Source organism: Streptomyces sp. NPDC029041 (assembly GCF_040637515.1).
Classification (GTDB): Bacteria; Actinomycetota; Actinomycetes; order Streptomycetales; family Streptomycetaceae; genus Streptomyces.
In genome coordinates, this window is sequence record NZ_JBEZWO010000009.1 from 1 (window position 1) to 113,346 (window position 113,346).

The window sequence follows — 113,346 nt, forward strand, 5'->3', positions numbered from 1 at the left end:
CGCGCGGGGCGGGCGGCCGGGGGGGTGCGGACGGCCGCGAGCTGCTCGGCGTCGGCGGTGAATCCGGCAGCGTGCCGGTTGCCGGCGTGGGGGTGCGGCGCCGCACCCCGGTCGTCCGCGTCGACCACGTGACGGCCACGGGCGGAAGGCCGTGGAGTCTCGCCAAGGTCGTCGGCCCGGCTTCGCGTACTGGTCGGCAGGGCTTCGGGGTGGGCCCGGACCCAGGCGGTCAGGCCGGCTTCGTCGGTCAGGTCGTCGGCGACGCCGCCGTTGCCGTCGTGGCGGATGGTGAGGGCCAGGTCCAGGGCGAGCCGGGCGTCCCTGCTGATCGGTTCCCGCATGCGGCTAATGATAGGCCTGACCGTATCCATTACGGCCGGGTCAGTCCTCCGCGGGCGACGGCGGCACGGCGGCGACCGGGCTCACGGCGTGCGGCAGGACGGCATGGGTGACCGAGCCCAGCATGCGGACGGGTGAGAGCAGACGCCGCTTGTGGCGCCCCACGACCACGAGATCGGCGTCCCGGGAGGCCGCCACGAGGTGGCCTGCCGCGTCACCGGCCGACGGGAGCAGTTCGGTCGTCACTTCGGGGTGCCGGCATGTCCCCGGGCATCATCCAGGGCTGCGCGGGCCAGGGGTAGGCGGCGACCGCCTGGAGCCGGGCACCGCGCCGGGCGGCCTCGGCTAAGGCGAACTCGAGTGCGGCCTCGTCGGGGCCGTCCACCTTCAGGCCGACGACCACGCGCGAGCCGGGACCTTTCGGCGCCTCTCCGCCGGCCTCGCGTCCGGGCCGGGGCACCACCACGACGGGGCACTCGGCGTCGCGGGCGGCCGCCATGCCGGTGGAGCCGAGCAGCAGGCCGGCGAAGCCGCCGCGTCCCCGGGAGCCGAGGACCAGCAGCTGGGCCGTGGCGCCCAGTCCGGGCAGGACCGCGCCGGCCGCGCCCTCCAGGCCGACATACTCCGTGTCCGGCCGATCGGCACGCCCCTCCATATGAGCGCGGACCCGCTCGAGGACGGGGTCGGCCCGCTGGTCCGTGTGCAGGGCGGCGAGCACCTCGGACTGGTGCGCCCGGGGAGCGTACTGGCGGACGTGTGCCACGCGCAGGGGTGCCGCGCGTCGGCGGGCGGCGTCGGCGGCCCACTCCAGGGCACGCAGGCTGTCGTCCGAACCGTCGACTGCCGCGACGACGGGCAGGGTGTTCATGGGCTCGTCACCTCCGGGATCCGGCCGTCCTCTGGCGGGGCCGGCCTGACTCAGGCGGTGGCTCCGGGAAGACGTCTCCGGTCGCGTGTCCGGACATGCGGACGGAACACCCCCGGATCGGCCCTCGGGTCCCGGCCGTCCGGAACGGTCGCCCCGGCGGCGGCTTCGTCCTCAGGTGAGGTCGAACTCCCCTTCCCGCGCTCCCGACACGAACGCGCCCCACTCGGCGGGTGTGAAGATCAGCGAGGGGCTCTCCGGGCGGGCACTGTTGCGCATGGCGATGAAGCCTTCCACGAAGGCGATCTGGACATCCCCCCGCCCTCGGCTGCTGGACTGCCACTCGGCGTCTGTGAGGTCAAGCTCCGGCTTGTCCCAGCCTGTGAGCGGGCGCTGCTGGGTGGTGGTCTCGGCCACGTCCGTGCTCCTCCCGGTTCGTCGTCCGCGGCCAGCCTAGCGATCGTGTCCCACGGCCGACAGGGCACGTGAGAAGGACCTTTCAGGAGTCCGGGGGACGGTCGCCCACGAGCCACATCGAGAAGAACTGCGATCCGCCGCCGTAGGCGTGTCCGAGGACTCGGCGAGCCCCCTCCACCTGGTGGTCCCCGGCCTGCCCCCGTACCTGGAGCGCCGCTTCGGCGAAGCGGATCATGCCGGAGGCGCCGATGGGGTTGGTGGACAGCACACCGCCCGACATGTTGACGGGCAGGTCGCCGTCCAGTTCGGTCACGCCCGCCTCGGTGAGCTTCCAGCCCTCGCCCTCGCCGGCGAAGCCCAGGTTCTCCAGCCACATGGGTTCGTACCAGGAGAACGGCACGTAGATCTCGGCGCCGTCGATCTCGCGGCGGGGGTCGGTGATCCCGGCCTGCCGGTAGACGTCGGCGGCGCAGTCCTGTCCGGCCCGCGGGGAGACGAAGTCCTTGCCGGCGAAGAGGGTCGGTTCGCTGCGCATCGCACCGCCGAGCATCCAGGCGGGCGGTCGCGGGGCACGGGCGGCACCGGCGCGGTCGGTGAGGATCATGGCGCAGGCGCCGTCGGAGGAGGGGCAGGTCTCCGAGTAGCGGATCGGGTCCCACAGCATCGGCGAGGCCATGACCTTGTCGAGGGTGATGTCGTGTTCGTGCAGGTGGGCGTAGGGGTTCTTGAGCGCGTTGCGGCGGTCCTTGTAAGCGACGAGGGCGCCGATCGTCTCGGGCGCGCCGCTGCGGCGCATGTAGGCGCGGATGTGCGGTGCGAAGAACCCGCCGGCTCCGGCCAGCAGGGGCTGCTGGAAGGGGATGGGCAGGGACAGACCCCACATGGCGTTGGACTCGGACTGTTTTTCGAAGGCGAGGGTGAGAACGGTGCCGTGCACGCGGGCCGCGACGAGGTTCGCCGCGACGAGCGCGGTGGAACCGCCGACGGAACCGGCGGTGTGCACGCGGAGCATGGGTTTGCCGACGGCGCCGAGGGCGTCGGCGAGGTAGAGCTCCGGCATCATGACGCCCTCGAAGAAGTCGGGCGCCTTGCCGATGACGACGGCGTCGATGTCGGCCCAGGTCAACTCGGCATCCTGGAGGGCGCGTTGCGCCGCCTCCCGGACCAGTCCGGCGAGGGACACGTCCCGGCGGGCCGCGACGTGCCTGGTCTGGCCGATACCGACGACGGCCACGGGCTCCTTGCTCATCGGGGTTCCCCTTCGAGTACGGCGACCAGGTTCTGCTGGAGGCAGGGGCCGGAGGTGGCGTGGGCGAGGGCACGGTCGGACGCGCCGCGGTGGATGCGGGCGGCGGCCTCGCCGATGCGGATGAGGCCGGCCGCCATGATCGGGTGGGCGGCGAGCGCTCCGCCGGAGGGGTTCACGTCCACGTCGTCGCCCAGCCGGAGGGCCTTGCGCAGGACGATCTCCTGTGCGGTGAAGGGCGCGTGCAGTTCGGCGGTGTCGACGGGCCGCTCGAAGACCCCGGCCCGTTCGGCGGCCAGGCGGGTCGACGGCGAGTCGGTCAGGTCGCGCACGCCGAGGCCGTGCGCCTCGATGCGGTGGTCGATGCCGCGGATCCAGGCGGGACGTGCGCACAGTTCACGGGCGCGGTCCCCCGCCGCGAGGAGCACGGCCGCCGCACCGTCTCCGATGGGTGGACAGTCGCCGGTGCGCAGGGGCCGGACGAGGTAGTCGCCCTGCGGTACGGGGCCGCGCAGCTGTGCGTGCGGGTTGGTGCGCGCCGCCTCGCGGTTGCGTGCGGCGACGGCGGCGAGGGCGGGCTCGTCGGCATCACCGGCGTCGACGAGGGCCTGCGCCTGGAGGGCGGCGAGGGCCACGGAGTCGGGCCACAGGGGGGCCATGTAGTACGGGTCGAGCTGGCGGGTCAGGACGTCGCGGACCGAGCCGGGCGAGGACTTGCCGTACGAGTAGACGAGGGCGGTGTCGGCGTCGCCGGTGAGGAGTTTCGTCCATGCCTCGTACAGGGCCCAGGCGCCGTCCATCTCGACGTGCGACTCGGAGATCGGCGGCCAGGCGCCGACGCCGTCGAGGGCGAGGGTGAAGGAGAAGGCGCGTCCGGCGAGGTAGTCGCTGGAGCCGGAGCAGGTGAAGTCGATGTCGGCGGCCTTGAGGCCGGTCCGGTCGAGGACCTCGTGCAGGACCGGCATCAGCATCTCCACCTCGGAGGCTTCGTCGCTGGTGCGCCGGTGGTCGGTCTGGGCGAAGGCGACGACGGCGATCTCGCGGTCCCGCGGTGCGCTCGTCACAGCAGCTCCTTGTAGGTGTCGTAGTCCGCGTCGGGTTCGCCGGTGGGCCGGTAGTGGTCGGGGTAGCGGGCGCCCTCGGTCCAGACGGGTTCGACGCGCAGGCCCATGCGGACCTCGTCGTAGGGGATGCCGCCGATCCGTCCGTGCAGGGCCAGGCCGGCGCCGTCGAGGGCGATGTGGGCGTAGACGTAGGGCACCTCGATGTCGAGGTTCCTCGCTTTGATGTTGACGATGCAGAACGTGGTCACGGTGCCGCGCGGACCCACCTCGACCTGCTCGGACGTGGCGACCCCGCAGGTGGGGCACGCGCCCCTCGGGGGGACGTACACCTTGCGGCAGGACGGGCAGCGTTCGCCGACGGTCCGCCGGCCGGAGAGGGCGTTGATGTAGGCGGTCTGGGCGCGGCCGGGCGAGTAGGTGTAGTCGAGGCGGGCCTCGGCGACGATGCCGGTGACGGGGTCCTCGAACTCGCCCGTGTGTCCCGTGGGTTCGGCCCGGTGGCCGTCGTAGGGCTCGAAGCAGGCGATGTCGGTGATGGCGCCGGTGCGTTCGCCCGCCCAGCGGACGCGGACCCGCATGCCGGTGTGCACGGCGGCGGGGCCGGGGGCGTCGAGGGCGTGCAGGAGGGCGGTGTCGGCGCCGTCGAGGCGGACCAGGACCCAGGCGAAGGGCGTGCTGAGGGGCTGGCCGCGGCGGGGGGCGGGGTTCCAGGCCCAGGTGGTGACGGTGCCGGTGGGGGCGACCTCGACCAGGTCGCCCAGTTCCTCGGCGGTGCCGGGGTCGTACTCGACGGGCGGGACGAGAACGCGGCCGTCGCACGTCTTCACTCCGAGGACGACCCGTTCGCGCAGACCGGTCAGGAAGGCGCTCTGGACAGGGCCGAGGGAGCGGGTGAAGGGAAATTCGACGACGAGCGGCGCCTTGAGTACTGCGGACATCGAGGGCCTGCCTCCTTCGTGATCGGCGTGCACGGTGCGCCCCTCGGGGGCGCGGGGAACTGCGCGCTCAGCCACCGACGACCCGCAGCTCTTGACCGGCACAGGCCGGCGCAGCGCTACGCGCGCTTGTAGACGGGCGGCCGCTTCTCCGCGAAGGCGCGGGCGCCCTCCTTGGCGTCGGCGGTGCCGAAGACGGGCCAGCCGCGGGTCAGTTCGGCGGCGAGGCCGTCGGACTCGGTCATCTCGGCGGTCTCGTAGACGGACGCCTTGACGGCCTCGACGGCCAGCGGGCCGCAGGAGTTGATCTGTTCGGCGATCTCCAGCGCCCTGCTCAGTGCCGTGCCGTCGGGGACGACGTGGCCGACCAGGCCGATGGCGGCAGCCTCGCGGGCACTGTAGGCGCGGCCGGTGAGGAGCATCTCCAGGGCATGGGTTCGCGGGATCTGGCGTTGCAGCCGGACGGTGGAGCCGCCGATGGGGAACAGGCCACGCCTCACCTCGAACAGGCCGAAGGTGGCGGACTCGGCGGCGACGCGGATGTCGGTTCCCTGGAGCATCTCGGTGCCGCCTGCGACGCAGTGCCCCTCGACGGCGGCGATCACCGGCTTGCGCGGGCGGTGATGGCGCAGCATCGCCTTCCAGTGCAGGTCGGGGTCGGCTTTGAGCCGGTCCCGGTACTCCTCTCCGGCCATACCGTCCCCGGCGAGGGCCTTGAGGTCCATGCCGGAGCAGAACGCGCCGCCCGCGCCGGTGAGGACGATCGAGCGGACCGAGTCGTCCGCGTCGGCCTCCAGCCACCCGTCGTGGAGGCCGACGAGCATCGGCAGCGAGAGCGCGTTCCTGGCCTGCGGCCTGTTGAGCGTGAGCACCAGTGTGGCGCCTTCGCGCTGCACGGTGAGGTGTTCCGTCCCGCCCATGGCGAACTCCCCTCTCCTGGAACGAGAACAGGTTGCAGTAGGGCGGGTAGCACTTCAAGGGTTTTCTGACAGTCAGTCAGATTCTTTCGCGTGGGCCCTTCACACTTGGACCGCCCTTTGCTCTGATGACCGCGAACCGTCCGATGCCAGGCACGCCCGGGGTCAGGAGGAGCGGTGGAGTACAACCTTGCCGACCTGTTCGAGTCGGTCGTCGACGTCGTCCCCGGCCGTGAGGCGCTGGTGTACGCCGACCATCCCGGCACGGGCGCGGAGCGCCGCCTGACGTACGCGGAGCTGGACGCCGCGGCCAACCGCGTCGGCCACCATCTGCTCGACAGCGGGATACGCCCCGGTGAACACCTCGGGCTCCACCTCTACAACGGCGTGGAGTACCTGCAGACGGTGCTGGGCTGCCTGAAGGCACGGATCGTGCCGGTCAACGTCAACTACCGCTATGTCGAGGAGGAATTGGTCTACCTCTACCGGGACGCGGACCTGGTGGCGCTGGTCTTCGACGCCGAGTTCACGGACCGGGTGGCGGCGGCTCGGCCGCGAGCGGGGAAGCTGCGGCATCTGATCCGGGTGGGTGCTCCGGCGCCGGGGGCCGCGGAGGTGCCCTGCGTGGAGTTCACGCAGGCCGAGGCCGCCGGTTCGCCCGAGCGCGGCTTCCCGGCCCGTTCGGCCGACGACCTGTTCATCATCTACACCGGCGGCACGACCGGGATGCCCAAGGGCGTGATGTGGCGGCAGGAGGATCTGTTCTTCGCGGGCCTCGGCGGGGGCGCCCCGACCGGGGAGCCGGTGAAGAAGCCGGAGGAGCTCGCCGAGCGGGTCGCGGCGGGCGGTGCGGGGATCACCTTCTTCCCGACGCCTCCGCTCATGCACGGCACCTCCACGCTCACGGCGTTCATCGGCTTCAACTTCGGGCAACGGGTGGTGATCCACCGCAAGTTCGTGCCCGAGGAGGTGCTGCGGACCGTGGAGAAGGAGAGGGTCAGCAGCATCTCGCTGGTGGGCGACGCCATGCTGCGGCCTCTGATCGACGCGCTGAGCGGCCCGCTGCGGCACATCGACCGCTCGTCGCTGTTCAGCGTGTCGTCGTCCGGCGCGATCATGTCGGACACGGTGCGCCGGCAGTTCCGGGAGCTGGTGCCGAACGCCATGCTGCTGAACAACTTCGGCTCCTCGGAGTCGGGCTTCAACGGCACGGCGACCGAGGACTCCGGACCTGAGCGGGGCTTCCGGGTGCGGGTCAACACCCGTACTCAGGTGGTCGATCCGGGCACGTACGCGCCGGTGGCGCCCGGCGAGGTGGGCCGGATCGCGCAGTGCGGACATGTGCCGCTCGGCTACTACAACGACCCGGTCAAGACCGCCGCGACCTTCTTCGTCAGGGACGGTGAGCGGTGGGTGCTGCTCGGCGACATGGCCACCGTCGACGAGGAGGGCGTGGTCACCGTCCTGGGCCGCGGCTCGCAGTGCATCAACACCGGTGGCGAGAAGGTGTACCCGGAGGAGGTCGAGCAGGCCCTCAAGGCCCATCCGGACGTCTACGACGCGCTGGTGGCCGGGGTGCCGGACCCGCAGTGGGGTCACCACGTGGCGGCCGTGGTGCAGTTGCGCCGGGGTGCGGCGCGGCCGTCGCTGGAGGACATCCGGACGCACTGCCGTGACCGGCTGGCCGGCTACAAGATCCCTCGCCAGCTGGTGATCACCGAGTCGATCCGGCGGTCGCCGAGCGGCAAGGCGGACTACCGGTGGGCCCGGGAGGTGGCGGCGACGGCGGACGGGTGATTCTCCGGCCGGGGACATTGAACCTAAGGTGACGTGCGGACGTACTGGTGGTGGCAGGCGGGCCCGCCAGGGCTCTGTCCGGCATGCCATCGCAAGACCGCACGGAAGGACCACCGGGTGTCGCTCTTCACTCGCTCCCGTCAGCTTTCGGACGACACGGCCGAGGGCGGGGCGAAACCCGATGGAGACACCGGCACGGCGGATGCGGTGGACGGCACCGCCACCGACGACGCCGCTGAGAACGCCGCCCCGGCACCGCCCCCGGCGACGAAGCCCGGCTGGTTCGGCTGGCGGCACCGCTACCCTCGTGCGGCGCGGGGCGTCTCCCTCGGTACGACCGTGCTGGCCGGGGCCCTGGTGCTGTTCGCGCTGCTGGTGCCGAACCGTATCGAGGGCATCGAGTTCGCGTCGTTCGTCCGCATCCCCGCCGAGGGCGTGCTGCTCGCGGGCCTGCTGCTCGCTCTGCCGCCGAAGCCCCGCCGGATCACGTCGGTGGTCGCGGGGGCGTTCCTCGGGCTGCTCACGGCCTTGAAGTTCGTCGACATGGGCTTCTACCAGATCCTGGCCCGGCCGTTCGACCTGGCCCTGGACTGGATCCTGATCCAGAACGGCACGGACTTCCTGAGGGAGACGTTCGGGCGCACCGGCCAGGTGCTGGCCGTGGCCGGGGTGATCGTGCTGCTCGTCGCGCTGCTCGTCCTCACCACCCTGGCGGTGGTGCGGCTGACGAACCTGATGGTCCGGCACCGCCCGGTCGCGGGCCGAACGATCCTGATCCTCGGCACGGCGTGGATCACCTGCATGACGCTGGGCGTGCAGATCGGCACCGTGCCGGTCGCCACCAAGGGCAACGCCGAGCTCGTGGGCAACCGGGTGGAGCAGGTGCGCGCGGGGCTGCGGGACGCCCGGGTCTTCGACAAGCAGGCCTCGGTGGACGCCTTCGCGAAGACACCGCCCGACCAGCTGCTCACCGGGCTGCGCGGCAAGGACGTGCTGTTCACGTTCATCGAGAGCTACGGCAGGGTCGCGATCGACGACCCGGCGATGGCGCAGCAGACCGACGCCGTGCTCACTGAGGGCACCGGCAGGCTGAAGGCGGCCGGTTTCCAGTCGCGCAGCGGCTGGCTGCAGTCGCCGGTGACGGGCGCGGGCAGCTGGCTCGCCCACTCGACGTTCCTGTCCGGCCTGTGGATCAAGAACCAGCAGCGCTACCGCAGTCTGACCACGAGCGACCGCATGACCCTGACCAAGTACTTCGGCAAGACGGGTGCCTGGCGGACCGTCGGCATCGTGCCGGGTGTGCGGCGGGCCTGGCCGGAGGGGAAGTTCTTCGGTCTCGACCACATCTACGACTCCGAACACCTCGGCTACCACGGCCCGTACTTCAGCTGGACGCCCGTGCCCGACCAGTTCAGCCTGGAGGCCTTCCAACGGCTGGAGCACGGCAAGAAGGACCGCGAGCCGATCATGGCGGAGATCATCCTGGCCTCCAGCCACAACCCCTGGTCGCCCATCGCCCACATGATCGACTGGAACGACCTCGGCGACGGCTCGGTGTTCCACCGGATCAAGAAGGAGGGCACCGACCCCACGGAGGTCTGGAAGGACCCGCAGAAGGTGCGTGCCGAGTACCGCAAGGCCATCGAGTACTCGATCCGCAGCCTCACCGAGTGGGTCGAGCGCTACGGCGACGACGACACGGTGCTGGTCTTCCTCGGCGACCACCAGCCGGTGCCCACCGTCCTGGCCGGGGACACCGGCAAGGACGTGCCGGTGACGATCGTCGCCCACGACAAGAAGGTCCTGGACCGGGTCGCCGACTGGGGCTGGACGGACGGTCTCAAGCCGGCCGCGGACGCGCCCCGGTGGGGCATGGACACCTTCCGCGACCGCTTCATGACGGCGTACGGTCCGCGGGGCTGAGGAACGCCTCGACCGCTGCGAGGAACTCCTCCGGACGCGTCTCGTGCACGAGGTGACCCGCGTCGAGGGTGATGTGCCGGGCGTCGGGGAGCACTTCCGCGAAGGCGGCGATCTGGCCCTGAGGGATCGGACTGCTGGGTCCGCCACCGATCAGCAGCGTGGGCATGGTGATCCGACCCATGTGGTCCCACCACACGGCATTCGGTGCGTTGCGCTGTCGGTCGGTGGCGAGGATCATCGCCCAGTCGTACGGCAGATTCCCATCGGGCCGTTCGGCGGGTGGGCGCGGCGGGTCCAGCGGGAAGGGCGCGGGCACGTCCTCCAGGACGAGTCGCCGTACGAGCTCCGGGCTGTGCTGGGCGAGCAGGTAGGCGACGACGCCGCCCAGCGAGTGGCCCACGACGTCGGCACGGTCGACTCCGAGTGTCCCGAGCAAGGCGTGGATGTCGTCACGCACGGTCGCGTACGCGTATTCACCGGGCCAGTCGCTGCGGCCGTGCCCGCGCAGGTCGGGGGCGTAGACGCGGCGCGGCGCGGCGGCCAGGGCAGGGGCGAGGTCCGCCCAGTCGGCGCCGTCGGCACCTCGGGCGTGCAGCAGGACGAGGGGCTGCGCGTCCGGCGGCCCCCAGACGCGGTAGGCCTGCGTGATGCCGTTCGCCTGCACGGTGCGCGGTGCTGTGTCCATGCGTGCACGGTAGGCGAGGTGGGCTGCGGCGCCGGGTCCGCTCTGCCGACAGCGAAGGGGCGTGCGGCCGAGGAGAAGAAGGCGGCCACGCTTCGCGTGAACCACGCCGGGTCGTCGTGCCAGGGGTCGTGTCCGGCTCCCGGCTGCACCGTGAACTCGGCATGGGGGAAGGGCTCCGCGGCACGGCGGGCGAGCGCCGGCCCCGGGCCTCCGTCGGCTTCGCCGGCGAGGACGAGCACGGGGGCCTTCACCCGGGCGAGCGCATCCCGTGTCGTGCTGGGGTCGTAGGCGCCGTCGGCACCGTAGTGACCCGCCGCGTCGTCGTTGGTCTCGGCCTCCTCGCGGTCGGCGTGGGCCCGGGCGGTGTCGTCCCAGCGTCCGTGGAAGAAGGGGAGGAACACGGGGTCGAAGTCACCCCTGCCGCCCAGCCAGGCCTCGAACGCCGGGAAGGCGTCCGCGAACCAGGGTTCCGACGCCCGCGACCGCGCCGCCGCAGCCGGTCCCCGGCCGTCGCCGGACACCCCAGCGCCCACGGCGTGGCGGTGATCAGCGCCAGCCGCCCCACCCGCTGCGGATACCGGGCCGCGTACAGCATGGCGAGACTCCCGCCCGCCGAGTGCGCGAGCAGGTCCATCCGCTCCAGGCCCAGGTGGAGCCGCAGCGCCTCGACGTCGTCCACGAGCCGGTCGCAGCGGTACGTCGCCGGGTCCGCCGGCAGCGCGGACTGCCCCGTGCCGCGCAGGTCGAGCAGTACCAGCCGTCGGTGGGCGTCCAGTCCGCCCAGGTTCCCGAGGTAGGCGGAGGCCCGCATGGGCCCGCCGGGGAACACGACGAGCGGCTCACCCTCGCCGCGCAGGTGGAAGGTGAGTCGGGTTCCGTCCGGGGCACTGAGGATCGGCATGCCGCCGATCCTGGTGTTCCGGGGCGGACCGGCACAACGGGGTTCCGGCAGCCGTCAGCTGTCAGCCGTCAGCCGTCAGCCGTCAGCCGTCAGCCGTCAGCCGTCAGCCGCCGAGCTCGTTCCTCAGCTCACGCTTGAGGATCTTCCCGCTGGCATTGCGCGGGAGTTCGTCCACGAACACCACCCGCTTCGGCGCCTTGAAGGAAGGCAGTTCCCGTCGGACATGGTCGATCAGTTCCGCTTCCGAGACCTCGCCCCGCGGCACGACGACGGCCGTCACCGCCTCGATCCAGCGCTCGTCCGGCAGGCCCACGACCGCCGCTTCGGCGACGCCGGGGTGGGTGTACAGCGCGTCCTCGACCTGCCGTGAGGCGATGACGACCCCGCCAGAGTTGATGACGTCCTTCACCCGGTCGACGATCGTGAAGTAGCCGTGCGCGTCGCGCACCGCGAGGTCGCCGGAGCGGAACCAGCCGTCGCGGAAGGCCTCGGCGGTCTCCTCGGGCTTGTCCCAGTAGCCCTCGCACAGTTGCGGGGAGCGGTAGACGACCTCGCCGGGGGTGCCGTCGGGTACGTCCTCGCCGTTCTCGTCGACCACGCGCGCGTCGACGAACAGCACCGGCCTGCCACAGGAGTCCATGCGGCCCTTGTGCTCGTCGGGTGCGAGGACCGTGGCCAGCGGGCCGATCTCGCTCTGGCCGAAGCAGTTGTAGAAGGCCAGGCCCGGCAGGCGCTCCCGCAGCCGTTCCAGCACCGGGACCGGCATGATCGACGCGCCGTAGTACGCCTTGCGCAGGCCGCTCAGGTCGCGGGTGGCGAAGTCGGGGCGGCCGGACAGGGCGATCCAGACGGTGGGCGGCGCGAACAGGCTGTCCACACGGCCCGCTTCGATCAGGTCGAAGAGCCGGTCGCCGTCGGGTGCGTCGAGGATGAGGTTCGTCGCGCCCACGGCGAGGTAGGGCAGCAGGAAGACGTGCATCTGCGCCGAGTGGTACAGCGGCAGGGAGTGCGCGGGGCGGTCGCCCGCACTGAGGTCGAGAGCCGTGATCGCGCTCAGGTACTCGTGCACCAGGGCCCGGTGCGTCATCATCGCGCCCTTGGGCAGGGCGGTCGTCCCCGAGGTGTAGAGCAGTTGCACGAGGTCCTCGGAACGCGGCTCGGGGCCCTCGTGGGCGGGTGCCCCGGGCAGCCGTGCGAGCAGCGAGTCGTCGGCGTCGCGCAGCGGCAACGTCCCTACTCCGCTCGGCAGTTGCGCCGCCAGGTCCGGGTCGGTGAGGACCAGGGAACTGCCGGACTGGCCGACGACGTAGGCCAGGTCGTCGCCGGTGAGGTTCTGGTTGACGGGTACGTGCACCAGGCCCGCCCGGGCGCAGGCCAGGAAGGCGATCAGATAGGCGTCGGAGTTGTGGCCGAAGGCGCCGACCCGGTCCCCGGGAGCGAGCCCCTGGCCGAGGAGGACGCTCGCCGCGCGGGAGACGGCGGTGTCGAGTTCGTCGTACGTCCAGGTCCGCTCGGCGTACTCCACGGCGACGCGCGCCGGTGTGCGCCGGGCGCTGCGCCGCAGGACTCCGTCGACCGTGCTGCCATGTCCGGGCGTCGTCATGGCACATGATCCTCGGTCGGCCGTCCATGGAGGTCAAGGACCCCGGGGCGGGCCGGGAGCCGGGGCGCTGAACCGGCCGTGAGCAACCCCGCCGCGGCCGACGGCGTCCGGTGTCATGAAACCGGCGGACGTGCGAACCAGGTTCGTACACACGTCACTCCTTTCCCTCGACGATGTTGGAGGGCACGATGCGCAGCCGTCTGAGACGACTCGTTCTCGGGGCCACGGCCCTGTTCACCGCCGCGTCCGCGTTACCCGCGGCGGCCGCCACGACCCAGCAGCGAGCAGATCCACACCTTTCCGGCGACGGCCACTCCGCCGTCATCCGCTACACCGAGTACGGCATTCCGCACATCCTCGCGAAGAACTACGCCGACCTGGGCTTCGGCACGGGCTGGGCGCAGGCCGCGGACGAGGTGTGCACGCTCGCCGACGGGTTCGTGACGCTGCGGGGCGAGCGGTCCCGGTACTTCGGCGCCGAGACGCCCGCCGGCGGCGATCTCTCGGCGGCCAGGACCAACCTCACCAGCGACCTGTACTTCGGCGGGGTCCGCGAGAGCCGCACCGTGGAGAAGCTGCTCGCCGAGCCCGCGCCCGTCGGCCCCGGCCGTCAGGTGCGGGACATGATGCGCGGCTGGGCCGCCGGTTACAACGCCTGGCTGAAGCAGCGGAAGATCACGGATCCTGCCTGCGCGGGCGCGTCCTGGGTCCGGCCGGTCTCCGAACTGGACGTGGCGGCCCGGGGCCTGGCGATCGCCTCGATCTCCGGCGAGGGGCGGTTCGTGGAGACGATCACGGCCGCGCAGCCGCCGGCCGGAGCCACCACCGCCCCCGGCGCCCCGTCCGCCCGCACGCCGGGCGGCAAGGCCGCGGCCAAGGCCGTGGCGGACGCGGCGGAGGAGCTGTGGGGCGACCCCGGCATGGGCTCCAACGCGGTCGCCTTCCGCGGTGACACCACGGCGAACGGCCGGGGCCTGCTGCTGGGCAACCCGCACTACCCGTGGGACGGCGGGCGGCGGTTCTGGCAGTCGCAGCAGACGATCCCCGGCGAGCTGAACGTGTCCGGCGGTTCCCTGCTCGGCACCCCGGCGATCTCCATCGGGTTCAACGCACACGTGGCGTGGAGCCACACGGTCTCCACCGGCATTCCGGCCAACTTCCACCGGCTCACCCTCGATCCGGCCGATCCCACGACCTACCTGGTGGACGGCAGGCCGGAGCGCATGAGGAAGCGGACCGTGACGGTCGCGGTGAAGGACGGCGCGCCGGTCACCCGCACCCAGTGGTGGACCCGCTACGGCCCCGTCGTCACCTCCCTCAGCTCCCAGGTCCCGCTGCCGTGGACCGCCGGGACGGCCTACGCCCTCAACGATCCGAACGCGGCGAACCTCCGCTTCTCCGACACCTCGCTCGGTTTCGCCAAGGCGCGCAGCACGGCCGGCGTCCTCGCCTCCCTCGACCGGCACCAGGGCATCCCCTGGGTGAACACGCTCGCCGCCGACCGCGCGGGGCACTCCTTGTTCACCCAGTCCCAGGTACTGCCCCGCATCACCGACGAGCTGGCGCAGCGCTGCTCCACGGACCTCGGCAGGACCACGTACCCGGCGTCCGGGATCGCGATCCTCGACGGCTCGCGCGGCGACTGCGCGCTCGGCAGCGACCCCGGCGCCGTCGTGCCGGGGATCTTCGGCCCGTCGAGGATGCCGACGCTGAAGGACGCCCCGTACGCGGAGAACTCCAACGGCACCGCGTGGATGACCAACGCCGACCGGCCTCTCACCGGATACGAGCGGATCTTCGGCACGGTGGGCACCCAGCTCGGTCTGCGCACGCGCGGCGCGGTCGAGGACGTCGCGGCGATGGCGGACCGCGGCGGACTGACCGTGCGCGACCTGCAGCGGCAGCAGTTCGCCAACCGGGTGCCCGCGGGGGATCTCGCCGCCGACGACGTGGCACGGGCCTGCTCCGCGCTGCCCGGCGGTGCGGCGACGGGCAGCGACGGCACGACGGTCGACGTGTCGGCGGCCTGCGGGGTGCTGAAGGCGTGGGACCGCACCATGGACACCGGCAGCCGGGGAGCGCTGCTCTTCGACCGGTTCTGGCGCAGGCTCGAACAGGCCGTGCCCGCCGAGCGGTTGTGGAAGGTGCCGTTCTCGGCGGCGGACCCGGTCCGCACGCCGAACACGCTGAACACCCAGGCGGCCGGTTTCCCCGCCGCCCTCGCCGACGCGGTGGCCGAGCTGCGGAGTGCGGGCATCGCGCTCGACGCGCCGCTCGGCGCGCACCAGTTCGTGGTGCGCGGCGGTGAGCGCCTGCCCGTGCCGGGCGGCGCGGGGCGGCTCGGCGTGTGGAACGTGCTCGAGCCGACGTGGGACGCGGCCGGCGGCGGCTATACGGAGGTGCCGTTCGGGTCCAGTCATCTCCAGGCGGTCGGCTGGGACGGCAGCCGCTGTCCGGTGGCCCGCACGCTGCTGACGTACTCCCAGTCGTCGAACCCGAAGTCGCCGCACTTCGCCGACCAGACGCGGCTGTTCTCCGGTGAGAAGTGGGTGGCGTCGCGCTTCTGCGAGAAGGACATCGCGTCCTCGCCGAAGCTGAAGGTCGTGCGGGTGCACGAGCGTCGCTGACCCGTGCGGGGTGCCGTTCCCGTGGGGCGGCACCCCGCGTACGGCAGGCGCCGGAACCAGGGCGGCAGGAAGCCGGGCGGCTCACACCGGTCGGGTCCGGCCCTCCCAGTACGGCTCCCGCAGCCGCCGCTTGTACAGCTTGCCGTTGGGGTCGCGGGGCATCTCGGTGATGAAGTCGACGCTCCTGGGCCGCTTGTACCCGGCGAGCCGGTGGGCGCAGTGGTCGAGGAGGTCGGCCGCCAGGGCGGGCCCGGGCCGGTGCCCGGGGGCCGGTTCGACGACCGCCTTGACCTCCTCGCCCCAGTCGTCGTGCGGGATGCCGAAGACGGCGGCGTCGGCGACGGCGGGGTGGGCGAGCAGGGCCGACTCGATCTCGGCCGGGTAGATGTTGACGCCTCCGGAGATGATCAGGTCGATCTTGCGGTCGCGCAGGAAGAGGTAGCCGTCCTCGTCGAGGTGGCCCAGGTCGCCGACGGTGAAGAAGTCGCCGATGCGGTTGGTGCGGGTCTTGGCCTCGTCCTTGTGATACGAGAAGCCGCCGGTGGTCATCTTCATGTAGACGGTGCCGAGTTCACCGGGCGGCAGCCGGTTGCCGTCGTCGTCGAAGACCGCGAGCTCGCTGATGGGCCAGGCCTTGCCGACCGTGCCGGGCTTCTTCAGCCAGTCCTCGGCGGTGGCGAAGGCGCCGCCGCCCTCGCTGGCCGCGTAGTACTCCTCCACACAGGGGCCCCACCAGTCGAGCATGGCCCGCTTCACGTGGTCGGGGCAGGGCGCGGCACCGTGGATGGCGTGCCGCATGGAGGAGACGTCGTAGCGGTCCTTCACCTCGCCCGGCAGAGCCAGCAGACGGTGGAACTGGGTGGGGACCATGTGGGTGTGGGTGCAGCGGTGGGCGTCGATGAGCCGGAGCATCTCCTGGGGTGTCCACTTGTCCATGAGGACCAGCCGGTGGCCGATGTGCAGGGACGCGCCGGCGAACTGCAGGACGGCCGTGTGGTAGAGCGGCGAGCACACCAGGTGCACGTTGTCGTCGAACGGCCGGATGCCGAAGATGCCGAGGAAACCGCCGAGGTACGCCTCCTCCGGGGGTTTGCCGGGCAGCGGGCGGCGGATGCCGCGGGGGCGGCCGGTGGTGCCCGAGGTGTAGTTCATGACCCAGCCGAGCGTGCGGTCGGCGGGCGCCGACTCGGGCTGTCCGTCCAGGAGTTCGGCGTACGGGCGGAAGCCCTCGACCGTGCCGGCGGCGTACCGGTGGGTGGCCGGCAGGCCGGCCTCGTCGGCGGCGTGGCGGGCCGCTGCGGCGAAGCGCTCGTGGGCGAGGAGCACCTTGGCCCCGGAGTCGGAGACGATCCAGGCGATCTCCGGTCCGACGAGGTGGTGGTTGACGGGGACGAGGTAGAACCCGGCCTGGCTGGCGGCGAGATAGGCGGTGAGGAACTCGACGCCGTTGGGCAGGACCACCGCGAAGGTGTCGCCGCGTTCCAGTCCGGCCGCCCGCAGGCCGTGCACGAGCCGGTTGGCCGCGGCGTGCAGGCGTCCGGCGGTCCATTCCTCGCCGTCGGGCGCGACGAGTACCGTGCGGCCGGGAGCCTCGATGGCCTGGGCCCAGAAGCCCACGGGGGGTGTGCTCACGACTGTCCGCTCCTTCCGGCGATGCGGTTGACGCGGTCCACGGCCTGCTCGAAGCCGCGGGTGAGGTCGTCGAAGACGGCCCGGACGCTGCGTTCGCTGTTCATCCGGCCGACGATCTGGCCGACCGGGGTGCCCAGCAGCGGATCGACCTCGTACTTCTGGATGCGCGAGACGGCCTCCGCCACCAGCAGTCCCTGCAGGGGCATGGGCAGGGTGCCGGGCCCGGCCGGGTCCTCCCAGGCCTCGGTCCACTCGGTGCGCAACTGGCGGGCGGGCTTGCCGGTCAGTGCCCGGGAGCGGACGGTGTCGCCGGAGCCGGCCGCGAGGAGCTTGCGGGTCAGGGCGGGCGAATGGAGGTCCGCCTCGGTGGTGGTCAGCCACACGGAGCCCAGCCACACACCCTGGGCCCCCAGGGCGAGGGCGGCGGCCACCTGCTGCCCGCTGCCGATGCCGCCCGCGGCCAGGACGGGCAGCGGGGCGACGGCCTCGACGACCTCCGGAGTGAGCACCATGGAGGCGATCTCGCCGGTGTGTCCGCCCGCCTCGTAGCCCTGCGCCACGACGATGTCGATCCCGGCGTCCCGGTGCTTGCGGGCGTGCCGGGCGCTGCCCGCGAGGGCGGCGACGAGGACGTCCTGGTCGTGGGCGCGGGCGATGACGTCGGCGGGCGGGGAGCCGAGGGCATTGGCGAGGAGCCGGATCGGGTAGTCGAAGGCGACGTCCAGCTGGCTGCGGGCGACCTGCTCCATCCAGCCGGTGATGCGCCATCCGGACGCCTCGCCCTCGGCGAGTTCGGGCACACCGTGTTTGGCGAGGGTGTCCCGGACGAACTGCCGGTGCCCGTCGGGGATCATCGCCTCGACATCGGCTTCCGTCACGCCCTCGACCTTCTTCGCCGGCATCACGACGTCCAGCCCGTACGGCCTGCCGTCGACGTGAGCCTCGATCCAGTCCAGGTCGCGCTTGAGTTCGTCGGGGGCGGTGTAGCGGACCGCGCCGAGCACGCCGAAGCCACCGGCCCGGCTGATGGCCGCGGCGACGGCGGGGAACGGCGTGAAGCCGAAGACGGCGTGCTCGATTCCCAGGGTCTGGCTCAGCTCCGTCTGCATGGGCGCAGGATGCCGGAGTCCCCCGGAGGACGGAAGAGGTTTTCTGATGCTCCGTCGGATCGGTTCGGGGTTCTCCGCCGGATTCACGGCGGCGCCCGGGGGACATACTTCCCGGGACATGCGAGGCGGTCGATGCGAAGGGATGCGCGGTGACCGGCAGAGCGGCGAACGGCGGACCGACCCGGCGTCAACTGGCCCGAGCGGGCGTGGCCCTGGGCGGTGCGCTCGCCCTCGCCCCGCTGCCCGCGGGACCCGCCGAGGCCGCTCCGGCAGGGAGCGGCAGCCGCCCCACCCTGCGGCACGGCTCCGCCGCACGCGCCGGGCTGCTCCCCTCCCATCTGCGCCGGCTCGTCGCCGACGCGGAGACGTTCCTGGCCCCCTCCCCCGAGCACCCCTGGTACGCGGGCGCCGTCCTGCTCGCCGGACGCGGCGGCACCGTCGCGCTGCACCGGCCGATCGGCATGGCGGTGCGCTACCGGGCCTACGACGAGGAGACCGACACGGGCGTCGAGTTCCCGCCCGGCGAGCAGATCCCCATGGCCGAGGACACCGTCTTCGACCTGGCGTCGGTGTCGAAGCTGTTCACCTCGATCCTCGCCGTGCAGCAGATCGAGCGGGGCGCACTGGGGCTGGAGGCGAAGGTCTCCTCGTACCTGCCGGACTTCGCCCGGGCGGGCAAGCAGGACATCACGATCCGTCAGCTCCTCACGCACACCTCCGGGTTCCGTGCCTGGATCCCGCTGTACAGCGCGCCGACCTACGAGGAGAAGCTCCAGCGCATCTGGGACGAGCAGCCGGTCGGCGCGCCGGGCACGGCGTACCTGTACTCGGACCTGAACCTCATCTCGCTCCAGCTCGTCCTGGAACGGATCACGGGCCGCACCCTGGACACCCTCCTGCGCGACGAGATCACCGCGCCGCTCGGCATGCGCCGCACCCGCTACAACCCGCCCGCGTCCTGGCGGCCGAAGATCGCTGCCACGGAGGACGCGCGCGCACCGTGGTCCGGCCTCGACCGGGGCCTGGTGTGGGGCGAGGTGCACGACGAGAACGCCTTCGCCCTGGGTGGCGTCGCGGGTCACGCGGGTGTGTTCTCCGACGCGTGGGACCTCGCGGTCCTCGGCCGTACGCTGCTCAACGGCGGCGTCTACGGGCGGGCCCGGATCCTGAGCCCGGAGTCGGTGGAGCTGATGTTCACCGACTTCAACACCGCCTTCCCCGGGGACGAGCACGGCCTCGGCTTCGAGCTGTACCAGCACTGGTACATGGGTGCGATGGCCACGCCGCGCACGGCCGGGCACACCGGTTTCACGGGCACCTCACTGGTGCTCGACCCGACGACGGACTCGTTCCTGATCGTCCTCGGCAACTCGGTCCACCCGGTGCGGAGCTGGCGTTCCGGTTCGGCCCCCAGGGTCGCCGCGGCGAACCACATGGCGCGGGCCGTACCGGTCCGGCCGGCGCGGGGGCGCACGGCCTGGTTCTCCGGGATGGCGGTCTCCGCCACGGCCACGCTCGCCCTCCCCGCCCTCGACACGTCCTCCGGCGGGGCCCGGCTGCGCTGCGGCCTGTGGTGGGACACCGAGCCGCGGGCCGACGCCCTGTTCCTCGAGGGGACGACCGACGGCGGCACGACCTGGCATCCGCTGCCCTTCACCACGTCCCGCCGGGGCGAGGAGCCCCGGCAGCACCCGTCGGGCTCGGTCACCGGCTGGTCCGGCCGCGTCCGGCACCGGCTCACCGCCGGCCTGCCCGCGGCGCGGCACCTCGTCCTGCGCTGGCGGTACACCACGGACCGGCTGTACGTCGGCCGCGGCGGCTATCTGGACGGCCTGCGCGTCGATTCGGCCGACGGCGTCCTGTTCGACGAGGCGCGTCCGGCGGACGCGTCGCGCCTCGACGCGGTGGGGTGGACGCCGTCGGCCGACTGAGGCGGCCGGGTCACTGGTTGAAGACGGCCTTCTGCACCTCGTTCGGTCCGTCGAAGCGGTCCTCCTTCAGGTGGTCGAGGGTGCTGACGACTTTCTCGTCGGCGTGGTTGCTGCGGGCACGTTCCACCAGGTGCTGCTTGTCGGTGGGGTAGTCCATGCCCTTGAGGGCCTTCTGGAGGTCGGTCGGGCTCAGCTCGGCCATGAGAGCCTCCCGTGGGGGGTGGTGCGGCCGTCCGCGCGGGGCGGCCGGCTGGTTCGGACTTCTTCGTCCTGTCGGAGTGCCCCGCGACGGGGGTGCGATTCAGCCGATCGCGCTTTCCAGAACCGCCATCGCCGCATTGTGTCCCGGCACCCCGCTGACCCCGCCCCCGCGCACCGCGCCCGCCCCGCACAGCAGCACGTTCGCGTGGCCGGTCTCCACGCCCCAGCGGCCGGTGCCGTCCTGGGCGTAGGGCCAGCTCAGCTCGCGGTGGAAGATGTTGCCGCCGGGCAGCCCGAGGTCCCGCTCCAGGTCGAGCGGGGTCCTGGCCTCGATACAGGGCCGTCCGTCCGCGTCGGTGGCCAGGCAGTCGGCGAGGGGTTCGGCCAGGTGGGCGTCGAGCTGGGCGAGGGTGGATTTCAGCAGGTCCTCGCGTACGGCGTCGTTGTCCCGCTCGAACAGGCGGGCCGGGGTGTGCAGGCCGAAGAGGGTGAGCGTCTGGTAGCCCTGCGCGGCCAGGCCGGGGCCGAGGATGGTCGGGTCGGTGAGCGAGTGGCAGTAGATCTCGGAGGGCGGCGCGGCGGGCAGGTGTCCGGCGGCGGCCTGGGCGTGGGCGGTGGCCAGTTGCTCGTAGCTCTCGGCGATGTGGAAGGTGCCGGCGAAGGCCTCGCGCGGGTCGACGGCGCTGTCGCGCAGCCGGGGCAGCCGCTTCAGCAGCATGTTCACCTTCAGCTGCGCACCCTCGGCGGGCGCCGGCGGCGTGTCGCCGGTCAGTTCCGCCAGGGCCCGCGGTGAGGCGTTCACCAGGACGTGCCGGGCGGCGACGGTGCCCTCGCCGTCCGCTGCGCGGTACGTGACCTCTGCGGTCCGGCCGTCCGTGGCGATGCGCAGCGCCTCGTGGCCGGTGGCGAGGACCGCTCCCGCCGCGCGGGCGGCGTCGGCGAGGGCGTCGGTGAGCGCGCCCATGCCGCCGACCGGCACGTCCCAGTCGCCGGTGCCGCCGCCGATCACGTGGTAGAGGAAGCAGCGGTTCTGCTTCAGGGAGGGGTCGTGGGCGTCGGCGAAGGTGCCGATGAGAGCGTCGGTGAGGACGACACCGCGCACCAGGTCGTCCTGGAAGTGCTCCTCCACGGCGGCACCGATCGGCTCCTCGAACAGCATCCGCCAGGTCTCCTCGTCGTCGAGGCGGTGGCGCAGCTCCTCGCGTGCGGGCAGCGGTTCCGTGAGGGTCGGGAAGATGCGCCGGGCGGCGCGGCCGGTCCTGCCGTAGAACTCCTGCCAGGACCGGTACTCGCGGTCGGAGCCGGTGAGCCGGGCGAACGCCTCCCTGGTGCGGCGCTCGCCGCCGCCGACGAGGAGTCCGGTGGGCCGGCCGTCGCGTTCGGCGGGTGTGTAGGAGGAGACGGTACGGGTGCGGACCCGGAAGTCCAGCCCGAGATCCCGGACGATCTTCTTCGGCAGCAGGCTGACCAGGTACGAGTAGCGGGACAGCCGGGCGTCGACCCCGGTGAAGGGCCGGGTGGACACCGCCGCGCCGCCCGTGTGGTCCAGCCGCTCCAGGATCAGCACGGAGCGCCCGGCGCGGGCCAGATAGGCGGCGGCGACCAGGCCGTTGTGGCCGCCGCCGACGATGACGGCGTCGTACGTCCGGTTGGTGCGGGGTCCCTCGGGTGCGGTCATGGTTCTTGGTAACACGGGGTGATCCGGGTCGGCCAGACGGCGCCTGCCTCCGTCCCGCCGGGGTCAGTGACCGGCCGCGGCCCGCTGCTCCCGCAGGGCCGCCACTCTCCGGTACAGGGCCATGGCCTCGGTGCTGCGGCCGAGCTGTTCGAGGCAGTGGGCCTCGTCGTTGCGGCTGGCGAGGGTGTCGGGGTGGTCGGCTCCGAGGACGCGTTCGCGGGCGCCGGCCACACGCCGGTACTCGGTGAGCGCGTCGGCCCAGCGGCCCAGCCAGCCGAGGCCGACGGCGACCTCGCGGCGGCTGACCAGGGTGTCCGGGTGGTCGGGGCCGAGGACCTGCTCGCGGAGCGCGGCCACGTCACGGGATTCGGTGAGGGCCTCCTCCCAGCGGCCGAGCCGGCCGAGGTTGACGCAGCGGCCGTGCCGGGCGCGCAACGTCTCGGGGTGGGTGGCGCCCTGGCTGCGGGTGCGGTCCGCGACCAGGCCGCGGTAGAGGTCCAGGGCTTCCGCGCTGCGGCCGAGGCGGCCCAGGCTGATGCCGATCTCGTGCCGGGCGGCGAGCGTGTCGGGATGATCGGGGCCGAGGGCCCGGCCACGGGCCTCGGCGACGTCCCGGTAGGTTTCCAGGGCTTCGGCCCAGCGGCCCAGCTGGCCCAGGGTGTAGGCGACCTCGTAGCGGGTGACGAGCGTGTCGGGATGGTCCGGGCCGAGCACGCGGGCACGGGCCGCGGCCACCTCGCGGGCCATGCGGTAGGAGTCCTCCAGGCGGCCGAGACGGCCGAGGTTGAAGGCGAGGTTGTGGCGGCAGCGCAGGGTGTCGGGGTGGTCGGGGCCCATGAGCTGCTCGCGGGCGGTGAGCACCGAGGTGTAGACGCGGTGGGCGTCGAAGGGGCGGCCCAGCTGGCCGAGGACGTAGGCCATCTCCTGGCGTGCCGCCAGCGTGTCGGGGTGATCGGCGCCGAGGGTCCGGATCCTGGCACCGGCGACGTGCTTGTACTCGCACAGGGCGTCCGTGGCGCGGCCGGTGCGGCTGAGGGTGAAGGCGACCTCGTAGCGGCTGGAGAGGGTGTCGGGGTGGTCGGGGCCGAGGAGGTGTTCGCGTTCGGCGGCGACGGCCCGGTGCACCTCGCCCGCTTCCGTCCAGCGGCCGAGCCGGCCGAGGCTCAGTCCCGCGTTGTGCCGGCCGGCCAGGGCGGTGAGGACTTCCGTGGGCGGGGCGGGCCGCTGCGCGGGGACGGGTTCGGCGACGACGGGGCCGGTGGCGGGCCGTGCGATCCACTCGCCGGACAGTCCGGCCGCCGGGTCCGGTGGGGTGGTGCGCACTCCCGTGCCGGTCGCCTTGTGGCCGGTGGTCATGCCGCGTGTCCAGGCGGGCAGCCGGGCCGGACCCGCCGGCTCGCCGGGAGCGGGACGGGCCCCCACGACGGCGGGTGCGTACGCGGGCGCGGCCCGGTGGGCGCTGATCCGGCGGGCCAGCTCGCGGGCGTCGTCGGGGCGCTGCGCGGGTTCCTTGGCGAGCAGGTCGAGGATGATCCGCTCGAGGTACTCGGGCAGGTCGGGCCGGTGCTCGCGCGGCGGGCGGGGCGGGGTGTCGCGGTGGCCGACGAGGATCGCCCAGGCGTCGCCGAGGTCGAACGGCGGTACGCCGGTGGCGATCTCGTACAGCACGCACCCGAACGAGTACAGGTCGCTGCGCTGGTCGACCTCGGTGCCGCCGATCTGCTCCGGGGACATGTAGTGCGGGGTGCCCATGGCGATGCCGGTGCCGGTCAGCCGGGAGGTGAAGCCGATGTCGTGGCCGAGGCGGGCTATGCCGAAGTCGCAGATCTTCACGGTGCCGTCGCCGAGCCGCACGATGTTCGCGGGCTTCAGGTCCCGGTGGACGATGCCCTGTTCGTGGCAGTAGGCGAGGGCGGCGGCGACCTGCTCGGCGATCTCCTCGACGTCCGCTACGGGCAGCGGGTGCTGCTTGTTGTCCTCCAGGAGCTGGCTGAGGTTCCGGCCGTCCAGCAGCTCCATGACGAGATGGAGGACGCCGTCGGACTCGCCGAAGTCGTGCACGACGGTGATGCCCCGGTGCTGCAGCGCGGCGGCCACCCGCGCCTCACGGCGGAACCGCTCCCGCAGCACGCGGGTGAAGGCGTGGTCGTGGTTCGGGCCCAGCGGTTTGAGGCACTTGACGGCGACGTGCCGGCCCAGGGACTCGTCCCGGGCCCGCCATACCTCGCCCATGCCGCCCCGCCCGATCAGATCGAGCAGCCGGTACCGGCCCTGGATGAGCCTGTTGTCCCCCATCTCGCGCGACGCTCCCCCCGGTAGCTGTCCGCCCGCCCCTCGGCCCACCCAGTATGGCGGCCTATCGTCCGAGTTTGTACGGTGCGGGGCGGGCGTCGGGGCCGAGCCTCGCCATGGCCCGCAGAATGTGTTTGGGCGGGAGTTGCCAGCGCACACGTGCGGGAACGCGGCGCAGCAGGAGGCCGGCGAGGCGCAGTCGGCGGGTGACGGCGGCTGGGGCGGGGGCCGGTCTGCCGTACAACTCGTGGGCGTACGGCGGCAAGGAGGCGTACGCCAGGTGTGCCACGCGCCGCCACAGCACCTCGCGCGCCGGTACGAGGAGCGGGTGCGTCGGCGGGCGGAGCAGGAAGTCGTCCACCTCATGTGCCTCGGGTCCCGCGGCCAGATCCGGGCGCACCCTCTCGAAGTACGCGGCCAGCTCGGCCCGGTCCCCCGGTACGGCGTCGGGGTCGAGGCCCACCAGGCGTGCGCTCCGGCGGTGTTCGGCGATGTAACGGTCGGCCTCCGCGTCGGTGAGCCGGAATCCTGACCGGCGCGCGACGTGCAGGTACGAGTCGATCTCGGCGCAGTGCACCCATGTCAGCAGGGCGGGTTCGTCGACTCCGTAGCGCTCGCCGGTGTCCGGGTCGGTGGCGGTCAGCATGCGGTGGATCTTCCGGACCCGGGCCCCGGCGCGCTCCGCCGCCTCGGTGGTGCCGTACGTCGTCGTGCCGACGAAGCTCGCGGTGCGCATGAGGCGGCCCCAGGCGTCCCGCCGGAAGTCGGAATTCTGCATGACCCCGCGGACCGCGCGTGGATGCAGGGCCTGGAGGTAGAGGGCCCGGACGCCCGCGATCCACATCACGGGGTCGCCGTGGAGCTGCCAGGTCACCGATTCCGGACCGAACAGCCCCGGGTCCGCGCCGGTCATGCGCCTCACCTCCGCCCCGGCGGACACGATGACACAGGCCGGACAGCGGGTCGAGGGGCTCTTCTCCGGACCGCCGCCACCTGGTGGTTGAGGATTCACCTACCCCTCCGGAGTTTGGTAAGCCTCGCCTTATATGCTGGCGCCGCCGATCTCCCGCACGACAGGATCCGACATGCGCACCACCTCCCGCGGCCTCATAGCGGCGCTCACTCTCACCCCCCTGCTGGCCGGCTGCTTCGCACCCGGTGAGAGCGACACCGGCGCGGGGCCGGGCGGGCGCCTGCGGGTCGCGCTGGCCGTGCCGCCGGCGCAGGCGCTGTCCCCGTACAGCAACGACGCCACGGTGCTGAGCAAGCTGTCCGTCGCCGAGGGCCTCACCGCCCTCGACAAGAAAGGCACCGCCAAGCCCGCCCTGGCGACGTCCTGGAAGCAGGACGACGACACCACCTGGACCTTCGAACTGCGCAAGGCCGAGTTCCAGGACGGCACCGAACTCACCGCCCAGTCGGTCGTCGACGCACTCGACCACGCCGGCGCGGCCAAGCCCAAGCCCCGCGTCCTGAGCGATGTGTCACTGACCGCCAAGGCGGAGGACGCCGACACCGTCACCCTCACCACCAAGTCGCCCGACCCGGTGCTGCCGCTGCGGCTGGCCAGCCCCGCGCTGGCGATCCTGTCGGCGAAGGCGTACGCGAAGGACGGCGCCGTCAGCCCCGTCGGCACCGGCACCGGTCCGTTCGAGATCACCCGGCTGACCGGCAAGACCAAGGCGACGCTCGACCGCTTCGACGGCTACTGGGGCGGCAAGGCCAAGGCGCCCGGCATCGACGTCAGCTGGATCGCCGACGGAACGGCCCGTGCCAACGCACTGCGCGGCGGCGAGACCGACATCGCCGAGTGGATCCCCACCGCCCAGGCGAAACTGCTCGACCAGAAGACCCGGCACGAAGTCCCCTCGGTGCGCACCGACAGCCTGATCCTCAACACCGGCAGCGGTATGTTCACCGACGCCGGTCTGCGCGCCGCCGCCCGCGAGGCCGTCGACGGCTCCTCGCTGGTCGACTCCGTCTTCGGCGGTTACGCCGACCCCGCGAAGGGCCTGTTCGGGCCGGCCGTCCCCTGGGCGGCCGGCAAGCGCGTCGCGGTGACGGGCCGAGCCCAGGCCGCGACCGCCGCCGAGGTGAGGACCGCCACCAAGGGCAGGACGCTGCGGCTGGCCACCTACACCAACCGGGCCGAGCTGCCCGAGGCGGCGACCGTGCTCCAGCAGCAGCTGGAGAAGGCCGGGTTCACCGTGAAGCAGGACGTGCGCGAGTACACGCAGATGGAGGGAGACCTCCTCGCCGGGAAGTACGACGCCCTCGTCTTCTCACGGGTGACGCTCCTCGACACCGGTGACGCGGTCGACTACCTCGCCAGCGACTTCACCAGCGAGGGCGTCTACAACATCGCCGGCCTGAAGAACGCCGCGGTGGACAAGGCCATCCGGGCCGCCGCCGCGGAGCGGGACACCGAGCGCCGCCAGGAGAAGATCATGCGGGCGGAGGCGGAGATCCTGCGCACCGACGCGGTCGTGCCGCTGGTCCACGAGCAGGCCGTGCAGGGCATCGCGGACGACGTCGAGGGTGTGATCCTCGACCCGCGTGAGCGGTCCCTGATCGACGTCGACACCCGCCTGAAGTAACCCGCATGAGCCTCACGCACGCCTCAGCCGCTCGCTCGTCCCTCTGGACGGCGGCGGCCGGCCGTGTGCTGGCCGGTACCGTCCTGCTCGGCGCGGTGGCCCTGCTCCCCTGGCTGTCCGGCGCCGACCCGGCCCGTACGGTGCTGCGCGCACGCTCCGCGGACCAGAACCCCACAGCGGCTGAACTGGCCACCGTGCGGGAACAGCTGGGTCTGGACGAGGGTCCTTGGGTCCATCTCGCCCACTGGCTGGGCGGCCTGCCGCGCGGCGACGCGGGCGTCTCGTGGGTCTCCGGCGCGCCGGTCATGCGGCAGGCGACGACGGCCCTGTCGGTCTCCCTGACGCTGATGCTGGGCGCGTTCGCGGTCACGGTGCTGGTCGCCGGACTGCTGTGTGCCCGCACGGTGTTCCTCGGATCCCGGCGCCGGCTGCGGCAGGACAGGGCGGGTACCACGGCCGCCGTCCTCGCGTCGCTCCCGAAGTTCCTGCTCGCCTCGGTGCTGGCCACCGTGTGCGGGGTCTGGTGGGGGTGGTTCCCGTCCAGCGGGTGGGAGGGGCCGCAGTCGATGGTGCTGCCCTCGCTCGCCCTCGGCATCCCCTCCGGCGCGATGCTCGGCGGCATGCTCGACCAGGCGCTGCCCGCCGCCTTCCACGAGCCGTGGGCGCGCACGGCCTACGCCGTCGGGCTTCCGTCCGGTCACATCGGCAGGGGCGCGCTGCGCCGCACCCTGCCCGGCCTCTTGCCCCAGCTGCTGCCGACCGTCGTGGCCCTGGTCGGCGGTGCGGTGGCCGTGGAGAAGATCTTCAACATCCCCGGACTCGGCCGGCTCGCTCTGGAGTCCGCCGTCGCGCAGGACCTCCCGGTGCTGCAGACGGCGAGCCTGGCCCTGGTCCTGCTCGGCGTCACCGCGGGCGTCCTGATCCGGGCCCTGCGCCACGCACTCCTCGGGCGGCCCCTGCGCGACGGCGCCCTGCCGGCCCTGCACCGGCCTCCGCTCACCGTGCCGCGCGCCCTGCGCTGGATCACCGCGGCCTGCGCACTGCTCCTGCTCGCCCTGGTGACAACGGGCCTCCTGCGCGACCCGCTCCAGGTCGACACGGCGGCACGGCTGCTGTCGCCCTCCCTCCAACACCCCCTGGGCACGGACGCGCTGGGCCGCGACCTGCTGGCCCGGCTGGGGCACGGGGCGCTGCGCACGGCCTGGGTTGCGCTCGTCGTGACGGCGGTCAGCGCCGTCACCGGACTGCTGCTGGGCATGACACCGAGGGCGAGCGCGGGCCCCACCGAGGTCGTGTCCACTCTGCCCGCCGTTCTCGCGGGTCTGCTGATCGCGGGCGTGACCGGACCGTCCGTGTGGGGTGCCGCCTGCGCGGTGTGCGTGGTCGGGTGGAGCCCGTACGCCGCCCAGACCGCAGCCCTGCTGGAAGACGAACGCGCCAGCGGGCACATCGCCGCGTCCGTCGCGCTCGGCGCGGGACGGCTGCACCTGTTGCGCCGCCACCTGCTGCCCGCAGTGGTGCCGGCCCTCCTGCGCAACGCCCTGCTCCGGCTGCCCACGACCGTGCTCGTCCTGGCCTCCCTGGGCTTCCTGGGCCTGGGCGAACAGCCGCCCAGCCCCGAGTGGGGCCGCCTGCTCTCGGAGAACCAGCCGTACGCCGAACTGGCCCCCTGGACCGTCCTCGGCCCGGCCGCCGCTCTGATGGTGCTGTCCGTCCTGGCGGTGACGGCCGGCGTGCTGGGACGGAGGAAGGGCGAGTAGCACGCGCGTTCGCGCGGGGCCGGCCCCTCTGGGCCGGGTGAGGCGTCTCATCGGTCTGTGAGAACCAGCCGGCACGTCTCCCCCGGTTCCACTCCGACCGCCCGGTCGGGCAGCTCGATGTCGATCGGCGGGAGGCCTGACGGCGGCACGGCGATCTCCAGCCGCCCGCTCGTGAGCCGCAGCCGTATGCCCCAGTGGCCCTGGTAACGGATGGAGAAGCCGTACGAGGACAGCTCCGGCACCGGCACGGGGTCCAGCCACAGTGACCCCGCACGGGTCTCCAGACCGGGCAGTCCCCGCTGGACCAGGTCGAGGCTGCCGGCCATGGCTCCCAGGTGGATGCCCTCGCCGGTGGTGCCGCCCTGCAGGTCGGCGATGTCGCCGCGAAGGGCCTCCTGGCAGTACCGCCATGCGTCGGCCCGCCGGCATCGCGCCAGGACCCAGCCGTGGACGAGTCCGCTGAGGGTGGAGCCGTGGCTGGTGCGGGCCAGGTAGTGGTCGACGGTGCGCCGCCAGGTCGCCTCGTCCAGCCGGTGACCCAGCCGGCCGAAGAGGCGCTGGAGTTCGGACGGCGAGAAGAGATAGCCGAGCATCAGCACGTCGGCCTGCTTGGACGCCTTGTAGCGGTTGACGCTGTCGTCCTCGGCTTCCAGGATCCGGTCCAGGCGCCGGACCTCGCCGTAGCGTTCGCGGTAGGCGACCCAGTCGAGTTCGGCGAGGTCGCCGTACCCCTCGAACTGGCTGATGATTCCGTCGTGGAACGGCACGTGGAGCGTGCGGGAGACCTCCTGCCAGCGGTCGGGTTCGCCGTCCTCCAGGGCGATGCGTTCGACGAGTTCGCGCCGGCGCGGTGCGGGCAGGGCGCGCAGCACCTCCAGTGCGCGGGCGAGGACCCAGGCCGCCGTGACGTTGGTGTACGCGTTGTCGTCCAGGCCCGGCCGCTCGGCACCCGGGTAGGCGTCGTGGTACTCGTCGGGGCCCATCACGCCCCGGATGCGGTGCCGCCCCAGGTACTCGTCCCAGGTGGCCGAGTCGGCCCAGAAGCGCGCGATCTGGACCAGGGTCTCGGCTCCCTTGGTGTGCAGGAACTCCTCGTCGCCGCTGGCCTCGCAGTACTGCCACACGTTGTACGCGATCGCGGACCCCACGTGGTGCTGGAGATGGGTGTGGTCGGGCAGCCAGCGGCCCGAGCGGGGGTTGAGGTGCAGGCGCTGAGTCTCCTCCCGCCCGTCGCTGCCGCTCTGCCACGGATACAGCGCACCCCGGCGGCCGGCGGCCCGTGCCGCGGCGCGGGCCCGGTCCAGACGCCGGTGGCGGTAGTGCAGCAGGGCGCGGGACACCTCGGGGAAGTGCAGGTTCAGATAGGGCAGGACGAACAGCTCGTCCCAGAAGACATGGCCGCGGTAGGCCTCGCCGTGGAGCCCGCGGGCCGGTACGCCCACGTCCAGGTCTGCGGTGTGCGGCGAGAGGGTCTGCAGGACGTGGAAGAGGTGCAGGCGCAGGATGGCCCCCGCTTCGCCGGGGACATCGATCTCGGCCCGGCGCCACAACTGGTCCCAGGCCGTGCGGTGTGATGCCAGAAGGCCGTCGAAATCCGGTGCCGCGCCGACCCGGTCCGCGGCTGCCTGCAGCGGGTCGCTGATCGCCGGATCGCGTGAGGTGTGCAGGGCGACGGTCTTGTCGACGGTGACGGTACGGCCGGGAGCGAGGGGCAGCGTGGTGCGCTGAACGGCGCGGGCGGGTTCGTGCGCGTCCGTGATCGGTTCCCGGGCCGTCAGCCGGGCGGCCATGCCGATCCGGATGTCCGAGGTGCGGGTCCGGCAGCGCAGCCAGGCCGTGCCGGGTACGACGGTGCCGGTGTGCACGTGGGTCAGGTGGCGGCCGTCCAGGGCGCGGTAGCGCGGCACCCCGGCATTGACGACCGTCCCGTCGAGCGCGGCCTCGATCTCCAGCTCGCCGGTGAAGTTCTCGGCGGTGAGGTCGGTGCGCAGCGCCGCGAGGTGCGGATCGCCCATGTGCACCAGCCGTAGCTGCCGCAGGGACAGCACCCGCCCGTCTCCGAGGGCGTACCGGGTTCCGCGCTCCAGCAGTCCCGAGCCCAGGTGCAGGGTCTGGCGGTGGTCGAGGACGGTCGCCGAGTCGGGGGTGAGCCACGGCTCGCCTGCCGGGCGGGCGCGCAGCGCAAGCCAGTTGGGGAGGTTGACGAGGTCCTCGTTCTCGACGTGGCGTCCCGCGACCTCGGAGGTGAGACGGTTGTAACAGCCCGCCGCGTAGGTACCCGGATAGTGCACGTCGTCCGCCGCGCACTCGGGCAGCGCGCCGCGCGTCGCGAAGTAGCCGTTGCCCAGCGTGCACAGCGACTCCCGCAGCCGTTCCTCCGCGGGGCGGTACCCCTCGTACTCCCAGGACCGGCCCGTCACGGGAGCTGCTCCCGCTCCACCTGTTGCGGCACGACGGCCACCGGGCACGCGGCGTGGTGCAGCAGCGTGTGGGCGACCAGGCCGAGCTGGAGCCCGAAGTGGCCCTGGCGGCGTCGTGCTCCGACGACGACCAGGTCGGCCGCGGCCGAGCGGTGCACGAGCACCTTGCGGGCCGGGCCCTCGACTGTGGTGCGGTGCACCCGGACCGCGGGGTGATCGGCCACGGCGACGCCGAGCAGGTCGTCGAGCTCGGTGCGGGCCAGCTCCTCGTGGTCCCGGCCGGAGGCTTCGGCTGCTTCGTGCGCGGCACGGCGCCATGCCCGGACCACGTCCAGGACGCTGCGGCGGGCCTCGGCCTCGCGGAGGGCGAAGCGCAACGCTTCCTCGCCGGTGGCGGGGCTTCCGGCGCCGAGCAGGATCCGCCGGTGGGTGCCCGCGAGGCCGGCCCGGTCACCGCGGACCACGATGACCGGGCAGTGGGCGCGGGCGGCGAGGGCCAGGCCGACGGAGCCGAGCAGCAGTCCCTTCAGCCCGCCGCGGCCCCGCGAACCGGTGATCAGCGCGGTGGCGTTGTTGCCTTCGTGCAGGAGGGCGTCCGTCGCGTCGGCGAGGAGGACGTCGGTGGACACCTTCACATCGGGGTTGCGCCGCCCGGCGCGCTCCGCGGCGGAGGCGACGATGTGGTCGGCAAGCACACGCCCGGCGGGGCGGTCCGGACCGATCGAGGGGATGCGGCCCTCGTACCTCTCCCACAGGGAGCCGTGCACCAGCCGCAGGGACAGCCCGTGGCGGGCCGCCTCGTCCACTGCCCAGTCGACCGCGGGCAGGCTGCCCTCGGACCCGTCGACCCCCACGACCAGGGGAAGTTCCATCGTCATCGTTCCCACCGCCTCGTGCACGGGATGGCGCGGCCCCACTCTCACCGTCGCATCCGGGACAGCCGGGCGCGAGGGGCGACCGGTCCCGTGCCGGGGCCGTTCGGTCCCTGGTGGTGTCCTTCGAGTCGGTACCGCACCCGCATCTTCGAGGAAGGGCTGCGCGCCGGCCGGTTCCGGATCGTGCGCACCGGGGCGGTCGTGCTCGATCGGCCCATCCCGGGCCGGAGGGCGGCCGCGGTCGAGTCCCTGGGGCACGGCGAGCTGGTCGGCTGGGCGGCTGGGCGGCTGGGCGGCTGGACGGCTGGACGGCTGGCCCTGATATCACCCGCCGTACGTGGCATCCGGGCGGGGAAGCGGTCAGCCCACTGCGCGCCCATGAGTCCGACGCGGAGGCCGTACGGGCGATGTGCGCCCACGACGCCGAGTCGGCCGTGCGATCGCGGAGTGCGTCGGACGGGTGGTCGACCACCGGCTGCACGCGTCGCGGGTCCGCCTGCTCGACCTGTACGCCCCTTACGGCAGCGGCAGCGTGCTCTGAGCGGCCGGGGCGTGTACGCGTCAGACCACGGTGATCCGGCGCCCGGTGACGGTGACGGGCTCGATGCGCAGCCACAGGTCCCGCCGGCCTCCCGCCCAGGGGGTGCTGTGTGCCTGCTCCTCGAGACGGGCGACCTCGTCCGGATCCGTCACGGTCGTCGCGGGCCCGCGCACCAGCACGCTCCAGCCCTCGCTGAACGCCTCGTCGATGCGGTCGGCCTCGAAGGCGACCCGGTGGCCGTCGGCCTGTGCCGGGGTCGTTCCGGGCGCGGTGCGCAAGACGATGCCACCGTCGACGACGCTGTAGTTGACCGGCACCACGACCGGCCCGGAGTCCGCGGGCACGGCCAGGCGCCCCACCCCGTGTGTGGCGAGCAGGGAGCGGCACTCCGCTTCGGTCAGCTCCGTGAACCGGGGGGTGCGGGCGGCCCGGCCGAGGCCCGGAGGCAGCTCGGTGTCGCCACCGGTCAGATGCCACACGGTGGTCTTGAGCGCTCCTGCGAGCCGGAGGAGTGTGCCCGCGCCCGGATCGGCCGGCGGTCGCTCCTCGAGGTACTGCAGGTAGGCCGGCGACATGCCCGCCCGTGCGGCCGTCTCCTGCCTGCTCAGGCCGAGTTCGGTGCGCCGCTGGGCGATCCGCCGCCCCAGGTCGCCCAGCGGGCGCCCTTCCACGGCATGCGACGAGGCCCGTTCGGTCATGACGCGTCACCTCTCTCCTTCGTCAGGCCGCCCGGTAGGGGACGACCTCCTCGTGCGGCTCCTCGCCCAGCACGACCTTGAGCGCCCCGGTGTCGGCGGCCCGGTCGAAGACGTCGTACGCCTCCTCCATGCGGGTCAGCGGGAAGGTGTGGGTGACCAGCTGCCCGGTGGGCAGGCGGCCCGCCGTCGCCATCCGCAGCAGGGTGGGGGTGGAGTAGGTGTCCACCAGGCCCGTGGTGATGGTGACGTTCTTGATCCACAAATCCTCCAGATGGAGGGTCGCCGGTCTGCCGTGCACGCCGACGTTGGCGACGTGACCGCCGGGCCGCACCATGCGCGTGCAGAGGTCGAAGGTCTCCGGGGTGCCGACCGCCTCGACGACCACGTCCGCGCCCAGTCCCCCGGTGAGGTCCGCGACCAGCTGTTCGGGGGCCTCCCGGGCGTCCGCCACGGCGTCCGCGCCGAGGTGCTTGGCCGCTTCCAGCCGCGCGGCGGCGAGGTCCACCGCGACGATGCGCTCCGGCGAGAACAGCCGGGCCGTCACGACGGCCGCGAGCCCGATCGGGCCGGCGCCGACGACGGCGACGGTGTCTCCGGGCCGCACGCGTCCGTTGAGCACGCCGACCTCGTAGGAGGTGGGGAAGATGTCGGCCAGCAGCACGGCGTCCCTGCCGTGCAGGGTGCTGGACAGCGGGTGCACGGAGAGGTCGGCGTACGGCACGCGGACGTACTCGGCCTGGGTGCCGTCGATCAGATGGCCCAGGATCCAGCCACCGCCGCCCCGGCACTGGCCGTACGCGCCCTCGCGGCAGGAGGGGCAGCGGCCGCAGGCGGTGATGCACGAGACCAGGACCCGGTCGCCCGGCCGCACCGTGCGGACGTCGGCGCCGACGTCGACGATCTCGCCGACCGCCTCGTGCCCCAGCACGGTGCCCGGACGGACCTCGGGGAGGTCGCCTTTGAGAATGTGCAGGTCCGTTCCGCAGATGGTGACGGCGTCGACACGCACGATGGCGTCGGTCGCCTCCTGGACACCCGGGTCCGGGACGTCCTCCCATGCGGACTGTCCGGGACCGTGGAAGACGTAGCCCTTCATGGCGGTACCCCCTGACTGGCGCGAGTGACGTGTCCGTTTTGCTCCGCAGTTCCAGCTTGGCGCGGATCCGTGGGACGCGCTTGGGCCGGCCGGCCGCGGCCGGTCGCGTCACACGCGGGCGAGCGTCGCGTCACACGCGGGCGAGTGCGCGGCCGATCTTCGCCGCCCGTGCCTCGATCCGCTCGAAGTCGGGGAAGTCCCCGCCTTTCCGTTGCGCAGGATCATCCGGGCGACCCGGCCCTTGGCACCCTCGCGCAGGCAGCCACCGAAGGTGATGTGCTCCCTGACATCGAGCCGGGCCTTGGCGCGCTTTCCCGGTACGGGTGGGATGTCCCGCTGCGAGGCTCGGCCACCGCCTCTGCCGCGGAGGACAGGGTCTTGTCCATGTCAGTCACTTCCGTGTGTCGGGGCGATCCGGCCGCGAACCTCGCCGAGTCCGAGAGTGGTGCCGCCGGGCCCGGGGGCGGTCGCGGTGATCACCACCTCGTCGTGGTCTTCGAGGAAGGTGCGGGTGCTGCCGTCCGGCAGCTGCAGAGGTTCGTCGCCTCCCCAGGTGAGCTCGATGAAGGAGCCGCGTTCGGTGGGTCGGGGTCCGCTGATGGTGCCGGATGCGAAGAAGTCACCGGTGCGCAGGGAGGCTCCGTTGATGGTCATGTGCGCCAGCTGCTGGGCGGCGGTCCAGTACATCGACGCGAACGGAGGCCGGGAGACGACGTGGCCGTTGAGCGAGACTTCGAGCCGGATGTCGAGGCCCCAGGGGTCGGCGTCGGTGTCGTCCAGGTACGGCAGCGGCCGGGGGTCTCGGGCGGGCGGCGCCACGCGTGCGGCCTCCAGTGCGGCGAGGGGCACGATCCACGGTGCGGCGGAGGTGGCGAAGGACTTGCCGAGGAACGGGCCGAGCGGGGCGTACTCCCATGCCTGGATGTCGCGGGCGGACCAGTCGTTGACCAGGCAGACGCCGAAGGCGTGCTCGGGAAAGGCGGCGAGGTCGACCGGCCGGCCGAGAGCGCTCGGGGTGCCGACTACGAAGCCGAGCTCGGCCTCGATGTCGAGCCGGGCCGACGGGCCGAAGACCACGTCGCCGTCCGGGGTGCGGCGCTGGCCCTGCGGTCGGATGACGGGGGTGCCGGAGACGACCACGGTGCCGGCGCGTCCGTGGTAACCGATCGGGAGGTGCTTCCAGTTGGGGGTCAGCGGGGGCTGGCCGGGCCGGAACAGGTTGCCGAGATTGGTGGCGTGGTGCTCCGAGGCGTAGAAGTCCACGTAGTCGGCGACCGTGAACGGCAGGACCATCGTGGCTTCGTCGACGGCGACGAGCAGCGGCTCGAGGTCCTTACGGCGGGTCGGGTCGGTGAGCCAGTCGGTCAGGGTGGCTCGGGTGCGGGTCCAGGCGTCGGGTCCGGCGGCGAGCAGTCGGTCCAGGGTGCCGGCGGCGAACAGGGCGGCGTGGGCGGGATCCAGTCGCGCGGACGCGGCAGTGAGGTCCAGGACCTGGTCGCCGATGCGGACGCCGACCCGGGTGCCGCCGACGGAGGTGGTGAACGCGCCGTACGGGAGGGTCTGGATGCCGAACGGGTGGTCGTCCGGCAGCTCCAGCCAGGTCCGGCCGACGGTGGTGTGGGGGCGGGTGTCGATGGTCATGGTCGGGTCTCCTCGATCAGGCCCAACGCGGTCAGGTCGTCGAGTGGCTCGTCGATGCTGCAGGTGCCGAACGACTCGAACTGGCGGCGCACGGAGTGGGTGGTCTCGGCGTCGAGTCGGCGGAATGCCTCGGCGACCGAGGCCGGGTTGCGGTCGGCGAGGATCGAGGCGACGGACGAGGCGGGGCTGCCGGCCAGGACGGCCGAGGTCGCCAGCAGGACGTTGAGGAAGCCGTGGTGCTCGAACCCGGTGACAGGGTCGCGGTGGCGGACAGCGTGATGCAGGCCGGCGGTGAGCTTGAACGACAGCCGGTTGAGGGTGGCGTGCCCGATGGCCGCGGCGAGCTCGTTCTCGGTCGGGAAGGCCGTGGCCGTGGTTCCGCCGGTGCGTAGTTTCAAGCGGTGGCGGGTGAGTGCCAGGGAGCGGCACAGGGCGTGGTCGACTTCGCCGACGGGGACCTCGAGGTAGCCCGTCGTGTGGGCGGGCAGCTCGCGATCCAGCTGCGTGGTGAGCGCGGCGACGCGCTGTCCGCGCAGCAGCGGGACCTCGACGGCGACGAGCGTCGTCTTCGGGGTGTTGGAGGCGGCAGCGACGGCCGCGGACAGTCCGTCCATGCCGCCGGGGACGGTTACCGAGGCCTTGATCCGGGAGGCGGTGGGCAGGTGCTTCACCAGTTCCGGCCAGCGGGCGTCGGAGCAGACGAACGCGCCCACGTACGCCGCCTCCGCCGAGGCCTTCCAGGCCAAGTGCCCCTCCAGCGCATCGGCCATCGCGGCATTGCCGGGCGGGAAGAGCGCGGCGTCGTCGAACAGGCTTTGGAACCATGCCGTGCCCACGGGCGCCCACTCGCTGGCGTGCCGGCGTGCGGTCATGCGTCCGTACCCCGTCCTGCCCACGACCAGGCGTAGACCCCGTCGTCGGTGGCGCGGCCCCCCTCGCCGAGGTCGAGCGGACGGAAGGTGTCCACCATCACCGCGAGCTCGTCGAACTCCTCGGCCCCGACGCTGGCCTCGACGGCGCCTGGCTGCGGGCCGTGCGAGTGGCCACCGGGGTGCAGAGAGACCGATCCGACGTTGATGCCGGACCCCTTGCGGGCCTCGTAGTCGCCGCCGACGTAGAACATGACCTCGTCGGAGTCGACGTTTGCGTGGTAGTACGGGACCGGCACCGCCAGTGGGTGGTAGTCGACCTTGCGGGGCACGAAGTTGCAGATCACGAAGTTGTGCCCCTCGAAGACCTGGTGCACCGGCGGCGGCTGGTGGACCCGGCCGGTGATCGGTTCGTAGTCGGCGATGTTGAACGCGTACGGGTACAGGCAGCCGTCCCAGCCGACCACGTCGAACGGGTGCCGGGGCACCACGTGCACCGTCCCGGCCAGGCCTCCGGGGCCCGTTCCGCGGTGCTTGACGTAGACCTCCACGTCCTGCTCCTCGACCACGCGCGGTGTGGTGGGGGTGCGCAGGTCCCGCTCGCAGTAGGGCGCGTGCTCCAGGAACTGGCCGTACCGCGAGAGGTACCGCTTGGGCGGGGCGATATGACTGTTGGCCTCGATCGCGTACAGCCGCAGCGGACCGTCGCCGGACGGTACCCACCGGTGAGTGGTGGCCCGGGGCAGGATCACGTAGTCGCCCTGCCCGACGTCCAGGTCACCGAAGACCGTCTCCACGGTGCCGGTGCCGGACTCGACGTACACGCACTCGTCGCCGGTCGCGTTGCGGTACAGCGGCGAGGTCTCACCGACCGCCGCGTAGCCGATCCGCACATCCGCGTTGCCGAGCACCAGACGCCGGCCGGTGACCGCGTCGGTGGACTTCCACTCCTGGCCGGAAAACAGTCCGTGCAGCCTCATGTGCCGTGGGGTCAGCGGCGCGTTCGGCACTGTGGTCTGGTCGGGCAGCTCCCAGGTGCGGGCACCGGCGATCGCCGAGGGTACGTTGACGTGGTAGAGCAGCGAGGAGTCGGAGGAGAAGCCCTCCTCGCCCATCAGCTCCTCGTAGTACAGGTTGCCGGCCGGGTCACGGAACTGGGTGTGCCGCTTCGGTGGGATCTTCCCGTTGCGCTGGTAGTGGGCCATGGCGGCCTGCCTTCCTGGGATGACCGCGGTCAGAGGTTGCCGCGTCGGTCCTGCTCGCGCTCGATGGCCTCGAACAGGGCCTTGAAGTTGCCCTTGCCGAAGCCCAGCGAGCCGTGCCGCTCGATGAACTCGAAGAACACCGTCGGCCGGTCGCCCAGGGGCTTGGTGAAGATCTGGAGCAGGTAGCCGTCCTCGTCACGGTCGACGAGGATGCCGCGCTTCTGCAGCTCTTCGATCGGAACCCGCACCTCACCGATCCGGGCGCGCAGTTCGGGGTCCTCGTAGTAGGAATCCGGGGTGTTGAGGAACTCGATACCCTCGCGGCGCAGCTCGTCGACGGTGCGGAGGATGTCGTTGGTCGCCAGGGCCAGGTGCTGGGCGCCAGGACCGTCGTAGAACTCCAGGTACTCGTCGATCTGACTCTTCTTCTGCGCGATCGCGGGCTCGTTGAGCGGGAACTTCACCCGGTGGTTGCCGGACGCGACCACCTTCGACATCAGTGCGGAGTAGTCGGTGGCGATGTCGTCACCGATGAACTCGGCCATGTTCGTGAAGCCGAGCACCTTGTTGTAGAACTCAACCCACTCGTCCATCCGGCCGAGCTCGACATTGCCGACGATGTGGTCCAATGCCTGGAAGATCCGCTTCGGGGCACCCTCGCGCTTCTGGTAGGACGAGGTGCGGGCGACGTACCCGGGCAGGTACGGGCCGGCATAGTTCGACCGGTCGACCAGCGTGTGCCGGGTCTCGCCGTACGTCGCGATCGCGGCCGTTCGCACGGTGCCGTGCTCGTCGGAGACGTCGTGCGGCTCCTCGAGGACGGTGGCACCCACCGAGCGCGCGTGCTCGATGCACTTGTCGACGTCGGGCACCTCGAGAGCGATGTCGATGATGCCGTCGCCGTGCTTGGCGTGGTGGGCGATGACCGGGCTCGAAGGATGGACGCCGCCCTTGAACACGAACCGGACCGCGCCGGACTTGAGCACGTAGGCCATGTGGTCGCGTTCGCCGGTCTCCGGACCGCAGTAGGCGACGAGTTCCATACCGAACGCGGACTGGAAGAAGCGCGCGGCCTGGGTGGCGTTCCCGACGGCCCATACTGCCGCGTCCCAGCCGGTGACCGGGAACGGATCGTTTCCGGCGTCGTACTCGACGAGGCCGACGAGCTGCTTGAGGGTGTCGAGGTCGAGCTCGGCGAGCCGCTCCTCGTTGGTCAGCGTGTCCTTCAGCGACATGGTCGAGGTCCTTTCGTCCAGAACGTCGTGAGAAGCAGACACCACACTTTGAGAACCATGCAATATGCCCATTTCGAACTGGGCAAGGTGCCCAGTTGGGCCCGTTAGGGGCGACCGCAGCTAGTCAAAATGGCTACCTTGGCGCCATGAATGACGCGAACTGCGAACTGGATGAGCTCGACGTGGCACTCCTCACCGCCCTCTCCGAGAACCCCCGCGTGGGCGATCTGGAGCTCTCGCGCCTGACCAAGGTCGCGCGGGCAACGGTTCAGAGCCGGTTGAAGCGACTGACCGAGTCGGGCGTGATCAGCGACTGGGACCCCTCGGTTGATGCCGCAGCGGCCGGATTCCCGGTCCAGGCGTTCGTGACCCTCGAGATCGCCCAGGGGGCGTTGGACGATGTGGCCGCCGACCTTGCGGGCATCCCGCACGTCCTCGAGGCCTACGTCACCACAGGCTCTTCCGACGTGCTGTGCAAGGTGGCCACACCTTCGCACCAGGAGCTGCAGGCCACGCTGGTCAGGCTGAACCGGTCCGCCTCGGTCGTCCGATCGACCAGCGTGATGGTGCTCTCTGTCCTGGTTCCCCCGCGCATTCTTCCGCTGCTGCGCACCGCCACCCCGACCCGGCCGGGCCGCGCGCCGGCCTACCGCAGGACCTGAAGACCGGGGCTACCGACCAGTACCCGATTCTCGGTCCAAGGGGTTGTCAGGGATTGAAGCGCCACCCTACGGTGTCCGCACTCTCAACATTTGAGAGTGCATAGCCAGAACATGAGAACGGATGGCTGATGATTCCCACTTCACCACCGCCCGGCTCCTCCAGCCGTGGCCCGCTGACAGGCGTCAAGGTGCTCGACGCCGGCAACGTGTTCGCGGCGCCCTTCGCTGCCGCCCTGCTCGGTGATCTCGGAGCGGACGTCGTCAAGATCGAGGTTCCTTCGATCGGGGACCCGCTGCGCGGCCTGCAGCCGTTCGACGGCGAGGAGTCACTGCTGTGGGCGTCGCTGGCTCGCAACAAGCGGTCGATCACGCTCGATCTCCGCCAGGACGAGGGCCGCGACCTCTTCCTGCGGCTCGTTGCCGAGCACGACGTACTGCTGGAGAACTTCCGCCCCGGCACGCTCGACCGCTGGGGCCTCGATGTCGAGACGCTGCGCCAGGCCAACCCCGACCTCGTGGTCACGCGCGTGAGCGGCTACGGACAGTCCGGACCGTACGCGCCGATGCCCGGCTTCGGCACTCCGGCCACCGCGTTCAGCGGCTATGTGCACAGCACCGGATTTCCCGACGGGCCACCGGTGCTCCCTCCGATCAACCTCGTCGACTACGTCGCGGGTCTCTTCGCCGCCTTCGGAACCATGTCGGCGCTCTATCACCGCGACGCTCTCGGCGGCGAAGGGCAGGAGGTCGATGTCGCGCTGTACGAGTCGATCCTGCGGTTCCTCGAAGCGTTCGTCACCCAGTACGACCGCCTGGGCACCGTGCATGAGCGCCAGGGCAACCAGGTTCCCGCGACCGTCCCCTGCGGGCTGTTCCAGGCGTCGGACGACGTGTGGATGGTGCTCTCCACCAGCACCGACAAGACCTTCAACCGCCTCGCCGCGCTGATGGGCCGCGAGGACATGACCACCGACCCCCGCTACCGCACCAACCGCGACCGGGTGCTCAACCGCGAGGCGGTCAACGGCATCGTCACCGACTGGTTCGGCGCCCGGACCGGCGAGGAGCTGCAGAAGGCGTGCGACGACGCCGGGGTCCCGGTGAGCCGGGTCAACACCATGGCCGACGTCTTCGCCGATCCGCACGTCCGGCAGCGCGAAAGCCTGATCGAGGTCGAGCACCCCGCCCTCGGCACCCTCACCATGCCCGCCATCGTTCCCCGCTTCTCCCGCACCCCGGGCGAGGTCCGCACCGCCGGCCCGGCCCTCGGCCAGCACACGTACGAAGTGCTGTCAGGACTCGGGCTCAGCGACGACGAGCTGGACCGACTCGCCCAGGCAGGGGTGATCTGAGATGAACGTAGAAGTCACCGACGTGGTGCTGCGCGACGGGCTCCAGGACGAGGACGTCGTCGTGGCCACCCGCGACAAGATCGCCATCGCCCAGGCACTGGTCGACGCCGGCATCACCACCTTCGAGGTCGCCTCCTTCGTCAACCCCGCACGCGTGCCCCAGATGTCTGACGCCGGCGACGTCGTCGACGGCACCCGTGGCCTCGGGGCGCGTCGCCTCGCGCTCGCCCTCAACGCCAAGGGAGTCCACCGGGCCGCAGCCAGCGGAGTGGAGGTCGTCGAGGTCGTTGCCTCCGCCAGCAGTGGCCACAGCCGCGCCAACGCGGGCCGCGACGTCGACCAGGCCATCGACGAACTGGCCGCAGCGGTCGCCGAGCACCCCGGCACCGCGTTCATCGCGGGCGTCTCCACCGCCTTCGTCTGCCCGTTCGACGGCCCGGTCCCGGCCGCCCGGCTCGTCGAGGTCGTCGCGCGAGTCGCCGGCATCGGCGTCGAGCGAGTCGGGCTGGCCGACACCCTCGGGATTGCGACACCCGAGCAGGTCGCGACCTCTGTCGCCGCGGTCCGGCAGGCCCTGCCGGACGTGGAGCTGGGCCTGCACCTGCACAACGCCAAGAACCAGGCCCTCGACACCGTCGACGCCGCCCTGGAGCTCGGGATCCGGCACTTCGACAGCGCCGTCGGCGGCTACGGCGGCTGCCCGTTCGCGCCCGGCGCGCACGGGAACCTCGCGACCGAGGCACTGGTCGCGCACCTCCACGCCCGCGGCGTGCACACCGGAGTCGACGTGTCCAAGCTGGCCGGCACTGCCCAGCTGGTCCAGCAGTCCCTTGTCCGCGGCGACCGGCTTCCCGTGCGGCCAACCCAGTGAGGACGTCATGACCACCTACCTGATCTCCATAGCGGCCCTGGTCGCCGTCTTCGCGATCGCCACCATCCGGCCTATCAACATGGGCATCCTGGGCTTCGCCGCCGCCTTCATCGTCGGCGGCTGGGTGTCCGGAATCCCCATCGAGGACATCCAGGCCTTCTTCCCCGGCGACATGTTCCTCGTCGTGTTCGGCATCACGCTGCTGTTCGGCATAGCCCGGGCCAACGGAACGATCGACCTGATCATGGAGGCCGCACTCAAGCTCGTCCGCGGCAAGCCGTGGGCGATCGTCTGGCTGATGTTCATGCTCGCCGCAGCGCTCATGGCGCTCGGATCCGTGCTGGCCGTCGGCATGCTCGCCCCGATCGCCATGCCCTTGGCCAAGAAGTACGGCATCGACCCGCTGCTGATGGGCATGATGCTCAGCCACGGCGCCCTCGGTGCCGCGTTCTCCCCGGTCACCGTCTACTCGGTCGGCATCGGGGAGCTCACCCAGGACCAGGGCATCGACGTCTCCCCGGTCCTGTTGTTCATCGTGCCGTTCGCGCTCAACCTGTGCCTGGCCGCGGTGCTGTTCCTCGTCCGCGGCCGCTCTCTGCTCCGGGCCACCGGCCCGGTCGGCGCCGAGGACCCGGTCGCCGCCAGCGATGGCACCCCTGGCGCAGACGGCATGCCCGCACCCCGCACGCCTGTCGCCGGTGCCACCGTCACCCGGCCCCGCCCCGCCACGCTGGTCACCGATCCCGTCATAGGCAAGGCCTCGGGCACCCGCCCGGCCGTCGAGAACTGGCTCACCTTCGCGTCCATCGGAGGGCTACTCGTGGCCGCCCTCCTGGGGATCGACGTCGGCGTCACGTCCGTCTGTCTCGGCGCGTTGCTGCTGCTGGCTTCGCCCAAGACCGTGGAACCCGCGATGAAAGCGATCTCATGGCCGGCGGTGCTCCTGGTCTGCGGCATCGTGACCTACATGGGCGTTCTGACCGAAAACGGCACTCTGGCCTACGTGGGCCAGAAGGCCATCGAAATCCCGTGGCCGGTGCTGACCGCCTTGGTCATGCTCGTCGCCGTCGGCCTCATCTCCGCCGTCGGCTCCTCCTTCGGCATCATCCTGATCTCGCTGCCACTGGCCGCGCCGCTGCTGGCCGGCGGCGAGCTCGGCGCTGTGGGCTTCGTGGTCGCACTCGCCTTCTGCGCCACCGTGGTCGACGTCAGCCCTTTCTCCACCAACGGCGTCATCGTGCTCGCCAGCGCACAGGTCGAGGACACGAAGCGGTTCCAGCGCCAGATGCTGCGCTACTGCGGCTACATCGTCGCAGTCGCGCCGCTGCTGGCCTGGGCCACGATCGTGCTCCCCACCTCAGCCTGACCCACTACGGGCGCCGCCGCGAAACAACCACTCCGACTCAGTGAAGCAGCGGACCCGGAGGACTGGAGCTGCGACCCTGGCAGCGTGCCAGGGGGATACCGCTGGAGCATTCTCCGGCCTCGCCATTGCGGGAAGTGCCGTGTCGACCGCGGCCCCGCTCCCGCGTGAGGCAGGGTTGAACACCGGAATTGATTCTCAAATGGTGAGAGTTTACAGTCATCAAGTGACTACAGGTGTGGAGACCGGCGTCGGCGTCCTCGACAAGGGAATGGCCATCGTCGACCTGTGCGAGCGTACTCCGTCGTCCGGGAGCGAGATCGCCCGCGTTTTGGGCATGACCGTGCCCACGGCACATCGACTGGCCGGCGCCCTGGTTGCACACGGGCTCTTGCAGCGCGCCGCCGACGGCCGGTTCTACCTCGGGCCACGCTTCCTGACCTCGCGCATGACCGAGCACGCGCAACCCGTGCTGGCGCGCCTGACCCGTCACATCAACGAGACATCACAGCTCTGGGTGGCCCGGGGCGAGTTCCGAGTGTGTACCGCGAGCGCGGAGGCCGAGACCGAGCTGCGAGTCAGCCTTCCGGTGGGCAGCCGTCTCCCCTTCTCCGACGGCGGGTCGGCGGCAGCGGCCCTGCTTGGCGCAGTCCGCCCCGAAGGCTGGGTCGAGTCGGTCTCCCAGCGAACCGTCGGAGTCGGCTCTGTCAGCGCCCCAGTGCTTGTGGGCGACACCCCCGTCGCAGCGGTTTGCGTCATCGTACCGATCCCGCGCGTCACGAGTTCTCCCGGACAGATGTACGGGGCGCTCGCCTGTAGCGCCGCTGCCGACATCGGAGCGAACCTCGAAGTCTGACCGGCGGTTGACCCGGCTCCCGGCCGTCGGTCATCGCTGCGATCAGCAGCTCAAGATGCGCCTCCGCCGAGGCGTCGTCGACGTCGCCAGCCGTATTCGGGAGTTCAGTGAGGTGAAGAAGGGCGACTGAGGTCAGCTCGATGGCTCGCCCCAACACGTCGCTGGCTCGGTTGGCAGAGCGTGTGCCCGTCGGCGTTCGCGAGCTTGTGCTGTTCGGTCTCGTACTGGAGACCTTTGAGGAACGAGGTGTGAGCACCATCCTTCGGTGAGAGCCTGTGGACAAAACCCGTTTGCGCGCAGCGGCGTCCGGTGCGCCCGCCCTTAGGGCGGACGGCGGTTTGTTCACCGGCGCTGAGCTGAACCGCTGAGCGGGTGGTTCCGGAATACGCCGGAAACCTTCCTTCTGCCAACGGCAGAGCACCCGCCGACCGGGCTCGACGCTCACTACTGTCCAGGCTCATGACGACAGTTACAACGCGCACGATCGAATACGCGGCCGACGGCCTGACGATGATCGGGCACCTCGCGCTCCCGGCCGGTGTCGGCCGCCGGCCCGCGGTCCTGGTCGGGCCCGAGGGGGTGGGGCTCAGCGACGTCGAGCGCCGTCGGGCCGATGCGCTCGCCGAGCTGGGATACGTGGCGCTGGCCTTCGACCTCCACGGCGGGCGCTATGTGGGCGACCCCGAGGAGATGCTCGCCCGTTGCATGCCGCTGCTCGCCGACCCCGACCGGATGCGAGGCATCGGCCGCGCGGCGCTCGACGTGCTCCGCGCCGAGCCGCGGACCGACCCGGACCGGATCGCCGCCGTCGGCTACGGCACCGGGGGCGCAATCGCGCTGGAACTCGGGCGCGACGGCGCCGACCTGCGCGCGATCGCGACAGTCAACGGACTGACCACGGGCCGACCAGGCGAGACGGCGCGCATTCACTGCCCGGTGTGGGCCGGGGTCGGGTCGGAAGACCCGATCATGCCGCCCGCGCAACGGGACGCATTCACCGCCGAGATGCAGGCTGCGGGCGTCGACTGGCGCCTCGTGGTCTACGGCGGCGCCTTGCACGCCTTCCATCACCCACCGGTCGACCACATCGTGCTTCCCGGGGTCGGTTACCACCCTCAGCACGCGCGGCGAGCTTGGCGGGACGTCGTCGATCTGCTCGCCGAGTGCCTGCCGATAACGGAGTGATCTGGGCAGACTGGGGTTTGTTCACAGGCTCTGACAGCTCGTTGCTTCGCGGCAGAACTCTCCGAAGCGTCATTCGGACTGCGGCGGAAGGACGAAGTAGGTCATCAGGCAGCAGGCGCCCTTCGGGCCCCTGCACTTGGGACTCCAGCCACGTAAGGGGACGTTCAGCTTCTCGTAACCTCTGCACGGAGAGCGCAATGAACGTGCCGGAGCGGAGCATGCCGCGCAGGATCGGCATGCTCCAGGCCCTCGAAGCCACCCTGAGCAAGGTCCGCGACGAGCGCGGCTCTCCGCTATGACATCTGTGTCAATGATGAGGATCCGTGAAAGCCTCCAGGCTGCTCTCGCTCCCCACTCGGTTGCCTGGTCTACGTACGGCCGCGTAGTGGCGTCAGCTGTCTTCGCCCGGGGGTGCGGCGATGGCCTGCTGGGTGCGGCGGAAGTCGCCAGGGGTGGTACCGGTGTGGCGGGTGAAGAACTTGCCGAAGTTGGTGGCTTCGGAGAAGCCGAGGCGGCGGGCGATGGTGGCGACGGGTTCGTCGGTATGGGCGAGGAGCCGCTGCGCCTGGAGGGCGACGCGGGCGTCGATGACGTGTTTGACGGATCGTCCGGTGGCTGCCCGGCAGGCCCGGGTGAGGGTCTTGACGGAGTAGCCGAGGCGGTCGGCGTAGTCCTCGGCGCGCCGGGTGGTGGCGTAGGAGCGTTCCAGTTCGGCGTGGAAGCGGGCGTAGACCTCGCCGCCGGCGTGGGGGTCGGTGGGCGCACTGCGACGGGGGAGGCGCTCGATGTGCAGCAGCAGCGCGGCCAGCAGCAGGCGCAGGATCTCGCGGGACGCGCCGTCGGGGCGGTGGTATTCGACGTGGAGCCGGGCGAGCAGGGCGGAAGTGGTGGCGTAGTCGCTGCTGGTGCCCAGTTGCCAGCAGTTGGGGGCGGACCAGTCGTCGGCGAGGCGGCTGGCTGCTGCGGTGGTTTCCGGGAAGGCGGGGGTGAACAGCAGGTGCGTGCCGTTCATCAGGCCGGGTCCGGCCAGGCGTTGCACCTGGCCGGGGCGGATCCACAGCAGGGTGCCGGGCCGGCATGGGTATGCGACGAAGTCGACGGTGTGCTCGGCACTGCCCTGGGTGATCAGGGTGAGGGAGTGGAAGTCGGCGCGGTGGACCCGTTGCAGGCTGCCGTCGGTGACCCGGCGGTGCAGTGCGGCCAGGTCGGTGATCTCGATGCCGGGAACCGGGGCGTTGGGCGGGTTGAAGCCGAAGCCAGGGATGGCCTCCCCGCCCGCAGGTTCGGGGGCGGGGCTCCTGCCATAGCCCGTCCTGTCCGTTTCTGACCACGACACGTCTCCATCGTACCTCGCTGGCCTGCGGCGTTTCCCGAACAGTGGAAGGCGAGGACGAACAAGGACCTCGACCCACCATAAGGAGACAGGCCATGAACGGAACCATCACGGTCATCGACAAGGGCGCGGTGCGCATCCACAGCTACATGGCCCCCGATGACAGCCTGAACGTCACCACCCAGCTGATCGAGACCCCGGCGCGCGTCATCGCCGTGGACGCCCAGTACGCCCTGGCCTACGCCGACGAGGTCGTCGCCTACGCGCGCGGCCTGGGCAAGCCGCTGGACCGGGTGATCATCACCCACGCCCACCCGGACCACTTCCACGGCGCCGCCCGCTTCGGCGCTCCCGTGTACGCGCTGGCCGCGGTACGCGAGCAGATCGCGGCCCAGGGCGACGGCCAGGACCCGACGGGGGCGGTGATCCCGGTGGCCGACATGACGCCAACGATGGAGGTCGTGCCGGGCCCGCAGGTCATCGACGGCGTCCCGTTCGTCTTCGAGGCCCATCACGGCGGCGAGGCCCCGGACGAGCTGGTGATCAAGCTCCCCGAGCAGGGCGTCCTGGTCGCCCAGGACCTCGTCTATCACGCCACCCACCTCTTCCTCGGCAACAACGACGTCCCCGGCTGGACCAAGGCCGTCGAGCAGCTCGCCGCCGACACCGCCTACGACACCGTCCTGCCCGGCCACGGCCTGCCCGCCGGTCCCGAGGTCTTCGACCAGCTGCGCCGCTACCTCACCGACGCGGGCGAGCTGCTCGGCGACGACGGCGAGGCGTACAAGCAGGCCATCACGGCGCGTCATCCCGGCTTCGGCGGCGCGTTCCTGATCGACATCGGCAACCAGTACCTCTTCGGTACCGGCAACGCCTGACCATCGCCCCCTCCAGTGAAACGGACCTCCAACATGAGCAGGATCACCGTCTTCGGCGCCGCCGGAAAGGCCGGCTCCCGCGTCGTCGCCGAGGCCGCCGCCCGCGGCCACGAGGTCACGGCCGTCGCCCGCGACCTCGACGCGCTGTCCGCCCTCCCCGACGGCGTGCAGGCGGCTGCGGGCGACGTCACCGATCCCGACTCCGTCGCCGCCCTCGCCAAGGACGCCGATGCGATCGTGCTGACCGTCGGCGGCCCGGACGCCGCCCTCTACACGAACGCCGTCTCCGCCGCCGCGTCGGCCGTCCGCGCCCTGGGCCCGGCCGGCCCACGCATCATCCACATGGGCGGCGGCGCGAGCCTCCTCAACGGCGAGGGCGCGCGCTTCTTCGACGCCCCCGGCTTCCCCGAGGAGTTCAAGCCCTACGCCATCGGCCAGATCCGCGCACTCGACGCCTACCTCGCCCTCGGCGAGGACGTGACCTGGACCTACCTGTCCCCGCCCCCGGTCCACTTCGCCCCCGGCACGCGCACCGGTGGCTACCGCACCGGCCTCGACCACCCCGTCGTCGGCGACGACGGCCAGGCCCGCATCTCCTACGAGGACTACGCCGCGGCCCTCGTCGACGAGATCGAAGACCCCGGCCACCTCAACCGACGCTTCACCGTCGGCTACTGAACAACCAGCCATGACGGCCTCCGGCGGCACGCGCGAGACGCGCTGCGGAGGCCGTCACGCATGCGCGCGCGGCGGAAGCGGGCGAGAGCCCGCAGGCAGAGCCTCGCGCAGCGGACGTGGGCAGCGGCAGAGCAAGAGTGGCCAATCCCTGAGCACCCGGTGCTGATTGCCCGCGCACAACCCCTGATGGTTGGCACTTTGGTACACCGCAGGTCACAGGGTGTCTCGCCGGGAGCGCGGAGGCATCTGCTCTCCGGGCAGAGGGCTCCCTTGTGTGTGGCCGACGGACTTCAGACCCCGATGCAGCTTTTCTGTTGATGGTCCGTACGGTGACGCATCCAGAGCACCACGTCGCACACCCGCAACGCACTGACGGTCGCGGGAGGTCGGCGGACTGCCGAAGGGACGACAGTTGGCGGTGCAGCGCGTGATTGTCGGCACTCAGCGCACCATGCAGGTCGAGCCAGAACGACCGGCCGACCAAGAATGCAGCGAACGACCTGATCGTAGACGGGCAGCAGCAGCGGCCGCTTCCGGGCGAGGAGCTTGCCGGCCGTCACCCACCCGATTCCGGTCTCGTTGCAGAGGACGCGCGGATCTTCCATCCGCCATCCCGTCGGTAGAGCTCCGCCAGAACCCACCCCAGCGGCCGTGCGCAGCGCGAGCAGGGGCTCCAGCCGCGTCTCCTCGATCGTGAGCCAGGAGCGCGCGACCTCTCGGAAGGTCCGCAGCCACCTCACGGTGTGAGCCCGGTCGGAACGCGCTGCCGGGTCGCGGCGGCCTGGTCGAAGTCCGGCCGCCGGGCGAGGAAGCCTCCCACTGGGCCCAAGAACTGGGCATCGATGCATTCGCGGCACATAAGCATGCGGCCTCACCAGTTCCAGGGTCTGCCTCGCACCGTATGTCCGGCGGGGTCTTCGCCTCCGGCTTGGCGAGCATGCGGGGGCCGCGGTCCGTCCTACCGGGCCGAACTCCGGTGATCGCCGCTGGTTCAGCCCCTGCCGGAATCAGGGTGACTGCCACCCGTCACCCGGACTGGTCCGGGGAGGCAGACGGGCGGCGGTCCCTGGGTTCCTATCGCTTGTGGCCGTTGCCGTGTCCGTTGGGATGCAGGACCACCTTGGTCCAGCCCTCGTCACGGGCGTCGAAGTGCTCGTAGGCGGTGGGGGCCTCGTCCAGGCTGAGCTCGTGGGAGACGACGAAGCTCGGCTTCGCCTTCTCACCGGCGATCAGATCCCGCAGAGCCCGGTTGTACCTCTTCACCGGCGCCTGCCCGGTGCCCATGTGCTGGCCCTTGAACCACATCATGCCGAAGTCGATCGGCACCTTGCCCTGGGCCTCCATCTCCCCCTGGGCTTCTTCGCCGCCGGGGTCCTGGGGCAGGAACACACCCACCACTCCGATGTCGCCGGTGAACCTGACGAGTCGATCAGGCCGTTGAGCGTGAGGCTGGCGTCCTCGTGTCCCTCGGGGTCGTGCGCCTGATAGCCGACGCACTCGCAGCCGTTGTCGGCGCCCAGACCCAGGGTGGCCTCTTTGACGACCTCCGCCGGGTTCTGCTCGGCGGTGTTGATCGCGATGGCCCCGATTTCCTCCGCCTTGCGCAGCCGATCGGGCTGGTGGTCGGCCACCCAGACGCGGCCCGCGCCCTTGAGCACGGCGGAGTAGGCCGCCATCAGCCCGACGGGACCGGCCCCGAAGACGATCGTCTGGTCGCCCGGTTTGACGTCGGCCATCTCGGTGGCGTGGTAGCCGGTGGGAAAGATGTCGGCGAGCATCACATAATCGGTCTGCCGCTCGGCGGCGTCCTCACCCAGGCGCAGCGCGTTGAAGTCCCCGTAGGGCACACGCAACAGCTCCGCCTGGCCGCCCTGGTAGGGGCCCATGTCGGCGAATCCGTAGGCGGCTCCGGCGAGGTCCGGTTCCGGCTGCATGGTCAGGCAGTAGTTGGTCAGACCCCGCTCGCACTGCTTGCAGAAGCCGCAGGCGATGTTGAAGGGCAGGACCACGTACTCGCCGACCTGGACCTTGCGCACGGCCGAGCCGACCTCCACGACCTGGCCCATGTTCTCGTGTCCCAGCGTGCGGCCGGACTCGAACGAGGTGCGCCCCTCGTACATGTGCAGGTCCGAACCGCAGATGTTGGTAGTGGTGATCTTGACGATGATGTCGCAGGGGTGCTCGATCTTCGCGTCCGGCACGTCCTTCACCGTGACCGTTCGCGGTCCTTCATATACCGCTGCTTTCATGATGACTTCCCTTGGTGTCGCGGCATGACCGCACCACTGCGGTGATGGAGACGGCGCGAAAGGCCTCACTCTCGGGCGTTGAACGCGGGGGTTGGGACGCGGTCCGCGGCTCCGGCATGCCTCTGCGGGTCGTTCACCCGGATCAGGTGCAACGGCGCCGTCGGCGGCTTGCGATGCGGAGTATTGGCTCCCCGGCGGCGTGCCGCCCGGGTCCCCGTCGGCCTCGACGCGAAACGAGCACGCGTGCACCGATCAGGAAAATCTTCCCCATCCGGACGACCACCGACCACCGACCACCGCCGTATCCCCGACTGGATTCCGGCGACGCGGCCGGGGGCGTACTGCAGGGCGTCCAGTGACATGGTCCCAACTGTTGGGGCGTTCAGCGGGGCTGGCCGAGTGCTGCCGTCGGACGCAGGTTCTCCTCGAGTTTTTCGGCCATGGCCGCGCTGGCCAATGCCCGTCCCAGTCGAGGTGCCTGTTTGAAGAGGTTGTGCCCGGCTGCGAAAAGGATTCTCTCGGCTTCCCAGACCGCTATGCCGTCTTCGCTCCACGGCAGGCTTGTCACCCAGCAGTGCAGGTGCTCGACGGGCTCGGGGTCGAGGCGGGGCAATGCGCGGGAGACGTACGCGCGGCCGCGGTCGCTGAGTGCCGCCAGTGCTTCGGGGGCCACGACGCTGCCGTCCTCCCGCACCTCGACCGTTTGGCTGAGGCCCACCGCATATCGGCTGTTGCCCGGGTAGGGGGCTGCATAGACGCCAACCTCCCCGAAGTCGCCGCTGCTGTCCTGCAGACAGGCGACCCGTTCCGGGGGCGCTCCCCTGACCTGGAAGGTGAGGCGGACGTGAGCTGCCGACCGTATGGGGAGCGAAAGCCCCACGTTGCGTGCCAGCCGCGCGGTGCCCAAGCCCGCGCAGACCACGACGCTTGCGTACTCCTCGCGGCCGACGGCGCTGAGCACCTCCACCGTGCCGCGGCCCGTGGGATGCAACGAGAGGACCTCGTCGATGACCACAGAGTCACCCAGTGCATCGGCCAGGCACTCGACCGCGACACGGGTGCGGATGGCACCGCCGTCCTCATCAAGCATCGCGGGACCGCGGTAGTCCGCGAGCAGCGGCATGCTGGCCTGAAGCTCGGCGCTGTCCACGGTCCGGACCGATATGCCGCCGGCATCCTGCAGAATGCGCAGTCTCCCAGGAACGGAACCGCCCAGGGCGACCACTCCATCCCGGGAGATCAGTTCGGCGCCCACCCGGTCGGCCCACTCGTCCCAGACGGCGCGGCCCTGCCGGGTGAAATCAACCAGGCGGGCGTCGTCGTGCGCGTGACGGAATATGCGGGACTCGCCACCGGATTGCCCCTTGCCTGGAACGCCGCTTTCGTAGACCCGCGCCGTCGTTCCGCGTTCGGCCAGTGCATAGGCGGTGCAGAGTCCGACGATGCCGGCTCCTACCACGGCCACCTCGGGAACCCGGTCCATTCGATCGCCTCACTTCGCGTCCCGGAGATTTCCCCTACGGAGCAGGGGTTAGGTCACCTGTCGCCGCGAACTGGTGGATGACTGGACCCGATGGGCGGCACTGCCAGGCTCTACGCGAAACGGCGGCGGAACCGCCTCTTCTCCAGCGTCACACCAGTCTGAAATATGTCAAGCGGCCACCTCGGACGGCAGCCCTGACCGACCGGCGGAGAGTCGCGGGGGCGGACGCCTTGGTCGAGGCCTGGGAGGACCCAGATCAGCCTACGGCCGTCGCCCTGCACCCAGGAAAAGAGGAACTGCGCGGTAACCGGAAGGTCACGGCCGCCTCCCTCCCAGCGCCGACCGTCCGGGGGCGTGGCACAGGTTGCGGTTCAGGAGTTGACGATGCGGCGCACGTTGTCGACGGGCACCGCAGGTTGTTCGCCGTGTTCCAACTCTTCGTCGTCGCTCTTCTTATAGCGCTTGAGCGCGGGATAGGCCTTCGCCTCTTCCGCCAGTGCGTGCGCGATCAGCAGATCGGAGAATTCCCGCAAAGCGGCGGCCCGGTCGGCTTCGATGTTGCGCATCAGGCGAAAGAGCTCCTCCGCCTTCCGGTAATCCTGAAGAAAGAGTTCAACGACGTCTGCCTGATCGAACAACGAGCAGAACCCTCGGACACCGGCCTGCACAGCCTCACCGAGACAGCCCGCCAAGGCGTCGGCATGAATGTGCACGACCTGCGCGAGCTGTCCTCTTCCACCAGCCGGACGCCGCCCACCCCTACGACCGCGCCCTGTTCTCGTACGGCCCGACTGATACTGCGGCCAGCCGCTCCTGATCAGTACCAGGGATGGCCCCTCTTCAATACCTGGCGGGCATCCACGCGCACGCCCTAAGGCGTTGTCCCGTGACCCGCAGTTTAGTCATCCTGGCTGTCCTTAAGCTTGCGGCGACGTTCCTGTTCGCGCTTGGAGTAGGCGGCTGCCCGGATCGCATCGTCGCTCTCCAAGCCTGATCCCAGTGCGCCGCCCACGGTGGCGACCGAAGCGACGAACCAGGACAGCGTCAAGTACTCCCCAGCGTGCAGTGGGGTTCGTGTCACGGCAGCGAACGCTTGGCCGTTGAGGATGAACAGCGCCCACACCCAGTTGATGACCATCAAACCCACGTAGCAGACGAGCACGCCGATACCCACGGTCACAACCGTCGAGGCGTTGTACAGCCGCGCCCTCTGCCTCGCCTCCGGCGAGCTCTCGGTCGCTCGATGCCACAGCTCCGCGTCTATGATCAGCCAGCCGATCATGATCGCGACAGATCCGACCGTGGCGATCACGAGGCGCGGCGTGCTGAGGGACGCGGCCAGGGTCCAGACGGTGGAGTTCACGGTGGCGACTGCTCCCGTGGCGAGCGCGGCCGCCAGGGCTTTCGACAAGCCCGGCACCAACCGCCACGGCCGGTTGGCGCGGACCATACCGGCGAGCACCCGCAGGTAACCGCGCGGCCCGCTGACGACGTACCGAAGATCGTCGGTCTCCTTCTCATCGGTTCGGCCCGGATGAGAAGGGGCGAGACGATTGACGGAGGGCCCCGGAAGCGGCTGACTTCGCGGAGTTTCTTCAGCCCCATCGGTTTGCGGACCCGCCATGCCGAGCACGGCTTCTTCGACGGCCCGCCGGGCCCTCGTCTGCAGCCGCAGGCCTCCCAGTGAAGGAAGAGAGAGCAGCGCCAAGCCGTGTTCGTGATTCAGATTCACAGCGAGCTTGCGCCCGTGTGAGTGCAGCGGAAGGTCGGTGAGGGCCACGACGATGTCCCAGTTCTCCGCACTCCCACGGTCCATGATCCGGCGCATCAGGGTGGGCGGGTCTTCCGTCCCCGAGGTGAAGGGCTCACTGACCACCTCGACGTCGAACCGTCGCCCCTGGCCCGACTTGTCGGCGAGCCGAGCGGAAAGTGTCCGGGCCATGCGCTGCGCGATCTCCGTCGGCGCGTCCGGATCCGCCAGGAGAGCCACGACTGTAACGCCCTGAGACAACACCTGCATGACTGGGCCCTCCTCGTCGGCTGCCCCGCCGATCCCAAGTGCCCACGGCCGCAGCCGAGGTAACGTCGACACCGCGTGACACGCCGGCCCCCGCCTGCAGGTGCAGGCGGTCACACGGCCTGCTGCCACCACCGGTCCACGAGCGCGTCCGCCACCGCGAAGACCCGCTCCGGCATCATCCCGGCACGCACCGCACGCCGCCCCACCGACCACCCCGCTCCGGTGTCCGCCGGGGAGCCAGAGTCCGCAAAGCCCTTCTACCCGGGGATTCCACAACGCCTGCGAGGCACAGCGCTTCGTCCTCCCCGCCGTCGGGACGGCTGGTGGGCGGGAAGGGCCGTGTCGACCGGCCCGGGCTGCTGCTCACCGGCCTCTCCCGAGCGCACTGCCGTCGGTCCCCACGCCCATCCAACGCCCCAGGCAGTCGGACGCATGGGCCTGGCAGGGCAAAACAGGAAGGCTGATTGGGCCCGACATACGCATGCGTTCGCGCGCTCCCGTCGGCCAGGCTGGCTGGGAAGCCCAGGGGCCGGGAGCCGACCGGCTCCCACAGCCGGAGGTTGCCGTCATGACCGTGATGTCCATTGCCAGATTCGAGAGGTTCTTTCGCGCGGCCGCAGGGCTGAACGTCGACAAGAACGATCTCAAGCGCTACAGCGACTTCGTCGACGCCAAGCTCTACGATCTGCTGACCGTCGCCCAGGCCACTGCCAAGGCCAACGGGCGCGACATCATCCGGACCGGTGACCTGCCGATCACGAAAGGCCTGCAGGAGAGCATTCACCACTTCCGGAAGATCGACCAGGAAGTAGAACTCAAGCCGATCCTGGAACAGCTCGCCACCCATCCCGCTCTGGACCGTACGCCCGATGAGGAGACCGAGGCGGCCTATCCGGACATCATCGGCGGACTCAGCCTGGCCCTTGCCCAGAGTTTCAAGATCCTCCACCCCGACCTGAAAAATCCCCAGACCCAGCACTGGGACGAGGCTCGAGCCGTCTTCGACCTCCTGCTGTGAGCGGCGACCGGAACAGGCGGTGCAGGCCACGGCCGAAGAGGTTCAGCGCGTTCTGCTTCTTCGGCTGCCGCAACGACGTGCTCCAGCTCGAAGGTCGGAGAGCTCAGATCGTGACGGCCCGTCCTCGAAGGGATCATCGAAGGCATGGACAGGAACGTGTCCGTCGGGTCCGGTGAGCGGCTGCTGGAGGAACTGGTCAGAGCGGCCCAGCTGGCATCACCTGCGGAACTGCCCGTGGTCCTGAACCGGTATTCCGAGGCCATGGGCCTGGGCAAGGCCGTTATCTATCTGGTCGACATCCAGCAAAGACTGCTGGTGCCGTTTGCCGATGGCGAGCCGCAACTGGAGCTCGACACGTCGCCGGCCGGATGGGCCTACCGCACCGACTCCCTCCGAATGGAAGAAACCCCCTCCGGAGGGCTGAAGGTGTGGCTACCCCTGGCGGACGGAGCGGACCGGCTGGGCGTCGTGGAGCTGAACATGAGCACCCTGGACGGGCTCAAGCTACGGCGCTGTCGAACGGCGGCGCTGCTTCTCGCACTGATCATCACATCCAAGCGCACCCACAGCGACACCATCGCACAGCGCATGCGCACCAGGTCGATGCACCTGCCCACGGAGATGGTGAGAGCTTTTCTCCCTCCCCGGTCGATCGGCACTGGGCGGGTCGTGTCGACGGCGGTTCTGGAGCCTGCGTACGAACTGGGCGGCGACGCTTTCGACCATGCGTTCACCGAGGACGTTCTGCACGCGGCAGTCCTCGACGGCATGGGGCACGATCTGGCGTCCGGACTTGCCACCTCCGTCGCCCTGGCAGGCTGCCGTAACGCCCGGCGCGGCGGGGCAGAGCTGAACGACCTCGTGGGTACGATGGACGAGGCATTGGCGAAGTGGCTTCCCGAGCAATTCTGCACGGGTGTCTTCACTCAGTTGCACATGCCCACCGGTGTGCTGCGCTGGTGCAACTGCGGCCACCCGCCTCCGTTGCTCATCCGTCGCCACCGCCTGCTCCACAAGGCATTGGAGCGGCCACCTGAGCCTCCTTTGGGTCTGCCCGCCAGTCTCGCCGGGACCGCCCGTCAGGTGCACGACGTCGGTCTCGAGCCCGGTGACCGCATACTGCTCTACTCAGACGGCGTCGTGGAATCGCGCGACGAGGCGGGCGAAGAGTTCGGCCTGGAGCGCTTCACCGACTACATCATCCGGTCGACCGCAGCAGGGCAGAGCGCCCCGGAAGTGCTGCGCCTGCTCATCCATGCCATCCTCGAGCATCAGCACGACGAACTCAGCGACGACGCCACGATCTTGATGTTCGAGTGGCAGCCCCCTGATCCGTGACCGCAAGAGCCGGAAGGCGCACGTGACGCCGGAAGACGGCCGGGCGCCGTAGGCCCGCCCTGCCGTCTGATGGGAATTCGCTCCGGACCCGTGCGAAGAACTCCTCGTTGCTCATCTTCACGGGCGTGTCGGCAGGCCTCCAGCCGTCGTAGTAGACGCCTCTGACGAGGGTCGGCAGTTGGGCTCCGAACTGTACGGCCGTCTCGACCGGGAGATGATCCCGAAGCGGGTGCAGCACGGCCCGCAGTGCCGCGTACGACTGCTTACGCCGTTCTTTGGGCCACTCGAAAGCCTCCTCGACGTCTCTGAGGAGCCGATTGGCCTTGTCCACCATGGTGTCGAACGAGGAGAAACCTGTATCGACCATTTTCGTGGGCCTTTCGTTCTGGGCGCCTCACGGGCTCAGTCCGCGAGGTCGGCCTTGCCGAACAGGACCGCGTAACTGGAGGGGAGTTGACTGATGATCTGATTCAGTTCTCCGCCGGTGACAGCGTCGGCAACGGTGGTCAGGACCGCGCTCCCGTCCCACTGCGCCGTACGCGGCCGGGCACCCGTGCGCTCGGCGACCCGGCGGTAGAACTCCTCGATCCCGAAGCTCTGCGCCTTCTGCGGCGTGGCATGGTCCAGAACCTCTCGCAGCGGGCCGGGCAGCTGGGATGCGAGGTCCTTGACCTCTCCCGGGCTGATCCGTTGGGCCAGGACTTCCAGCACGGCATTGGTGACGTCCGCGGCTTCGCTCTGGTCCTTGTATTCGCCTCGCTCGCGTACGTGGGCGAGGAATCCGTCGTATTTCATCGTTGCCTCCTTCTGCCGCGGTCACCGCTGGTCATGGGGGTCGCCCGATGCGCTGTCGGGTCGGCCGCATCCGTCCGTCGGCGCGTAGCTGCCGTCGGCAAGGCTCCTGGCCCTCGACTCCCGCTCGGACTCGCGCAGGGCACGGCGGAAGCGTCCGAGGGCCCCAGGAACGGCCGTCCACGGCCGGTTCGAGTCGGTCGCGGCTCGTCGGGCCGGATTCTTGGAGCGCGTGGGTGATCTGTTCGACTCGTCGTCGAGGCGTTGTTCGGCCATGGCGGACGAACGGCTTGCCGTGCCCGCGATGCCTGCCATCCGAGGCGAGTACGGGGTGCTGCCCCGTCAGGGGCCCGGGCAGTAGCGGCGGGCTCCGGTGCGCTCCCGCTCCTGACGGCGGGCGATGCGGTCGGCGATCCGTAGGTCCCGCCCCTGCGCGGCCTGCCGGACGTGTGCGGGGCGGAGTCGGTCTCGTGCGTCCTGTAGCGATCGGCACGGCCGTGGGCGGAATTCGGCTGCTGCGCGCCTGGCGTCTGCGTCGCCGAAGGAAGCCGCTGGCGAGCAACGTGCCGCGTCTCCGGCGCCGTGAGGGGTTGTGAGAAGGGACGTCGTTCATGGGTCACCCCGGGCGTCAAGCCTCATGGCCCGGCCGCGGTGCCGGACGGGTGTCCGGAACCGCGGCGTTCGCCTGTCAGCCGCTGCTCCCGGTGCCTTCACTCGTCTCGCTGATCTCGACGTGCCGGGGCTTTGCGACCTCGGCCTTGGGCACGGTGATGGTGAGCACCCCGTCCGACATCTGCGCGTTGATCTTTTCTGTGTCGACCTCTCCGGGCAGCCGCAGCCGGTACTCGAAGGCTCCGGTGCGGCGGGTGCTCCGGCGCAGGACGCCTTTGCGTTCCTTCTCCTTGATCTCTCCGGTGACCACCAGTTCCTGGCCGTTCGCTTCGACGTCGATGTCCTTGCTCTTGACGCCGGGGAGTTCGATCTCGACGTGGAAGGCGTCGTCGGACTCCGTGACATCCGCCAGGGGTGTCCACGCGACTGCGGTCGCCGCGCCTCCCACCGTGGATTCGATCAGTCCGCTCATCTCGCTGAGCAGTTGGTCGAACTCCGTCAGCGGATTGCGTGCCCAGCCAAGCGGCCTGGCCTGCATGGCGGCACCTCGGTGGTGCCGGACGGGCGTGGCCATTCCCATCGCCTCCTTCTCCTTTTCGTGATCTTTCGTGATCTCGTCGCCCGCTGGGTGTCATCCGAGCCAAGCGGACTCCTTCGGACGGGTGTGCGGGGAGCTGTCGGTGCCGCCGGGCGCGGCCGTGTGGCCCAGGTAGCGGTGCACGAAGTGGATGCTCATCGCGCCTTCGCCGACCGCGGAGGCCACGCGTTTCACCGAGCCGCTGCGGACGTCGCCGGCGGCGAATACGCCAGGCAGGCTGGTCTCCAACGTCAGGCAGTCGCGGCCCTGGCTCTGCCACAGTCCGGGGACGGAACAGGCCTGCGCCTCCGCCCCGGTGAGCACGAAGCCGCGCGCGTCGAGGGCGAGCGCGTTGGACAGCCACTCGGTGTGGGGCTCGGCGCCGGTGAACACGAACAGGGCCCGCACCGCGAGCTGCCGGTGCTCGCCCGTACGGTGGTCGACCACGGTGACCGCCTCCAGCACCTTGTCGCCGAGTGCCTCGGTCGTCTCGGTGCGCAGCAGCACCCGCACCCGCGGGTGGCGCTCGACCTGATCGATCAGGTAGCGGGACATATGTGCCTCGAGGCTCGGCCCACGGACGAGCAGGTACACCTGCGGTGCGTACCCGGCCAGGAAGAGTACGGCCTGGCCCGCGGAGTTGCCGCCGCCGACGACGGCCACCGGGTCGGTGCGGCACTGCTGGGCTTCGTAGACGGTCGCCGAGTAGTGGACGCTCGTTCCCTCCAGGCGTTCGATGCCGGGCACGTGGAGGCGGCGGTAGCGGGCGCCGGTGGCCAGGACGACGGTGCGGGCGCTGATCTCGCTGCCGTCGGCGAACCCGACGGCGTAATGGCCGTCCCGCGGTTCGAGGCGGGCCGCCTCCGCCGGGACGCTGATCCGGGCGCCGAACTTGTCGGCCTGGAGCACGGCGCGGTCGGTGAGTTCGGCGCCGGAGATGCCGGAGGGGAAGCCCAGCAGATTCTCGATGCGGGACGACGTCCCGGCCTGACCGCCGTTGGCCATCGCCTCGACCAGGGTCGTGTCGAGGCCCTCCGAGGCGGCGTTCACCGCGGCGGCGAGACCGGCGGGTCCGGAGCCGACGATCAGGAGATCGCCGTGATGGTTTCCGGCAGGCAGCGAGGGCAGGCCCATGAGCCGGGCCAGTTCCGCGTTGCTGGGGTTGCGCAACAGAGTGGTGTCCCGCCAGATGACGAGCGGTGTCTCTTCCGGATCTACGCCGAAGCGGCGCAGCAGCTCCTCGGCCTCTTCGTCCGTCTCCAGATCGATCCAGCGGTACGGCAGCCGGTTGCGGGCGGCGAACTCACGCAGTCGCCGGGTGTCGGGCGAATAGCGCGAGCCGACGATGCGGAAACCGGCGCCCTGCCCGACGAGCAGGGCACGGCGGCCGAGGCAGGCACGCAGCACCAGATCGCCAAGGACGGAGTCCCGGGTCACCAGGTCACGCAGCTGATCCATGGAAAGGGCGAGGACCTCACCGGGGTCCCTGACCGTAGCGGTGTAGAAGGCCACCTGCCCGTTCAGGAGCCCGAGTTCACCGATGAAGCGGCCGGGGCCGTGCACACGCAGCAGACGTTCGTCGGGCGTGCTGTAGTCCTCGACGATGGCGACCGAGCCGCTGAGGACGACGTAGAACGTCTCGCACCGCTCCCCCTCCCGGATCAACACATCGCCGGCGTCGACCGCGCGCCGCCGGCCACGCTGCGCCAGGCGGTCCATCTGATCCTCCGGCAGGCGGGGGTAGGCGCCGTAGATGTCGGCGGTCTCGAAGGGGACGCTCTCCTCCGTCTCGTCCGGCACCTGCGCTGCGCTCGGCCGCCTCTCGTCGCCGGACATCACACGAACGCCTCGTGGACGAAGCACCACCGCCAGTCCTCGCCGGGCTCCATCGACGCCGCGATCGGATGGCCGTCGGCGGCGTGACGGCGCGCGTGCCGGTTCGGCGAGGAATCGCAGCAGCCGACGTGGCCGCAGGTCAGGCAGAGCCTCAGGTGGACCCACGGGGAGCCGAGCAGCAGACACTCCTGACACCCTTCGGGGGTCAGTGGCCGGACCGGGCGGACGAGCGCGAGGTGGGGGTCGGTTCGTACGGTCATGGCTGATCACCCTTTCCGGCCGGTTCACGGCCCGCCATCGACTGCTCCACCCACCTCCGCAGGGCCGGGGCAGGCGCGGCACCCGCCTGCCGGGCGACGGTCTGTCCTCGGTCGAGGACCAACAGGGTCGGTACCGCCTGGACCTCGAACCGCTGCGCCAGCCGCGGGTTCTGGTCGATGTCGACCTTGACGAGTTTGATTCGGCCGGCGAGATCGGCGGCGACCTTCTCCAGTGCGGGGCTCACCATGCGGCAGGGGCCGCACCATGTGGCCCACAAGTCGACCACGACGGGAACGTCGGCCCGCTCCACGACCTCGGCGAAGTCGTCGTCGCCCGCGTCCACCATCCACGGCAGAGGCTGCTTGCAGTTGCCACACCTGGGGCGGCCCTCGGCGGACACGGGCACCCGGTTCTTGCGCCCGCAGTGCGGGCAAGTGACGTTCGTGGCCTGAACAGTGCTCATGCCGCCTGCGCTCCCTTCACGTCCTCGGCCTGGTCGTAGGTGACCACCAGCTCTCCGGCCTGGGCGTCGACACGGACCGTGGCGCCGTCCTGTACGTCGCCGCGCAGCAGGGCGCGCCCGACCAGCGTCTCGACCTCGTGGGAGATGTAACGCCGCAGCGGCCGGGCCCCGTACACCGGGTCGTAGCCCTGGTGGGCGATCAACTCCCGGGCTGCCTCGGTGAGTTCAACGGTGATGCGGCGCTCGGCGAGGCGGCGTCGCAGTTCGTCGAACTGCAGCTCCACGATCCGCTCGATCTGCCGCTCACCGAGCGGCTTGAACAGCACGATGTCGTCGACGCGGTTGAGGAACTCCGGGCGGAAGTGCCCGCGCAGCTCGCCCATCACCAGGGCGCGGGCGTCCGGTTTGATCTCACCCTCGGCGGTGGCGCCGTCGAGGAGGTGCTCGGAGCCGATGTTGGACGTCATGATGATCACGGTGTTGCGGAAGTCGACCGTGCGGCCCTGGGCGTCGGTGATGCGGCCGTCGTCGAGGATCTGCAGCAGGGTGTTGAAGACATCGGTGTGGGCCTTCTCGATCTCGTCGAACAGCACAACCGAGTACGGCTTGCGGCGTACTGCCTCGGTGAGCTGCCCGCCCTCCTCGTAGCCGACGTATCCGGGCGGTGCGCCCATGAGCCGGCTGACGGTGTGCCGCTCCTGGTACTCGCTCATGTCGAGGCGGACCATGTTCTCCTCGGAGTCGAACAGGGCCCGGGCGAGGGTCTTGGCCAGCTCGGTCTTCCCTACGCCGGTGGGCCCGAGGAAGATGAACGAGCCGATGGGGCGGCGGGGGTCGCGGATGCCGGAGCGGGCGCGGATGATGGCGTCGGCGACGAGCTGGACGGCCTCGTCCTGGCCGATGACGCGCTCGCGCAGGATCTCGTCCAGGCGCAGCAGCTTCTCGCGTTCGCCCTCCTGGAGACGGGCGACGGGAACGCCGGTCCAGGCGGCGACTATCTCGGCGATCTCCTCCTCGGTGACGACCTCGCGCAGCAGCCGGTTCTCCCCTTGCTTCGAGGCCAGTTGCTCCTCCTCCGCGGCGAGCCGGCGCTCCAGGTCCTGGAGGCGGCCGTAGCGGAGTTCGGCGGCGCGGTTGAGGTCGTAGGCGCGTTCTGCCTCCTCCGCCTCGTGGCGGACCTGCTCCAGTTCCTGGCGCAGTTCCTGCACGCGGCGGATCGCCTGCCGTTCGGCCTCCCACTGGGCGTGTTTGGCGTCGGCCTCGCCGCGCAGGTCGGCGAGTTCCCTGCGCAGTTCCTCCAGGCGGGTTTTGCTGGCGGGGTCTGTCTCCTTGGAGAGGGCGGCCTCCTCGATCTCCAGGCGGGTGACGCGGCGGGTGATCTCGTCGAGTTCGGCGGGCATGGAGTCGATCTCGGTACGCAGCCGGGCGCAGGCCTCGTCGACGAGGTCGATGGCCTTGTCGGGCAGGAATCGGTCGGTGATGTAGCGGTGGCTGAGGGTGGCCGCGGAGACCAGCGCGGTGTCCTGGATCTTCACGCCGTGGAAGATTTCCAGGCGTTCGCGCAGTCCGCGCAGGATGGAGATGGTGTCCTCCACGCTCGGCTCTTCGACCAGGACCTGCTGGAAGCGGCGTTCGAGGGCGGCGTCCTTCTCGATGTGCTTGCGGTACTCGTCGAGGGTGGTGGCGCCGATCATGTGGAGTTCGCCGCGGGCGAGCATCGGCTTGAGCATGTTGCCCGCGTCCATGGCTCCTTCGGCGGCGCCGGCGCCGACGACGGTGTGGAGTTCGTCGACGAAGAGCAGGATGTGCCCCTGGGCGGCCTTCACCTCGGACAGCACGGCCTTGAGGCGTTCCTCGAACTCGCCCCGGTACTTGGCTCCGGCCACCAGGGAGCCCATGTCGAGTGCGAACACGGTCTTGTCGCGCAGTCCTTCGGGCACGTCGCCGCGGACGATGCGCTGGGCGAGGCCCTCGACGATGGCGGTCTTGCCGACGCCGGGGTCGCCGATGAGGACGGGGTTGTTCTTGGTCTTGCGGCTGAGGATCTGGGTGACGCGGCGGATCTCGGCGTCGCGGCCGATGACCGGGTCGAGCTTGCCGTTCCTGGCCTCGGCGACCAGGTCGCGGCCGTACTTCTCCAGGGCCTCGTACGCCACTTCGGGGTTGGCCGAGGTGACGCGCTGGTTGCCACGGATCTGGGTGAGCGCGCTCAGGAACGAGTCCCGGGTGATGCCGTGCTCCTTGAGCAGCCGTCCGGCGGCGGTGGACGAGCCCTCCTCGGCCAGGGCCAGCAGGAGGTGTTCCACGGACACGTACTCGTCCTTGAGGCGTTTGGCCTCCCGCTCGGCCGCGTCCAGGAGACGGGACAGGCGCTGGGTGACGAACACCTGGCCCGGCGCCGCACCCGGGCCGGTCACCTTGGGCCGGCGGGAAAGCTCCTCACCCACAGCCGCACGGAGCTCCTCGGGCGCCCTGCCCGCCTGTTGCAGCAGCCGCGGGATCAGGCCGTCCTCCTGGTCGAGGAGCGCGAGCAGCAGATGCTCACCGTCGACCTCGGTCTGGCCCATGCGGACGGCGGCGGTCTGCGCCTCCTGGAGGGCTTCCTGTGACTTCTGGGTGAGACGGTTCATGTCCATGGCGGTATGTCACTCCTCGTACCGGCGCGGCGCAGTGCGGCTTCGAGCAGGCTGATGCGGTCCAGCAGATCGAGCACCAGACCGATGGATGCGTAGTTGAGACACAGACCGGAGCGCAGCCGCTGGACGCGGGCGAGAACTGCCGGGGCCGCGGAGTCGAACACCAGGCGCCCCGCGGCGTCGCGCTCGGCGTCGACCAGGCCCAGGGCGACGAACCGGCGGACCAGGTCGGGATGGACGCCGGCGCGGCGGGCCACGGTGTCCAGGGAAAGCCTGGGCACGGGGACGAGCGCGTACCGCACGGCCGTGGAGCCGGCGCTCGTCCGTACGGGACGCCCGCCCGCGTCGGCCCCGGCGGTCCGACCGCCGGTGGCCGCCCATGAGGCTCGGTCGCTCATCACGTCCTCCTGGGGTCGTACGAAGAGGTGGCGGCGAGCTCCTCGAACAGCTCGCGCTCCCGGTCGCTGAGCTTGGGCGGCACCATGACGCGGAGTTCGGCGTAGAGGTTGCCGTCGGCACCGCGTGGGTTCGGCATGCCCTCGCCGCGCAGCCGCAGCCGCCGGCCACTGGACGAGCCCGCGGGCACCGTGACCTTGGCCGTGCCGCCGCCCGGCGTGGGCACCGGAACCGTCGCGCCCAGCGCCGCCTCCCAGGGGGTGACCGGAAGCTGCACGTACACGTCCCGGCCGTCCAGCCGGAACCGAGGGTGCGGTTGGATACGCACCCGCAGATACAGATCCCCCGCGGCGGCCTCACCACTGCCCCGTCCGCCCTCGCCCGCCAGCCGGATGCGCTGCCCGTCGGTGACGCCGGGCGGTACGTCGACCTCGTACCGCCGCGGCTGCCCGGTGGGACCGGCGAGCGTGACGGTGCGGCGGCCGCCCCTGTACGCCTCCTCGACGGTGAGCGGCAGCTCGGCCTCCTGGTCGGCCCCCGGTACACCGCCAGGGGCGCCGCCTGCTCCGAAGAGCGAGCCGAGCAGGTCATCGATGTCGACGCCCTCCGCTGCGAAGTCGTCGCCGAAGCCGCTGTACCGGACACGAGGGCCGCCCGCGCCAGCGGTCCTCCGAGCGCGGAAGCCGCCGCCGGGTCCGGCGCCTGCACCGACCCGCTCCTCCCAGTCCTCGGGGACCTTCCGGAAGTCCTCGCCGAAGCGGTCGTAACGGGCCCGGGTCTTGGGGTCCGACAGGACGCTGTACGCCTCGTTGAGGTCCTTGAAGCGTTCCTCCGCCCCCGGGTCCTTGTTGACGTCGGGGTGGTACTTGCGGGCGAGTTGGCGATATGCCTGCTGGACCTCGTCCTGGCTCGCGGTCCGTGACACGCCCAGCACCTCGTAGAAGTCCCGTGCCATGACCGGTCACTCCCGCTTCGCGACCGTCACAGCGGTGGGCCTGAGCTGGCGTTCGCCGTCCCCATAGCCCGGGCGGAGCACCTCGACGACCGTGCCCGGTGGGGCGTCGGGGTCCTGGACCACGCCGACCACCTCATGCAGGGCCGGGTCGAAGGCGACGCCGGTCTCCGCGTGCCGAGGGTAACCGAGCAGTTCGAGGACGTTCACCCCCTGGTCGCGGACCGCCCGGACGCCCTCCACGATCGCACCGGGATCGGATCCGGCATGAGTCAGGGCGAGTTCGAGGTTGTCCAGGACGGGCAGGAAGGCGGCGGCCGTGCGGGACCGCTCGGACGTCCGCTCCCGCTCCAGTTCCCTGGCATGGCGCTTGCGGAGGTTGTCGAGGTCGGCGAGCGCGCGCCGCCAGCGGTCCTCGAGTTCCTTGAGCTCGGCCGTGTGCTCGTCCTCGGACGGGGTGGGGCCGCCAGCCGCGTCCGGGCCGGGTTCCTCGTCCGTGTCAGGCCCCGTCCCGGCCGGCGGGACCGAGCGCGAAAGATCCCCTCGGGGAGGGCGTACGGCGCCCTCCGGAGCCGGGTCGGCCGGGTCCGGCACGGCCGGGTCGGATTCCCTGGGGTGGATCGGCATGGCGGTTCCTCAGTCCTTGTCGAACTCGGCATCGATGACGTCGTCGTCACCGCCACCGCCGCTCGGGCCGCCGCCGGTCGGGCCGCCCCCGGTGGTGTCCTGGTCGGGACCGCCCGTGGTGGCGCCGCCCTGATGTGCCGACAGCCCTGACAGCACCTGCTGCAGTTCAGAGGTCAGGGGCCGCGCCCGCTCCACGCCTGCCTCCTCCTTGACCGCCGCCCGGGCATCCGACACCAGCATCTCGGCGCGTGCCTTCTCGTGCGCGGGTGCGGCGTCGCCCAGCTCGGCGAGGCGCTTGTCGACCTGGTATGCGACGGCGTCGAGCTCGTTGCGGGCGTCGACGGCCTCGCGCAGAGCCTGGTCCTGGCCCTGGTTGCGCTCAGCCTCCTGGACCATGCGCTCGACCTCACTGCGGTCCAGGTTGGAGCTCTCGGTGATGGTGATGCCCTGTTCCTTACCGGTGTCCCGGTCTCGGGCCTTGACGTTGAGAATGCCGTTGGCGTCGATGTCGAAGGTGACCTCGACCTGTGGCTCGCCACGCGGCGCCGGGCGGATGTCGGTGAGCTGGAAGCGGCCGAGCACCCGGTTGTCGGCGGCCAGCTCGCGCTCGCCCTGGAGGACGACGATGTCGACGGCAGGCTGGTTGTCCTCGGCGGTGGAGAAGGTCTCGGTGCGACGCACGGGAATGGTGGTGTTCCGCTCGATGATCTTCGTCATCACGCCGCCGCGCGTCTCGACACCCAGCGACAGGGGCGTGACATCGAGCAGCAGGACGTCCTTGACCTCGCCCTTGAGCACCCCGGCCTGGATCGCGGCGCCCAGGGCCACGACCTCGTCGGGGTTGACGCTCATGTTGGGTTCCTTGCCGCCGGTCAGCCGACGCACCAGCGCCTGGACGGCGGGGATGCGGGTGGAACCGCCGACGAGGATGACCTCGTCGATGTCGCTCTCGCCGACCTTGGCGTCGGCCATGGCCTGCTGCACCGGCTCCAGGCAACGCTCCACCAGGTCGCCGGTGATCTGCTCGAAAGTGGACCGCATGACGGAGTCGGTGAGGTGCTTGGGGCCCGAGGCGTCGGCGGTGATGAACGGCAGGCTGACCTGCGTCTGCGTCACCGAACTGAGCTCGGTCTTGGCCTTCTCCGCCGCTTCGAACAATCGTTGCAGCGCCTGCGGGTCCTTGCGCAGGTCGATGCCGTTCTCCTTCTGGAAGTCGTCCGCGAGGTAATCCACCAGACGCCGGTCGAAGTCGTCGCCGCCCAGATGGCTGTCACCCGCCGTGGAACGCACCTCCACGACGCCGTCGCCGACGTCGAGGATGCTCACGTCGAAGGTGCCGCCGCCCAGGTCGAAGACGAGGACGGTCTCGTGCTCCTTCTTGTCCATGCCGTACGCGAGGGCAGCCGCGGTCGGCTCGTTGATGATCCGCAGCACCTCCAGTCCCGCGATCCGCCCGGCGTCCTTCGTGGCGGTGCGCTGGGCGTCGTTGAAGTAGGCGGGCACCGTGATGACCGCCTCCGTGACCCGCTCCCCCAGCTGCTTGGAAGCGTCGTCGGCGAGCTTGCGCAGCACCTGGGCACTGATCTCCTCAGGCGCGTACAGCTTGTCGCGCACCTTGAAGCGGGCTGCTCCGCCGTCGCCCTCGACGATGTCGTACGCCACCGCCCTGGCCTCGTCGGAGATCTCGTCGAAATGCCGGCCGATGAACCGCTTGGCCGAGTAGATGGTGCCCTTGGGGTTGAGGATCGCCTGGCGCCGGGCCAGCTGGCCCACCAGCCGTTCCCCGGTGTCGGTGAAGGCGACCACGGAGGGTGTCGTACGGTTGCCCTCGCTGTTGGGCACGACGGAAGGCTCGCCGCCCTCCCACACGGCGATCACCGAGTTCGTGGTGCCCAGGTCGATGCCCACTGCCTTGGCCATGAGGAACTCCTCCCGGTGCGGCGGCATGCGCCGGCACGGATCGTTCAGGTATGGGCGGGTCGTCCGCCGGCGCCGGTGGGCCGCAATCCGCCGAGCAGCCGTACGGCCTCGTCGGCGACCGCTTCGTCCACGACGACGTCGTACCGGCTGGGCTGCATCGAGCGGACGGAGGCGAAGTCCCGGCGGCCGCCCTGCAGGGCGTACAACAACAGGCCGAACAGCGCGCCCACGATCGCTCCGAAAATCAGGCCGTAGAGGGCGACGAGCAAGGCGGACACGAGCGGGTCCACCCAGTCGACCAGGCCGAAGAGCCAGCCGATCAGCGCACCCGGGAGGGCCCCGCTCGCCGCTCCGTGCAAGGCGGCCCTGGCGTAGTCCATACGGCCGACGACCTGCTCGACGAGGCGGACGTCCTGGCCGATGATGGCCACCCTCTGCACGGGGAACCCCTGGTCCGAGAGGTGGTCGACGGCGCGTTCGGCTTCCTGGTACGTCTCGTACATGGCCACGGTCCTACGAGGCTGCTCGCTCATCGCCAAGTCCCTCCTGCCGGTGTGCACGGCGGCCCCCGGCACGCCCCAGACTCGCGAACCGAGGAGCTGTACGCCTGCACCCGGCAGGTCAAAGAACAACGGAGCCCGTCCCCCCACGAGCACGAGACCAGACTCCGGACATTTCGGGTACGTTGGTCGGGGACGGCGTAGAGGAAGGGACGCGGTCACCTCTGTGATGGCTCAGGGAAGGGAGTAATCCCATGGCCGGCGGCCGGGGCCGGGGTGCGCACCGACGCTGTCCCGACCGGGAAGGCAGTCTTCCGCCGGGCCGTCTGGGGCAGCACCCCACGATCTCGCGGAGAGGGGTCCACCAGCCCCTTTCCACCCTGGCATCCCACAAACTCCCGGCAGTCTCTCGCGCCCTGTTCGACACCCTGGACGAGAGTGAGATCCTGCGCTTGGCCATGGACCACGTGTCGACCGTCGGCCCGTACCGAGCCGAGGCCGGATACCTCAAGGTGCACGGCCAGTTGGTCCCCAGCCCGCACGGCAGGCCGGACCATGCGCCAACCGTCGACCGGACGGTACGAGAGCTGACGGGACGAGACGGCCCAGTGGTCGTCCCGGGCCGGTCACGGGGCCGGGCCCTGGCCCTGCACGGACCCGGCGGACTGCACGGCTACCTCGTCGTGACGTCTCGCACCCGGCCCACCCGTGCGCAGCACTTCCTGCTCGTCACACTGGTACGCCTCACCGCCGCGGCCCTGTCGGTCGCCGTCGCGCACCGCCTCCAACAGGAAGGCGCGCTGGAGCTGCACCGACTGCGACAAGAACGGGCAACCCTCCAGCAGCGGCTGATCTCCCTCGTGGTCGAGGTGGGATATCAGCAGGCCGTACACGAGGCCCTCGCCGAGGTCGCGGCCGCGGGCGGCGGCGAGAAGGCCATCACCGGCGCACTGCATGCGCTCACCGGATTTCCCGTGCTGGTGGAAGACCGCTTCGGCCGACTGCGGTCCTGGACCGGTCCCGGCCGACCCGACCCCTATCCGGAACCGGACCCCGCCCGCCATGAGGAGATGCTCCAGGGTGTCGCCAGGAGAGGCGGCCCCGTGCGGATCAAGGACCGGCTGATCTCCCTGGTACGCCCCCGCGGTGAGGTCCTCGGAGTCCTGGCCCTGGTCGATCCCCGGAACGAGGCCGACGAGTACACCGTGTTCGCGCTGGAGCACGCCGCCACGTCACTCGCCCTGGAACTGTCGCACCTGCGCCACCTGGCGGGGGTGGAGCTGCGCCTGCGGCGCGAACTGGTTGACGATCTTCTGGCGGGCACGGACGAGGCGAGCGCCTACGCCCGGTCCGAGGCGGTCGGACACGACCTGCACCGCATCCAGTACGTGGTCGTCGTGCAGTGGAGGAGCCAGGTCTCGGACGACGCTTTCGCGCGGACCGTGGACCGGGCGGCCTCGGCCGTGGGCATGCCGTCGCTGGTGACTCGGCGCTCCGACCACGTGGTCCTGGTCGCCGAGGGCAGGCCCCACGACCACGCCTTGTACGAGACGCTCGCCCGGGAGACCGGAGAACCGGACGGGACGATCGGGGTGAGCGCCCGCTGCGACACCCCGGACGGCATCCCCGGCCGCTACCAAGAGGCACTGCGTGCCCTGGAGGTACGCCGCCGGTCCCGAAGTCGATACGGCACGACGTTCTTCGACGATCTGGGCCTCTACCGCATCCTGGGACCCGGTAACGAGTACCGGGAGCTGGAGGCGTTCGTTCAGGAATGGCTCGGACAGCTCGTCGACTACGACGGCCGGCACCGTACGGCGCTCGTGGAGACCCTCTCCCGGTACTTCGACTGCGGCGGCAACTACGCCGAGACCGCCGAATCCCTCGCGATCCACCGCAGCACCCTTCGCTACCGGCTCCAGCGCATCCGCGAGATCAGCGGCCATGACCTCACGAACGTGGAGGAGCGCCTCAACCTGCAGGTCGCGACCCGGGTGTGGAAGATCATGCTGGGCGGACCCGGTTGAGGCGCCCACGGGCGATGGGCCCGCGCTCAGCTGTCCCCGTCGCCGTGGGGAGCAGGCTGCACTCCGCCGAATTGACTCGTCAAGAATCACTCAGGCGCCGACAGCGGCATGAACCTCGGAATCCCGTACCCCCGGGACCGATCGAACGCGGTCCGAGCCACATGCATCGAGGAGATGCGTCGGCATCTCTGACAACACCCGTGATCTTGGTGCCAGCTATCCCTCTTTTGTGCCAACTAAAAATCCTTATCACACCTCGTCAGCGCCGAACCCTCGGCATCCCCAGCCCGATCCACGAGATGATCTCGCGCTGGATCTCGTTGTTGCCGCCGCCGAAGGTGAAGATGACCGCCGAGCGGTACCCGCGTTCGAGTTCGCCGTGCAGGACCGCCCCGGCCGAGCCCTCCTTCAGGGCACCGGGGGCCGCGACGATCTCCATGAGCCAGGCGTAGGCGTCGCGCCGGGCCTCCGAACCGTAGACCTTGACCGCGGAGGCGTCCTGCGGAGTGAGGGTGCCGTCCTGGACCGCGCCGACCATCTGCCGGTTGAGGAGTTTGAGGGCCTCCAGCCGGACGTGGGTGCGGGCCAGGAGGCGGCGTACCCAGGGCAGGTCGGCAACGCGGCGGCCGTCGGTGAGCTTGGTCTCCGTCGCCCAGCGCCGCACGTCGTGCAGGGCGCGGATCGCCATGGTGCCGTGAGCGGCCAGGGTCACACGCTCGTGGTTGAGCTGGTTGGTGATCAGCCGCCAGCCCTGGTTCTCGGCACCGACCCGGCGCGAGACGGGGACACGGACGTTCTCGTAGTAACTGGCGGTGGTGTCGTGCGAGGCGAGGGTGTTGATCAGGGTGCAGGAGTAGCCGGGGTCGGAGGTCGGCACCAGGAGCATGGTGATGCCCTTGTGCGGCGGTGCCTCGGGGTCGGTGCGCACGGCCAGCCACACCCAGTCGGCCGTGTCGCCGTTGGTCGTCCAGATCTTCTGGCCGTCGACGACGTACTCGTCGCCTTCCCGTACCGCCCTGGTGCGCAGGGACGCGAGGTCGGTGCCGGCGCCGGGCTCGCTGTAGCCGATGGCGAAGTCGATCTCGCCGGAGAGGATCTTCGGCAGGAAGTACGCCTTCTGTTCGTCGGTGCCGTACGCCATGATCGTCGGACCCACGGTGTTCAGCGCCATGAGCGGCAGCGGGACACCGGCCTGGGCGGCCTCGTCGAAGAAGATGAACTGCTCCATGGCCGTCAGGCCGCGCCCGCCGTACTCCTTCGGCCAGCCCACGCCGAGCCAGCCGTCCCTGCCGAGCCGCCGGATGGTCTCGCGGTAGAACCGCTTCCGGACGGCCGGGTCGCCGTGCCGGGCGTACGCCTGGTCCGGGACCAGTCCGGCGAAGTAGGACCGCAGTTCGGTGCGCAGCCGCTGCTGCTCGGGCGTGTATTCGAGGTGCACGGCGCCTCCAGGCTCCCAAGGCCGGTCCTGTCGGCGCACACCGTAGAACGTGTTTCAGAAATTGGGAATGGCGTCGTCAGTTCAGCGTGGCGAGGAAGTCCGTGCACGCCCGTGCGCAGGCGCGGCAGGCCGCCGCCGAGTCCTCCGCTCCCGGTTGCCGGTCGAAGACGTGGGCGGCCTCCAGGCACACGGTCCGGCACCACTCCACCTGGACCCGGATGGTGCCTTCGTCCACCTGGTTCTGCTCGGACAGCACACGGCAGGTCGCGTCGCAGACCTCCGCGCACATGATGCCCTTGCGTCGTACGAGTTCCTGATTCTCGGTGCCGTCGGGATCCACGAGGCTGGCGCGCAGCGCACACGCCCGCGCGCACTCGGTACACGCCTGCGCACAGGCGAAGCGGTCCTCCAGGAACCGGAACAGCTCCTGCTGGGATGTCGTCGAAGTCACACAGCGCGGGTAGCCCCGGTCGACGCCGGTCAAACCGGTGTTTCCGGCGGACCACCAGTCATGGGCTCCGGGCGCAGGGGCCCGGGTTCATACGGAGGACCAGGGGTACCCGCGGGCCATGACTGACGCATGGATGGAGATGGCCGCGGGCGGCGACGCCCCCGGCTTCGGGTTCGTCGTGACGGGTCTGGTGGTCCTGGTCCTGCTGCTGGGCGCCTTCATCCTGGGCCTGCGGCACAAGCGCCGGCGCCCGCCGCGGCCCGACGAACAGCCCAGGCTGCCCGACGGCGGACCGGTCCGCGAGACGCTGGAGCGCCGCGAGCCGGACGAGATGCCGAGAAGCGAGGAGCGTCTGACGCCGCACGAGCTGAAGACCCACGGCAATCAGAGCGACCGGACCAGCGCCTCACAGGAACGCCCGCGCTGGAACGAGGGCAGCAGCGGCGGCTTCGGCAGCGGCGGCCCGGGAGCAAGCTGACCCCTCGCCCGGCTCGCACAGCACGTCGTACACAGGGAAGTGAGAACCATGGCCGATTCCGCCCGCAGCACCCTGCCACTGCCTGACTACGACCATCTGCCGATCGGCGGCCTGGAGAGCCGTGTGCGGTCGCTGTCGGGGGACGAGGTCGAGCAACTGCTGGCGTACGAGCGGTCGCACGCCGACCGGCTGCCGGTGACCCGGCTGCTGGGCTCGCGGCTGGACCAGCTGCGCGCGGGCGCCGAGCCGACGTCGGGCGACCCGAACGCCCTGCGCCCCGAGACGGGCCGGGGCGCTCAGGGAGGCTCGCCCGTGTCGCCGGCGACGTCGCCGCAGCCGCACAGCCCGCCGCCGCACGGTACGCCCGACCAGCCCGCCCAGCCGAAGGGCGACCGCACCTAGGGCGACCGCACGCGGGAAGCCCGCGCCTGCCCGCGGAAGGGGCCCGTGCCTGTGCACGGGCCCCTTCCGCGTGCCCGGAAGCCGAAGCCGTCGAGGTGAGGTGGATCACAGGCCTTGAGTGCATCGTGGAGCGGGGGCCGGCGTCTTTTGAGGGGTGTAGGGGGCCACTGAGACGCAGGACGGTGAGGATGGAGCAGTTTCGGGCGGACGGCTTCGACGAGTTCGCGGCCGCCCGTTGGTCGGCGCTGCTCCATGTCGCGCGTCTGCTCACGGGCGGCGACCGGCAGCGGGCCGAGGATCTGGTGCAGGAGGCCTTGGTCAAGCTGTGGTTCGCCTGGCCGAAGGTGGCCGAACAGGCTCCCGAGGCGTATGTCCGGACGGTGCTGGTGCGGCTGGCGGCCCGCTCGGCGCGGCGGCGCTGGTGGGGGGAGCGCCCGGTGGAGCACCTGCCCGACCGGGCCGAACCGGGCGACGTGTCGTCCGCCGTGGCGGAACGTTCGCGGCTGGAGGAGGCACTGGCCCAGCTGTCTCCGAAGCAGCGGGCGGCGGTGGTGCTGCGCTATTACGAGGACCTGCCCGAGGCCCAGGTCGCCCAGGCCCTGGGGTGCCCGGTGGGCACCGCACGGTCCCATGCGTCACGCGGAGTCGCCCGGCTCCGCCAGATCCTGTCCGACACCGTCAGGCCCGTGGGGTGAAAGGAGTACCGATGGACGACTTCGAGCGGGACCTGTCGCGGCTGATGCGCGACACCCGGCAGCACACCCCCTACGAGCCCGCGCACCGGCAGCGGCTGCACGCGGGCATCCGGGCCCGCCGCCGGTCGCGGTTGCTGTGGAAGGCGGGCGGCTCGGCCGTGGCGGTGGCCGGGCTCAGCGTCGGACTGGCCCTGCTGCCCAGCATGTTCACCCGCGCCCAGCCCGCGGACCACCGGCCGCAGCCGGTGACGAGCCCGACGGCCTCGCCGGACAGCACCCCGACGAGCCCGGCCCCGGCGCCGAGCACGACCCCGACCGAGCTGCCCGAGACGACCCTGCCCGCGACCACGACCACAACCACAACCACCACCGGCGGCATCACCCCGTCCGGGAGGACGACCGAGCCGGCCGACCCCGCACCGACCACCAGGGCCTCCGAGAGCCGGGCCACGCCGACAGCGCCCGCGCCACCTCCCTCCTCCGCACCGGCGACGGCTCCGCCGTCGGCTCCGTACTCCGAAGAGCCCTCCGCATCGGTCTACCCCGAGTAGCCGCCTGAGCGGCCCTTCCCACCAGGGGCACCCTCGCCCCGACCTTTTCGACGCTCCACCCGTCACGGGCGCCTTCGGCATGCCCGAAACCGGCGCTCGGGCATGCCCCCACGCCAGAAAAGAGACCGTGAGACAGCCATGCGAACCGTATTGCGGTCGGTCCTGAACGACCGCCCGGCAACCGAACCATCCGCGTTGCCCCGCCGCGCGCCCCTGCCGGCCCACCACCCGGACCCCGTCCTGGACGTGGTCGTTCCGGTGTACAACGAGGAGAACGACCTCGAACCCTGCGTCCGGCGTCTGCACGCCCACCTCGGCGAGACCTTCCCTTACGCCTTCCGCATCACCATCGCCGACAACGCCAGCACCGACGCGACGCCGCGGATCGCCGCCCGACTGGCCGCGGAGCTGCCCGGCACGGACTGGATCCGGCTGGCGGAAAAGGGGCGGGGGCGGGCGCTGCACACCGCGTGGTCACGCTCCCGCGCCCCGGTACTGGCGTATCTGGACGTGGACCAGTCCACCGACCTCGCGGCGCTGCTGCCGCTGGTCGCGCCGCTGATCTCGGGCCACTCGGACATCGCCATCGGCACGCGCCTGGCCCGCGGCTCGCGGGTGGTGCGCGGGCCGAAGCGGGAGATCATCTCCCGCTGCTACAACGGGCTGCTGCGCGGCACGCTCGCGGTGGGCTTCTCCGACGCGCAGTGCGGGTTCAAGGCGGTGCGGCGGGACGTCGCCGAGCGGCTGCTGCCGCTGGTGGAGGACCGCGAGTGGTTCTTCGACACCGAGTTGCTGGTCATCGCCGAACGGGCGGGTCTGAGGATCCACGAGGTGCCGGTGGACTGGGTGGACGACCCCGACAGCCGGGTCCACATCCTCGCCACGGCGCTGGCCGATCTGCGGGGCATGGCAAGGATCGGCGGAGCCCTGGCCCGCGGCAGACTGCCGCTGTCCGCGCTGCGCCGCAGCGGCGGTGACCTGGCCGGGGAGCTGCCCTCGGGTCTGGCCGGGCAGGTGGTGCGTTTCGCCGCCGTCGGTGCCGCCAGCACCCTGTGCTATCTGCTGCTGTACACGGTGCTCAGACCGGCGACAGGAGCGCAGGCCGCCAACGCGCTCGCCCTGCTCGCCAGCGCGATCGCCAACACGGCGGCCAACCGGCGGGTCACCTTCGGTGTGCGGGGCCGTGGCGGCGCGCTGCGCCACCACCTCAAGGGCCTCGCCGCCTTCCTGATCGGACTGGCCCTGACGAGCGGTTCGCTCGCCCTGCTCCACCACACCGGGCCCGGGGCCGGCCGCGGAGCCGAGCTCATCGCTCTGGTCGCCGCCAACCTGGCCGCGACGCTGCTGCGCTTCCTCCTCCTGCGGGCGTGGGTGTTCCCGGCCCGCCGCACGACAGGACCCTCCGCCCCATGAGCACCGTCCAGCTGCGCCGTCCGCCCGCCGGAGCCGCACCGCCCGAAGTCCCGGACAGGGCACGGCGGTTCCGGCGCAGGCTGTACGCCGCCGCCGCGCGCTCCGGGCCCGTGCTGCTGACGTACGGCGTGCTGAAGCTGGCCGGCTTCGGCGTCTTCATGTTCCTGCTGGACTCCGCGGGCGACTTCCGGAAGAAGGACCCGCGCTTCGGCGGCGGCGAGCGCGCCTGGGACGTCCTGGCCAGCTGGGACGGCTGGTGGTACCAGCAGATCGCCGCGCACGGGTACGACCCGGCCCTGAAACCGATCCCGGGGGCGACGGGCCTGATCACGCTGGAGGGCAACTCGGCGGCGTTCTTCCCGCTGTACCCGACGCTGATGAGACTGGTCTCGGAGTGCACCGGACTCGGCCTGTACGGCGCCGGCATGACGGTCTCCGTCATCGCCTCGTTCGCCGCCGCGCTCGGCATCCACACCGTGACCAAACGTTTCGGCGGTCACCGGGCCGGCCTGGTCGCGGCCGGGCTGTGGGCGGTCTGGCCCGGCTCGGGCACGGAGTGGTCGGGCTACTCGGAATCCCTGTACACGGCCCTCGCCGCGTGGGCCTGTCACGCGGTCATGACCCGGCGCTGGCTCACGGCCGGTCTGCTGACCTGTGCGGCAGGGCTGTGCCGGCCCACCGCCGTGGCGCTCGTCGCCGCCCTCGCCGTCGCGGCGGTGCTGTCCCTGCGCCGGTGCGAGGACGGGGTCCGGCGTCCGCTGGCCGCTGTGGCGATCGCGCCCCTGGGTCTGTTCGGCTACCTCGGCTGGGTCAACTACCGCATGGGCGACATCAACGGCTACTCCGAACTCCAGGACGGCGCCTGGGCCCACAGGTTCGACTGGGGAGCCCACACGTTCGACGTGCTGACATCCCTCCCCGTCGGACACTTCGACTATCTCTTCGCCAGGGCCTTCGAGGACGTCATCGGCGTCTGCGTCGTGCTGGCGGTGCCGGTGCTGACGGTGCTGCTGCTGCGTCTGCGCCCGCCGGCCGTCCTCGTCGTCCATACGGTGCTGTCGTACCTCATGGTGATGACGACCCAGCAGATCTTCGGCAACGTCTCGCGCTATCTGCTGCCCCTCTTCCCGCTGTTCGTCCCTCTCGCCCTCGCGATGAGCCGTCTCGGATGGCCGTCCCTGGTCACGGTCCTCGGCACAGCCGCGCTGGCCTCCGGGTCGTACGCGGGGTACGTGCTCTTCGAACTCGGCGTGCCGTAGCCGCCGTCGACGGTGAGATGCCTCCGAAACATTCCCTTCACCCAGGAAGTATTTAGGGGTAACGACCGCTGCCTACCGTGCCTGCCTTGTCAGTCCCCAACCCGCAGCAAGGAGGCGTGGCATGAGTGCCGAGCCACGACTGGCCGCAGTAGCCGAGCCGGAACCCGCACCGCAGGCGGCACCTGGCACGGACCAGGCCGTCAAGGAGACCCTCGAGGACTACACGCTCCGCTTCGCTCCGCGCAGTTACCGGCGCTGGACCCCGATGGTGGTGGCGACGACCGCGCTCGGCGGCATCGCCTACATGGCCGACTTCTCCATCGGGGCAGGCATCGCACTGGCCCATGGCACCGGCAACGCGCTCCTCGCGATCGCCGTCGCCGCCGTCGTCATCTTCGTGACCGGCTTCCCGCTGGCCTACTACGGCGCCCGCTACAACATCGACCTGGACCTGATCACCCGCGGCTCCGGCTTCGGCTACTTCGGCTCGGTCCTCACCAGCGTCATCTTCGCCAGCTTCACCTTCATCTTCTTCGCCCTGGAAGGCTCGATCATGGCCCAGGGTTTGAAACTGGGCCTCGGGCTGCCGCTCTGGCTGGGCTACCTGGTCTCCACGCTGATGGTGATCCCCCTGGTGATCTACGGCATGAAGGCGCTGAGCAAGCTCCAGGTGTGGACCACCCCGATCTGGCTGCTGCTGATGGTCGGCCCGCTGGTCTATCTGGTCGCCACCGACCCGGGCACCGTCGACCGCTTCCTCTCCTACGCGGGCACCGACGGGGACGGCGGCATCGACACCGCCTCCGTGCTGCTCGGTGCGGGCGTGTGCCTGTCGCTGATCGCGCAGATCGGCGAGCAGATCGACTACCTGCGCTTCATGCCGCCCAAAACCGAGGCGAACAAGCGCAGTTGGTGGACGGCCGTGGTGATGGCCGGCCCGGGCTGGGTGGTGCTGGGCGCACTCAAGCAGGCCATCGGCGTGTTCCTCGCGGTGTACATCATCGCCGAGGTCGGCGCCTCCGCCGCGCCCGAGCCGATCCAGCAGTTCAAGGGCGCCTTCGACGCGATGATGCCGTCCTGGCTCGTCGTCCCCCTCGCCGTGGTACTGGTCGTCATCAGCCAGATCAAGATCAACGTGACGAACGCGTACTCCGGCTCCCTCGCGTGGACCAACTCCTTCACCCGGGTCACGAAGCGCTACCCGGGCCGGATGGTCTTCGTCCTGGTGAACCTGGGCTTCGCGCTGGCCCTGATGGAGGCCGACATGTTCAGCTTCCTCAACAGCATCCTGGGCTTCTACTCGAACTGCGCGATCGCCTGGGTGGTCACCGTGGCCACCGACATCGGCATCAACAAGTACGTCCTGAAGCTGTCCCCGCACGCCCCCGAGTTCCGCCGCGGCATGCTCTACGCCGTCAACCCCGTCGGGGTCGTGGCCTTCACCGCCGCATCGGGGCTGTCCATCGCCATGTACTTCCACGCCCTCGGCGACACACTCCAGCCGTACTCCCCCGTCGCCGCGGCCGTCATCGCCTTCGTCCTCACACCACTGATGGCTGTCGTCACCAAGGGCCGGTACTACCTGCGCCGCACCGACGACGGCATCGCCGAGCCGCTGCTGGACGAGGACGGCAACCCCAGCGCCGTCGCCTACGAGTGTCATGTGTGCCGGCAGCAGTTCGAGCGGCCGGACGTGGCTGCCTGCCGGACGCACGACGCGGTCGTGTGCTCGCTGTGCCTGAGCACCGACAAGGTCGGTGACCACGTCCTGCCGGCCACGGTCTGAGCGGTGCGGCGGGAGCGCGGCCGGGCCCTCCCGTCTCACGGCACGTTCCAAGTCGGTCTCGGACGCGCTGTCCGCGACCGGACGAGGGGTGACTCCCGTGCCCGGGCGGCATACTGATCTCGCGCTGCGCAGTGATCAGGAGACGGCCGGAAAGGGGATGACGGCACGTGACCACAGAAGAGCCGGACGGGCGGGAAACCCCCCACGAGCCGCCCGGCGTTCCCCCGGTCCGCGACGACGTGTGGCTGAGGTTCCTCACGGACAGCGAGTCCGCCATACGCGTCTCCGCTCCCAGGGAGCCCTCGGCCGAGGAGCGGGCTGCGGGGCGGCAGCTCCAGCCCCCTTACGCCGTGGGTGATCTGTGGCAGCCCGAGGACCTCTGGGTCCGGGTGGCGTGGCGGGACCTGGACCGCCGCGCCAAGGTCCGGCGCGCGGGTCGGGTGGCCGCCACGGCTGCCGCCGTCGCCCTGGCCCTCGGAGCCTGGTCCCAGCTCTCCACCGGTGCGGGCCCCGGCCACCGGCCCGGCGAGACCACGGTGCGGCAGGTCGAGGGTGCGACGGCGCGACTGGCCACGGCCACACCCGTCCCGTCCCCGGCACCCCTCCAGCAGCCGTCCCGATAGCTCAAGCAGGCCTGGGGCGGTTCCAGCGCGCCGGCCACTCGCACCGCCCCCCGCGCTCGCCCTGCCGGACATGCCCGCGCCACGATCGGCTCCCGGGGGGACCGGCACCGGAATCCGTCACAGGGGCCGCAAGCACACCGAAAAGCAGGTACCGCTGGACCGCGGCGTTCACCCCGTCTTCCAGCCCCTCCGCGCGTCGATCCGCTCCCACTCCGCGTCCCACTGGGACATGCGGCGCCGGTCGAGGCCCAGGCGGGTCAGCCAGGTGGCTCCCAGTACCGCGGCGCCCGTGGAGATCCCGGCGAGCGCGCCGCCCATGGCGGTGTGCAGCCAGGCCTCGCCGCCGGACACGGGCGCGGTCGTGAGGTCACCGCTCCGGTTCACCCACACGGTCAGGGTGCTTCCGGCGGGTGCTCTCGCCGGTACCCGGGCCTCCTCCCGGTGCGTGGAGCCGTCGGGCGCGGTCCACCGCACCTTGCCCCACACCCGGTGGTCGCTCGCCTCTCGGGCCGGTGACGGACCGGGCGCGTCCTCGACGACCGTCGCCCGGACCTGGCGGCTCTCGGCCCGCTGCCGCTCGACGGCCTGCTCGACCGTGCCCGCCGCGAGCAGGCCCGCGATGATCCCGCCCAGCAGGGCGAGCACCCAGCCCGCGAGCACGATCCAGGCTTCGACGACGTCGACGCGCCGTTTGAGCACGTTGCGCCGCCACCGCCACCACCGCACGGTCACACGTTCTGACGCTTCCATGGGCCGACACCCCCTCATGAGCACCGGCAGCACCCTTCCAGTGTGCGCCTGTCGGCCGGGAACGCCCGCCGATCAACGCCGGACATGCACATTCCGGGCGGCGCGAATCCGGGTCAGCCGGGAGAGGCCGCGATGTGTACCCGGTCGCTCTCGTCCCCGGAGAGGAAGGAGGCCATCGCCCGCCCCTCCTCGGCGACGGCCGTGCGGTCGGCCCGGGAGAAGCGGCGCAACGGGGTGACGTGCACCGTGCCCTCCTCGACGGTCCAGGTCGCGGTGACTCTGCCGTCGACCAGGACGACTCGGGCGCCGGCGACGGACAGATGACGGTGCTCGTCGTCGATGATCCGGCTGCGGTCGTGATATCCGAGGATCGCGTTGTCGAACGCCGGCAGGAACCTCACCGGCGCCGGGGTGCCGGGATCGGGGCGGGGCGCTTCGGGGAGGTCGAGCAGTTCGCGGCCCCGTTCGTCGCGGAAGGCGACGAGTTCCCCGCGGAGGGCGGAGACCGCGGCGGGCAGTCCGGCGAGACCGCACCAGGCGCGCAGGTCGGCCGGGGCGGCTGGGCCGAACGCGGCCAGGTAGCGCCGTACCAGCGCCCGGCCCACGGGGTCGGAGACGTCCGGGGAGGGCGGGTCGATCTCGCGGCCGAGCCAGGAGGAGAGGAGTGCATAGCGCGCACCCCCTCGGGTGCGCCACAGGCCGCGCGGCGGCACCTGGACCGTCGGGAGGAGGGCCGCGACCAGCATCTCGCCCAGGGGCCGCGGCTGCGCCCCGGGCCGGCGGCCGGCGACGGCTCGTGCGAGGCCGGGCATGGAGCGGGGTTCACCGTCGGCCATGACCTCGCGGCCCGCCGCCGCCAGTTCAGCGGGATCGATTCCGTCGAGTTCGCGCCGGTACACGCCGAGGACCCGCTGCCGGAGCATGGCGCCGTGGCGGGAACGCCAGGCCACGGCGTCGTCGGCGGTGACGAGATGGACGGTGCGGCGCATGAGGTGGGTGCGCACGACGCGGCGCCCGGTCAGCAGGTCCGACAGCTCCGCCGGGTCGAAGGCCCGCAGCCGCGACCACAGGCCGGGGAACGGCTCCTGCGGTTCCTGCGCCTGGAGACCGCACAGGTGCGCGACCGCGTCGAGGACCGGCAGATCGGCACGCTCGAGGAGCAACTGCCGGGCCAGGGTGGCACGGTTGAGCGCCCGGGCGTCGAGAACGGTCATCGGAGCACCTCGGCCTTCGCGTCGTGTGCCGACCCGCGGTCCAGGTGTCCGGGCGGCTTGCGCGCTCACGGTCGCACGGAATGCGGTCAGTTCGTGTCCGCGTCCTGTGTCGGGGTGTCCGGCCGCCCGGTCTCAGACCCGGGGGGCCGACGGTGGCCGGAAGCCTGCCCGGCGCGACCGCCCCGCGCGGCGGATGTGCATCGCCGCCATCGTCCTGACCCCTGCACGAGGCCGCCTACGCTGCCGAGGTGGTGCGTGGCGGCATCCTCTCCGCGGACCGCGCGCCGCCATTCCCTACGTTCCCTATCGAATTACTAGGAAAGTATTGACGGGACCTTGCGCTCCTGCGCAGGATGATGCGGATGGCCCACACATCTTTCCCGCCCGTGATGCTCAACACCCCATTCCGCGTACGAACTTGAGGAGATTTCAGCGATGGGCGTTGCCCTGGCGCCGTCCGGCCCCGCCGCGGAGTTCGACCAGTCGGGGACCGGCAGCGCGCACTGGTCGCGCGTGGCACGCGAGACGGCGGAGGACCTGGCGACGGACGCCGTCGCCCGGGATCAGGCGGGCAAGCCCCCCTTCGACGAGGTGTCCCGGCTGCGCGAGTCCGGGCTGCTGACCCTCCTGCTCCCCCGCGAACTCGGGGGCGGCGGCGCCGACTGGACCCAGGCGTACGCCGTGGTCCGGGAGATCGCGGCGGCCGACGGCGCCATCGGGCAGCTCCTCGGCTGTCACTACTTCACGTCCTGGAGCGTCCGGTCGTTCGCCGATCCCGCCCTCACCGCCCGGCTGGAGCGGCGGTCCGCAGCGGAGCAGTGGTGCTGGGGCGGCGGCCTGGCCCGCCAGGAACCGGCGCTGACACTCACTCCGGACACACGCGGGTACGTTCTGAACGGGCGGCAGAGCTACGCCGCGGGCGTTCTGGTCGCCGACCGCCTCGCCGTGCGCGCAGTGCGGGCCGGAACCGGTGAACCCTTCGCCGTCGTGGTCGATCCCGCCCGCGCGGGTGTGGTCGTCGACGGTGACACCGACCCCTTCGGTCAGCGGCTGGCGGCTGGCGGCAGCGCGGAGTTCGACGCCGTGCCCGTCGCCGCCGCGGACGTGCTGGGCTCCCTGTCGGCGGACGAGGACGTCCTGTCACCCCTGACGGCCCTGGTGTCACCGGTCGGTCGTCTGCTGTCGGCGCAGCTGCGGCTCGGCATGGCGGAGGGCGTGCTCGCCGAGGCCCGTGAGTACAGCAGGTCCGGCCCCTCGCACCGGCATCCGGACTGGCCGGTGGGTTCCCCCCGGGATCCACAGGTGCTGACGGCGTACGGGGAGCTCACCGTGCTCACCCGCTCGGCGTCCGCACTCGCCGACGAGGCACGCCGGGCCGTGCAGGGCGGGCTGGACCGCGGCGAGGACCTCACCTACGAGGAGTACGCGGAGATCGCGGTCCTGGTGGCCATGGCCGAGGCCGCCGCCTCCAAGGCCGCCCAGGAGTCCACCGCTCGCGCCCTGGACATCATCGGCGCCCGCTCCGCTTCCGCCCGCCTCGGCTTCGACCGGTTCTGGCGCAACGCCCGGACGCATACCCTGTACGAGCCCGTCGGCCACCGGCTCCAGGACGTCGGGGACTACTTCCTCAACGGGGCGCACCCCCCGTTCGTCCTTCCCGTCTGACCACGCGACGACCGACGGCAGGCCATGCGTGCCGCTCGGGTCGCCGAGGCCGCCGAACGTTCTCCGGGCGGCCCGCGTCACAGTGGTGACCGTCGAAGGGACCTCCACCATGACTGCCCCAGCCCGAGCCGTTCTCGGCGCCGTACTGATCGGAGGGATCGTCTGTGCGGTCGCCGCCTGCGGCACCGCGACATCGGCGTCCCCCGAGGCGGAAGGCGCACCCGGACATGTCCGGGGCGACTGGCGGGAGCCCGCCTCCTACACCTACACGCTCCGGTCGAGCGAGGGGGAGCGAAGCCTGCTCGGCACCTTCCGGATCTCGGTCCGCGACGGTGTTGTCGTGAGGGCGGTGGGCCTGGACGACTCCGCGCGCAGGGCGGTCGAGAGCGCACCCGACGCCGTGCCCACGCTCGGCGAGCTCCTCGCGGAGCTGGAGCAGGCGCGCCGGGACGACGCGGACACGGCCGAGGCGAGGTACGCGGCCGACGGACACCCTGTGCGCATCGTCCTGGACTGGGAGGAGAACGCAGTCGACGACGAAGCGCACTACGACATCACCGCCTACGAGCCCGCGGACACCAAGGGCACGGGGAGCACCCGGAGCACCGGGGACACGACCGACGCCCGGCGGACCTGACGCCGCCGGCTCCGCGCGGAGTTCAGTCCTTGCCCATCGCCTTGCGGACGGCGTCCTTCGTGCGGTCCACGAGGGCCGCGACGGGACCGAGGGCCACATTGGCCTTGGCGGACTCGACGCCGGGGTGCGGACGGGTGGGTGCCATGGCCTCGGCGGCCTTCACCGCCCTGGCCAACGTGGCGAGGCCGTCGGCGTCGGTGCTGCGGCGCAGGTGCGTGAACTCGTAGCGTTCCTCCGCCCGGGCGTGCTCCTGCACGTCCTTGCGCAGCTTCATCAGCTGGAGCATGAACTTCGGGTCGTCGGTGTCCAGTTCGTCCAGAGCGGCCAGGGTCTCCTTGGCCGCCTTCTCCTCGGCGAGCCGGTCCTCCACCACCTGTTCGCCACCGGGCAGGGACCGCCGGGCGAAGGGGTGGACGACCTCTTCCTCCGCGGTCTCGTGCACGGCCAGCAGCCGCACCAGGCGCCGGAAGGCCTCCCGGCGTTCCTCACCCGTGCTGTGCTCGACCTCGTCGAAGAGGTTGCGGATGTCGCCGTGCTGGCGCATGAGGAGCGCGACCACGTCGGTGTCCGCGGCGCGGTCGTCACCGGCCTGGGGAGTGTGCGTCTCGGGCATGGTCGGTCGCCTCACTTCTCGCGCATCGCGGGGTCGGGGTGCTCGCCCTCGGTCTGCACGCGGTAGTCGCGGCCGAACATCTCGTCGTGCTGGACCATCACGCGCTCGCTGGGCGGCTCGTCACCGCCGTGAATCCGCTCCTGCATCGTCTCGAACCGCTCGTGCGCCTCGCGCACATATCCGGCGCCCAGCGTGGTCAGGTCCATCTGGGTGTCCAGCAGCTCGCGCACGTACTGCTTGTTCGGCTCGAAGGTGAGCACGTTCGGCAGCTCCGGGGCGAGGCACTCCTGCGGCTCCCGGCCGTCGTGGCGGCGCATCAGGTCGCAGGCCGTGTGCAGGTGTTCCAGCTCCATGTTCAGGTGCAGCTCCCAGATCGCCTTCACCTTGGGGTCGCTCTCCTGCTCCATGAAGGAGTAGTACAGGTAGCACTCGTTGTACTCGTGGTTGACGAGCTGCTCCCACCACGTCTCCCCCGGGTCGACGAGCGACTCGTAGTGGGTGACGTGCTCCTCCTCGATCAGCCCGATCTCCTGGTAGAGCTGGCGGGCGATGGGCTCCATGTAGGTGGGGCCGGTGTTCATGTAGAAGTTCATGGTCTGCTGCTCCGCCGCCATGATCGTCAGGGCGTGCAGCTTGGACAGCGGGTTCGTGCCGCTCTTGTCGTAGGGGTCACGGACGTTGTCGTACGGGTCACGGTGGTGGTACTTCGTCGGCCGGCCCGGCATCACCTCGGTGAGGTTGTCCACGATCGACTCCGCCTTGCGGTGCTCGATCATCTCGTAGAGGTTGGCGTACCGGTACAGATGGTCGAAGTCCTCCAGCACGCCGAACTGGTATGCCTGCTTCAGGTAGGGGTCCGGCTCCATGCGCGCCACCCAGGCCGTCAGATCCACCGCGACCTGCTCGTAGGCGATGGTCGTCTCCAGGACCGAGGACACCCCGGGCAGCAGCCAGTTGACCACCTTCTGCTGCTGCGCCTCGATGTAGCGGGTCCGGGCGAGCTGCCGCTTCACCTCCGGGTCGACGGTGTTGCGGGCGAGCTGGTGGCTGAAGAGGATCGCCTCGACCTCGATGCCGTTCATCGCGATGATCCGGCATCGGGTGTACGGGTCGCAGCGGTCGGGGTCGATGGGCTGCACGTTCAGCTCGCGCCAGCTGCGGAGCTGGCGGTCGAGCGGGATGCCCCTCTGTTCCAATGGGTTGAAACTCATGGACCGTCTCCTGGGGGTGTAGGGACTCGCGCGCCGACGGAGTGCCCCGCCAGGACCGAAGGGAACGGCTTCGCCTCCCCCACTCTTGCGGCCGGGGCGGTTTCCGGCCATCACGCATGCCCCGAACGGGTGCTCACCGCATGGGCCGGACGGCGCGGGAGCGTTGAGGCTTCGAGCGGCGACCCCCGGGTACTTCCATGGCGGAACGACCCGCCGACAAAGGAAACGGAGGAACGAAGGCCGTGGTGCTGTCCCATTCGCTCGATCGCGGAGTCCTCGTCATCACGGTCCACCAGGACCCCGGCATCGGCGGGCGCGCCACGCTCCTCACGAGGATCAGCGACCTCGTGCAGGCCTGCCGGCCGGCGCCCGTGGTCATCGTCCTCGACGAGCCGGCCGCCCGGAGCACGGTGGTCAGCGTGGTCCTCCGGGTCCATCACCTGTGCAGCAGGACGGGCACTCTGATGTCGGTCGCCACGCACAGTGCGCCCGTCCGCCGCGCACTCGAGGCGGACGCCGACACCGGCGGCACGCGACTGGTCATACACGCCCGCGCGGACACCGCTGTCGCCGCCGCCTACGCCGCGGTGGCCTGAGGAGCCGTTCCGGGCCTCACGGCATCGTGCTCTGCGCGCTGATCAGCTCGGTGACCGCGCGGAGACCGCCGTGCGCGAGGGCGGCGCGCTGCCGGTCCGCACCGGTCCCGTCCTGCAGCAGCCGGTGGATCAGGGACGTGACCTGCCGGGAGTCACCGGATGCCTCGAGGGCGGGCGCGACGTGCCGCAGGAATTCGTAGAGCACGTCGCCGGCCCGGTGCGGGGCGCCGACGGGATCGAGAAGGGTGTCTCCCAGACCGTGGCGGGCGGCGTGCCACATGGCGGCCTGCAACAGCTCGGGCGCGACGTCGGGCAGGGGCGCGTCGGCGGCCGCTTCCGCCAGGGCGGTCTCCACGAGGGCCCGGATGAGCGCGGCGAGCATCACCGCCTCGTCCGCGCGCAGCTGGACGTCCAGGCACCGGACCTCGATGGTGGGGTACGTGGCCGAGAGGCGGGCTTGCCAGTAGAGCTGACCGACGTCCGAGATCAGACCCGACTCCAGCAGCCGTTCCACGCGCCGGTCGTAGTCGGCGGCGTCCCGGAAGTGCGGGGGCATGCCGCTGACCGGCCACCGGCCGAAGATCACGGTGCGCCAGCTCGCGAAACCGGTGTCGTGGCCGTCCCAGAGCGGGGAGTTCGCCGCCATGGCCGTCAGCGTCGGCAACCGGTAACGGATCCGGTTCAGCACCTGCACGCCCGCTTCCCGGTCCGGCACGGCGACGTGCACGTGCGTACCGTTGACCAGTTGTTCCGCCACCAGTTGGGGTGCCTGGGTGACCATGGCCCGGTAGCGGGCCTGGTCGGTGACGGCGATGGGGCGGCCGTGCCGCAGCGGCGGGGTGCCGCAGACCCCGATCCGGCAGCCGTGCTGCTCGGCGGCACCGCCGACGGCGTGCCGCAACCGCAGCAGGTGGCCTCCGACCTCCTCCAGGGTGTCGCAGACCGGAGTGGCCACCTCGACCTGCGCCTGGAGCAGCTCGTACTGCACCTCCTGGTCCGTCACGAGGTGCCCCACGCCCGCAGCGGCGCGTACTTTGTCCGCCTGAGGTACCGGCAGACCCGTGACCGGGTCGAGCAGCAGGTATTCCTCTTCCACGCCGATCGTCGTCATCGACCACCCTCTGTTCCGCCCGGGGGCCGGGCCCGATCCCGGCGCGCGTCCGACGCGCCTTGAGAACCAAGGTCACCTCGGAGGCCCGATCGTGGCTGACCGAGTGCCGCGCTCGTGCCGTAACAAAACATGACACAGACGCAGAAAACGCTTGCATGCGGAAAGGCGTCGGCGCTCCGAGGGTGCCTGCCCCACCCCTGACGAATGGATCATTCCGCCGTTCAGAGCAAGGACACCCGAGAACAGACAAAGGGACCGAACCGCAGCGAATAGGTTTCCCCGGGGCGGATGGCCGTCCGTGCACCGTTGCTGCCGATCGAGGACCTGATGGCGACACACACTGAACCCGTTTCACCCGCACCCGCGGTCGAGCGCCGCGGCAGAGGGGAGGTGGTCGTCTCCTGGCTGACGACCACCGATCACAAGAAGATCGGGCACCTGTATCTGATCACGTCGTTCGGGTTCTTCCTGGTCGCCGGGGCACTGGCGATGCTCATCCGGGCCGAACTGGCCCGGCCGGGGCTGCAGATCGTCTCCGGCGAGCAGTACAACCAGGCGTTCACCATGCACGGCACGATCATGCTCCTGTTGTTCGCCACGCCCACCTTCGCCGGCTTCGCCAATGCCGTCATGCCCTTGCAGATCGGCTCACCCGACGTCGCGTTCCCGCGGCTGAACATGCTCTCGTACTGGCTGTTCCTCTTCGGCGGGCTGATCGTGCTCGGCAGCTTCCTCACCCCGCAGGGCTCGGCCGACTTCGGCTGGACCGCGTACACGCCGCTCAGCGGTGGGGAGCGCACGCCCCAGGTGGGCGGTGACCTGTGGATCATGGGGCTTGCGCTGTCCGGCTTCGGCACCATCCTCGGCTCCGTCAACTTCATCACCACCATCATCTGCATGCGCGCCCCGGGCATGACGATGTTCCGGATGCCGATCTTCACCTGGAACGTGCTGCTCACCTCGCTGCTGGTGCTGCTGGCCTTCCCGGTCCTGGCCGCCGCGCTGCTGGTGCTGGAAGCGGACCGGCGCTTCGGCGCGCAGGTGTTCAACGCGGAGAACGGGGGCGCGGTGCTGTGGCAGCACCTGTTCTGGTTCTTCGGCCACCCCGAGGTGTACATCCTCGCGCTGCCGTTCTTCGGCGTGATCACGGAGATCATCCCCGTCTTCGCCCGCAAGCCGATCTTCGGGTACACCGGTCTGATCGGCGCCACCGTCTCCATCGCCGGCCTCTCGGTGACGGTGTGGGCGCACCACATGTTCGCCACCGGCGCGGTGCTGCTGCCGTTCTTCTCCTTCATGACCTATTTGATCGCCGTACCGACGGGTGTGAAGTTCTTCAACTGGATCGGCACGATGTGGCGGGGTTCGCTGTCGTTCGAACCGCCCATGCTCTGGGCGATCGGCTTCCTGGTCACCTTCCTCTTCGGCGGCCTGACCGGCGTCATCCTGGGCTCCCCGCCGCTCGACTGGCACGTCACCGACAGCTACTTCGTGGTCGCCCACTTCCACTACGTGCTCTTCGGAACGATCGTGTTCGCGATGTTCGGCGGGTTCAGCTTCTGGTGGCCGAAGATGACCGGCACGATGCTCGACACGCGCTTGGAGAAGATCCACTTCTGGACGCTGTTCGTCGGCTTCCACACCACGTTCCTGGTCCAGCACTGGCTCGGCGCCGAGGGCATGCCCCGCCGCTACGCCGACTATCTGGCCGCCGACGGGTTCACCGCGCTCAACACCGTCTCCTCGATCGGTGCTTTCCTGCTCGGCCTTTCCACCCTGCCCTTCCTGTACAACGTGTGGCGGACGGCCCAGAAGGGCGAGAAGGTCGAGGTCGACGACCCCTGGGGCTACGGCCGCTCGCTGGAATGGGCCACGTCCTGCCCGCCGCCCCGCCACAACTTCCTCACCATGCCCAAGATCCGCTCCGAGTCGCCGGCCTTCGACCTGCGTCACCCGGACGTGGCGAGCCTGGACGAGGCGGAGAACACCGGTCAGCGCGATGTGATCGACGCCGAGGGGCACAAGGGCGAGCGGCTGTGAGACGGGGCAGGCAGCAGGTGCCCGTGGACGAGCCGCGCAACGCCCTGGCCGACGAGACCGAGGGCTTCCTTCTCGCCCACGTTCACCGCGAGGAGGCGCAGCGCGAAGCCGAGCAGCTCTGCGCACGCATGCCGTGGCTGACCACCGCCCAGACCGAGGAGATCACCGGCCACTATGTCCGCCGGCGTCTCGACGTGACCCGGCAGCTGATGCTCGGCACCGTGCGACGAGCCGACGAGCTGCGGCAGGAGTACGAGAGCCGCTACGCCCACCTCCGGCGCACGCTGCTCCGATGCCACGCGGCCGGTGCCTGCGCGGTCGTGGCGTGTGCCGCGGGGGCGGGGGCGCTGGCGGGTGTGCTGACCCGCTGAGCCGAGGGCCGGGTTCAGCGGCCGTGGCCGTCCTCGCGGGGCAGCGGCCCGGCACCGGCAAGGCGGCCCGGGCGACGGGTGGCGTGGCGCTCGCCCGGGCCTGGGTCTTCCCGGGCGGCCAGCGCATCGGCCACGGCGCCGGTGACGAGGCCGTGGACCGCCTTGCGCGGGACGTCCACGGCGAGTTCCGTGCGGGGCCAGGTGGCGGGCGGGGCGCCGACTCCGGTGGCGTTCTCCCGGATCTGATCATTGGTGAGGGGAGTCGGGGCGGCCGGTGACGGCCTGCTCGATCTTCTCGCCGAGCGTCATCACGACGCCTCCAGCGGTACCGGCGACCAGCCCCCGCCACAGTGCGCGACCGATGATGCGGCGCCGGGTACCCGGTCACGCCCGCTTCCCGCACGCCCGGGCCGGTGGCCTCAGTGACCGTAGGGCGGTTCGAAGCAGCCGGTCTCGAGGTACGGGCCGTGGGCCCGCACCTCGAAGTTCGACTTCTGCACGAACCCCGACACGCAGGCGTCGTCGTGCACGCGCAGGGCGACCCGTGCCCCCTCGGGCGTGACGTAGCCGTCGTCCTTCCAGCGCTGGGACATCCCCGTGACGGTGAGTGTGCCGCCGACGCGCTTGCCGTCCTTCGTGACGCGCTCCTCCTCGTAGCCGAGCCGGAGCAGGGCCGTCCGTACGGTCCCGGGGTCCCACTTCCGCCGCTCCCACAGCCGTTGCAGCACCGGCCTCAGGCGGTCGGCCTCCCGCTGGGCGTCCTTCGCGTGGGCCGGAGTCATGTCGCCCTCACGGCGGAAAGCGTTGTTCTCGTTGTAGTGCGGGGCGCCGTCACCGGCGCCCGGCTCCACGTACGGCGACGCTCCCGGGGCGCTGGACGAGGGCGCGCCCGACGGCGTGGAGCCGGTGGAGGCCGCGCCGGCCCGCGCGTCCGGGGCGCGCACGTCACCGCAGGCCGCGAGAGACGCGACGAGGGCGGCGGCCAGAGCGAGAGAAGCGGCCGGGCGGGCGAGCAGCGAGGTGGACATGCAGCCGACCCTCTCATCGGCGCGGCCTTCCTGGGGGTCGTTCTCCTGCGCTCCTCGAGGAGTCGGGGTGCGATCGGGGATCCCTCGGGGGCGTCCCCGATGCGCGGTCACAGTCCTTCCTGGAAGCGTGAGGTGCATGACCTCGACCCCCATGTCACGAAGGGCCTTCGCGGGCGCTGCCCTGACGGGAGCGACCGCCCTGGCCGCCCTTACCGTGCTGCCCGCGCGGAGCGCCGTCGCGTCCCCCGCTTCAGCCACGCCTCTCCCACCACTGGATACCACCGCGCTGCGGGCGGCGATCGATGATCTGGAGCATCCGCCGTCGACCGCGGCCCAGTTACGCGTCGGCGGCGCGGCCGGCTCCTGGCAGGCTTCCTCAGGTGTGGCCGACATCAGGACGCGGCGGCCGGTGACGGGGCACGACAAGGTCCGCATCGGCAGCATCACCAAGGTCTTCGTGGCCACGGTGGTGCTGCAACTCGTGGCCGAGGGCCGGGCCGCTCTGGACCAGCCGGTGCGGCACATCCTGCCGGGACTGCTGCCGGCCCGCTTCTCGCCCGTCACCGTAGGACATCTGCTGGACCACACCAGCGGGTTGCCGGACCACGTGGGCATCCCCGAACCGGCGAGCGCGGAAGAGGTGTTGCAGCACCGCTTCGACCACTGGACCCCACAGGAGTGGGTGGCGACGGCGACGCACGGAGCACCGAAGTTCACCCCGGGCACGCGGCAGGAGTACCGCGGCGTCAACTATGTACTGGCCGCACTGATCATCGACGAGGTGACCGGACGCCCATACGGCGAGGCCGTAGCCGCCCGCGTCCTGCGCCCGCTGGGCCTGGCCGGCACCGTCGTACCGGGCGACGACCCCCGCATCCACGGGCGGCACGTGCGCGGCTACCTGGAGATGGCCGACGGTGGCCTGAGGGACGTCACCGTGTACGACCAGTCGGCCGGCCGGGGCGAGGGCGACATGATCTCCACCCCCCGCGACCTCGACCGCATGCTCACCGCCCTGTTCTCCGGCGAACTGCTCCCGCCGGAGCTGCTGCAACTGATGTTCACGCTGCCACCGCAGGACGTGCGCATGCTGGACGGCTCACCGGCCCGCTACAGCACCGGGCTTCAGCGGGCCGACGTCAACGGCGTGACGTTCTGGGGCAAGACCGGCGAGACCTACGGCTACAAGAACGCCGCGTTCTCCACCCGTGACCGGCAACGCAGCTTCGTGCTCACCTACAACCCGACGACCGCCCGCAACGGTGAGGAGGGCCGGATGATCGCCCGGGTCGCGGACCTGCTCACCCGCCGCTGAGCGAACCCTCGTGTCGTGTCGCCGGACAGCACCGTGCGGTGTCGTGAGGAGCCGCATGTCCGGCAGCCCCGCCCCGGCGCAGTCGCCCCGGGACCAGGCTGTGGAGGCCAACTACCCTTCGTGGTCACCGCGGTGTCGTCGCGGTGGCGGCCGGGGAGCGGGAGGCGCCGGGGGTGAACTGCCACCAGTTCATGTTGAGGAGGTAACCGCTGCCGCCGCTGAACCGCAGGTAGAGGTCCTGGGTTCCGGTCGCGCCGGAGACCGGGCAGGTCACCGTCGTCCAGGTCTGCCAGCCCCCGGTGTTCGGCACGCCGCACCGGCCCACGACCGTCCCGCTCGGCGAACCCAGGCGCAGTTCGACGGTGCCGCCGCCGCTGCCCGAGGCCACGCGCGCGGTGAAGGAGGACGCGCCCGGCCCGAACGCCACGCCCTTGACCTTGAGGTAGTCGCCGTTGTCGATCCAGCCGACGTTCATTCCGCCTTCGGCGGCCGGCTCTGTCTCGATGCCGGACCCCCAGGCGAGCGTCTCTGCCTCCTGGCGTACGAACGGGTTGAGCGTGCCGTTCTGGGGGGCGCCGCCGTTCGTCATGTTGATCAACGGGATGGTGCCGTCGGCGTTGTAGGAGAACCTCTCCACCGCCACCGAGCGCGTGAAGCCGCCACCGCCCGGGAGTGCGCCGTTGTGGTAGAAGAAGTACGAACTGCCCTTGAAGTCCACGATCCCGGGGTGATTCGTGAAGCTGCTGCCCTGGGTGGGCATGACCGTCCCGCGGTAGGTCCAGGGCCCGGTCGGGCCGGGCGCGGTGGAGTAGGCGATGAACTCCGAGCAGCACTTGGCCGCGAACACCATGTAGTAGAGGCCGTTCCGCTTGTAGACCCAGGGTCCCTCCTCGTACAGCGTGGGACGGTTGGGGTCACCGGTGCGGGTACCGAAGCCAGCGGTGGTGAGCGGGATCCTGGTGGGGCTGCCCGAGTAGGACGTCATGTCGGCGTTGAGCCTGACGTAGGTCAGGTTCGGGTTGCCCCAGTACAGGTAGGCCTGGCCGTTGTCGTCGATGAAGACGGTCGGGTCGATCTCCCCGTTCTCCACCAGCGGACGGCCGAGGGCGTCCCGGAACGGGCCGGTGGGGCTGTCGGAGACCGCCACGCCGATGGCCATCCGGCCGGTCGCCCGGTTCTTCACGGGCACGTACCAGTAGAACCGGCCGTTGCGCTCCACGGCCTGTCCGGCCCACGCGTCGGCGGACGCCCAGCTGAAGGTGGCCAGGCTGAGAGGTGAACCGTGGTCGGTCCAGTTGACCATGTCGGCGGAGGACCACACCCGCCAGTCCTTCATGGTGAAGTAGGTGGAGCCGTCCTCGTCGTGCCCGGTGTAGAGGTACACCCGCCCGTTGTGGACCAGCGGGGCCGGGTCGGCGGTGTAGACGTGCTGGACGATGGGGTTGTCGGCGCGGGCGGCGGTGGAACCGACCGCGGCGGGGACGACGGAGAACGCCAGCAGCAGGCCCAGGGTCCAGGCGACGGCCCGGACGAGCCCGGTGGCGGGGGTGGGTGAGGGCCGAGCCGGGATCATCGCGACCTCCGGGGAGCGTCGAGGGGTGGACGCCGTCAGCACGGTGGTCGCGAGACGGCCGGGGCGTGCGGTGTCACGTGCATGACATCTCATGGGTTCGAAATTTCGCATGCCATTCCGAAACTCATGATGCCAGGGATGGTAGACGGAGGCACGAACATGTCAACAGCGCGAGCTTCCGTATCGGACAGGCGATGGACCTGCGGCGATTCGGCCCTCAGCACTCCGAATGTTTCGAAGTGAAAATCGAATAGTGCGGGAGGGATTGACGAGGCTCACAAGCCTCCTATCATCCAGGATGCTCGACGCACCGACGTACGTCCGACATGCCGAACCGATGCAGTGCTCCACCTGTACGAGGCACAGCTCCTCCAGGCTCCTGGGCTCCCGATTCGCCCTTCTCCACCACGCCCACGGGCGCCCGCCACCCCGCGCCCTCAAAGCGACCGATCGCGCCGTGCAACCCCCCACCCCTCCCAGAGGAACACCATGAATCCACTGAAACGGCTCGGCTGTCGCCGAGCCTCCGTCCTGGGCCTGCTGGCCGCGACCGTCCTGGTGACCCCGGGGACCGCGACCGGTGCGCCCGACGCCGTGCAGGCCTCCACCCTGGGCGCTCAAGCGGCCCAGTCCGGACGGTACTTCGGAACCGCCGTGGCCGCCGGACGGCTCGGCGACGGCAAATACACCGGCATCCTGGACCGCGAGTTCAATTCGGTCACTGCCGAGAACGAGATGAAGTGGGACGCGACCGAGCCCTCGCGTGGCTCGTTCACGTTCAGCCGCGCCGACCAGATCGCCAATCGCGCGCAGGCCCGCGGTCAGCGGCTGCGCGGCCACACCCTGGTCTGGCACTCCCAACTGCCCGAGTGGGTCCGCTCCATCAGGGACGCGAACACGCTGCGCGGCGTGATGAACAACCACATCACCACCGTGATGAACCGCTACAAGGGCCGGATCCACTCCTGGGACGTGGTCAACGAGGCCTTCGCCGACGGCGGCAGCGGCCAGATGCGCAGCTCGGTCTTCCGGGACGTGCTGGGCACCGGCTTCATCGAACAGGCCTTCCGCACGGCGCGATCGGCGGACCCGGCCGCCAAGCTCTGCTACAACGACTACAACATCGAGAACTGGAGCGACGCCAAGACGCAGGGCGTCTACCGCATGGTGCGCGACTTCAAGGCGCGCGGGGTGCCCATCGACTGCGTTGGCCTCCAGGCCCACTTCGGCGCCGGCGGCCCGCCCGGCAGCTTCCAGACGACGCTGTCGAGCTTCGCCGCCCTCGGGGTGGACGTCCAGATCACCGAGCTCGACATCGCGCAGGCACCGACGACGGCCTACGCGAACACGGTGCGGGCCTGCCTGAACGTCGCGCGCTGCACCGGCATCACGGTCTGGGGCATCCGCGACAGCGACTCGTGGCGCAGCGGCGAGAACCCGCTGCTGTTCGACCGCAACGGCAACAAGAAGCCGGCGTACAACGCGACCCTGACGGCGATGGGCGGCACGCCCGCCGCGACCCGCGGTGCACCTCCCGCCACCCGAGGCGCGTCCGACTCCGGCCGCGGCACGCCGGCAGCGCCCGACATGATCAGGGCCGGCCACGACCAGACCTGACCATTACCGCCTGCCGGCTCCAGTACCTCTACCAGGGCATGAACCCCGACGCGGGCGGTGACTACAACCTGCTCCCGTGGCGGCTCGGCCTGCTCACCCAGACGAACTCGACCTGCTGACCGAGCGTGTCGCCGGGAGCGCTTCCGATGGGAGCGCTCCCTCCCCGGCTCGCCGTCGACCTTCGCACGCCCCCTGCCAGAAAGCCGAGGTACCCGTCATGCGCCGCAGACTCCTCGCCCTGGTGGCAGCGCTCTCCTCACTGCCGCTGGCCCTCGCCGCAGCCCCGACCGCTCACGCGGCCGACCCGACGACCATGACCAACGGGTTCTACGCCGACCCCGACTCCAGCGCGAAACGGTGGGTCGCCGCCAACTCCGGCGACGGCCGGGCCTCCGCGATCAACGCCTCCATCGCCAATACTCCGACGGCCCGCTGGTTCGGCTCCTGGAGCGGCAGCATCTCCGCCGCCACCGGCGCGTACGCGGGCGCCGCGGACGCCCGGGACAAGCTGCCCCTCCTGGTCGCCTACAACATCTACAACCGTGACTACTGCGGCGGACACTCCGCGGGCGGAGCCTCCTCACCGTCCGCCTACGCGAGCTGGATCGCCCAGTTCGCGGGCGGGATCGCCGGCCGCCCGGCCGTCGTCGTCCTCGAACCGGACTCCCTCGGGGACTACGGCTGCATGAACCAGGCGCAGATCGACGAACGCGAGGGCATGCTGACCGGCGCGCTCGCCGAGTTCAACCGCCGAGCCCCCAACACCTGGGTCTACCTCGACGCCGGCAACCCGGCCTGGGCGAGCGCGGCGACCATGGCCCAGCGGCTTCACGAAGCCGGTGTCCGGCAGGCCCACGGTTTCTCGCTCAACGTCTCCAACTACCTCACCACGGCCGAGAACATCTCGTACGCCGCCGCCGTCAACAGGGAACTGAGCGCCCGGTACGGCTACACCAAGCCGTTCGTCGTGGACACCAGCCGCAACGGCAACGGCTCGAACGGCCAGTGGTGCAACCCCTCGGGCCGCCGCATCGGCACTCCCACCCGGCTGGGCGGCGGCGCCGAGATGCTCTTGTGGATCAAGGTTCCCGGCGAGTCCGACGGCAACTGCGGCGTGGGCGGCGGCTCCTCGGCCGGGCAGTTCCTTCCCGAGGTCGCCTACAAGATGATCTACGGCTACTGAACCCGGCCCGTTCGGGCGCTTCCTGTGCTCCGTGCCCGGCCGTTCCGGCAGCGGCAACCAGGTCGGCACGGAGGCTGATCCGGCACCACGGCCGAGACCGACCGCGTCCTCCACGGGTGCGGTCGGCCTCGGCCTGTTGGGCGTTGCGGTCCGGGACGGACCGATGCGATCAGTCAAGATCGACAACTGGTCAAACGTGGGGTGGGCTGCGAAGCTGGAGTTCGAGGGCTCATCTACTAGGTTGTCTAGGAGGTACCCGTGAAGATGCTGATCAACGTCCCGGAAAGCGTGGTCGCGGATGCGCTGCGCGGTCTGTCGGCTGCCCACCCGGAGCTGACCGTGGACGTGGAGAACCGGGTGATCGTGCGGCGGGACGCTCCCGTCGCCGGACAGGTGGGGCTGGTCTCGGGCGGGGGGTCGGGGCACGAGCCCTTGCACGGCGGTTTCGTGGGCCCCGGCATGCTGTCGGCGGCCTGTCCGGGCGAGGTCTTCACCTCCCCCGTGCCCGACCAGATGCTGCGCGCGGCCGCCGCCGTGGACAGCGGGGCCGGCGTGCTGTTCATCGTGAAGAACTACACCGGGGACGTACTCAACTTCGACATGGCCGCCGAGATGGCCGAGGACGAGGGCATCCAGGTCGCGAAGGTGCTCGTCAACGACGACGTGGCGGTGACCGACAGTCTCTACACGGCGGGACGTCGTGGTACGGGCGCGACCCTGTTCGTGGAGAAGATCGCGGGCGCCGCCGCGGCCGAGGGCATGCCCCTGGAGCGGGTCGAGGCCATCGCCCGTCAGGTGAACGAGAGCTCCCGGAGCTTCGGGATCGCACTGAGTGCCTGCAGCACCCCGGCCAAGGGCAGCCCCACCTTCGATCTGCCTCCCGGTGAGCTGGAGTTGGGCATCGGCATCCACGGCGAGCCCGGCCGGGAGCGGCGCGCCATGATGACCTCCGGGGAGATCGCCGAGGCCGCCGTCGAGGCGGTGGTGGAGGACCTTCAGCCGCGCAATCCGGTGCTGGTCCTGGTCAACGGCATGGGCGCGACACCGCTGCTGGAGCTGTACGGCTTCAACGCCGAGGTCCACCGGGTGCTCGCCCAGCGCGGCGTCCCGGTGGCGCGCGTCCTCGTGGGGAACTACGTCACCTCCCTGGACATGGCGGGCGCCTCGCTGACCCTGTGCCAGGTCGACGAGGAGCTGCTGCGGCTGTACGACGCGCCCGTCAAGACCCCGGGCCTGCGCTGGGGTGTGTGACCCCAGGGGGTAGAGGAGCACCACGTACCTACCAGGCAAGGAGATCCAGTGCTCGACGCCGATTTCTTCCGCCGTTGGATGACGGCGACCGCCGCGTCCGTCGACCGTGAGGCGGAACGGCTCACCGCCCTCGACTCCCCCATCGGGGACGCCGATCACGGCAGCAACCTCCAGCGCGGGTTCACGGCTGTGGCGGCCGCGCTAGAGAAGGAAGCCCCCGGCACGCCCGGCGGTGTCCTGACCCTGGCCGGACGCCGGCTGATCTCGACGGTCGGCGGCGCGTCGGGGCCGCTGTACGGGACGCTGCTGCGCCGTACCGGCAAGGCGCTGGGCGATGCCGAGGAGGTCAGTGCGGAGCAGTTGGCCGAGGCCTTGCGGGCGGGGGTGGACGCGGTCATGACCCTCGGCGGCGCCGCCCCGGGCGACAAGACCATGATCGACGCCCTGGTACCCGCGGTGGACGCGCTCGGCGACTCGTTCGCCGCGGCCCGTGCCGCGGCGGAGGAGGGCGCGGTCGCGACGACGCCGCTGCAGGCACGCAAGGGCCGGGCGAGTTACGTGGGCGAGCGCAGCATCGGCCACCAGGATCCGGGTGCCACGTCGTCGGCGCTGCTGATCGCCGGACTCGTGGAGGCCGCCGGTGAGTGACGAGCAGCTGGTGGGAATCGTGCTGGTGTCGCACAGCGCGGAGGTGGCCGCGTCGGTCGCCGAGCTGGCGAAGGGGCTCGCGGGCGGTGGCCTGGCCGTACCCGTCGCTCCGGCGGGCGGTACCGAGGGCGGCGGGCTCGGCACCAGCTCGGAACTGATCGCCGCGGCGGCCGCGTCCGTCGATCGCGGTGCCGGAGTCGCCGTCCTCACCGATCTGGGCAGCGCGGTGCTCACCGTGAAGGCGCTGCTGGCGGAGGGCGACGAACTCCCCGAGCGGACTCGTCTGGTGGACGCCCCCTTCGTGGAGGGGGCGGTGGCCGCGGTCGTCACGGCGTCCACCGGGGCGGACCTGGCGGCGGTGGAGGCGGCCGCCACGGAGGCGTACACCTACCGGAAGGTGTAGTGCCGGCTGCGGCCGGGCACACCGAAGCGACGGTGTGCCCGGCCGCGGGCGTGCCGGTGAGGTGCCGTCAGCCCTTCGGCCCCCGTCCACCCGGCCCGTCCGCCCGGCTCCCTGCGGCGAACCGCCTCGCCACCCGCTCCCCTTCGGTCACGGCGGCGGCCGGGTCCTCGATGGGCGACACCTTGGTGTTCTTGAAGACGATGTAGGTGACGCCGGAGGGTGCACCGCCGCCGTGCGGATGGGCGCGGATGCCGAGGGCCTTGGCGGTCGCGTAGGACGCCTCTCCGATGATGCCCTGCGGGCCCGCGTCGCCGACGACCGCGTACTGCACGCGGTCGCGGTACACGACGGCCACCACCGACCCCCCACCGATGCCGTGGTCCCGGTAGTCCCACAGGCGGCTCGGCGCGGGTACGACGATGAAGGGCAGGCGTTCGGCGCTCAGCGGGCGGCCGTCCGACTGGGAGTAGGCCGTGCTCGCGGCGAAGTAGGGGTCGGTGCGTACGTTGCAGCGGGTCCCGGGCCGGCCGTCGCAGTCGATGTCCATGTCGGCCTTCCAGAACACGACGTCGCGGGTGCCGCACACGGGAATGGTCGCGGGTGCGCCGTAGTCGCTGCGGTAGCGGCCCCGGGAGACGGGAGTGCAGTCGCGCACCTCGGCGAGCAGCTCGGTGGCGGTCACGGTGCTTTCGCGCCATGCCGTGGGCTGGGGGTGGGCGGCGGGGGGTGTCGTCGGGGCGAGCAGGGCGGCGCTGGCCGCGGCCAGGGTGAGCGACTGGACACGCACGATAGGGGAGCCTCTCATGGGGGACCTGACGGGCACTCAGGCCAATCTGTTCCCGCGATGATCACCCGGCCACCGCTGGAGGGCCGGACGGCGCACGTCCTCAACCCCCGACGGGGGCCGGGGGCCTGAGTCCGCGTAAGGCTCCGGCCCGTCGGCCACCCGGCGGCCGACATGGGTACTGCGACGGCAGCGGACCGAGCGACGAGGCCCAACTCCTTGCCCGATGAGACGAGTTCGGCCATGAGGGCTTCGGCATCCGCAACCCCCCGGGCGGTCACACACGACATGCGGGCGACGCCCGTCCCGGCCACCAACCCGGTTGGACCGGACGCCCTCTTGATGAGGTCCCGCCAATGGCGTCATATTGGTCCGGACCATTCCCGTGAGCCGGCCGGCCGACCACCCCCTCGGAGGCAGTGTCGTGCGAGGACGTTCCACTCCCACACTCCTCCTGTGCCGTCTCGCGCTCTGCGGCACCCTCGCGCTGGTCGCCTCCTGCGGCCCGGCCGGCCCGGAGGAGGGGGACGGCGGCCGGGTGCCCGGTGCGCCCACGGGTGTCACCGCCACGTCGGGCAGCGCGAGGAGCGTGCATGTCATGTGGAACACGGCCGACCGGGCCGACGTCTACGAGGTGTATCGCGGCACCACGAAGGTCAAGGAGGTCCCGGGCTCGCGGCACATGGTGGATGTCACCGGGCTCCGGCCCGCCACGCTGTACGTCTTCTCCGTGCGGGCGCGGGGCGCCGACGGGCGGCTCGGGCCGCCGAGCCGCCGGGTGCGCGCGAGGACACCGGCGGCCGTGGCGGACGACCACTCCGCGCCGGCCCGCCCGTCGGCACCCCGCGGCCGGGCGGTGGGAAGCCGCGCGGTTCAGCTGTCCTGGTCCGCCTCGACGGACGACCGGGGTGTGGTGTCGTACGACATCCACCAGGGAGGTACGAAGATCCACAGTGTGGGCGGAGGCCAGACCGCCGCCGTGCTCACGGGACTGCGGCCGGGCACGCGCTACGCGTTCACCGTCCGGGCCCGGGACGCGGCCGGCAACATCTCCCCCGTCTCACCCACCGTCCGCCTCACCACTCCGGGCACCGACGACGGCCTGGCCACCGCCCCCACCGGCTTCCGGGCGACGGCCCACCGTGCGGACGGGGCGTACCACCTGGACCTGAGCTGGGTGCCGCCCCGCGTGGACGGTGAGGTCACCGAGTACCGGATCGAGCTGGACGGCCGGCCCGCCACGTCCCTCGTGTTCGGCGCCGGCGCCCCGCGCGGCCGGGCCACGTACAGCTTCTACGTGGGGCGTGGAGCCGGTGTCACCCACCGGGTCCGGATCAGGGCGATGCTGCCGGACGGCACCTGGGGAGGTCTCTCGGAGGAGCGGGCGGTGACGACGGGGCCCTGACGTGCTGTGCGGTATCGGCCGGGCGGCGGAACCCGTCACCTGCACGGGGGCGCTCGGAGTGCGGCCGTCGCCGGGGGCGCCTTGGCTGGCTCCGAGGCAGCACGGGCGTTCCCCGACCCTCGGCGGCGCAAGGGATGCACCGCCGACCGTGCCGCCGGAGGGCAGTCCACATGCGCAACTCATCGTCAGTTCTCCGCTCCGGCCTGACCGTGGCAGTCGCCGCGCTGCCCCTCGCCCTGACCGCCGTGCCCGCCGTCGCGGGCCCTGGCATCTCCGTGAGCACCACAGGATCCACGGTGTCGGTCACGACGAGTACGTGCACCCAGATCAACGGCAGCTGGGGCACCGCCTCACTCCTCACCAGCAGTCAGGGCAGTTTCGCCCAGGGCCGCCAGGTGACGCTGTCGGGGACGCCCACGAGCCAGTCCGCGGCCTGGTCGAACGTCTCACCGGGCACGTACACGGTCATCGTCGTCTGCTCGGACGGCACCACCGCGGGCACGCAGTCCGTCGTGGTCTCCACCGTCCCCTCCCCCTCGCGGACCGCGTCTCCCTCGGTGTCGCCCTCCCGCGGTGTGATGGGCGGGACCGGCGGCAGCACGACGGACTACGGGACCGTCACGCTGGTGGCCGGCGGCACGCTGGTCGGCGCGGGCCTCATCGGGACGGCCTGGTACCTGCGCCGGCGCAACAAGCCGTACCGGCTCTGACCCGGTACGGACGGCGGCCCGCCCGCCCGAAGCGCTCCGGGCGGGCGGGCCGCCGTCATTCCGTGTCCGGGGCCGCCGGGCCGGCCGGGCGGTCGGGTCCGCGGAATCGGTCGGGGCCGCCGGGTTCGCCGGGGCGGCCGGGTCTGCCGCGTCCGTCAGTGGGTCGGGTCCGCCGGGGCGGTCAGGTCCGCCGGAGCTCCCGCCGAGGCGGTCAGGTCGGCCTGGCCGGTCAGGTGGGTTCGCCGTCCGGGAGTTCGGCGACCTCCGCCAGGGCGCGGTGGAGCCACTGGGTCCAGAAGGTCTCCAGGTCGATACCGGCCCGCAGCACGAGATGCCGCAGCCGGTCCTCGGTGCCGCCCCGGCCGGGCGGGAAGTCGCGCCTCTCGATCTCCTCGTACTCCGCCAGCTGCCGTTCGTGCAGCTCCAGATGGCGCCGCAGATCGGCCTCCAGGCCCGCCGTGCCGACCACGGCCGCCGCCCGGAGCCGCAGCAGCAGGGCGTCGCGGTGGGGCTTGGGGTCCTGGGAGGCGGAGGTCCAGCGGGCCAGTTCGGCGCGGCCCGCGGGCAGGACCTCGTAGCTCTTCTTCTGCCCGCGGGCCGGCTGCTCGGACGGCAGGGCCCGGATGAGGCCGTCGGCCTCCAGTCTCCCGAGCTCGCGATAGATCTGCTGGTGCGTCGCCGACCAGAAGTAGCCGATGGACCGGTCGAAGCGGCGGGTCAGCTCCAGGCCCGACGACGGCTTCTCGAGCAGGGCGGTCAGGATCGCGTGCGGGAGTGACATGACCTCATCCTAGGGACGCGTATCCGCACTACAGGGCGGCTGCCAGCTCCGTGCCCTGCTTGATGGCGCGCTTTGCGTCCAGCTCGGCGGCGACGTCGGCACCGCCGATGAGGTGCGTGCTCCGCCCAGCGGCGAGCAGCTCCTCGTACAGGCCGCGGCGCGGCTCCTGGCCGGTGCACAGCACGATCGTGTCGACCTCCAGGACAGTGCTCTCCTCGCCGACGGTGATGTGCAGTCCGGCGTCGTCGATCCGGTCGTAGCGCACGCCCGGGACCATGGTGACGCCGCGGTGCTTGAGCTCGGTGCGGTGGATCCAGCCGGTGGTCTTGCCGAGGCCGGCGCCGACCTTGGAGGTCTTGCGCTGGAGCAGGTGGACGGTGCGCGACGGGGCGGGCCGCTCGGGCGCGGCGAGGCCTCCGGGGCCGCTGTAGTCCATGTCGACACCCCACTGCCGGAAGTACGTGGCCGGGTCCTCGTGGGCCTTGTCGCCGCCGTCGGTGAGGAACTCGGCGACGTCGAAGCCGATGCCGCCCGCGCCGAGGATCGCGACCCGGTCGCCGACCGGTGCGCCGTCGCGCAGGACGTCGAGGTAGCCGACCACGCTCGGGTGGTCGACGCCGGGGATCTGCGGGGTACGCGGAGTGACGCCGGTGGCGACGACGACCTCGTCGTAGCCGTCGACGTCCGCGACCGTGACGGGCGTGTTCAGCCGGATGTCGACGCCGTGCCAGTCGAGCTGGGTGCGGAAGTAGCGCAGCGTCTCGTCGAATTCCTGCTTGCCGGGCACCTTGCGGGCGACGTTGAGCTGACCGCCGATCTCGCTCGCCGCGTCGAACAGCGTCACGTCGTGCCCGCGCTCGGCGGCGGAGACCGCGCAGGCCAGACCCGCCGGTCCGGCGCCGACGACCGCGACGCGCTTGCGCAGCCGGGTCGGGGAGAGGACCAGCTCGGTCTCGTGGCAGGCACGCGGGTTGACCAGACACGACGTGATCAGGCCGCTGAAGGTGTGGTCGAGGCAGGCCTGGTTGCAGCCGATGCAGGTGTTGATCGCCTCGGGGCGGCCGGCGGCGGCCTTGGTGACGAAGTCGGGGTCGGCGAGCATCGGGCGGGCCATCGACACCATGTCGGCGGCGCCCTCGGCGAGCAGTTCCTCGGCGAGTTCGGGGGTGTTGATGCGGTTGGTGGTGACGAGCGGGACGGAGACCTCGCCCATGAGCCGCTTGGTCACCCACGTGTACGCGCCGCGCGGTACGGAGGTCGCGATGGTGGGGATGCGGGCCTCGTGCCAGCCGATGCCGGTGTTGATGATCGTCGCCCCGGCGGTCTCGACGGCCTTGGCGAGGGCGATGACCTCCTCCAGCGTCGAGCCGCCCGGGACGAGGTCCAGCATGGAGAGCCGGTAGATGACGATGAAGTCCTCGCCGACGGCTTCGCGCACCCGGCGCACGATCTCCAGCGGGAAGCGCGTGCGGTTCTCGTACGAGCCGCCCCAGCGGTCGGTGCGGTGGTTGGTCTGCTGCGCGATGAACTCGTTGATGAGGTAGCCCTCGGAGCCCATGATCTCGACGCCGTCGTAACCCGCCTCCCGGGCCAGGCGGGCGGTGCGGGCGTAGTCGTCGATGGTCCGCTCGATGTCGGCGTCGGTGAGCTCGCGGGGCGCGAAGGGGCTGATCGGTGCCTGGACCGGGCTCGGGGCGACGAGGTCCTTGTGGTAGGCGTACCGGCCGAAGTGCAGGATCTGCATCGCGATCCGCCCGCCCTCGCGGTGCACGGCGTCCGTGATGACCCGGTGCTGCCCGGCCTCCTCCTCGGTGGTGAGCTTGGCGCCGCCCTCGTAGGGCCGCCCCTCGTCGTTGGGGGCGATGCCGCCGGTGACGATCAGCCCCACTCCCCCGCGGGCGCGGGCGGCGTAGAAGGCGGCCATGCGGGCGAACCCGCCCTCGGCCTCCTCCAGGCCGACGTGCATGGAGCCCATGAGGACCCGGTTGGGCAGGGTCGTGAAGCCCAGGTCGAGGGGGGTCAGCAGGTGCGGGTAACGGCTCATCGGGCCCTCCGTGCGCGGTGTCGTGCCTCCTAGTTGTAGAGGACCACCGCCCGTTTATGCAACTAGTTGCATAAGGTGATGGAGGGCACAGCAGGGTCAGGACCAGGGGCCTTGATACGGGCGAACCGATCCGCCGCCCGGCTCGGGCGCCCGCGCGCCGAGGACCTGGCCGGGAGTCGGAGTGGGCGGTCAGCGGCTCTGCAGACGCACGTGCAGTTCCTTCTCCTGGTCGCCGGAGACCGTGCTGAGATCGTGCACGTCGAACAACGAGTCCAGGGTCGTGCGGAACCGTTCGATCGCCCAGTAACCGCCGTGCAGATCGGCTTCGACGGAGGACGACAGGTGAACCGGCCGCGTGCCCTCGTGCTCGTCGGCGACGTCGAACGTGCCGAGCCACACGGTCGGCCGGGTCTCGTGCAGTTCCTCGGGCACGTCGTCGGCACACCGGTCCGACTCGTAGCAGGAGCACAGTGCGTCGAACACGATCCGCGCGTCGTGCTTGCTGCACCCGGTGATCTCCACCGAGACGGAGTGCGGGTGCGGTCGCTCGTGGTCCATCGCCATCGTGATCGCTCCTCTCGCGGCACCGGCCGCCGTATCCGCCCCTACCCCAGCAAAGCACCACCTTCCGGCCGGCACTACTGGCGGTGCCGTTCTCCCGGGGACGGCTTTGCGGGGCGGTCCGCGCCGCGCTGGGAGATGGTGGAAGGTGACGGAAGGGGCCTTCGGGACACGGCTCCGCGCGGTAGAACTGGGGTGTCGGCACACGACGGCGTGCCGCGAGGACGGCGAAGGCGGGGCGTGGGATGAGTGCAGCCGGGTCTCCCGGATCCGCAGGCGCCGGTCCGGTGCGCGGGTCGGCGCGCCCGAGCGGGCTGCTGGACGTGCTGCGCGTGGCCTCGGTGGTCCTGGACGCCGAGGGCCGCATCGTGCTGTGGAGCCCGCAGGCCGAGGAGCTGTTCGGGTACGACGCCCAGGAGGCGCTCGGGCAGTACGCCGCCCGGATCATGGTCCACGAGGAGCACGTCGACCTCGTGGTCAAGTTGTTCGCCGACGTCATGGGCACCGGGCAGAGCTGGGCGGGAGCCTTCCCGATCCGCCGCAAGGACGGCGGCACCCGGCTCGTGGAGTTCCGCAACATGCGGCTGCTGGACGACCAGGGCGACGTCTATGCGCTGGGGCTGTGCGCCGACCAGAGGACCGTGCGCCGGCTGGAGCGCGAGGTGGCGCTGTCGACGCGGATGATCGCGCAGTCCCCGATCGGGCTGGCCGTGCTGGACACCGAGCTGCGGTACGTCTCGGTCAACAGGGCCCTGGAGGAGATCAACGGCGTACCGGCCGCGGAGCACCTGGGCCGCACCCCTCGCGAGGTGGTGCCCGGGATGGACGTGGACGCCCTGGAGTCCGCGACGCGCCGCGTGCTGGAGACGGGCACGCCCGTCGTCGACCAGTCCACGATCGGCCGCACCCCGGCCGATCCGCACCAGGACCACGCCTGGTCGGTCTCGCTGTACCGGCTGGAGAACGCCTTCGGGACCGTGCTGGGCGTGGCCGTCTCGATCGTCGACGTCACCGAGCAGTACCGGGCGGGCATCGAGGCCGAGGCGGCGCGCCGGCGCCTGGCCCTGATCGCCGATGCCTCGGGGCGCATCGGGACCACGCTGGACCTGGACCGCACGGCCCGCGAGCTGGCCGACGTGGCCGTGCCGGAACTCGCCGACGTCGCGGCCGTCGACCTGCTGGACGCGGTGGTGCAGGGGCGGCGCACCAGCCTGGGCCCCGCCGAGTCGGCCGTGATCCGCGCGCTGGCGGTCCAGGGGTACGACTCCGCCGAGGCCCTGGCGGCGGCCGACACTCCCGGGCAGGTCGCGCGGTACGCGCCCGACCGGCTCGTCACCCGGTGCGTGCGCACGGCGAGCCCGGTGATGCTGCCGGAGGTCAAGGACGAGGACCTGGTGCGCATCGCCCGTTCCCCGGAGGCGGCGGAGCTGCTCGGCCGGGCCGGGGTGCACTCGTATCTGGCGGTTCCGCTGATCGCGCGCGGCGAGGTGCTGGGGGCCCTGGACCTCAAGCGCACCCGCAATCCGCTGCCGTTCAGCGAGGACGACCTGCTGCTGGCGCGCGAGCTGGCCGCCCGGGCCGCCGTGCAGATCGACAACGCCCGCTGGTACCAGGGGGCCCGCGAGACGGCGCTCACCCTGCAGCGCAGCCTGCTGCCCAGCCATCCGCCGGTGACGGGCGGGCTGGAGGTCGCCTCCCGCTACCAGCCGGCCGGGACCACCAGCGAGGTCGGCGGCGACTGGTTCGACGTGATCCCCCTGGACGGCGAGCGGACCGCGCTCGTCGTGGGCGACGTGATGGGCAGCGGCATCCCCGCGGCGGCGGCGATGGGGCGGCTGCGCACGGCGACCCACACCCTGGCCTCCCTCGGCCTCGATCCGAACGTGCTCCTGGAGCACCTCGACAAGATCACCGCGGGTCTCGAACAGGCCATCGCCACCTGTGTCTACGCCGTCCACGACCCGCATCTGCGGCAGTGCCGGATCGCCAACGCCGGGCATCTGCCGCCGGTACGGGTCCGGGCCGGGCGGCCGCCGGAGCTGCTCGGTCTGCCGACCGGGGTGCCGCTCGGGGTGGGCGGTGTCGCCTTCTCCACGACCACCGTCGAACTCGAGCCCGGTGACCGGCTGGTGTTCTACACCGACGGTCTGGTCGAGACCCGGCGCGACCCGATCGACGAACGGCTCGAGACACTGCTGTCCCTGCTCGACGGACCCGACCTGCCGCTGGAGGACGTCTGCGACCTGCTGCTGCGCACGTTGCACGAGCCGGACAACTTCGACGACGTGGCCCTGCTCATCGCCCGGGCGACCGCACCGGAGTGAGGCGCCCTACGGTGCGACGCCGATCACGACGTGGGCGTACAGCTCGTCGGACACGGCCAGGTGGGTCGTGAGGCCGTTGCGCTCGAAGGCCCTGACGGCGGCCGGTGCCTGGTGCCGGCTCGTCTCCACCAGGACACAGCCGCCGGGGGCGAGCCAACGGGGCGCCTCCGCGGCGACCCGGCGCAGGACGTCGAGGCCGTCCGTGCCGCCGTCGAGGGCGACCAGCGGCTCGTGGTCCCTGGCCTCCTGCGGCAGCAGCCCGATCTCGTCGCTCGGCACGTACGGCACGTTGGCCGCGAGGATGCCGACGCGGCCCCGCAGCGAGCGGGGCAGCGCCTCGAACAGATCGCCCTGGTGGACCTGGCCGCCGACGGCGGCGATGTTGCCGCGGGCGCATCGCACGGCGGCCGGGTCGATGTCGGCGGCGTGCAGTTCGACGCGGCCGAGCCCGGCGGCCAGCGCCGCCCCCACGGCGCCCGAGCCGCAGCACAGATCCACCACGACGGCGGCACCGGACGCCCGCTCCAAGGCCTGCTCCACCAGGAACTCGGTGCGCCGGCGCGGCACGAAGACGCCCGGGGCGACGGCGATGCGCAGGCCCCGGAACTCGGCCCAGCCGACGACGAGTTCGAGCGGCAGGCCCGCGACGCGGCGCTCGACCATGGCGGCGGCCTCGGCCGGGGTGCGCGCGGCGGAGAGGATCAACTCGGCCTCGGCCTCGGCGAAGACGCAGCCCGCGGCACGCAGGGCGCGGACGACGCCGTCACGGGAGGACGGGGCGGAAGGGGGAACGGCGGAGACGGACGGCATGGAAGCCCAGAGCCTTTCGGGAGCCGAAGGGCGCTCCGGGGATCGCCTACGACCGGCGATCCGCGCGACGTCGAGAGGAGAGCACCCGAGCTGACACAGCGGTAATGGGTCTCACCTCCTCGGCTTCCGACGGCCGGTTCCTGACCGGCCGGACGGCAACCCTACCCGACGGGCGCGCCCGTCGACACGGCGATCAGGACGGCTTCCGGTCGGGTGGTTGGGTTGTGCAACCATGGAGGGAGCCGAGCAGCACCGTGGTGAGGGAGGGCCCCGTGCACACCGCAGACGCCGTGGAGACCATCCAGCGGGAGATGACGGTCTTCGCCCGCAGGGCCAGGGCCGCGGCGGGCCGGATGCACCCCGAACTGTCGCTGGTGTCGTACACGCTGCTCGGGCACCTGGAGGAGAGCGGCGGATGCCGGGCCACCGATCTCGCCGTGCACTACGCCCTGGACAAGTCCACCGTCAGCCGCCAGGTGACGGCGCTGGAGCGCGCCGGACTCATCGAGCGCCGCCCCGACCCCACGGACCAGCGCGTCCAGGTGCTGCACCTGACCGGGGCCGGACGGCACATCCTGGCGCAGGTCACCGAGAGCCGCCGCGCGGCCTTCCGTGAGCGCCTGGCCGGCTGGCCGGCGGAGGACCTGAGCCGGTTCGCGGACTACCTCGTGCGGTACAACGCCTCACCCGGTCCCGGCCGGCAGGACTAGGGCGGCGGGCGCCAGGACGCCCTGCACGTACGGTTGAATACGGAAACACTGAGCACACCGGTCCGGCGGGCGCCGCCGGACCGGCCCGGAGGCACCACCGCATGCACATCACCCGAGGCTTCACCGGGCGCCCACGCGTCGCCGACCCCGGCCTGCCGCCCGGCCAGTACGACGCGGGCGACGACTGGCCCGTCCTGTCCGCCGAGGTCACCCCCGAGCTGGCGGCCGCCGACTGGACCTTCCGTGTCGACGGCCTGGTGGCGGAGCCCCGCACGTGGGACTGGGAGGCGGCGCACCGGCTGCCGCCGTCGGCGTACGAGGGCGCCATCCACTGCGTGACGAGCTGGTCGAAGTTCGGGGTGCGCTTCGGGGGCGTGTCCCTGGACGCGTTCCTGGACGTGGTCCGGCCTCACGAGTCGGCCACCCATGCCGTCGCCTACTCTCACACCGGCTACACAGCGAACCTCCCGCTCGCGGACCTGACCGGCGGGCGCGCCTGGATCGCCTGGGAGTACGACGGCCGGCCGCTCGCCCCCGAGCACGGCGGCCCGGCGCGGCTGCTGGTGCCGCACCTGTACTTCTGGAAGAGCGCCAAGTGGATCGCGGGCCTGCGGATCCTCGACCATGACGAGCCGGGATTCTGGGAGCGCAACGGCTATCACGAGCGGGGCAACCCCTGGGAGGAGCAGAGGTACTCCGGTGACTGAGACCTTCGTGCCGCCCACGCGCTTCGCCGTGCCCGGACGCATCGCCGTCAGTGAGCAGGCCGCGTCCGAGTGGCAGACCGCCACGCTCACCGGGATCCGCCGCGAGACCCCGCGCGTGTCCACCTTCCGGCTCGCCGTGCCCGGCTGGCCGGGGCACCTGCCCGGCCAGCACCTGATGGTGCGGCTGACCGCCGAGGACGGCTACGCCGCCCAGCGGCACTACTCGATCGCGTCCGCGCCGGACGACTCGGGGCAGGTGGAGCTGACCCTGGACCACGTCGAGGGCGGCGAGGTCTCGGGCTGGTTCCACACCGTCGCCCGGCCCGGCGACCGGGTCGAGGTGCGGGGCCCGGTGAGCGGCTTCTTCGCCTGGCCCGGCGACCGGCCCGCGCTGCTGGTCGGCGCAGGCTCCGGCATCGTGCCGCTGATGTCGATGATCCGGCACCACCGGGCACGGAACCTCACCGTGCCGCTGCGGCTGGTGGTGTCCGCGCGCAGTCCCGAGGACCTGGTCTACGCCCGCGAGTTGGGTGCGGAGACCACCACCGTCTTCACCCGGAGCGCGCCGGACGGTGTGGCGGTGGGACGTATGGCGGCCGCACATGTGGCGCCGCTCCTGGCCGAGCAGCCTTCCGGCGGGTGGGAGGCCTATGTGTGCGGCTCCAACTCCTTCGCCGAGCACGCCTCGCGCCTGCTGGTGACGGCAGGTCAGCCGGTGGACCGGATCCGCATCGAGCGCTTCGGCTGACCCGGCGGTTTCGCCCCGCTCGCGCCGGGCACCCAGCCGGAAGGTCGCGGCAGGCCGCTCCTGTGCTGCGCAGCGCCGTCGGGCGATCGACGGACGTCGGAGGGGGTACCCCTCCGGGAGGCCACGCGTACGCGCGACGTGAGGGGCAGGGAGCGGCAGCGCACCGCACGGCCGGTCCGGCCCTCTCTGCGGTGACGGCGAGGAGGTGGGCATGCGCTCCCCGATGCACGGTTGGCGCCGGCGGCGCAGTCCGCTGCGGCGCCGGTCGGATGTCGTCGAGGCGTGGACGGTGCTGGTGGTCGCCGTCCTCGTCCTGGTGGGCGCGCCCCTGGCCGGGGCGGCCGCCGCCTGGTGGGCCCATGGTGAGGCGCGGTCGCTGTCGGTGGAGCAGCGGGCCGAGCGGCACCGGGTTCGGGCCGAGGTGATCGGCGGGAACGACTCGCTGCCGTCGGTGCGGGCCGGCGGGCAGCACGCGTACCGGGCCACCGTGCGCTGGTCGGAGCCGGACGGAGCGACGCGCACCGCGTCGGCCCGGGTGCCTGCGGACAGCCGACGCGGCGAGCAGGTGGATGTCTGGTTCGACCGCCAGGGGCGCAGTGTGCTGCCGCCGGTGGACGAGACGGGGGTATGGCAGCACACCCTGACCATCGGCGCCTGCGCCACGGGCGGCGCGGTGGCCGTGGTGCTCTTCGGCCACCTCCTGGTGCGCCGGGTGGCGCTGCGCCGCCGGATGGCCGAGTGGGACCGGGCGTGGGCCCGTATCGAACCGGAGTGGACGCGCCGCAACGCGTGACGGGGCGGGCCCCGGAACATCCGGACGAACACCTGGCCAGTCCGTGCGCCACGCACGTAGTGTGATCATCCGCACTGCCCCTGTAGCTGCTTCTCACTCAAGGCGGTCCCGCATGGCCCTGTTCGACCTTCCGATCGACGAGCTCCGCGAATACCGCAGCGCGGCCACCGAGCCCGAGGACTTCGACGCCTTCTGGTCCAAGACCCTGGGGGAGGCTCGACTGCACGACCTGGACGCACGCTTCGAACCGGTCGACACGGGTCTGTCCACCATCGAGGTCCTCGATGTGACCTTCGCAGGCTTCGGCGGTCATCCGGTCAAGGGCTGGCTGACGCTCCCGGCCGGCGCGGAGGGCCCGCTGCCGCTGGTCGTGGAGTTCATAGGCTACGGCGGCGGACGCGGACTCCCGCACGAACACCTGCTGTGGGCGTCCTCGGGCCGGGCGCACTTCGTGATGGACACCCGCGGGCAGGGGAGCGCCTGGGGCGGGGGCGGCGGCACGGCGGATCCGGTGGGCGGCGCGCCCGCGTACCCCGGCTTCATGACGCGCGGCATAGACGCCCCGGAGAACTACTACTACCGCCGGGTCTACACGGACGCGGTGCGTGCCGTGGAGGCGGCGCGCTCCCACCCCCTCACCGACCCGGCGCGCACGGTGGCAGTCGGGTCCAGCCAGGGCGGCGGCATCACGATCGCGGTCGGCGGGCTGGTGCCGGACCTTGCGGGCATCGCGCCGGACGTGCCGTTCCTGTGCGACTTCCCGCGGGCGGCGACGATCACGGACCGGCACCCGTACCGGGAGATCGGTCTCTACCTCAAGACCCACCGTGGCCGCACGGAGGACGCGCTGCGCACGGTGTCCTACTTCGACGGCGTCCACTTCGCCGCCCGCGGCCGGGCTCCGGCACTCTTCTCGGCCGCCCTGGAGGACCAGACCTGCCCGCCCTCGACCGTCTTCGCGGCCTTCAACGCCTGGAGCCACGAGGACAAGACGATCGAGGTCTACGACTTCAACGACCACGAGGGCGGCGGCCCCTTCCAGCAGGCGGTCAAGCTGCGCTGGATGCGGTCGTACATCTGATCCGGCCGTTTCCCTCCGCCGGGCTTCCGCTCGGTCCGACCAGTCGGTACGTTCATCGCGCCCGGGCCGCCTCGCGGCTGTCCGGGCCCGGGACGGCAGGCGGAGGGGACTCATGTCCGAGTGGAGGACACCCGTGCGCGGTCACTGCGACGCGGCGTTCACGGCGGTACGCGAGGCGTTCGAGGAGAACTTCGCGGAGCGCGGCGAACTGGGCGCCGCGGTGGCCGTCACCGTCGGCGGCCGGACGGTGGTGGACCTGTGGGGCGGCTGGGCGGACGCCGCGCGCTCCCGGCCGTGGGAGCGGGACACCCTGGTCAACGTGTGGTCCACCTCCAAGGGGCCGGTAGCGCTGTGCGCGCACATCCTCGCCGACCGGGGCCTGCTGGACCTGGACGCGCCGGTGGCCCGGTACTGGCCCGAGTTCGCGGCGGCCGGCAAGGAGAAGGTCCTCGTCCGGCATCTGCTGTCCCACCGCGCCGGCCTGGCCGGCCTGCGGGAGCCGCACTCGCTGGAGCAGCTCTGCGACTGGGAGCTCACCACGCTGCGGCTCGCGGCGACCGAGCCCTGGTGGGAACCGGGCACCCGGTCCGGCTATCACGCGCTGACGTACGGCCATCTCGTCGGCGAGGTCGTACGCCGCGTGTCGGGGCTGCGGCCGGGGGCCTTCCTGGCGCGGGAGGTGACCGGCCCACTCGGCATCGACTTCCGTATCGGCCTGCCGGAGAGGGACTTCGGCCGGGCGGCCGAACTGGTTCATGCGCCGCCCACGGCGGACAGCGAACAGGCGGCGGTCTTCGCCCAGTTGGCGCCGGCGGCCATCGCCGCGCTGACCAACCCGGCGGTGTCCGCCGCCGCGGCGAACAGCCCGCAGTGGAGGGCCGCCGAGATTCCGGCGGCGAACGGCCACGGCACCGCGCGTGCCGTCGCCGGACTGTACGGCGTCTTCGCGGGCCGCGGCTCCCTCGGGGGCCACCGCATGCTGTCCCCCGAGGCGGCCGAGCGGGTGCGCGAGGGGCAGGGCAGCTGCCGGGACCTGGTGCTCGGCGCCGGATTCGAGCACGAGACGGAGGTCGGCCTCGGGCTCTGGCTCAGCGGCCCCGACGGCTCGTACGGGCCCAACCCGCGCGCTTTCGGACACGACGGCTTCGGCGGTTCCTGCGGGCTCGCCGACCCGGAGGCACGAGTGTCCCTGGGCTATGCGATGAACCGGATGGGACCCCGCATCGCCAACGACCCGCGGAAGACGGCGTTGGTCGACGCCTTGTACGGCGCGCTGTGAGGAGCGGGCGCGGGCGGGGCCGGTTTCGGCCGAACCGCCCGGCCGCCCAGCGGGCCATGCCGCCGCGCACGATCCCCCCGTCGGCCGAGGGAGAGCTTCTGTACCGCCGGATCGCGACGGAGTTGCTCGGCGACCTGCGCGACGGCACCGTCCCGCCCGGTGATCGACTGCCCGGGGAAAGGCGGCTGGCCGGTCGCTTCGGGGTCAGCCGGGACACCGTACGGCAGGCGCTGGAGCTACTGCGCCGCGACGGCCCCGGCGCCACCGGCCGGCGCGGCAGTCACGCCACCCTGCCCGGCCTGC

General features: G+C 71.4%; 96 protein-coding genes and 8 pseudogenes (1 of these 104 only partly in view). 48 read left to right on the top strand and 56 right to left on the bottom strand.

The window, feature by feature from the left end; all coding sequences use genetic code 11:
• From AB0F04_RS23845 to AB0F04_RS23875, 7 genes and pseudogenes are all read right to left on the bottom strand, one after another.
• Window positions 1–341: pseudogene (locus AB0F04_RS23845) on the bottom strand (hypothetical protein); the annotation flags it as partial.
• Window positions 342–381: 40 nt separating this feature from the next.
• Window positions 382–1,207: pseudogene (locus tag AB0F04_RS23850) on the bottom strand (universal stress protein).
• A 171-nt stretch (window positions 1,208–1,378) separates the two neighbouring features.
• The gene (locus AB0F04_RS23855) at window positions 1,379–1,621 is read right to left on the bottom strand and encodes a DUF397 domain-containing protein (RefSeq protein ID WP_053668092.1); all 243 of its coding nucleotides are present in this window, start codon (window positions 1,619–1,621) and stop codon (window positions 1,379–1,381) included.
• Window positions 1,622–1,703: 82 nt separating this feature from the next.
• Window positions 1,704–2,870: a thiolase domain-containing protein gene (locus AB0F04_RS23860; protein ID WP_362044310.1), complete on the bottom strand. Its 1,167-nt coding sequence runs from the start codon at window positions 2,868–2,870 to the stop codon at window positions 1,704–1,706.
• Window positions 2,867–3,931, bottom strand: a complete 1,065-nt coding sequence (locus AB0F04_RS23865) for a thiolase domain-containing protein (protein WP_362044312.1) — start codon at window positions 3,929–3,931, stop codon at window positions 2,867–2,869. Before AB0F04_RS23865 ends, AB0F04_RS23860 begins: the two co-directional genes overlap by 4 nt.
• Entirely contained in the window at window positions 3,928–4,869 is a 942-nt protein-coding gene (locus AB0F04_RS23870; protein ID WP_362044314.1) for an OB-fold domain-containing protein, read from the bottom strand. The genes AB0F04_RS23865 and AB0F04_RS23870 overlap by 4 nt, the downstream gene beginning before the upstream one ends.
• Window positions 4,870–4,985: 116 nt before the next feature.
• Window positions 4,986–5,786, bottom strand: coding sequence for a crotonase/enoyl-CoA hydratase family protein (locus AB0F04_RS23875; protein WP_362044316.1), 801 nt, complete (start codon window positions 5,784–5,786; stop codon window positions 4,986–4,988).
• A gap of 174 nt (window positions 5,787–5,960) precedes the next feature.
• Here AB0F04_RS23875 and AB0F04_RS23880 point away from each other — a divergent pair, with 174 nt between their 5' ends.
• Both AB0F04_RS23880 and AB0F04_RS23885 read left to right on the top strand, forming a co-directional pair.
• Window positions 5,961–7,580, top strand: a complete 1,620-nt coding sequence (locus tag AB0F04_RS23880; protein WP_362044318.1) for an acyl-CoA synthetase — start codon at window positions 5,961–5,963, stop codon at window positions 7,578–7,580.
• A 117-nt stretch (window positions 7,581–7,697) separates the two neighbouring features.
• On the top strand, window positions 7,698–9,503 hold the full coding sequence (locus AB0F04_RS23885; protein WP_362044320.1) for a sulfatase: 1,806 nt from the start codon (window positions 7,698–7,700) through the stop codon (window positions 9,501–9,503).
• Here the strand turns inward: AB0F04_RS23885 and AB0F04_RS23890 are convergent.
• From AB0F04_RS23890 to AB0F04_RS23900, 3 genes and pseudogenes are all read right to left on the bottom strand, one after another.
• The gene (locus AB0F04_RS23890) at window positions 9,475–10,188 is read right to left on the bottom strand and encodes an alpha/beta hydrolase (RefSeq protein WP_362044322.1); all 714 of its coding nucleotides are present in this window, start codon (window positions 10,186–10,188) and stop codon (window positions 9,475–9,477) included. The genes AB0F04_RS23885 and AB0F04_RS23890 overlap by 29 nt on opposite strands.
• Window positions 10,189–10,265: 77 nt before the next feature.
• Window positions 10,266–11,089: pseudogene (locus AB0F04_RS23895) on the bottom strand (alpha/beta hydrolase); the annotation flags it as partial.
• A 103-nt stretch (window positions 11,090–11,192) separates the two neighbouring features.
• Window positions 11,193–12,692 carry an acyl-CoA synthetase gene (locus AB0F04_RS23900; protein WP_362044324.1) on the bottom strand — a complete coding sequence of 500 codons (1,500 nt, stop codon included), beginning with the start codon at window positions 12,690–12,692 and terminating at the stop codon, window positions 11,193–11,195.
• Between the two features lie 188 nt (window positions 12,693–12,880).
• Between AB0F04_RS23900 and AB0F04_RS23905 the strand changes: the two genes are divergently transcribed.
• Window positions 12,881–15,319, top strand: a complete 2,439-nt coding sequence (locus tag AB0F04_RS23905) for a penicillin acylase family protein (RefSeq protein WP_362044326.1) — start codon at window positions 12,881–12,883, stop codon at window positions 15,317–15,319.
• Between the two features lie 81 nt (window positions 15,320–15,400).
• Here the strand turns inward: AB0F04_RS23905 and AB0F04_RS23910 are convergent, their stop codons facing one another.
• Window positions 15,401–16,951: an acyl-CoA synthetase gene (locus tag AB0F04_RS23910; protein WP_362044328.1), complete on the bottom strand. Its 1,551-nt coding sequence runs from the start codon at window positions 16,949–16,951 to the stop codon at window positions 15,401–15,403.
• Window positions 16,948–18,060, bottom strand: coding sequence for a nitronate monooxygenase family protein (locus tag AB0F04_RS23915; RefSeq protein WP_362044330.1), 1,113 nt, complete (start codon window positions 18,058–18,060; stop codon window positions 16,948–16,950). Before AB0F04_RS23915 ends, AB0F04_RS23910 begins: the two co-directional genes overlap by 4 nt.
• A 149-nt stretch (window positions 18,061–18,209) precedes the next feature.
• Here AB0F04_RS23915 and AB0F04_RS23920 point away from each other — a divergent pair, with 149 nt between their 5' ends.
• The gene (locus tag AB0F04_RS23920) at window positions 18,210–19,991 is read left to right on the top strand and encodes a serine hydrolase (RefSeq protein WP_362044332.1); all 1,782 of its coding nucleotides are present in this window, start codon (window positions 18,210–18,212) and stop codon (window positions 19,989–19,991) included.
• Between the two features lie 10 nt (window positions 19,992–20,001).
• Here AB0F04_RS23920 and AB0F04_RS23925 read toward each other — a convergent pair whose 3' ends face one another.
• From AB0F04_RS23925 to AB0F04_RS23940, 4 genes are all read right to left on the bottom strand, one after another.
• On the bottom strand, window positions 20,002–20,193 hold the full coding sequence (locus AB0F04_RS23925) for a DUF2795 domain-containing protein (protein WP_362044334.1): 192 nt from the start codon (window positions 20,191–20,193) through the stop codon (window positions 20,002–20,004).
• Between the two features lie 99 nt (window positions 20,194–20,292).
• Entirely contained in the window at window positions 20,293–21,870 is a 1,578-nt protein-coding gene (locus tag AB0F04_RS23930) for an NAD(P)/FAD-dependent oxidoreductase (protein WP_362044336.1), read from the bottom strand.
• Window positions 21,871–21,933: 63 nt separating this feature from the next.
• Window positions 21,934–24,165: a serine/threonine-protein kinase gene (locus AB0F04_RS23935; protein WP_362044338.1), complete on the bottom strand. Its 2,232-nt coding sequence runs from the start codon at window positions 24,163–24,165 to the stop codon at window positions 21,934–21,936.
• 61 nt (window positions 24,166–24,226) lie between these two features.
• Window positions 24,227–25,075 carry an oxygenase MpaB family protein gene (locus tag AB0F04_RS23940; RefSeq protein ID WP_362044339.1) on the bottom strand — a complete coding sequence of 283 codons (849 nt, stop codon included), beginning with the start codon at window positions 25,073–25,075 and terminating at the stop codon, window positions 24,227–24,229.
• Between the two features lie 172 nt (window positions 25,076–25,247).
• Between AB0F04_RS23940 and AB0F04_RS23945 the strand changes: the two genes are divergently transcribed.
• Window positions 25,248–26,759, top strand: a complete 1,512-nt coding sequence (locus tag AB0F04_RS23945; protein WP_362044341.1) for an ABC transporter substrate-binding protein — start codon at window positions 25,248–25,250, stop codon at window positions 26,757–26,759.
• Window positions 26,760–26,764: 5 nt separating this feature from the next.
• Entirely contained in the window at window positions 26,765–28,519 is a 1,755-nt protein-coding gene (locus AB0F04_RS23950) for an ABC transporter permease subunit (RefSeq protein ID WP_362044343.1), read from the top strand.
• Window positions 28,520–28,566: 47 nt separating this feature from the next.
• Here the strand turns inward: AB0F04_RS23950 and AB0F04_RS23955 are convergent, their stop codons facing one another.
• Both AB0F04_RS23955 and AB0F04_RS23960 read right to left on the bottom strand, forming a co-directional pair.
• Window positions 28,567–30,939, bottom strand: a complete 2,373-nt coding sequence (locus AB0F04_RS23955; protein ID WP_362044345.1) for a glycosyl hydrolase family 65 protein — start codon at window positions 30,937–30,939, stop codon at window positions 28,567–28,569.
• Window positions 30,936–31,811, bottom strand: a complete 876-nt coding sequence (locus tag AB0F04_RS23960; protein ID WP_362044901.1) for a universal stress protein — start codon at window positions 31,809–31,811, stop codon at window positions 30,936–30,938. Before AB0F04_RS23960 ends, AB0F04_RS23955 begins: the two co-directional genes overlap by 4 nt.
• Window positions 31,812–31,955: 144 nt before the next feature.
• On the opposite strand from AB0F04_RS23960, the pseudogene AB0F04_RS23965 reads away from it, so the two are divergent.
• Window positions 31,956–32,355 (top strand): annotated as a pseudogene (locus tag AB0F04_RS23965) (regulator); the annotation flags it as partial.
• Window positions 32,356–32,375: 20 nt separating this feature from the next.
• Here the strand turns inward: AB0F04_RS23965 and AB0F04_RS23970 are convergent.
• The 6 genes from AB0F04_RS23970 to hppD form a co-directional block, all read right to left on the bottom strand.
• On the bottom strand, window positions 32,376–33,053 hold the full coding sequence (locus AB0F04_RS23970; protein ID WP_362044347.1) for a pyridoxamine 5'-phosphate oxidase family protein: 678 nt from the start codon (window positions 33,051–33,053) through the stop codon (window positions 32,376–32,378).
• Window positions 33,054–33,075: 22 nt separating this feature from the next.
• Window positions 33,076–34,149, bottom strand: coding sequence for a zinc-dependent alcohol dehydrogenase family protein (locus tag AB0F04_RS23975; RefSeq protein ID WP_362044349.1), 1,074 nt, complete (start codon window positions 34,147–34,149; stop codon window positions 33,076–33,078).
• A 387-nt stretch (window positions 34,150–34,536) separates the two neighbouring features.
• Window positions 34,537–35,790, bottom strand: a complete 1,254-nt coding sequence (gene fahA / locus AB0F04_RS23980) for a fumarylacetoacetase (protein ID WP_362044351.1) — start codon at window positions 35,788–35,790, stop codon at window positions 34,537–34,539.
• On the bottom strand, window positions 35,787–36,662 hold the full coding sequence (locus AB0F04_RS23985; RefSeq protein ID WP_362044353.1) for a hypothetical protein: 876 nt from the start codon (window positions 36,660–36,662) through the stop codon (window positions 35,787–35,789). The genes fahA and AB0F04_RS23985 overlap by 4 nt, the downstream gene beginning before the upstream one ends.
• Window positions 36,659–37,864: a cupin domain-containing protein gene (locus AB0F04_RS23990; protein ID WP_362044355.1), complete on the bottom strand. Its 1,206-nt coding sequence runs from the start codon at window positions 37,862–37,864 to the stop codon at window positions 36,659–36,661. The genes AB0F04_RS23985 and AB0F04_RS23990 overlap by 4 nt, the downstream gene beginning before the upstream one ends.
• Before the next feature lie 29 nt (window positions 37,865–37,893).
• Entirely contained in the window at window positions 37,894–39,099 is a 1,206-nt protein-coding gene (gene hppD / locus AB0F04_RS23995; protein ID WP_362044357.1) for a 4-hydroxyphenylpyruvate dioxygenase, read from the bottom strand.
• Between the two features lie 146 nt (window positions 39,100–39,245).
• Between hppD and AB0F04_RS24000 the strand changes: the two genes are divergently transcribed.
• The 6 genes from AB0F04_RS24000 to AB0F04_RS24025 all read left to right on the top strand — a co-directional run bounded on the left by AB0F04_RS24000 (window position 39,246) and on the right by AB0F04_RS24025 (window position 45,388).
• On the top strand, window positions 39,246–39,761 hold the full coding sequence (locus tag AB0F04_RS24000) for an Lrp/AsnC family transcriptional regulator (protein WP_362044359.1): 516 nt from the start codon (window positions 39,246–39,248) through the stop codon (window positions 39,759–39,761).
• A 128-nt stretch (window positions 39,762–39,889) separates the two neighbouring features.
• The gene (locus AB0F04_RS24005; RefSeq protein ID WP_362044361.1) at window positions 39,890–41,113 is read left to right on the top strand and encodes a CoA transferase; all 1,224 of its coding nucleotides are present in this window, start codon (window positions 39,890–39,892) and stop codon (window positions 41,111–41,113) included.
• A gap of 1 nt (window position 41,114) precedes the next feature.
• The gene (locus AB0F04_RS24010) at window positions 41,115–41,984 is read left to right on the top strand and encodes a hydroxymethylglutaryl-CoA lyase (protein WP_362044363.1); all 870 of its coding nucleotides are present in this window, start codon (window positions 41,115–41,117) and stop codon (window positions 41,982–41,984) included.
• A gap of 7 nt (window positions 41,985–41,991) precedes the next feature.
• Complete coding sequence (locus AB0F04_RS24015; RefSeq protein ID WP_362044365.1) at window positions 41,992–43,350, top strand: SLC13 family permease; 1,359 nt, start codon at window positions 41,992–41,994, stop codon at window positions 43,348–43,350.
• A 223-nt stretch (window positions 43,351–43,573) separates the two neighbouring features.
• Entirely contained in the window at window positions 43,574–44,203 is a 630-nt protein-coding gene (locus AB0F04_RS24020; RefSeq protein WP_362044367.1) for a helix-turn-helix domain-containing protein, read from the top strand.
• 459 nt (window positions 44,204–44,662) lie between these two features.
• Window positions 44,663–45,388 (top strand): dienelactone hydrolase family protein, encoded by a 726-nt coding sequence (locus AB0F04_RS24025; protein WP_362044368.1) that lies wholly within the window; start codon window positions 44,663–44,665, stop codon window positions 45,386–45,388.
• A 391-nt stretch (window positions 45,389–45,779) separates the two neighbouring features.
• On the opposite strand, the gene AB0F04_RS24030 is transcribed toward AB0F04_RS24025, so the two are convergent.
• Entirely contained in the window at window positions 45,780–46,652 is an 873-nt protein-coding gene (locus AB0F04_RS24030; protein ID WP_362044903.1) for an AraC family transcriptional regulator, read from the bottom strand.
• Between the two features lie 164 nt (window positions 46,653–46,816).
• On the opposite strand from AB0F04_RS24030, the gene AB0F04_RS24035 reads away from it, so the two are divergent.
• The gene (locus AB0F04_RS24035; protein ID WP_362044370.1) at window positions 46,817–47,599 is read left to right on the top strand and encodes an MBL fold metallo-hydrolase; all 783 of its coding nucleotides are present in this window, start codon (window positions 46,817–46,819) and stop codon (window positions 47,597–47,599) included.
• A gap of 33 nt (window positions 47,600–47,632) precedes the next feature.
• Window positions 47,633–48,277, top strand: coding sequence for an NAD(P)H-binding protein (locus tag AB0F04_RS24040; RefSeq protein ID WP_362044372.1), 645 nt, complete (start codon window positions 47,633–47,635; stop codon window positions 48,275–48,277).
• A 290-nt stretch (window positions 48,278–48,567) separates the two neighbouring features.
• Here AB0F04_RS24040 and AB0F04_RS24045 read toward each other — a convergent pair whose 3' ends face one another.
• The 5 genes and pseudogenes from AB0F04_RS24045 to AB0F04_RS24065 all read right to left on the bottom strand — a co-directional run bounded on the left by AB0F04_RS24045 (window position 48,568) and on the right by AB0F04_RS24065 (window position 53,999).
• Window positions 48,568–49,125 carry a DUF6308 family protein gene (locus AB0F04_RS24045; RefSeq protein WP_362044905.1) on the bottom strand — a complete coding sequence of 186 codons (558 nt, stop codon included), beginning with the start codon at window positions 49,123–49,125 and terminating at the stop codon, window positions 48,568–48,570.
• Window positions 49,126–49,351: 226 nt separating this feature from the next.
• Window positions 49,352–50,526: pseudogene (locus tag AB0F04_RS24050) on the bottom strand (glutathione-independent formaldehyde dehydrogenase).
• A 382-nt stretch (window positions 50,527–50,908) separates the two neighbouring features.
• Window positions 50,909–52,009: an FAD-dependent oxidoreductase gene (locus AB0F04_RS24055; RefSeq protein WP_362044374.1), complete on the bottom strand. Its 1,101-nt coding sequence runs from the start codon at window positions 52,007–52,009 to the stop codon at window positions 50,909–50,911.
• Between the two features lie 419 nt (window positions 52,010–52,428).
• A pseudogene (locus AB0F04_RS24060) lies at window positions 52,429–52,647 on the bottom strand (hemerythrin domain-containing protein); the annotation flags it as partial.
• Between the two features lie 260 nt (window positions 52,648–52,907).
• Window positions 52,908–53,999 (bottom strand): hypothetical protein, encoded by a 1,092-nt coding sequence (locus AB0F04_RS24065; RefSeq protein WP_362044376.1) that lies wholly within the window; start codon window positions 53,997–53,999, stop codon window positions 52,908–52,910.
• A gap of 598 nt (window positions 54,000–54,597) precedes the next feature.
• On the opposite strand from AB0F04_RS24065, the gene AB0F04_RS24070 reads away from it, so the two are divergent.
• Both AB0F04_RS24070 and AB0F04_RS24075 read left to right on the top strand, forming a co-directional pair.
• On the top strand, window positions 54,598–55,047 hold the full coding sequence (locus AB0F04_RS24070; protein ID WP_362044378.1) for a DUF1931 family protein: 450 nt from the start codon (window positions 54,598–54,600) through the stop codon (window positions 55,045–55,047).
• Window positions 55,048–55,191: 144 nt separating this feature from the next.
• A complete protein-coding gene (locus AB0F04_RS24075; RefSeq protein WP_362044380.1) occupies window positions 55,192–56,385 on the top strand; it encodes a PP2C family protein-serine/threonine phosphatase in 1,194 nt (397 codons plus the stop codon).
• Here the strand turns inward: AB0F04_RS24075 and AB0F04_RS24080 are convergent.
• From AB0F04_RS24080 to AB0F04_RS24135, 12 genes are all read right to left on the bottom strand, one after another.
• Window positions 56,333–56,752: a DUF2267 domain-containing protein gene (locus tag AB0F04_RS24080; protein WP_362044382.1), complete on the bottom strand. Its 420-nt coding sequence runs from the start codon at window positions 56,750–56,752 to the stop codon at window positions 56,333–56,335. The genes AB0F04_RS24075 and AB0F04_RS24080 overlap by 53 nt on opposite strands.
• A gap of 35 nt (window positions 56,753–56,787) precedes the next feature.
• On the bottom strand, window positions 56,788–57,180 hold the full coding sequence (locus AB0F04_RS24085; protein WP_362044384.1) for a DUF2267 domain-containing protein: 393 nt from the start codon (window positions 57,178–57,180) through the stop codon (window positions 56,788–56,790).
• A gap of 685 nt (window positions 57,181–57,865) precedes the next feature.
• Window positions 57,866–58,369 carry an Hsp20/alpha crystallin family protein gene (locus AB0F04_RS24090; protein ID WP_202510575.1) on the bottom strand — a complete coding sequence of 168 codons (504 nt, stop codon included), beginning with the start codon at window positions 58,367–58,369 and terminating at the stop codon, window positions 57,866–57,868.
• 51 nt (window positions 58,370–58,420) lie between these two features.
• Window positions 58,421–60,202 (bottom strand): FAD-dependent oxidoreductase, encoded by a 1,782-nt coding sequence (locus AB0F04_RS24095; protein WP_362044386.1) that lies wholly within the window; start codon window positions 60,200–60,202, stop codon window positions 58,421–58,423.
• Entirely contained in the window at window positions 60,202–60,462 is a 261-nt protein-coding gene (locus tag AB0F04_RS24100; RefSeq protein WP_362044388.1) for a UBP-type zinc finger domain-containing protein, read from the bottom strand. The genes AB0F04_RS24095 and AB0F04_RS24100 overlap by 1 nt, the downstream gene beginning before the upstream one ends.
• A complete protein-coding gene (gene trxA, locus AB0F04_RS24105) occupies window positions 60,459–60,926 on the bottom strand; it encodes a thioredoxin (protein WP_362044390.1) in 468 nt (155 codons plus the stop codon). The genes AB0F04_RS24100 and trxA overlap by 4 nt, the downstream gene beginning before the upstream one ends.
• Window positions 60,923–63,562 (bottom strand): ATP-dependent chaperone ClpB, encoded by a 2,640-nt coding sequence (gene clpB / locus AB0F04_RS24110; RefSeq protein WP_362044392.1) that lies wholly within the window; start codon window positions 63,560–63,562, stop codon window positions 60,923–60,925. Before clpB ends, trxA begins: the two co-directional genes overlap by 4 nt.
• The gene (locus AB0F04_RS24115; RefSeq protein WP_362044394.1) at window positions 63,553–63,960 is read right to left on the bottom strand and encodes a chaperone modulator CbpM; all 408 of its coding nucleotides are present in this window, start codon (window positions 63,958–63,960) and stop codon (window positions 63,553–63,555) included. The genes clpB and AB0F04_RS24115 overlap by 10 nt, the downstream gene beginning before the upstream one ends.
• Window positions 63,960–64,913, bottom strand: a complete 954-nt coding sequence (locus tag AB0F04_RS24120) for a J domain-containing protein (protein ID WP_362044396.1) — start codon at window positions 64,911–64,913, stop codon at window positions 63,960–63,962. Before AB0F04_RS24120 ends, AB0F04_RS24115 begins: the two co-directional genes overlap by 1 nt.
• Before the next feature lie 6 nt (window positions 64,914–64,919).
• A complete protein-coding gene (gene grpE / locus AB0F04_RS24125) occupies window positions 64,920–65,537 on the bottom strand; it encodes a nucleotide exchange factor GrpE (RefSeq protein WP_362044398.1) in 618 nt (205 codons plus the stop codon).
• Window positions 65,538–65,546: 9 nt separating this feature from the next.
• Entirely contained in the window at window positions 65,547–67,457 is a 1,911-nt protein-coding gene (gene dnaK / locus AB0F04_RS24130) for a molecular chaperone DnaK (RefSeq protein WP_362044400.1), read from the bottom strand.
• Window positions 67,458–67,501: 44 nt separating this feature from the next.
• Window positions 67,502–67,990: a general stress protein gene (locus AB0F04_RS24135; RefSeq protein ID WP_362044402.1), complete on the bottom strand. Its 489-nt coding sequence runs from the start codon at window positions 67,988–67,990 to the stop codon at window positions 67,502–67,504.
• A gap of 221 nt (window positions 67,991–68,211) precedes the next feature.
• Between AB0F04_RS24135 and AB0F04_RS24140 the strand changes: the two genes are divergently transcribed.
• Window positions 68,212–69,984 (top strand): helix-turn-helix domain-containing protein, encoded by a 1,773-nt coding sequence (locus AB0F04_RS24140; RefSeq protein WP_362044404.1) that lies wholly within the window; start codon window positions 68,212–68,214, stop codon window positions 69,982–69,984.
• Window positions 69,985–70,243: 259 nt separating this feature from the next.
• Here AB0F04_RS24140 and AB0F04_RS24145 read toward each other — a convergent pair whose 3' ends face one another.
• On the bottom strand, window positions 70,244–71,422 hold the full coding sequence (locus AB0F04_RS24145; protein WP_362044406.1) for an acyl-CoA dehydrogenase family protein: 1,179 nt from the start codon (window positions 71,420–71,422) through the stop codon (window positions 70,244–70,246).
• 76 nt (window positions 71,423–71,498) lie between these two features.
• Window positions 71,499–71,873, bottom strand: a complete 375-nt coding sequence (locus AB0F04_RS24150; protein WP_062931270.1) for a ferredoxin — start codon at window positions 71,871–71,873, stop codon at window positions 71,499–71,501.
• Window positions 71,874–71,991: 118 nt separating this feature from the next.
• Here AB0F04_RS24150 and AB0F04_RS24155 point away from each other — a divergent pair, with 118 nt between their 5' ends.
• The 8 genes from AB0F04_RS24155 to AB0F04_RS24190 all read left to right on the top strand — a co-directional run bounded on the left by AB0F04_RS24155 (window position 71,992) and on the right by AB0F04_RS24190 (window position 79,080).
• On the top strand, window positions 71,992–72,351 hold the full coding sequence (locus AB0F04_RS24155; protein WP_362044408.1) for a DUF6479 family protein: 360 nt from the start codon (window positions 71,992–71,994) through the stop codon (window positions 72,349–72,351).
• Window positions 72,352–72,399: 48 nt separating this feature from the next.
• Window positions 72,400–72,753 carry a hypothetical protein gene (locus AB0F04_RS24160; RefSeq protein ID WP_362044410.1) on the top strand — a complete coding sequence of 118 codons (354 nt, stop codon included), beginning with the start codon at window positions 72,400–72,402 and terminating at the stop codon, window positions 72,751–72,753.
• A 188-nt stretch (window positions 72,754–72,941) separates the two neighbouring features.
• A complete protein-coding gene (locus tag AB0F04_RS24165) occupies window positions 72,942–73,448 on the top strand; it encodes a SigE family RNA polymerase sigma factor (protein ID WP_362044412.1) in 507 nt (168 codons plus the stop codon).
• A gap of 11 nt (window positions 73,449–73,459) precedes the next feature.
• Entirely contained in the window at window positions 73,460–73,999 is a 540-nt protein-coding gene (locus AB0F04_RS24170) for a cellulase (protein ID WP_362044414.1), read from the top strand.
• 138 nt (window positions 74,000–74,137) lie between these two features.
• Window positions 74,138–75,412, top strand: coding sequence for a bifunctional glycosyltransferase family 2/GtrA family protein (locus AB0F04_RS24175; RefSeq protein ID WP_362044416.1), 1,275 nt, complete (start codon window positions 74,138–74,140; stop codon window positions 75,410–75,412).
• Window positions 75,409–76,671, top strand: coding sequence for a hypothetical protein (locus AB0F04_RS24180; protein WP_362044418.1), 1,263 nt, complete (start codon window positions 75,409–75,411; stop codon window positions 76,669–76,671). Before AB0F04_RS24175 ends, AB0F04_RS24180 begins: the two co-directional genes overlap by 4 nt.
• 121 nt (window positions 76,672–76,792) lie before the next feature.
• On the top strand, window positions 76,793–78,457 hold the full coding sequence (locus AB0F04_RS24185; RefSeq protein ID WP_362044419.1) for an allantoin permease: 1,665 nt from the start codon (window positions 76,793–76,795) through the stop codon (window positions 78,455–78,457).
• A gap of 167 nt (window positions 78,458–78,624) precedes the next feature.
• Window positions 78,625–79,080, top strand: coding sequence for a hypothetical protein (locus AB0F04_RS24190; RefSeq protein WP_362044421.1), 456 nt, complete (start codon window positions 78,625–78,627; stop codon window positions 79,078–79,080).
• A gap of 168 nt (window positions 79,081–79,248) precedes the next feature.
• On the opposite strand, the gene AB0F04_RS24195 is transcribed toward AB0F04_RS24190, so the two are convergent.
• Together AB0F04_RS24195 and AB0F04_RS24200 are read right to left on the bottom strand one after the other, a co-directional pair.
• Window positions 79,249–79,830: a hypothetical protein gene (locus tag AB0F04_RS24195; protein WP_362044423.1), complete on the bottom strand. Its 582-nt coding sequence runs from the start codon at window positions 79,828–79,830 to the stop codon at window positions 79,249–79,251.
• Between the two features lie 113 nt (window positions 79,831–79,943).
• Window positions 79,944–81,044, bottom strand: coding sequence for a winged helix DNA-binding domain-containing protein (locus AB0F04_RS24200; RefSeq protein ID WP_362044425.1), 1,101 nt, complete (start codon window positions 81,042–81,044; stop codon window positions 79,944–79,946).
• A 435-nt stretch (window positions 81,045–81,479) separates the two neighbouring features.
• On the opposite strand from AB0F04_RS24200, the gene AB0F04_RS24205 reads away from it, so the two are divergent.
• Window positions 81,480–82,709, top strand: coding sequence for an acyl-CoA dehydrogenase family protein (locus AB0F04_RS24205; protein WP_362044427.1), 1,230 nt, complete (start codon window positions 81,480–81,482; stop codon window positions 82,707–82,709).
• A gap of 109 nt (window positions 82,710–82,818) precedes the next feature.
• A complete protein-coding gene (locus tag AB0F04_RS24210; protein WP_362044429.1) occupies window positions 82,819–83,346 on the top strand; it encodes a DUF6174 domain-containing protein in 528 nt (175 codons plus the stop codon).
• 22 nt (window positions 83,347–83,368) lie between these two features.
• On the opposite strand, the gene AB0F04_RS24215 is transcribed toward AB0F04_RS24210, so the two are convergent.
• Window positions 83,369–83,959, bottom strand: a complete 591-nt coding sequence (locus AB0F04_RS24215) for a hemerythrin domain-containing protein (RefSeq protein ID WP_362044431.1) — start codon at window positions 83,957–83,959, stop codon at window positions 83,369–83,371.
• A gap of 11 nt (window positions 83,960–83,970) precedes the next feature.
• Entirely contained in the window at window positions 83,971–85,170 is a 1,200-nt protein-coding gene (locus AB0F04_RS24220; RefSeq protein ID WP_362044432.1) for a hypothetical protein, read from the bottom strand.
• Window positions 85,171–85,415: 245 nt separating this feature from the next.
• On the opposite strand from AB0F04_RS24220, the gene AB0F04_RS24225 reads away from it, so the two are divergent.
• Window positions 85,416–85,766: a hypothetical protein gene (locus AB0F04_RS24225; protein WP_362044906.1), complete on the top strand. Its 351-nt coding sequence runs from the start codon at window positions 85,416–85,418 to the stop codon at window positions 85,764–85,766.
• A gap of 16 nt (window positions 85,767–85,782) precedes the next feature.
• Here AB0F04_RS24225 and AB0F04_RS24230 read toward each other — a convergent pair whose 3' ends face one another.
• The gene (locus AB0F04_RS24230; RefSeq protein ID WP_362044434.1) at window positions 85,783–86,877 is read right to left on the bottom strand and encodes a glutamate--cysteine ligase; all 1,095 of its coding nucleotides are present in this window, start codon (window positions 86,875–86,877) and stop codon (window positions 85,783–85,785) included.
• A 327-nt stretch (window positions 86,878–87,204) separates the two neighbouring features.
• On the opposite strand from AB0F04_RS24230, the gene ctaD reads away from it, so the two are divergent.
• The 3 genes from ctaD to AB0F04_RS24245 are packed head-to-tail and all read left to right on the top strand — an operon-like array spanning window position 87,205 to window position 89,566.
• Entirely contained in the window at window positions 87,205–88,917 is a 1,713-nt protein-coding gene (gene ctaD, locus AB0F04_RS24235) for a cytochrome c oxidase subunit I (protein ID WP_362044436.1), read from the top strand.
• Between the two features lie 23 nt (window positions 88,918–88,940).
• A complete protein-coding gene (locus AB0F04_RS24240) occupies window positions 88,941–89,288 on the top strand; it encodes a hypothetical protein (protein ID WP_362044438.1) in 348 nt (115 codons plus the stop codon).
• Window positions 89,289–89,311: 23 nt separating this feature from the next.
• On the top strand, window positions 89,312–89,566 hold the full coding sequence (locus AB0F04_RS24245) for a hypothetical protein (protein WP_362044440.1): 255 nt from the start codon (window positions 89,312–89,314) through the stop codon (window positions 89,564–89,566).
• A 141-nt stretch (window positions 89,567–89,707) separates the two neighbouring features.
• Here the strand turns inward: AB0F04_RS24245 and AB0F04_RS24250 are convergent, their stop codons facing one another.
• Window positions 89,708–90,316, bottom strand: a complete 609-nt coding sequence (locus AB0F04_RS24250) for a hypothetical protein (protein WP_362044442.1) — start codon at window positions 90,314–90,316, stop codon at window positions 89,708–89,710.
• Between the two features lie 136 nt (window positions 90,317–90,452).
• On the opposite strand from AB0F04_RS24250, the gene AB0F04_RS24255 reads away from it, so the two are divergent.
• Window positions 90,453–91,631, top strand: coding sequence for a serine hydrolase domain-containing protein (locus AB0F04_RS24255; protein WP_362044444.1), 1,179 nt, complete (start codon window positions 90,453–90,455; stop codon window positions 91,629–91,631).
• 124 nt (window positions 91,632–91,755) lie between these two features.
• Here AB0F04_RS24255 and AB0F04_RS24260 read toward each other — a convergent pair whose 3' ends face one another.
• Complete coding sequence (locus AB0F04_RS24260) at window positions 91,756–93,297, bottom strand: glycoside hydrolase family 43 protein (protein WP_362044446.1); 1,542 nt, start codon at window positions 93,295–93,297, stop codon at window positions 91,756–91,758.
• Between the two features lie 396 nt (window positions 93,298–93,693).
• Here AB0F04_RS24260 and AB0F04_RS24265 point away from each other — a divergent pair.
• From AB0F04_RS24265 to AB0F04_RS24285, 5 genes and pseudogenes are all read left to right on the top strand, one after another.
• Window positions 93,694–94,728, top strand: a pseudogene (locus AB0F04_RS24265) (endo-1,4-beta-xylanase); the annotation flags it as partial.
• A gap of 310 nt (window positions 94,729–95,038) precedes the next feature.
• Window positions 95,039–96,004: a glycoside hydrolase family 6 protein gene (locus AB0F04_RS24270; RefSeq protein WP_362044448.1), complete on the top strand. Its 966-nt coding sequence runs from the start codon at window positions 95,039–95,041 to the stop codon at window positions 96,002–96,004.
• 258 nt (window positions 96,005–96,262) lie between these two features.
• Window positions 96,263–97,255, top strand: coding sequence for a dihydroxyacetone kinase subunit DhaK (gene dhaK, locus AB0F04_RS24275; RefSeq protein ID WP_362044449.1), 993 nt, complete (start codon window positions 96,263–96,265; stop codon window positions 97,253–97,255).
• A gap of 48 nt (window positions 97,256–97,303) precedes the next feature.
• A complete protein-coding gene (gene dhaL / locus AB0F04_RS24280; protein ID WP_362044451.1) occupies window positions 97,304–97,903 on the top strand; it encodes a dihydroxyacetone kinase subunit DhaL in 600 nt (199 codons plus the stop codon).
• The gene (locus AB0F04_RS24285; RefSeq protein ID WP_362044452.1) at window positions 97,896–98,306 is read left to right on the top strand and encodes a PTS fructose transporter subunit IIA; all 411 of its coding nucleotides are present in this window, start codon (window positions 97,896–97,898) and stop codon (window positions 98,304–98,306) included. The genes dhaL and AB0F04_RS24285 overlap by 8 nt, the downstream gene beginning before the upstream one ends.
• Before the next feature lie 67 nt (window positions 98,307–98,373).
• Here the strand turns inward: AB0F04_RS24285 and AB0F04_RS24290 are convergent, their stop codons facing one another.
• Window positions 98,374–99,093: a glycoside hydrolase family 75 protein gene (locus AB0F04_RS24290; protein WP_362044453.1), complete on the bottom strand. Its 720-nt coding sequence runs from the start codon at window positions 99,091–99,093 to the stop codon at window positions 98,374–98,376.
• A gap of 421 nt (window positions 99,094–99,514) precedes the next feature.
• Here AB0F04_RS24290 and AB0F04_RS24295 point away from each other — a divergent pair, with 421 nt between their 5' ends.
• Together AB0F04_RS24295 and AB0F04_RS24300 are read left to right on the top strand one after the other, a co-directional pair.
• On the top strand, window positions 99,515–100,495 hold the full coding sequence (locus AB0F04_RS24295) for a fibronectin type III domain-containing protein (RefSeq protein WP_362044454.1): 981 nt from the start codon (window positions 99,515–99,517) through the stop codon (window positions 100,493–100,495).
• Window positions 100,496–100,665: 170 nt separating this feature from the next.
• Complete coding sequence (locus AB0F04_RS24300; protein ID WP_362044455.1) at window positions 100,666–101,205, top strand: hypothetical protein; 540 nt, start codon at window positions 100,666–100,668, stop codon at window positions 101,203–101,205.
• A gap of 229 nt (window positions 101,206–101,434) precedes the next feature.
• On the opposite strand, the gene AB0F04_RS24305 is transcribed toward AB0F04_RS24300, so the two are convergent.
• From AB0F04_RS24305 to AB0F04_RS24315, 3 genes are all read right to left on the bottom strand, one after another.
• Entirely contained in the window at window positions 101,435–101,986 is a 552-nt protein-coding gene (locus AB0F04_RS24305) for a PadR family transcriptional regulator (RefSeq protein WP_362044456.1), read from the bottom strand.
• 28 nt (window positions 101,987–102,014) lie between these two features.
• Window positions 102,015–104,030, bottom strand: a complete 2,016-nt coding sequence (locus tag AB0F04_RS24310; protein WP_362044457.1) for an NADPH-dependent 2,4-dienoyl-CoA reductase — start codon at window positions 104,028–104,030, stop codon at window positions 102,015–102,017.
• Between the two features lie 189 nt (window positions 104,031–104,219).
• A complete protein-coding gene (locus AB0F04_RS24315) occupies window positions 104,220–104,588 on the bottom strand; it encodes a hypothetical protein (RefSeq protein ID WP_362044908.1) in 369 nt (122 codons plus the stop codon).
• Window positions 104,589–104,836: 248 nt separating this feature from the next.
• Between AB0F04_RS24315 and AB0F04_RS24320 the strand changes: the two genes are divergently transcribed.
• The gene (locus AB0F04_RS24320) at window positions 104,837–106,915 is read left to right on the top strand and encodes a SpoIIE family protein phosphatase (protein WP_362044458.1); all 2,079 of its coding nucleotides are present in this window, start codon (window positions 104,837–104,839) and stop codon (window positions 106,913–106,915) included.
• Between the two features lie 6 nt (window positions 106,916–106,921).
• On the opposite strand, the gene AB0F04_RS24325 is transcribed toward AB0F04_RS24320, so the two are convergent.
• The gene (locus tag AB0F04_RS24325) at window positions 106,922–107,725 is read right to left on the bottom strand and encodes a putative protein N(5)-glutamine methyltransferase (protein WP_362044460.1); all 804 of its coding nucleotides are present in this window, start codon (window positions 107,723–107,725) and stop codon (window positions 106,922–106,924) included.
• A gap of 272 nt (window positions 107,726–107,997) precedes the next feature.
• Between AB0F04_RS24325 and AB0F04_RS24330 the strand changes: the two genes are divergently transcribed.
• The 7 genes and pseudogenes from AB0F04_RS24330 to AB0F04_RS24360 form a co-directional block, all read left to right on the top strand.
• A complete protein-coding gene (locus AB0F04_RS24330; RefSeq protein ID WP_362044462.1) occupies window positions 107,998–108,435 on the top strand; it encodes a MarR family transcriptional regulator in 438 nt (145 codons plus the stop codon).
• A gap of 101 nt (window positions 108,436–108,536) precedes the next feature.
• Window positions 108,537–109,142: a sulfite oxidase-like oxidoreductase gene (locus AB0F04_RS24335; RefSeq protein ID WP_362044464.1), complete on the top strand. Its 606-nt coding sequence runs from the start codon at window positions 108,537–108,539 to the stop codon at window positions 109,140–109,142.
• The gene (locus AB0F04_RS24340) at window positions 109,135–109,890 is read left to right on the top strand and encodes a ferredoxin reductase (protein WP_362044466.1); all 756 of its coding nucleotides are present in this window, start codon (window positions 109,135–109,137) and stop codon (window positions 109,888–109,890) included. Before AB0F04_RS24335 ends, AB0F04_RS24340 begins: the two co-directional genes overlap by 8 nt.
• A gap of 211 nt (window positions 109,891–110,101) precedes the next feature.
• Complete coding sequence (locus AB0F04_RS24345) at window positions 110,102–110,683, top strand: hypothetical protein (protein ID WP_362044468.1); 582 nt, start codon at window positions 110,102–110,104, stop codon at window positions 110,681–110,683.
• A gap of 112 nt (window positions 110,684–110,795) precedes the next feature.
• Window positions 110,796–111,764: an acetylxylan esterase gene (locus AB0F04_RS24350; protein ID WP_362044470.1), complete on the top strand. Its 969-nt coding sequence runs from the start codon at window positions 110,796–110,798 to the stop codon at window positions 111,762–111,764.
• A 112-nt stretch (window positions 111,765–111,876) separates the two neighbouring features.
• Window positions 111,877–113,043 carry a serine hydrolase domain-containing protein gene (locus AB0F04_RS24355; RefSeq protein WP_362044472.1) on the top strand — a complete coding sequence of 389 codons (1,167 nt, stop codon included), beginning with the start codon at window positions 111,877–111,879 and terminating at the stop codon, window positions 113,041–113,043.
• Between the two features lie 56 nt (window positions 113,044–113,099).
• Window positions 113,100–113,346 (top strand): annotated as a pseudogene (locus AB0F04_RS24360) (winged helix-turn-helix domain-containing protein) (its annotated part continues 44 nt past the right edge of the window); the annotation flags it as partial.

Excerpts from the sequence above, each read along its gene's own strand:
- AB0F04_RS23860 (WP_362044310.1), bottom strand. The coding sequence starts at position 2,870 with ATGAGCAAGGAGCCCGTGGCCGTCGTCGGTATCGGCCAGACCAGGCAC.
- AB0F04_RS23870 (WP_362044314.1), bottom strand. The coding sequence starts at position 4,869 with ATGTCCGCAGTACTCAAGGCGCCGCTCGTCGTCGAATTTCCCTTCACC.
- AB0F04_RS23875 (WP_362044316.1), bottom strand. The coding sequence starts at position 5,786 with ATGGGCGGGACGGAACACCTCACCGTGCAGCGCGAAGGCGCCACACTG.
- AB0F04_RS23890 (WP_362044322.1), bottom strand. The coding sequence starts at position 10,188 with ATGGACACAGCACCGCGCACCGTGCAGGCGAACGGCATCACGCAGGCC.
- AB0F04_RS23900 (WP_362044324.1), bottom strand. The coding sequence starts at position 12,692 with ATGACGACGCCCGGACATGGCAGCACGGTCGACGGAGTCCTGCGGCGC.
- AB0F04_RS23905 (WP_362044326.1), top strand. The coding sequence starts at position 12,881 with ATGCGCAGCCGTCTGAGACGACTCGTTCTCGGGGCCACGGCCCTGTTC.
- AB0F04_RS23915 (WP_362044330.1), bottom strand. The coding sequence starts at position 18,060 with ATGCAGACGGAGCTGAGCCAGACCCTGGGAATCGAGCACGCCGTCTTC.
- AB0F04_RS23925 (WP_362044334.1), bottom strand. The coding sequence starts at position 20,193 with ATGGCCGAGCTGAGCCCGACCGACCTCCAGAAGGCCCTCAAGGGCATG.
- AB0F04_RS23930 (WP_362044336.1), bottom strand. The coding sequence starts at position 21,870 with ATGACCGCACCCGAGGGACCCCGCACCAACCGGACGTACGACGCCGTC.
- AB0F04_RS23935 (WP_362044338.1), bottom strand. The coding sequence starts at position 24,165 with ATGGGGGACAACAGGCTCATCCAGGGCCGGTACCGGCTGCTCGATCTG.
- AB0F04_RS23940 (WP_362044339.1), bottom strand. The coding sequence starts at position 25,075 with ATGACCGGCGCGGACCCGGGGCTGTTCGGTCCGGAATCGGTGACCTGG.
- AB0F04_RS23945 (WP_362044341.1), top strand. The coding sequence starts at position 25,248 with ATGCGCACCACCTCCCGCGGCCTCATAGCGGCGCTCACTCTCACCCCC.
- AB0F04_RS23950 (WP_362044343.1), top strand. The coding sequence starts at position 26,765 with ATGAGCCTCACGCACGCCTCAGCCGCTCGCTCGTCCCTCTGGACGGCG.
- AB0F04_RS23960 (WP_362044901.1), bottom strand. The coding sequence starts at position 31,811 with ATGGAACTTCCCCTGGTCGTGGGGGTCGACGGGTCCGAGGGCAGCCTG.
- AB0F04_RS23970 (WP_362044347.1), bottom strand. The coding sequence starts at position 33,053 with ATGACCGAACGGGCCTCGTCGCATGCCGTGGAAGGGCGCCCGCTGGGC.
- AB0F04_RS23975 (WP_362044349.1), bottom strand. The coding sequence starts at position 34,149 with ATGAAGGGCTACGTCTTCCACGGTCCCGGACAGTCCGCATGGGAGGAC.
- fahA (WP_362044351.1), bottom strand. The coding sequence starts at position 35,790 with ATGACCATCGACACCCGCCCCCACACCACCGTCGGCCGGACCTGGCTG.
- AB0F04_RS23985 (WP_362044353.1), bottom strand. The coding sequence starts at position 36,662 with ATGACCGCACGCCGGCACGCCAGCGAGTGGGCGCCCGTGGGCACGGCA.
- AB0F04_RS23990 (WP_362044355.1), bottom strand. The coding sequence starts at position 37,864 with ATGGCCCACTACCAGCGCAACGGGAAGATCCCACCGAAGCGGCACACC.
- hppD (WP_362044357.1), bottom strand. The coding sequence starts at position 39,099 with ATGTCGCTGAAGGACACGCTGACCAACGAGGAGCGGCTCGCCGAGCTC.
- AB0F04_RS24000 (WP_362044359.1), top strand. The coding sequence starts at position 39,246 with ATGAATGACGCGAACTGCGAACTGGATGAGCTCGACGTGGCACTCCTC.
- AB0F04_RS24005 (WP_362044361.1), top strand. The coding sequence starts at position 39,890 with ATGATTCCCACTTCACCACCGCCCGGCTCCTCCAGCCGTGGCCCGCTG.
- AB0F04_RS24010 (WP_362044363.1), top strand. The coding sequence starts at position 41,115 with ATGAACGTAGAAGTCACCGACGTGGTGCTGCGCGACGGGCTCCAGGAC.
- AB0F04_RS24015 (WP_362044365.1), top strand. The coding sequence starts at position 41,992 with ATGACCACCTACCTGATCTCCATAGCGGCCCTGGTCGCCGTCTTCGCG.
- AB0F04_RS24025 (WP_362044368.1), top strand. The coding sequence starts at position 44,663 with ATGACGACAGTTACAACGCGCACGATCGAATACGCGGCCGACGGCCTG.
- AB0F04_RS24035 (WP_362044370.1), top strand. The coding sequence starts at position 46,817 with ATGAACGGAACCATCACGGTCATCGACAAGGGCGCGGTGCGCATCCAC.
- AB0F04_RS24040 (WP_362044372.1), top strand. The coding sequence starts at position 47,633 with ATGAGCAGGATCACCGTCTTCGGCGCCGCCGGAAAGGCCGGCTCCCGC.
- AB0F04_RS24045 (WP_362044905.1), bottom strand. The coding sequence starts at position 49,125 with ATGCATCGATGCCCAGTTCTTGGGCCCAGTGGGAGGCTTCCTCGCCCG.
- AB0F04_RS24055 (WP_362044374.1), bottom strand. The coding sequence starts at position 52,009 with ATGGACCGGGTTCCCGAGGTGGCCGTGGTAGGAGCCGGCATCGTCGGA.
- AB0F04_RS24070 (WP_362044378.1), top strand. The coding sequence starts at position 54,598 with ATGACCGTGATGTCCATTGCCAGATTCGAGAGGTTCTTTCGCGCGGCC.
- AB0F04_RS24075 (WP_362044380.1), top strand. The coding sequence starts at position 55,192 with ATGGACAGGAACGTGTCCGTCGGGTCCGGTGAGCGGCTGCTGGAGGAA.
- AB0F04_RS24080 (WP_362044382.1), bottom strand. The coding sequence starts at position 56,752 with ATGGTCGATACAGGTTTCTCCTCGTTCGACACCATGGTGGACAAGGCC.
- AB0F04_RS24085 (WP_362044384.1), bottom strand. The coding sequence starts at position 57,180 with ATGAAATACGACGGATTCCTCGCCCACGTACGCGAGCGAGGCGAATAC.
- AB0F04_RS24090 (WP_202510575.1), bottom strand. The coding sequence starts at position 58,369 with ATGGGAATGGCCACGCCCGTCCGGCACCACCGAGGTGCCGCCATGCAG.
- AB0F04_RS24095 (WP_362044386.1), bottom strand. The coding sequence starts at position 60,202 with ATGTCCGGCGACGAGAGGCGGCCGAGCGCAGCGCAGGTGCCGGACGAG.
- AB0F04_RS24100 (WP_362044388.1), bottom strand. The coding sequence starts at position 60,462 with ATGACCGTACGAACCGACCCCCACCTCGCGCTCGTCCGCCCGGTCCGG.
- trxA (WP_362044390.1), bottom strand. The coding sequence starts at position 60,926 with ATGAGCACTGTTCAGGCCACGAACGTCACTTGCCCGCACTGCGGGCGC.
- clpB (WP_362044392.1), bottom strand. The coding sequence starts at position 63,562 with ATGGACATGAACCGTCTCACCCAGAAGTCACAGGAAGCCCTCCAGGAG.
- AB0F04_RS24115 (WP_362044394.1), bottom strand. The coding sequence starts at position 63,960 with ATGAGCGACCGAGCCTCATGGGCGGCCACCGGCGGTCGGACCGCCGGG.
- AB0F04_RS24120 (WP_362044396.1), bottom strand. The coding sequence starts at position 64,913 with ATGGCACGGGACTTCTACGAGGTGCTGGGCGTGTCACGGACCGCGAGC.
- grpE (WP_362044398.1), bottom strand. The coding sequence starts at position 65,537 with ATGCCGATCCACCCCAGGGAATCCGACCCGGCCGTGCCGGACCCGGCC.
- dnaK (WP_362044400.1), bottom strand. The coding sequence starts at position 67,457 with ATGGCCAAGGCAGTGGGCATCGACCTGGGCACCACGAACTCGGTGATC.
- AB0F04_RS24135 (WP_362044402.1), bottom strand. The coding sequence starts at position 67,990 with ATGAGCGAGCAGCCTCGTAGGACCGTGGCCATGTACGAGACGTACCAG.
- AB0F04_RS24140 (WP_362044404.1), top strand. The coding sequence starts at position 68,212 with ATGGCCGGCGGCCGGGGCCGGGGTGCGCACCGACGCTGTCCCGACCGG.
- AB0F04_RS24155 (WP_362044408.1), top strand. The coding sequence starts at position 71,992 with ATGACTGACGCATGGATGGAGATGGCCGCGGGCGGCGACGCCCCCGGC.
- AB0F04_RS24160 (WP_362044410.1), top strand. The coding sequence starts at position 72,400 with ATGGCCGATTCCGCCCGCAGCACCCTGCCACTGCCTGACTACGACCAT.
- AB0F04_RS24165 (WP_362044412.1), top strand. The coding sequence starts at position 72,942 with ATGGAGCAGTTTCGGGCGGACGGCTTCGACGAGTTCGCGGCCGCCCGT.
- AB0F04_RS24170 (WP_362044414.1), top strand. The coding sequence starts at position 73,460 with ATGGACGACTTCGAGCGGGACCTGTCGCGGCTGATGCGCGACACCCGG.
- AB0F04_RS24175 (WP_362044416.1), top strand. The coding sequence starts at position 74,138 with ATGCGAACCGTATTGCGGTCGGTCCTGAACGACCGCCCGGCAACCGAA.
- AB0F04_RS24180 (WP_362044418.1), top strand. The coding sequence starts at position 75,409 with ATGAGCACCGTCCAGCTGCGCCGTCCGCCCGCCGGAGCCGCACCGCCC.
- AB0F04_RS24185 (WP_362044419.1), top strand. The coding sequence starts at position 76,793 with ATGAGTGCCGAGCCACGACTGGCCGCAGTAGCCGAGCCGGAACCCGCA.
- AB0F04_RS24195 (WP_362044423.1), bottom strand. The coding sequence starts at position 79,830 with ATGGAAGCGTCAGAACGTGTGACCGTGCGGTGGTGGCGGTGGCGGCGC.
- AB0F04_RS24200 (WP_362044425.1), bottom strand. The coding sequence starts at position 81,044 with ATGACCGTTCTCGACGCCCGGGCGCTCAACCGTGCCACCCTGGCCCGG.
- AB0F04_RS24205 (WP_362044427.1), top strand. The coding sequence starts at position 81,480 with ATGGGCGTTGCCCTGGCGCCGTCCGGCCCCGCCGCGGAGTTCGACCAG.
- AB0F04_RS24210 (WP_362044429.1), top strand. The coding sequence starts at position 82,819 with ATGACTGCCCCAGCCCGAGCCGTTCTCGGCGCCGTACTGATCGGAGGG.
- AB0F04_RS24215 (WP_362044431.1), bottom strand. The coding sequence starts at position 83,959 with ATGCCCGAGACGCACACTCCCCAGGCCGGTGACGACCGCGCCGCGGAC.
- AB0F04_RS24220 (WP_362044432.1), bottom strand. The coding sequence starts at position 85,170 with ATGAGTTTCAACCCATTGGAACAGAGGGGCATCCCGCTCGACCGCCAG.
- AB0F04_RS24230 (WP_362044434.1), bottom strand. The coding sequence starts at position 86,877 with ATGACGACGATCGGCGTGGAAGAGGAATACCTGCTGCTCGACCCGGTC.
- ctaD (WP_362044436.1), top strand. The coding sequence starts at position 87,205 with ATGGCGACACACACTGAACCCGTTTCACCCGCACCCGCGGTCGAGCGC.
- AB0F04_RS24250 (WP_362044442.1), bottom strand. The coding sequence starts at position 90,316 with ATGTCCACCTCGCTGCTCGCCCGCCCGGCCGCTTCTCTCGCTCTGGCC.
- AB0F04_RS24255 (WP_362044444.1), top strand. The coding sequence starts at position 90,453 with ATGACCTCGACCCCCATGTCACGAAGGGCCTTCGCGGGCGCTGCCCTG.
- AB0F04_RS24260 (WP_362044446.1), bottom strand. The coding sequence starts at position 93,297 with ATGAGATGTCATGCACGTGACACCGCACGCCCCGGCCGTCTCGCGACC.
- AB0F04_RS24270 (WP_362044448.1), top strand. The coding sequence starts at position 95,039 with ATGCGCCGCAGACTCCTCGCCCTGGTGGCAGCGCTCTCCTCACTGCCG.
- AB0F04_RS24300 (WP_362044455.1), top strand. The coding sequence starts at position 100,666 with ATGCGCAACTCATCGTCAGTTCTCCGCTCCGGCCTGACCGTGGCAGTC.
- AB0F04_RS24305 (WP_362044456.1), bottom strand. The coding sequence starts at position 101,986 with ATGTCACTCCCGCACGCGATCCTGACCGCCCTGCTCGAGAAGCCGTCG.
- AB0F04_RS24310 (WP_362044457.1), bottom strand. The coding sequence starts at position 104,030 with ATGAGCCGTTACCCGCACCTGCTGACCCCCCTCGACCTGGGCTTCACG.
- AB0F04_RS24315 (WP_362044908.1), bottom strand. The coding sequence starts at position 104,588 with ATGGACCACGAGCGACCGCACCCGCACTCCGTCTCGGTGGAGATCACC.
- AB0F04_RS24320 (WP_362044458.1), top strand. The coding sequence starts at position 104,837 with ATGAGTGCAGCCGGGTCTCCCGGATCCGCAGGCGCCGGTCCGGTGCGC.
- AB0F04_RS24325 (WP_362044460.1), bottom strand. The coding sequence starts at position 107,725 with ATGCCGTCCGTCTCCGCCGTTCCCCCTTCCGCCCCGTCCTCCCGTGAC.
- AB0F04_RS24335 (WP_362044464.1), top strand. The coding sequence starts at position 108,537 with ATGCACATCACCCGAGGCTTCACCGGGCGCCCACGCGTCGCCGACCCC.
- AB0F04_RS24345 (WP_362044468.1), top strand. The coding sequence starts at position 110,102 with ATGCGCTCCCCGATGCACGGTTGGCGCCGGCGGCGCAGTCCGCTGCGG.
- AB0F04_RS24350 (WP_362044470.1), top strand. The coding sequence starts at position 110,796 with ATGGCCCTGTTCGACCTTCCGATCGACGAGCTCCGCGAATACCGCAGC.
- AB0F04_RS24355 (WP_362044472.1), top strand. The coding sequence starts at position 111,877 with ATGTCCGAGTGGAGGACACCCGTGCGCGGTCACTGCGACGCGGCGTTC.